Source organism: Desmospora activa DSM 45169, assembly GCF_003046315.1.
GTDB classification, from domain to species: domain Bacteria; phylum Bacillota; class Bacilli; order Thermoactinomycetales; family DSM-45169; genus Desmospora; species Desmospora activa.
The window spans coordinates 1,035,953-1,151,295 of record NZ_PZZP01000001.1 but is presented as its reverse complement, the minus strand read 5'-3'; the positions used below and the strand labels follow the sequence as shown (position 1 = coordinate 1,151,295).

At 49.7% G+C, this 115,343-nt stretch carries 111 protein-coding genes, 1 pseudogene and 1 riboswitch (2 of these 113 running past the window's edge); of the genes and pseudogenes, 28 read left to right on the top strand and 84 right to left on the bottom strand.

The genetic code is table 11. The features are described 5' to 3' along the window. On the bottom strand, positions 1 to 896 hold the 5' portion of the coding sequence (gene pdxR / locus C8J48_RS05640; protein WP_107725364.1) for a MocR-like pyridoxine biosynthesis transcription factor PdxR. 493 nt of this gene lie to the left of the window's left edge; only the first 896 of its 1,389 coding nucleotides appear in the window; it begins with the start codon at positions 894 to 896; its stop codon lies off the left edge, out of view. A 124-nt stretch (positions 897 to 1,020) separates the two neighbouring features. On the opposite strand from pdxR, the gene C8J48_RS05635 reads away from it, so the two are divergent. Both C8J48_RS05635 and C8J48_RS05630 read left to right on the top strand, forming a co-directional pair. Continuing rightward, the gene (locus C8J48_RS05635) at positions 1,021 to 1,638 is read left to right on the top strand and encodes an FMN-binding negative transcriptional regulator (RefSeq protein WP_107725363.1); all 618 of its coding nucleotides are present in this window, start codon (positions 1,021 to 1,023) and stop codon (positions 1,636 to 1,638) included. A gap of 70 nt (positions 1,639 to 1,708) precedes the next feature. Further along, positions 1,709 to 2,347 (top strand): LysE family translocator, encoded by a 639-nt coding sequence (locus tag C8J48_RS05630; protein WP_107725362.1) that lies wholly within the window; start codon positions 1,709 to 1,711, stop codon positions 2,345 to 2,347. An 84-nt stretch (positions 2,348 to 2,431) separates the two neighbouring features. On the opposite strand, the gene C8J48_RS05625 is transcribed toward C8J48_RS05630, so the two are convergent. Next, on the bottom strand, positions 2,432 to 3,424 hold the full coding sequence (locus C8J48_RS05625) for a zinc-dependent alcohol dehydrogenase family protein (RefSeq protein WP_107725361.1): 993 nt from the start codon (positions 3,422 to 3,424) through the stop codon (positions 2,432 to 2,434). Positions 3,425 to 3,785: 361 nt separating this feature from the next. Here C8J48_RS05625 and C8J48_RS05620 point away from each other — a divergent pair, with 361 nt between their 5' ends. Next, on the top strand, positions 3,786 to 4,760 hold the full coding sequence (locus C8J48_RS05620) for a ring-cleaving dioxygenase (RefSeq protein ID WP_107725360.1): 975 nt from the start codon (positions 3,786 to 3,788) through the stop codon (positions 4,758 to 4,760). A 40-nt stretch (positions 4,761 to 4,800) separates the two neighbouring features. Here C8J48_RS05620 and gntK read toward each other — a convergent pair whose 3' ends face one another. From gntK to C8J48_RS05575, 9 genes are all read right to left on the bottom strand, one after another. Next, positions 4,801 to 6,354 carry a gluconokinase gene (gntK, locus tag C8J48_RS05615; protein ID WP_107725359.1) on the bottom strand — a complete coding sequence of 518 codons (1,554 nt, stop codon included), beginning with the start codon at positions 6,352 to 6,354 and terminating at the stop codon, positions 4,801 to 4,803. A gap of 242 nt (positions 6,355 to 6,596) precedes the next feature. Continuing rightward, positions 6,597 to 7,907 carry a dihydrolipoamide acetyltransferase family protein gene (locus tag C8J48_RS05610; RefSeq protein WP_107725358.1) on the bottom strand — a complete coding sequence of 437 codons (1,311 nt, stop codon included), beginning with the start codon at positions 7,905 to 7,907 and terminating at the stop codon, positions 6,597 to 6,599. 18 nt (positions 7,908 to 7,925) lie between these two features. After that, positions 7,926 to 8,909, bottom strand: a complete 984-nt coding sequence (locus tag C8J48_RS05605; RefSeq protein WP_107725357.1) for an alpha-ketoacid dehydrogenase subunit beta — start codon at positions 8,907 to 8,909, stop codon at positions 7,926 to 7,928. Beyond that, positions 8,906 to 9,916 (bottom strand): thiamine pyrophosphate-dependent dehydrogenase E1 component subunit alpha, encoded by a 1,011-nt coding sequence (locus C8J48_RS05600; RefSeq protein ID WP_107725356.1) that lies wholly within the window; start codon positions 9,914 to 9,916, stop codon positions 8,906 to 8,908. The genes C8J48_RS05605 and C8J48_RS05600 overlap by 4 nt, the downstream gene beginning before the upstream one ends. 36 nt (positions 9,917 to 9,952) lie before the next feature. Then, a complete protein-coding gene (gene lpdA, locus C8J48_RS05595) occupies positions 9,953 to 11,380 on the bottom strand; it encodes a dihydrolipoyl dehydrogenase (RefSeq protein ID WP_107725355.1) in 1,428 nt (475 codons plus the stop codon). Positions 11,381 to 11,397: 17 nt separating this feature from the next. Further along, complete coding sequence (gene buk, locus C8J48_RS05590) at positions 11,398 to 12,486, bottom strand: butyrate kinase (RefSeq protein ID WP_107725354.1); 1,089 nt, start codon at positions 12,484 to 12,486, stop codon at positions 11,398 to 11,400. Positions 12,487 to 12,514: 28 nt separating this feature from the next. After that, positions 12,515 to 13,609, bottom strand: coding sequence for a Leu/Phe/Val dehydrogenase (locus C8J48_RS05585; RefSeq protein ID WP_107725353.1), 1,095 nt, complete (start codon positions 13,607 to 13,609; stop codon positions 12,515 to 12,517). A gap of 19 nt (positions 13,610 to 13,628) precedes the next feature. Then, complete coding sequence (ptb, locus tag C8J48_RS05580) at positions 13,629 to 14,546, bottom strand: phosphate butyryltransferase (protein WP_245891184.1); 918 nt, start codon at positions 14,544 to 14,546, stop codon at positions 13,629 to 13,631. A 229-nt stretch (positions 14,547 to 14,775) separates the two neighbouring features. Continuing rightward, positions 14,776 to 16,890, bottom strand: a complete 2,115-nt coding sequence (locus tag C8J48_RS05575) for a sigma-54 interaction domain-containing protein (RefSeq protein ID WP_107725351.1) — start codon at positions 16,888 to 16,890, stop codon at positions 14,776 to 14,778. A 123-nt stretch (positions 16,891 to 17,013) separates the two neighbouring features. Here C8J48_RS05575 and C8J48_RS05570 point away from each other — a divergent pair, with 123 nt between their 5' ends. The 4 genes from C8J48_RS05570 to C8J48_RS05555 all read left to right on the top strand — a co-directional run bounded on the left by C8J48_RS05570 (position 17,014) and on the right by C8J48_RS05555 (position 23,472). Further along, the gene (locus tag C8J48_RS05570) at positions 17,014 to 17,301 is read left to right on the top strand and encodes a DUF2627 family protein (RefSeq protein WP_107727595.1); all 288 of its coding nucleotides are present in this window, start codon (positions 17,014 to 17,016) and stop codon (positions 17,299 to 17,301) included. Between the two features lie 146 nt (positions 17,302 to 17,447). Further along, a complete protein-coding gene (locus C8J48_RS05565; protein ID WP_107725350.1) occupies positions 17,448 to 18,407 on the top strand; it encodes a superoxide dismutase in 960 nt (319 codons plus the stop codon). A 108-nt stretch (positions 18,408 to 18,515) separates the two neighbouring features. Further along, positions 18,516 to 19,616 (top strand): M24 family metallopeptidase, encoded by a 1,101-nt coding sequence (locus C8J48_RS05560; protein WP_107725349.1) that lies wholly within the window; start codon positions 18,516 to 18,518, stop codon positions 19,614 to 19,616. Positions 19,617 to 19,809: 193 nt separating this feature from the next. After that, positions 19,810 to 23,472: a dynamin family protein gene (locus C8J48_RS05555; protein ID WP_107725348.1), complete on the top strand. Its 3,663-nt coding sequence runs from the start codon at positions 19,810 to 19,812 to the stop codon at positions 23,470 to 23,472. Between the two features lie 197 nt (positions 23,473 to 23,669). Here C8J48_RS05555 and C8J48_RS19270 read toward each other — a convergent pair whose 3' ends face one another. From C8J48_RS19270 to C8J48_RS05370, 37 genes are all read right to left on the bottom strand, one after another. Then, positions 23,670 to 24,539, bottom strand: a complete 870-nt coding sequence (locus C8J48_RS19270) for a riboflavin biosynthesis intermediates N-glycosidase (RefSeq protein ID WP_107725347.1) — start codon at positions 24,537 to 24,539, stop codon at positions 23,670 to 23,672. Positions 24,540 to 24,926: 387 nt separating this feature from the next. Further along, a complete protein-coding gene (locus C8J48_RS05545) occupies positions 24,927 to 26,108 on the bottom strand; it encodes a M14 family zinc carboxypeptidase (protein ID WP_107725346.1) in 1,182 nt (393 codons plus the stop codon). Between the two features lie 231 nt (positions 26,109 to 26,339). Continuing rightward, positions 26,340 to 26,882, bottom strand: a complete 543-nt coding sequence (locus tag C8J48_RS05540) for an RNA 2'-phosphotransferase (protein ID WP_107725345.1) — start codon at positions 26,880 to 26,882, stop codon at positions 26,340 to 26,342. 264 nt (positions 26,883 to 27,146) lie between these two features. Further along, on the bottom strand, positions 27,147 to 28,130 hold the full coding sequence (locus C8J48_RS05535; RefSeq protein WP_107725344.1) for a 2-hydroxyacid dehydrogenase: 984 nt from the start codon (positions 28,128 to 28,130) through the stop codon (positions 27,147 to 27,149). Between the two features lie 77 nt (positions 28,131 to 28,207). Beyond that, positions 28,208 to 29,059 (bottom strand): hypothetical protein, encoded by an 852-nt coding sequence (locus C8J48_RS05530; RefSeq protein ID WP_107725343.1) that lies wholly within the window; start codon positions 29,057 to 29,059, stop codon positions 28,208 to 28,210. Further along, a complete protein-coding gene (locus C8J48_RS05525) occupies positions 29,056 to 29,739 on the bottom strand; it encodes a glycosyltransferase family 2 protein (RefSeq protein ID WP_107725342.1) in 684 nt (227 codons plus the stop codon). The genes C8J48_RS05530 and C8J48_RS05525 overlap by 4 nt, the downstream gene beginning before the upstream one ends. After that, positions 29,736 to 30,362, bottom strand: coding sequence for a copper transporter (locus tag C8J48_RS05520; protein ID WP_245891182.1), 627 nt, complete (start codon positions 30,360 to 30,362; stop codon positions 29,736 to 29,738). The genes C8J48_RS05525 and C8J48_RS05520 overlap by 4 nt, the downstream gene beginning before the upstream one ends. An 18-nt stretch (positions 30,363 to 30,380) precedes the next feature. After that, entirely contained in the window at positions 30,381 to 31,541 is a 1,161-nt protein-coding gene (gene steA, locus C8J48_RS05515; RefSeq protein WP_211316589.1) for a putative cytokinetic ring protein SteA, read from the bottom strand. Positions 31,542 to 31,660: 119 nt separating this feature from the next. After that, a complete protein-coding gene (gene catA, locus C8J48_RS05510; RefSeq protein ID WP_107725340.1) occupies positions 31,661 to 32,311 on the bottom strand; it encodes a type A chloramphenicol O-acetyltransferase in 651 nt (216 codons plus the stop codon). A gap of 306 nt (positions 32,312 to 32,617) precedes the next feature. Beyond that, positions 32,618 to 33,394: a sporulation transcription factor Spo0A gene (gene spo0A / locus C8J48_RS05505; protein WP_107725339.1), complete on the bottom strand. Its 777-nt coding sequence runs from the start codon at positions 33,392 to 33,394 to the stop codon at positions 32,618 to 32,620. Between the two features lie 64 nt (positions 33,395 to 33,458). Further along, on the bottom strand, positions 33,459 to 34,799 hold the full coding sequence (spoIVB, locus tag C8J48_RS05500) for a SpoIVB peptidase (protein ID WP_107725338.1): 1,341 nt from the start codon (positions 34,797 to 34,799) through the stop codon (positions 33,459 to 33,461). Between the two features lie 185 nt (positions 34,800 to 34,984). Further along, on the bottom strand, positions 34,985 to 36,688 hold the full coding sequence (gene recN / locus C8J48_RS05495; protein ID WP_107725337.1) for a DNA repair protein RecN: 1,704 nt from the start codon (positions 36,686 to 36,688) through the stop codon (positions 34,985 to 34,987). A gap of 12 nt (positions 36,689 to 36,700) precedes the next feature. Next, positions 36,701 to 37,147, bottom strand: a complete 447-nt coding sequence (gene ahrC, locus C8J48_RS05490; RefSeq protein WP_107725336.1) for a transcriptional regulator AhrC/ArgR — start codon at positions 37,145 to 37,147, stop codon at positions 36,701 to 36,703. After that, complete coding sequence (locus C8J48_RS05485; protein WP_107725335.1) at positions 37,144 to 38,019, bottom strand: NAD(+)/NADH kinase; 876 nt, start codon at positions 38,017 to 38,019, stop codon at positions 37,144 to 37,146. Before C8J48_RS05485 ends, ahrC begins: the two co-directional genes overlap by 4 nt. 26 nt (positions 38,020 to 38,045) lie before the next feature. After that, positions 38,046 to 38,564 carry a hypothetical protein gene (locus C8J48_RS05480; protein WP_146160451.1) on the bottom strand — a complete coding sequence of 173 codons (519 nt, stop codon included), beginning with the start codon at positions 38,562 to 38,564 and terminating at the stop codon, positions 38,046 to 38,048. Between the two features lie 82 nt (positions 38,565 to 38,646). Next, entirely contained in the window at positions 38,647 to 39,462 is an 816-nt protein-coding gene (locus C8J48_RS05475; RefSeq protein WP_107725333.1) for a TlyA family RNA methyltransferase, read from the bottom strand. 15 nt (positions 39,463 to 39,477) lie between these two features. Then, entirely contained in the window at positions 39,478 to 41,376 is a 1,899-nt protein-coding gene (gene dxs, locus C8J48_RS05470) for a 1-deoxy-D-xylulose-5-phosphate synthase (protein ID WP_107725332.1), read from the bottom strand. After that, positions 41,357 to 41,980 (bottom strand): hypothetical protein, encoded by a 624-nt coding sequence (locus C8J48_RS05465; protein WP_107725331.1) that lies wholly within the window; start codon positions 41,978 to 41,980, stop codon positions 41,357 to 41,359. The genes dxs and C8J48_RS05465 overlap by 20 nt, the downstream gene beginning before the upstream one ends. Positions 41,981 to 42,766: 786 nt before the next feature. Then, on the bottom strand, positions 42,767 to 43,663 hold the full coding sequence (locus tag C8J48_RS05460; protein ID WP_107725330.1) for a polyprenyl synthetase family protein: 897 nt from the start codon (positions 43,661 to 43,663) through the stop codon (positions 42,767 to 42,769). Then, complete coding sequence (gene xseB, locus C8J48_RS05455) at positions 43,664 to 43,915, bottom strand: exodeoxyribonuclease VII small subunit (RefSeq protein ID WP_107725329.1); 252 nt, start codon at positions 43,913 to 43,915, stop codon at positions 43,664 to 43,666. Further along, positions 43,890 to 45,263, bottom strand: coding sequence for an exodeoxyribonuclease VII large subunit (gene xseA, locus C8J48_RS05450; RefSeq protein ID WP_107725328.1), 1,374 nt, complete (start codon positions 45,261 to 45,263; stop codon positions 43,890 to 43,892). The genes xseB and xseA overlap by 26 nt, the downstream gene beginning before the upstream one ends. 16 nt (positions 45,264 to 45,279) lie before the next feature. Beyond that, positions 45,280 to 46,140 carry a bifunctional methylenetetrahydrofolate dehydrogenase/methenyltetrahydrofolate cyclohydrolase FolD gene (gene folD, locus C8J48_RS05445; RefSeq protein ID WP_281261187.1) on the bottom strand — a complete coding sequence of 287 codons (861 nt, stop codon included), beginning with the start codon at positions 46,138 to 46,140 and terminating at the stop codon, positions 45,280 to 45,282. Positions 46,141 to 46,252: 112 nt separating this feature from the next. Then, positions 46,253 to 46,678 carry a transcription antitermination factor NusB gene (gene nusB, locus C8J48_RS05440; RefSeq protein WP_107725326.1) on the bottom strand — a complete coding sequence of 142 codons (426 nt, stop codon included), beginning with the start codon at positions 46,676 to 46,678 and terminating at the stop codon, positions 46,253 to 46,255. Positions 46,679 to 46,723: 45 nt separating this feature from the next. Beyond that, positions 46,724 to 46,942, bottom strand: coding sequence for a DUF2273 domain-containing protein (locus C8J48_RS05435; RefSeq protein ID WP_107725325.1), 219 nt, complete (start codon positions 46,940 to 46,942; stop codon positions 46,724 to 46,726). Positions 46,943 to 46,955: 13 nt separating this feature from the next. Beyond that, the gene (gene amaP / locus C8J48_RS05430) at positions 46,956 to 47,519 is read right to left on the bottom strand and encodes an alkaline shock response membrane anchor protein AmaP (protein ID WP_107725324.1); all 564 of its coding nucleotides are present in this window, start codon (positions 47,517 to 47,519) and stop codon (positions 46,956 to 46,958) included. A 31-nt stretch (positions 47,520 to 47,550) separates the two neighbouring features. Next, positions 47,551 to 47,958, bottom strand: a complete 408-nt coding sequence (locus tag C8J48_RS05425; protein ID WP_107725323.1) for an Asp23/Gls24 family envelope stress response protein — start codon at positions 47,956 to 47,958, stop codon at positions 47,551 to 47,553. 4 nt (positions 47,959 to 47,962) lie between these two features. Continuing rightward, a complete protein-coding gene (accC, locus tag C8J48_RS05420; RefSeq protein WP_107725322.1) occupies positions 47,963 to 49,315 on the bottom strand; it encodes an acetyl-CoA carboxylase biotin carboxylase subunit in 1,353 nt (450 codons plus the stop codon). 21 nt (positions 49,316 to 49,336) lie between these two features. Then, positions 49,337 to 49,825 (bottom strand): acetyl-CoA carboxylase biotin carboxyl carrier protein, encoded by a 489-nt coding sequence (gene accB / locus C8J48_RS05415; protein WP_211316636.1) that lies wholly within the window; start codon positions 49,823 to 49,825, stop codon positions 49,337 to 49,339. 375 nt (positions 49,826 to 50,200) lie between these two features. Continuing rightward, positions 50,201 to 50,767, bottom strand: coding sequence for a SpoIIIAH-like family protein (locus C8J48_RS05410; protein ID WP_107725321.1), 567 nt, complete (start codon positions 50,765 to 50,767; stop codon positions 50,201 to 50,203). 16 nt (positions 50,768 to 50,783) lie between these two features. Further along, entirely contained in the window at positions 50,784 to 51,422 is a 639-nt protein-coding gene (spoIIIAG, locus tag C8J48_RS05405; protein ID WP_107725320.1) for a stage III sporulation protein AG, read from the bottom strand. Between the two features lie 12 nt (positions 51,423 to 51,434). Continuing rightward, positions 51,435 to 52,082 carry a stage III sporulation protein AF gene (gene spoIIIAF / locus C8J48_RS05400; protein ID WP_107725319.1) on the bottom strand — a complete coding sequence of 216 codons (648 nt, stop codon included), beginning with the start codon at positions 52,080 to 52,082 and terminating at the stop codon, positions 51,435 to 51,437. Positions 52,083 to 52,098: 16 nt separating this feature from the next. Continuing rightward, on the bottom strand, positions 52,099 to 53,277 hold the full coding sequence (gene spoIIIAE / locus C8J48_RS05395) for a stage III sporulation protein AE (protein ID WP_107725318.1): 1,179 nt from the start codon (positions 53,275 to 53,277) through the stop codon (positions 52,099 to 52,101). 11 nt (positions 53,278 to 53,288) lie between these two features. Beyond that, positions 53,289 to 53,678 (bottom strand): stage III sporulation protein AD, encoded by a 390-nt coding sequence (spoIIIAD, locus tag C8J48_RS05390; protein ID WP_107725317.1) that lies wholly within the window; start codon positions 53,676 to 53,678, stop codon positions 53,289 to 53,291. Between the two features lie 18 nt (positions 53,679 to 53,696). Further along, positions 53,697 to 53,900 (bottom strand): stage III sporulation protein AC, encoded by a 204-nt coding sequence (spoIIIAC, locus tag C8J48_RS05385; RefSeq protein WP_107725316.1) that lies wholly within the window; start codon positions 53,898 to 53,900, stop codon positions 53,697 to 53,699. Between the two features lie 16 nt (positions 53,901 to 53,916). Continuing rightward, the gene (gene spoIIIAB, locus C8J48_RS05380) at positions 53,917 to 54,435 is read right to left on the bottom strand and encodes a stage III sporulation protein SpoIIIAB (RefSeq protein ID WP_107725315.1); all 519 of its coding nucleotides are present in this window, start codon (positions 54,433 to 54,435) and stop codon (positions 53,917 to 53,919) included. Further along, on the bottom strand, positions 54,432 to 55,397 hold the full coding sequence (gene spoIIIAA, locus C8J48_RS05375; protein ID WP_107725314.1) for a stage III sporulation protein AA: 966 nt from the start codon (positions 55,395 to 55,397) through the stop codon (positions 54,432 to 54,434). Before spoIIIAA ends, spoIIIAB begins: the two co-directional genes overlap by 4 nt. 138 nt (positions 55,398 to 55,535) lie before the next feature. After that, positions 55,536 to 55,970: a CD1247 N-terminal domain-containing protein gene (locus C8J48_RS05370; protein ID WP_107725313.1), complete on the bottom strand. Its 435-nt coding sequence runs from the start codon at positions 55,968 to 55,970 to the stop codon at positions 55,536 to 55,538. 122 nt (positions 55,971 to 56,092) lie between these two features. Between C8J48_RS05370 and C8J48_RS05365 the strand changes: the two genes are divergently transcribed. The 4 genes from C8J48_RS05365 (at position 56,093) to C8J48_RS05350 (ending at position 59,531) form a co-directional block, all read left to right on the top strand. Next, positions 56,093 to 57,373 (top strand): MFS transporter, encoded by a 1,281-nt coding sequence (locus C8J48_RS05365; RefSeq protein ID WP_107725312.1) that lies wholly within the window; start codon positions 56,093 to 56,095, stop codon positions 57,371 to 57,373. Between the two features lie 111 nt (positions 57,374 to 57,484). Next, entirely contained in the window at positions 57,485 to 58,309 is an 825-nt protein-coding gene (gene comA, locus C8J48_RS05360) for a phosphosulfolactate synthase (RefSeq protein ID WP_107725311.1), read from the top strand. Continuing rightward, the gene (locus tag C8J48_RS05355; RefSeq protein WP_170105193.1) at positions 58,306 to 59,010 is read left to right on the top strand and encodes a 2-phosphosulfolactate phosphatase; all 705 of its coding nucleotides are present in this window, start codon (positions 58,306 to 58,308) and stop codon (positions 59,008 to 59,010) included. The genes comA and C8J48_RS05355 overlap by 4 nt, the downstream gene beginning before the upstream one ends. Before the next feature lie 65 nt (positions 59,011 to 59,075). Beyond that, complete coding sequence (locus C8J48_RS05350) at positions 59,076 to 59,531, top strand: DUF441 domain-containing protein (RefSeq protein ID WP_107725309.1); 456 nt, start codon at positions 59,076 to 59,078, stop codon at positions 59,529 to 59,531. A gap of 89 nt (positions 59,532 to 59,620) precedes the next feature. On the opposite strand, the gene efp is transcribed toward C8J48_RS05350, so the two are convergent. The 3 genes from efp to aroQ all read right to left on the bottom strand — a co-directional run bounded on the left by efp (position 59,621) and on the right by aroQ (position 61,959). Next, the gene (gene efp, locus C8J48_RS05345) at positions 59,621 to 60,178 is read right to left on the bottom strand and encodes an elongation factor P (RefSeq protein ID WP_107725308.1); all 558 of its coding nucleotides are present in this window, start codon (positions 60,176 to 60,178) and stop codon (positions 59,621 to 59,623) included. A 259-nt stretch (positions 60,179 to 60,437) separates the two neighbouring features. After that, positions 60,438 to 61,508 carry a M24 family metallopeptidase gene (locus C8J48_RS05340; protein ID WP_107725307.1) on the bottom strand — a complete coding sequence of 357 codons (1,071 nt, stop codon included), beginning with the start codon at positions 61,506 to 61,508 and terminating at the stop codon, positions 60,438 to 60,440. 1 nt (position 61,509) lies between these two features. Continuing rightward, complete coding sequence (gene aroQ / locus C8J48_RS05335) at positions 61,510 to 61,959, bottom strand: type II 3-dehydroquinate dehydratase (protein WP_107725306.1); 450 nt, start codon at positions 61,957 to 61,959, stop codon at positions 61,510 to 61,512. A 180-nt stretch (positions 61,960 to 62,139) separates the two neighbouring features. Here aroQ and C8J48_RS05330 point away from each other — a divergent pair, with 180 nt between their 5' ends. Both C8J48_RS05330 and C8J48_RS05325 read left to right on the top strand, forming a co-directional pair. Continuing rightward, positions 62,140 to 63,114: a DUF1385 domain-containing protein gene (locus C8J48_RS05330; protein ID WP_107727592.1), complete on the top strand. Its 975-nt coding sequence runs from the start codon at positions 62,140 to 62,142 to the stop codon at positions 63,112 to 63,114. A 115-nt stretch (positions 63,115 to 63,229) separates the two neighbouring features. Then, complete coding sequence (locus C8J48_RS05325) at positions 63,230 to 63,544, top strand: hypothetical protein (protein WP_107725305.1); 315 nt, start codon at positions 63,230 to 63,232, stop codon at positions 63,542 to 63,544. A 27-nt stretch (positions 63,545 to 63,571) separates the two neighbouring features. On the opposite strand, the gene C8J48_RS05320 is transcribed toward C8J48_RS05325, so the two are convergent. The 5 genes from C8J48_RS05320 to C8J48_RS18515 form a co-directional block, all read right to left on the bottom strand. Further along, positions 63,572 to 64,552 carry a patatin-like phospholipase family protein gene (locus C8J48_RS05320; RefSeq protein WP_107725304.1) on the bottom strand — a complete coding sequence of 327 codons (981 nt, stop codon included), beginning with the start codon at positions 64,550 to 64,552 and terminating at the stop codon, positions 63,572 to 63,574. Between the two features lie 131 nt (positions 64,553 to 64,683). After that, complete coding sequence (gene mntR, locus C8J48_RS05315) at positions 64,684 to 65,118, bottom strand: transcriptional regulator MntR (RefSeq protein ID WP_107725303.1); 435 nt, start codon at positions 65,116 to 65,118, stop codon at positions 64,684 to 64,686. Between the two features lie 153 nt (positions 65,119 to 65,271). Beyond that, entirely contained in the window at positions 65,272 to 65,829 is a 558-nt protein-coding gene (locus C8J48_RS05310; protein WP_107725302.1) for an NADPH-dependent FMN reductase, read from the bottom strand. A 211-nt stretch (positions 65,830 to 66,040) separates the two neighbouring features. Then, positions 66,041 to 66,484 (bottom strand): PCYCGC motif-containing (lipo)protein, encoded by a 444-nt coding sequence (locus tag C8J48_RS05305; protein ID WP_170105191.1) that lies wholly within the window; start codon positions 66,482 to 66,484, stop codon positions 66,041 to 66,043. A 105-nt stretch (positions 66,485 to 66,589) separates the two neighbouring features. Further along, positions 66,590 to 67,045: a hypothetical protein gene (locus C8J48_RS18515; RefSeq protein ID WP_146160450.1), complete on the bottom strand. Its 456-nt coding sequence runs from the start codon at positions 67,043 to 67,045 to the stop codon at positions 66,590 to 66,592. Between the two features lie 216 nt (positions 67,046 to 67,261). Between C8J48_RS18515 and hutH the strand changes: the two genes are divergently transcribed. Then, positions 67,262 to 68,776: a histidine ammonia-lyase gene (gene hutH / locus C8J48_RS05300; RefSeq protein ID WP_107725300.1), complete on the top strand. Its 1,515-nt coding sequence runs from the start codon at positions 67,262 to 67,264 to the stop codon at positions 68,774 to 68,776. Between the two features lie 168 nt (positions 68,777 to 68,944). On the opposite strand, the gene C8J48_RS05295 is transcribed toward hutH, so the two are convergent. Then, positions 68,945 to 69,682, bottom strand: coding sequence for a metallophosphoesterase (locus C8J48_RS05295; RefSeq protein ID WP_170105189.1), 738 nt, complete (start codon positions 69,680 to 69,682; stop codon positions 68,945 to 68,947). A gap of 131 nt (positions 69,683 to 69,813) precedes the next feature. On the opposite strand from C8J48_RS05295, the gene C8J48_RS05290 reads away from it, so the two are divergent. Both C8J48_RS05290 and recQ read left to right on the top strand, forming a co-directional pair. After that, positions 69,814 to 70,485: an SGNH/GDSL hydrolase family protein gene (locus C8J48_RS05290; protein WP_107725298.1), complete on the top strand. Its 672-nt coding sequence runs from the start codon at positions 69,814 to 69,816 to the stop codon at positions 70,483 to 70,485. A gap of 105 nt (positions 70,486 to 70,590) precedes the next feature. Next, positions 70,591 to 72,732, top strand: coding sequence for a DNA helicase RecQ (gene recQ, locus C8J48_RS05285; RefSeq protein WP_107725297.1), 2,142 nt, complete (start codon positions 70,591 to 70,593; stop codon positions 72,730 to 72,732). A gap of 223 nt (positions 72,733 to 72,955) precedes the next feature. On the opposite strand, the gene C8J48_RS05280 is transcribed toward recQ, so the two are convergent. The 5 genes from C8J48_RS05280 to C8J48_RS05265 form a co-directional block, all read right to left on the bottom strand. Next, entirely contained in the window at positions 72,956 to 73,303 is a 348-nt protein-coding gene (locus tag C8J48_RS05280; RefSeq protein WP_107725296.1) for a toxin-antitoxin system YwqK family antitoxin, read from the bottom strand. Beyond that, positions 73,291 to 73,455 carry a hypothetical protein gene (locus tag C8J48_RS18660; RefSeq protein ID WP_170105187.1) on the bottom strand — a complete coding sequence of 55 codons (165 nt, stop codon included), beginning with the start codon at positions 73,453 to 73,455 and terminating at the stop codon, positions 73,291 to 73,293. The genes C8J48_RS05280 and C8J48_RS18660 overlap by 13 nt, the downstream gene beginning before the upstream one ends. A gap of 33 nt (positions 73,456 to 73,488) precedes the next feature. Continuing rightward, positions 73,489 to 74,373 (bottom strand): immunity 49 family protein, encoded by an 885-nt coding sequence (locus C8J48_RS05275; RefSeq protein ID WP_107725295.1) that lies wholly within the window; start codon positions 74,371 to 74,373, stop codon positions 73,489 to 73,491. A gap of 113 nt (positions 74,374 to 74,486) precedes the next feature. Then, positions 74,487 to 75,044 carry a hypothetical protein gene (locus tag C8J48_RS05270; protein WP_107725294.1) on the bottom strand — a complete coding sequence of 186 codons (558 nt, stop codon included), beginning with the start codon at positions 75,042 to 75,044 and terminating at the stop codon, positions 74,487 to 74,489. 529 nt (positions 75,045 to 75,573) lie between these two features. Further along, positions 75,574 to 78,894, bottom strand: a complete 3,321-nt coding sequence (locus C8J48_RS05265) for a vitamin B12-dependent ribonucleotide reductase (protein ID WP_107725293.1) — start codon at positions 78,892 to 78,894, stop codon at positions 75,574 to 75,576. A 356-nt stretch (positions 78,895 to 79,250) separates the two neighbouring features. Here C8J48_RS05265 and dat point away from each other — a divergent pair, with 356 nt between their 5' ends. Then, positions 79,251 to 80,075 carry a D-amino-acid transaminase gene (dat, locus tag C8J48_RS05260; protein ID WP_107725292.1) on the top strand — a complete coding sequence of 275 codons (825 nt, stop codon included), beginning with the start codon at positions 79,251 to 79,253 and terminating at the stop codon, positions 80,073 to 80,075. Positions 80,076 to 80,143: 68 nt separating this feature from the next. On the opposite strand, the gene C8J48_RS05255 is transcribed toward dat, so the two are convergent. The 4 genes from C8J48_RS05255 to nagZ all read right to left on the bottom strand — a co-directional run bounded on the left by C8J48_RS05255 (position 80,144) and on the right by nagZ (position 86,304). After that, positions 80,144 to 81,904 carry a hypothetical protein gene (locus tag C8J48_RS05255; protein ID WP_107725291.1) on the bottom strand — a complete coding sequence of 587 codons (1,761 nt, stop codon included), beginning with the start codon at positions 81,902 to 81,904 and terminating at the stop codon, positions 80,144 to 80,146. A gap of 434 nt (positions 81,905 to 82,338) precedes the next feature. Further along, positions 82,339 to 83,169: a lipoate--protein ligase family protein gene (locus tag C8J48_RS05250; RefSeq protein ID WP_107725290.1), complete on the bottom strand. Its 831-nt coding sequence runs from the start codon at positions 83,167 to 83,169 to the stop codon at positions 82,339 to 82,341. Between the two features lie 108 nt (positions 83,170 to 83,277). Continuing rightward, the gene (locus C8J48_RS05245; protein ID WP_107725289.1) at positions 83,278 to 84,252 is read right to left on the bottom strand and encodes an NAD-dependent epimerase/dehydratase family protein; all 975 of its coding nucleotides are present in this window, start codon (positions 84,250 to 84,252) and stop codon (positions 83,278 to 83,280) included. 333 nt (positions 84,253 to 84,585) lie between these two features. Continuing rightward, the gene (nagZ, locus tag C8J48_RS05240) at positions 84,586 to 86,304 is read right to left on the bottom strand and encodes a beta-N-acetylhexosaminidase (protein WP_170105185.1); all 1,719 of its coding nucleotides are present in this window, start codon (positions 86,302 to 86,304) and stop codon (positions 84,586 to 84,588) included. Positions 86,305 to 86,504: 200 nt separating this feature from the next. Here nagZ and C8J48_RS05235 point away from each other — a divergent pair, with 200 nt between their 5' ends. Further along, on the top strand, positions 86,505 to 87,407 hold the full coding sequence (locus tag C8J48_RS05235) for an AEC family transporter (protein ID WP_107725287.1): 903 nt from the start codon (positions 86,505 to 86,507) through the stop codon (positions 87,405 to 87,407). A 273-nt stretch (positions 87,408 to 87,680) separates the two neighbouring features. On the opposite strand, the gene C8J48_RS05230 is transcribed toward C8J48_RS05235, so the two are convergent. The 10 genes and pseudogenes from C8J48_RS05230 to C8J48_RS05185 all read right to left on the bottom strand — a co-directional run bounded on the left by C8J48_RS05230 (position 87,681) and on the right by C8J48_RS05185 (position 98,210). Next, positions 87,681 to 88,055 carry a DUF779 domain-containing protein gene (locus tag C8J48_RS05230; RefSeq protein ID WP_107725286.1) on the bottom strand — a complete coding sequence of 125 codons (375 nt, stop codon included), beginning with the start codon at positions 88,053 to 88,055 and terminating at the stop codon, positions 87,681 to 87,683. A 17-nt stretch (positions 88,056 to 88,072) separates the two neighbouring features. Then, entirely contained in the window at positions 88,073 to 89,605 is a 1,533-nt protein-coding gene (locus C8J48_RS05225) for an aldehyde dehydrogenase family protein (protein ID WP_107725285.1), read from the bottom strand. A gap of 153 nt (positions 89,606 to 89,758) precedes the next feature. Beyond that, positions 89,759 to 90,091 (bottom strand): AtuA-related protein, encoded by a 333-nt coding sequence (locus tag C8J48_RS05220; RefSeq protein WP_211316588.1) that lies wholly within the window; start codon positions 90,089 to 90,091, stop codon positions 89,759 to 89,761. Further along, the gene (locus C8J48_RS05215; protein WP_107725283.1) at positions 90,088 to 91,404 is read right to left on the bottom strand and encodes an acyclic terpene utilization AtuA family protein; all 1,317 of its coding nucleotides are present in this window, start codon (positions 91,402 to 91,404) and stop codon (positions 90,088 to 90,090) included. The genes C8J48_RS05220 and C8J48_RS05215 overlap by 4 nt, the downstream gene beginning before the upstream one ends. An 11-nt stretch (positions 91,405 to 91,415) precedes the next feature. Beyond that, positions 91,416 to 92,706: pseudogene (locus C8J48_RS05210) on the bottom strand (CitMHS family transporter). Between the two features lie 209 nt (positions 92,707 to 92,915). Beyond that, complete coding sequence (locus tag C8J48_RS05205) at positions 92,916 to 94,316, bottom strand: sigma-54 interaction domain-containing protein (protein WP_107725282.1); 1,401 nt, start codon at positions 94,314 to 94,316, stop codon at positions 92,916 to 92,918. Between the two features lie 117 nt (positions 94,317 to 94,433). Continuing rightward, positions 94,434 to 95,441, bottom strand: coding sequence for a FecCD family ABC transporter permease (locus tag C8J48_RS05200; protein ID WP_107725281.1), 1,008 nt, complete (start codon positions 95,439 to 95,441; stop codon positions 94,434 to 94,436). Further along, complete coding sequence (locus C8J48_RS05195) at positions 95,438 to 96,442, bottom strand: FecCD family ABC transporter permease (RefSeq protein ID WP_107725280.1); 1,005 nt, start codon at positions 96,440 to 96,442, stop codon at positions 95,438 to 95,440. Before C8J48_RS05195 ends, C8J48_RS05200 begins: the two co-directional genes overlap by 4 nt. Positions 96,443 to 96,508: 66 nt before the next feature. Next, entirely contained in the window at positions 96,509 to 97,399 is an 891-nt protein-coding gene (locus C8J48_RS05190) for an iron-hydroxamate ABC transporter substrate-binding protein (protein ID WP_107725279.1), read from the bottom strand. Further along, complete coding sequence (locus C8J48_RS05185; RefSeq protein ID WP_107725278.1) at positions 97,362 to 98,210, bottom strand: ABC transporter ATP-binding protein; 849 nt, start codon at positions 98,208 to 98,210, stop codon at positions 97,362 to 97,364. The genes C8J48_RS05190 and C8J48_RS05185 overlap by 38 nt, the downstream gene beginning before the upstream one ends. A 301-nt stretch (positions 98,211 to 98,511) precedes the next feature. On the opposite strand from C8J48_RS05185, the gene C8J48_RS19330 reads away from it, so the two are divergent. Then, on the top strand, positions 98,512 to 98,724 hold the full coding sequence (locus tag C8J48_RS19330; RefSeq protein ID WP_107725276.1) for a carbonic anhydrase family protein: 213 nt from the start codon (positions 98,512 to 98,514) through the stop codon (positions 98,722 to 98,724). On the opposite strand, the gene C8J48_RS05170 is transcribed toward C8J48_RS19330, so the two are convergent. The 6 genes from C8J48_RS05170 to gcvT all read right to left on the bottom strand — a co-directional run bounded on the left by C8J48_RS05170 (position 98,717) and on the right by gcvT (position 104,581). Continuing rightward, complete coding sequence (locus C8J48_RS05170; protein ID WP_245891070.1) at positions 98,717 to 99,049, bottom strand: DUF4870 domain-containing protein; 333 nt, start codon at positions 99,047 to 99,049, stop codon at positions 98,717 to 98,719. The two genes, C8J48_RS19330 and C8J48_RS05170, sit on opposite strands and share 8 nt — an antisense overlap. A 173-nt stretch (positions 99,050 to 99,222) precedes the next feature. Next, a complete protein-coding gene (locus C8J48_RS05165) occupies positions 99,223 to 99,675 on the bottom strand; it encodes a DUF4870 domain-containing protein (protein WP_245891069.1) in 453 nt (150 codons plus the stop codon). Between the two features lie 118 nt (positions 99,676 to 99,793). Continuing rightward, positions 99,794 to 100,498, bottom strand: a complete 705-nt coding sequence (locus C8J48_RS05160; RefSeq protein WP_170105183.1) for a DUF4328 domain-containing protein — start codon at positions 100,496 to 100,498, stop codon at positions 99,794 to 99,796. Between the two features lie 154 nt (positions 100,499 to 100,652). Next, positions 100,653 to 102,116: an aminomethyl-transferring glycine dehydrogenase subunit GcvPB gene (gcvPB, locus tag C8J48_RS05155; protein ID WP_107725274.1), complete on the bottom strand. Its 1,464-nt coding sequence runs from the start codon at positions 102,114 to 102,116 to the stop codon at positions 100,653 to 100,655. After that, the gene (gcvPA, locus tag C8J48_RS05150) at positions 102,113 to 103,459 is read right to left on the bottom strand and encodes an aminomethyl-transferring glycine dehydrogenase subunit GcvPA (protein WP_107725273.1); all 1,347 of its coding nucleotides are present in this window, start codon (positions 103,457 to 103,459) and stop codon (positions 102,113 to 102,115) included. The genes gcvPB and gcvPA overlap by 4 nt, the downstream gene beginning before the upstream one ends. A 24-nt stretch (positions 103,460 to 103,483) precedes the next feature. Beyond that, complete coding sequence (gene gcvT, locus C8J48_RS05145; protein ID WP_107725272.1) at positions 103,484 to 104,581, bottom strand: glycine cleavage system aminomethyltransferase GcvT; 1,098 nt, start codon at positions 104,579 to 104,581, stop codon at positions 103,484 to 103,486. A gap of 163 nt (positions 104,582 to 104,744) precedes the next feature. Beyond that, a riboswitch (glycine riboswitch) is annotated at positions 104,745 to 104,871 on the bottom strand. Between the two features lie 271 nt (positions 104,872 to 105,142). Here gcvT and C8J48_RS05140 point away from each other — a divergent pair. Both C8J48_RS05140 and C8J48_RS05135 read left to right on the top strand, forming a co-directional pair. Then, a complete protein-coding gene (locus C8J48_RS05140; protein ID WP_107725271.1) occupies positions 105,143 to 106,864 on the top strand; it encodes a DEAD/DEAH box helicase in 1,722 nt (573 codons plus the stop codon). After that, the gene (locus C8J48_RS05135; RefSeq protein WP_170105181.1) at positions 106,851 to 107,657 is read left to right on the top strand and encodes a YqhG family protein; all 807 of its coding nucleotides are present in this window, start codon (positions 106,851 to 106,853) and stop codon (positions 107,655 to 107,657) included. The genes C8J48_RS05140 and C8J48_RS05135 overlap by 14 nt, the downstream gene beginning before the upstream one ends. A gap of 101 nt (positions 107,658 to 107,758) precedes the next feature. Here C8J48_RS05135 and C8J48_RS18655 read toward each other — a convergent pair whose 3' ends face one another. Next, positions 107,759 to 107,899 carry a hypothetical protein gene (locus tag C8J48_RS18655; protein WP_170105179.1) on the bottom strand — a complete coding sequence of 47 codons (141 nt, stop codon included), beginning with the start codon at positions 107,897 to 107,899 and terminating at the stop codon, positions 107,759 to 107,761. A gap of 169 nt (positions 107,900 to 108,068) precedes the next feature. On the opposite strand from C8J48_RS18655, the gene C8J48_RS05130 reads away from it, so the two are divergent. From C8J48_RS05130 to C8J48_RS05100, 7 genes are read left to right on the top strand one after another with little or no spacing between them, the layout of a single operon-like run. Beyond that, positions 108,069 to 110,123 (top strand): BglG family transcription antiterminator, encoded by a 2,055-nt coding sequence (locus C8J48_RS05130; protein WP_107725269.1) that lies wholly within the window; start codon positions 108,069 to 108,071, stop codon positions 110,121 to 110,123. 2 nt (positions 110,124 to 110,125) lie between these two features. Beyond that, on the top strand, positions 110,126 to 110,593 hold the full coding sequence (locus C8J48_RS05125) for a PTS sugar transporter subunit IIA (RefSeq protein ID WP_107725268.1): 468 nt from the start codon (positions 110,126 to 110,128) through the stop codon (positions 110,591 to 110,593). 25 nt (positions 110,594 to 110,618) lie between these two features. Continuing rightward, positions 110,619 to 110,900, top strand: coding sequence for a PTS sugar transporter subunit IIB (locus C8J48_RS05120; protein ID WP_107725267.1), 282 nt, complete (start codon positions 110,619 to 110,621; stop codon positions 110,898 to 110,900). An 11-nt stretch (positions 110,901 to 110,911) separates the two neighbouring features. Beyond that, positions 110,912 to 112,177, top strand: coding sequence for a PTS galactitol transporter subunit IIC (locus C8J48_RS05115; RefSeq protein WP_107725266.1), 1,266 nt, complete (start codon positions 110,912 to 110,914; stop codon positions 112,175 to 112,177). Positions 112,178 to 112,215: 38 nt separating this feature from the next. Beyond that, on the top strand, positions 112,216 to 113,262 hold the full coding sequence (locus tag C8J48_RS05110; RefSeq protein ID WP_107725265.1) for a zinc-binding dehydrogenase: 1,047 nt from the start codon (positions 112,216 to 112,218) through the stop codon (positions 113,260 to 113,262). 20 nt (positions 113,263 to 113,282) lie between these two features. After that, on the top strand, positions 113,283 to 113,462 hold the full coding sequence (locus tag C8J48_RS05105) for a hypothetical protein (RefSeq protein WP_107725264.1): 180 nt from the start codon (positions 113,283 to 113,285) through the stop codon (positions 113,460 to 113,462). A 13-nt stretch (positions 113,463 to 113,475) separates the two neighbouring features. Continuing rightward, entirely contained in the window at positions 113,476 to 114,522 is a 1,047-nt protein-coding gene (locus tag C8J48_RS05100) for a galactitol-1-phosphate 5-dehydrogenase (RefSeq protein WP_107725263.1), read from the top strand. 113 nt (positions 114,523 to 114,635) lie between these two features. Here the strand turns inward: C8J48_RS05100 and C8J48_RS05095 are convergent, their stop codons facing one another. Further along, positions 114,636 to 115,343: the 3' portion of an N-acetylmuramoyl-L-alanine amidase gene (locus C8J48_RS05095; protein WP_107725262.1), read on the bottom strand. It continues 81 nt past the right edge of the window; 708 of the gene's 789 nt are visible here — the last part of the coding sequence; the start codon falls outside the window, past its right edge — the gene reads right to left on this strand; it ends in the stop codon at positions 114,636 to 114,638.

Genomic DNA, 115,343 nt, shown 5'->3' with positions numbered 1-115,343 from the left:
AAATAAATGACTCTTGCTGAATCAATGGAGGCAAGAGCAGGAAATGGTTTTTGTGTATAGCGAAATTCACTATCATAATCATCTTCAATCATATATCCACGCATTTTGTTAACCCAATGAATAAGCATTTGCCGTTGTTGAATAGACATGCTTACTCCCATTGGACTTTGATGGGAAGGGGTTACATAGATTAATCGTGACTTCATTTGTTCTAATTGTGAAAGATCAGCACCTGTTTCATAAACCGGCAATGTTTCAAACTTAAAACGATGGAATTGAAAAGCTTCCCTTGCACCGTCGTAACCAGGGTCTTCAACGATAATACTCTGGAATTCATCCTTCAGTATCTGTCCAAGGTATACAAGCATTTGTTGGGTACTACTTCCGATAATAATTGCATTTGCATTTGTTTTTACTCCACGTGATTGGAATAAATATGTGGAGATTTGTTCGCGCAGGCATTCTTCCCCAAATGGTTCCCCGTATCGAAAGCTATCCTGTAATGTTAATACTTGATTGGCAATTCTCCTCCAAATTTTCAGCGGGAAATGTGTTTGATCAACAGCATCTGCCCTGAAATTAACTACCGGAGGTTTATTGGAATTTGTTTGCTTTTTATGATGAGAGATTACTGCCCTCTGAAAGATTAGAGGTTCTAACTCATTTGCAAAATAACCTTTTCGGCCCTCTCCACGAATATACCCTTCAGCAACAAGTTGTTCATATGCCATCAATGTCGTATTGCGGCTGACTTGAAGGGAGTCTGCCAGTTGGCGAATGGAGGGCAATTTCTCATTCGCCAGTATGTTGCCTTGCTCAATAAATGATTTAAATTGCTCATAGATTTGTTTGTATTTAGGAGAGTCATCCTTAAAAGTAAAAATGGTATTTTTCATTTGCACCCCTTCTGACATGTATATTTGTTTATTATTGTACCTTTTATGATGTCAGTTTGAAATATATCATACCGTATAAAGGATATCTGTTGTAAGTAAGAAAGTTGGATTGAGGAGATTTCAAATGTATACCCCGGAACATTTTACGATGAAAGAAATAACTGCTGCCTACAATGTCATACAGGAGAACAGCTTTGCAACATTGTTTTCCATGCATAAAGGAATGCCCTTCGCTACACATTTACCTCTGATGTTGAATAAGGAGAAAACCTATTTGTACGGCCATTTTGCCCGTCCGAACCCGCAGTGGAAGGATATTCAAAACCAGACAGTCTTAACTGTTTTCCATGGTCCTCATTGTTATATCTCTCCCTCTTGGTATGAGACCAATCAAGCAGTGCCAACGTGGAATTATGTGACCGTTCATGTTTACGGAGAAGTAGAGCTAATCGAGGATGAACACGAGTTAATGAATTCCTTGAATGATATGGTATCGAAATATGAAGCTCCTGATAGTTCATATAGGTTGCAGGATGTAGATGCTAAATTTCTCGTTGGTATGAACAAAGGCGTCCAAGGATTCAAAATAAAAATCGATCGGATTGAAGGAAAAGAGAAGGTAAGTCAAAACCATTCCTTACACAGACAAACGCTCATTATAAAACAGTTGGAACAGATTCCATCTCCAAATGAGCAACAAATTGCCTCCTTGATGAAAGCGAACCTTAAACATAAAGTGTAACCTTGCTTTCACCAATCAAGGAGAAGCCCAATTCAATCATGTGTAAAAATACAACAAGGAGTTTCATTTTATGGAGTTTTCAACCATTTGGCTATTTGTAATTGCTGCTACTACATTGTTAATAATACCTGGACCTGCTGTGTTCTATATTATGGCAAGAAGTATCGATCAAGGGAAGAAAGCGGGCCTGGTATCCGTTCTTGGTGTATCTCTTGGAGGTTCTGTTCACGTTTTAGCCGGAGCAATTGGAGTTTCTGCGATCCTTATGACATCAGCAACAGCCTTTCATATCGTTAAATATTTGGGTGCTGCCTATCTTATCTATTTGGGGTGTAAGACTTTATTTTCTACATCTGATCGAACGACTTCAGAAATTCCAAAAGCCCCTCGCAAAAAATTATTAAAGATTTTTTACCAATCAGCGCTCGTAGAAGTATTGAATCCGAAGACAGCACTCTTTTTTTTAGCCTTCTTACCGCAATTCATATCCCCTTCTGCTGGATCAGTCACAGTACAATTTTTGCTTTTAGGAACGATCTTTATTATCCTAGCTTTTATTAGTGATGGACTGTATGCAGTTCTTGCAGTAAGTATTAGAAAGCGGATTCTGGGTAGGAAAGGGAGTTCAACGTTACAGAATCGGATAACGGGTTATTTTTATATTGTTCTAGGGGTATTCTCCGCCTTTGCGAGCCCCTCCAAAACATAAGATTATCAAGGTTAAAAATCCAAATCCCCATGTACCATACTAAATCAAAAAAGCGGATACCCTCACAGGTACCCGCTTTTTCGTTCACACCATCCGTTCGTTTTCCAATACCACTTTTCCCAGCGCTTGCCCTGACTCCAGACGACGGTGAGCCTCTCCCACTTCTTCAAATCTAAAACGGTGTTCATCCAACAGTGGAGTCAATTTGCCCTCCTCCACCAAGCGAACAATCTCCCGCATGATTTGCCCATGATGGGATCTACCGGCTGCGGTACGCTGTGTCAGAAGGATAAAGATCACATGCAAGGTGAGTGCCTTCCCATGAAGCGGTGATAAATCATGGGTGGAACGGGCTGCGATCGCCGCCACCGTTCCCTGTGGTTTGGCTGCTTGAAAGGAGCGGTCCAAATTTTCTCCACCAACAGTGTCAAACACCACATCAAATCCGTTGCCGTCGGTCAATCGATTCACATAGTCCTCAACGGATTCAACTCGGTAGTTGATGCCTTCATCCGCACCTAACCGTCGAGCAACAGCCAGCTTTTCCTCCGATGAGCCGGTAGCGGACACATGTGCATCGAACGCTTTGGCCAGTTGAATCGCGATATGTCCCACGCCACCGGTAGCGGCGTGAATCAACACCTGTTGATCCGGTAGCACTTTCGCCCGGTCCACCAGCGCTTCCCATGCAGTAATGCCCACCAGTGGCAAAGCCGCCGCCTCGGCAAAGGATAAGGTTGAAGGCTTTGGTGCGAGCAAGGACGCGTCGACGGCTACATAATCAGCCAAGGCACCGCCGGTGGCTACATAGGCTACTACCTCATCACCGGGAGAAAACCCTTCTACCCCTTCTCCCACTTCTTCTACTACACCGGCTACATCGCTGTGCAGCACCAAGGGAAAATGTTCCCCTAGAACCCCTTTTACCGCACCGCTACGGATTTTTACATCGATTGGATTGACACTGGTTGCAAGATTACGAACCAAAACCTGACCCGACCCCGCTTTCGGTCGTGCCACTTCCTCCGTCCGAAAACCATCGGGACCACCATGTTCATGGATCACTTGCGCTTTCATCTGCCTCTTCCACCTCCGAATTTTGGTTGTAGCTTTCCGTAAGTGCTTACACTTTTACGATAACCGAAATGATTACCAAAGCCAACGGCAGGAGGGATTTTTGCTGAAGTGTTAGACAAAACTGAACGGAACAAACTTTCATTCTAAGGTTGTGGTTAAAAAAACGATAAACGGTTTGAGTTGCTATTTCCATTATTCGGATCAACAAAACCAGAGCAAGAATGCCCCCTAATAATGAGGGTTACAAAAAAACTAGGTTTATGTTACAATCAAAACAGCAAGTTACTATAAAAAAGTAAGTATGGTTCAACTCGTTTACAGACAACAGATGTGAGTGAAACTAATCGCGAGGTGAAGAAAAATGGAACTGACAGGGATTCACCATGTATCGGCACTTACCGCCAATGCGCCGAGAAACTATGACTTTTATACAAACACAATGGGCCTGCGTCTGGTGAAAAAGACAGTTAATCAGGATGATACCTCTTCTTACCATCTGTTTTACGGTGATGAAATCGGCAATCCGGGAACAGAGCTCACCTTTTTTGATCTTCCTCATGCGGGCCAAACCCGGCCTGGTGTGAGCAGCATTTCCGCTATCTCTCTGCGGGTTCCCGACCGAGAAGCGCTCCAATATTGGAAAGAGCGGTTGGAGGAACACGGTGTGGAGCACGATACCATCCAATCCCGCGCCGGCCGTGATACCCTCGCCTTTCGCGATTTTGAAGGACAGCGCTTGATTCTGGTTCCCGATGACGACAACCAAATCATCGACAGCACACCGTGGGAAGAAAGCCCGGTTCCCTCCAAATACGGGATTCGCGGTTTGGGCCCGGTCACTTTAACGGTAAGTAACGCTGAAATGACGACACGGGTGTTAACGGAAGTGTTAGGATTTCGCTTGGTGAACCAATACCCCTCCCCTCACTCTTCTCAACCGGATATTCTCGTCTATGCCACCGGTGCAGGCGGAACAGGAGCGGAAGTACATGTGGAGGAGCGCACCGACCTTCCCCACGAGCGCTTGGGACGTGGCGGGGTGCATCATGTCGCCTTCCGGGTGCCTAACGTAACCGAATATAACGAATGGCTCCGTCGTATAGAAACAGCAGGTTTTCGCACCTCGGGACCCGTTGATCGCTTCTATTTTCGCTCCATCTACTTCCGTGAACCCAACGGCATTCTATTTGAGCTGGCCACCGACGGACCCGGATTTGCCACCGACGAAGATCCGGAACACCTAGGCGAGAAGTTGGCATTGCCGCCGTTTTTGGAGCCGCACCGAGCCAGCATCGAAGCGAAGTTGCGCCCCCTCGATACAAAGGCATCCGATTGAGGAATAGCGTAAGCCAATGGAAAACCATTGGCTTTTTTCATCATACCCCTTCCCATTCTCCCCGCAGACGCAGTTTGGCGGCAACCTCAAATTCATCTTTCAATTTTTCATATAGACGACTGTACAGATAAAACATTTCTAAATAGATCTCGCTGTTTTGTTGATTGGGTTGATGTCGGTGTGAAATGTTGATCCACTCGTTTACCTGTTCCAAGCGTTCAATCTTACCTACACCGTATAACGCCAAGGTGGCGGCCCCTAAAGCAGATGCTTCATGGCTTACAGGTACCATAATTTCCCGCCCCATCACATCGGCTAAAATCTGCCTCCACACCGCTGAGCGAGCAAAACCGCCGGAAGCGCGTACATCCTTGATCTCACCGGTCAACTCCCGCAAAACCACTCCAACAGAGAAAACACTAAAGATGACGCCTTCCAAGACAGCACGAATAAAATGCTCCCGCTTATGATGAATACTGATTCCAAAAAAGGTGCCACGGGCGTTGGGATTCCAGTAAGGGGCTCGCTCTCCTGTCAAAAAGGGCAAAAACAACAACCCATCCGATCCGGCTGGCACATTTTCCGCGTATTGGATCATCAATTCATAGGCATCGACTCCCAACCGTTTGGCCACTTCCATTTCCGGTGCCGCAAATTCATCCCGCAACCACCGCAACATCATACCGCCGTTATTGGTCGGCCCCCCTACCACCCAGTGCTGGTCCGTCAAGGCGTAGCAAAAGGTACGCCCTTTTTCATCGGTTTTGGGTGATGGCACTACCGTACGGATCGCTCCGCTGGTGCCGATGGTGATGGCCATTTCCCCCTGTTGTATCGCTCCTACGCCAAGGTTGGCCAGCACTCCGTCACTGGCGCCAACGATAAATGGCGTTTCCGGATGGATACCAATACGAGCGGCAATCGTCGTCTCTAACTGGGTTAAACAATAAACCGTAGGTACCGGCTCTGAAAGTTGACTTTCCTCTAATCCCAAGAGTTGCAGCACTTCTCGATCCCAGCGACGTTCACGCAGATTAAACAATCCCGTAGCTGAAGCGAGAGAATAATCGATCACATAGCGGTGAAAAAACTGATACAGCAGATATTCCTTGATGGAGATAAATTTGGCCGCTTTATTGAAAACTTCGGGACTCTTCTCCTTGAGCCACATCAGTTTGGGCAAAGGCGACATGGGATGAATCGGGGTGCCTGTACGCCGATAAATCTGATGTCCATCCAAATGATGACGAATATGGTTTGCTTGTTCCATACTGCGGTTATCTGCCCAGATGATGCTTTTTGTCAAGGGGCGGCCGTCAGCGTCCACCGCAATGAGCGAGTGCATAGCCGAACTGATTCCCACGGCGAGTACATCCTTTGCTTGTGCAGCTGATTGAAGCAACGCATAACGAATGGCATCAATGGCGGCATCAACAATCACATCTGGATCTTGCTCCGCCCAAGTGGGATGTGGATGATGAATGGTGTAGCCGATCTCATGTGTAGCGCGAATCACCCCTCGCGGCCCAAACACCACCGCCTTTGTGCTGGTTGTTCCAATGTCCAGTCCAATGACGACCTCTGTCTCTCTCATGACAACCCCCACCTCGAAGGAATAAACCTTTCTTATCGCTTACCTGCTATTCTTTCATTTTAACACCGAATACATAAAAACCCCGCTGTATCGGCAGGGTTCAATTAATGGTAACACACTGGCGATTAGAGGGCGAAAGCTTCTGCCGCGATACAGAGGTAATAAGAGAGACTTTTTAGCAGATCGCTGATACAAAAAACAAAAACCCCGCCGAATCGGCAGGGCTTTTGTTTAGGTGAAAGTTAAATCTCCGTATCAGGTCCGTAGGATTCCAGGCGCTGCTTGACCCGTTGCAGAAAGTGTCCCGCCATCAAACCATCCAGGATACGGTGATCCAAGGATAGACATAGGTTGACCAAATCCCGTACCGCAATCATATCGTCACGGATCACGGGTTGCTTGACGATCGATTCCATGGAGATAATCGCCGCTTGCGGATAATTGATAATCGGCTGCGAAGCGATAGAACCAAAAGAACCGGTATTATTAGTGGTAAAGGTGCCGCCGGTGAGATCGTCCATCGTCAGCTTACCGGCTCGTGCTTTATCTGCCAACTGCTGCACTGCTTTTGCCAATCCAAGAATGCTTTTTTCATCAGCATCGTGAATAACGGGTACATACAGTGCATCGTCGGTGGCAACAGCAATCGAGATATTGATCCGTTTTTTCAGGATGATTTTATCGCCGCCCCAAACCGAATTGAGGCGCGGGAACTCCTTGAGGGAGTCCACGACAGCCTTAATAAAAAAGGGCATATAGGTTAGCGCGATGCCTTCCCGTTGCTTAAACGCATCCTTTAACTTCTGACGCAGCTTGACCAATCCGGTCACATCAGCCTGCATCATCGTCCAGGCATGGGGTGCTTCGTGTTTGCTGGTTACCATCCGCTGTGCAATCGTTTTGCGAATCGGGGTGAGCGGTACTTCTTGATCCCCGCTTTCCAGGGAGATCGATGTTTCGGCTTCGGTTTTCGCTGCTTTTTTAGGGGCGAGGATTGAAGTTGGTGACGACACTTTCTCCCGTTTCTCATCCTCGGCAGACTCTACAACGGCAGCGATCCCGCCCTGTTCAATGATGTGTAGGATATCTTTGCGGGTGATCCGTCCCCCGCGTCCGCTTCCTTTCACCTGCTCCAGGTCAATATCGTGCTCCTGTGCCAGGCGCAACACCGCTGGGGAATAGCGTTTTTTCATAGAGCCATCGCCAACCGGTTCTTTTCCTCCAGTGGCGGTGGCAACGGCAGGTTGCGAGGGAGCTTCTTCATTTGCCGCTTCTCGCTGCTCTACAGATCCTTCCTCGGCAACTGCCTCTTTCCCACTTTCGTCCATCCGGCAGATAATGGCACCTACTTCAACCGTCTCCCCCTCCTCCGCCACGATCTCCGTCAGTGTTCCAGCGAAGGTGGAAGGTACTTCTGCATTTACCTTATCTGTCGCTACTTCACACAGTGGTTCATATTTGGCGACCGCATCGCCCGGCTGTTTCAGCCATTTGCTAATCGTTCCTTCGGTCACACTTTCACCCAGTTGGGGCATGGTTATGTCCGTGGCCATTCTAGACCTCCTCACACTTTAAAACTCCGCTAAATCACGGATGGCATCCTTCACTTTGGCGGGATTAAGCATAAATTCTTTCTCCAGCGGCGGACTGTACGGCATCGCCGGCACATCGGGACCACACAAACGGCGAACGGGAGCATCCAATTCAAAAAACGCCTCTTCTGCAATGAGCGCCGCGATCTCTCCGCCAAAGCCCCCCGTTTGATTATCTTCATGAATAACCAACACCTTGCCAGTTTGGGCCACCGCTTCCAGTATCGCTTCCTTATCTAGGGGTATCAAGGTACGTAAATCGAGCACATGGACACTGATCCCTTCTTGCTCCAGCTCCTCCGCCGCCTTGAGGGCAAAGTGAAGAGTCAGCCCATAGGAGATGACGGTAACATCGGTTCCTTCCCGCTTCACTTCCGCCTTACCGATCGGCACCGTATAATCTTCCGCAGGCACTTCCCCTTTAATCAAGCGATAGCAACGCTTATGTTCAAAAAAGAGAACCGGATCATCATCGCGAATCGCGCTTTTTAAAAGACCTTTAACATCATAGGGAGTGGCGGGCGTCACAATTTTCAGTCCAGGAACCCCTGTAAACAGGCTTTCTACACTTTGGGAATGATAAAGCGCACCATGAACTCCGCCGCCATAAGGGGCTCGTATCACCAGCGGACAATGCCAGCTATTGTTGGAACGGTAGCGCATCTTTGCCGCTTCACTCACAATCTGGTTAAATGCCGGCATAATAAAATCGGCAAACTGCATTTCTGCCACCGGTCGCATGCCATAAGTGGATGCACCGATCGCCACCCCGGCGATGGCCGATTCCGTCAAAGGGGTATCCAACACTCGTTCCGCCCCAAAGTCCTCGATCAGACCGGCAGTCGCCCGAAATACCCCTCCGCGTACACCCACGTCTTCACCGAGGATAAACACCTTTTCATCTCGTTCCATCTCTTCCCGCAGAGCGAGGGTTACCGCATCGATATAGGAGATCACTGTCATAAGCGCTGTCCTCCTTCCGCTCCATACACGTAGGTATATGTTTCTTGGGCATCGGGATAAGGGGCCTGTTCAGCGTATTCCGTCGCTTCATCAACGATCTGTCCGATTTCGTGAAGAAGAGCACTCTCCCGCGCATCCGTCAGAATGCCGATCTCTTCGAGATATTTTTTGAATTGTAGGAGCGGATCGTGTTTACGTGCTTCCTCTACCTCTTGTTTTTCGCGATAAGTACGATCATCATCATCGCTGGAGTGGGGAACCAAGCGATAGGAAACCGCTTCGATCAACGTAGGCCCTTCCCCCCTGCGGGCACGGTCAGCCGCTTCCCGCACCGCTTGAAATACGGCAAGCGGGTCGTTTCCGTCCACTTTAATCCCCGGCATGCCGTATCCTTGACCGCGGGCAGCTACACTGCCACCGGCCAACTGTTTCTCTACCGGAACGGAGATGGCATATTGATTGTTTTCACAAAGGAAAATCACCGGCAAGCGATGGACTCCAGCAAAGTTTAAACCTTCATGGAAATCCCCCTGATTGCTGGACCCTTCACCAAAAGATGTAAACACGACAAAGTCTTTATTCTCCATCTTCCCCGCCAGCCCTACACCGACAGCGTGCAACAGTTGCGTCGTTACCGGAGAGGAGCCCGAAATAATGCGAAAACGTTTATCCCCGTAGTGGCCGGGCATCTGCCGACCGCCACTGTTGGGATCCTCCGCTTTGGCAAAGGCGGACAACATCTGATCCCGCGCGGATTGACCAAACGCCAGTACCATACCCAAATCGCGATAATAGGGACAAAGCCAATCTCTTTCTCGATCCAGCGCAAAGGCCGCTCCTACCTGAATCGCCTCCTGTCCCTGGCAGGAGATAACAAAAGGAATCTTGCCTGCACGATTTAACAGCCACATCCGTTCGTCAATCTTGCGCGCCAACAACATATACCGGTACATGTCAACCACTTGTTCATCCGTTAAACCTAGGTTCACATGTCGCACTTCTTTCATGATGAATCCCTCCGATCCAATATCAAGTTCCCTCCTTTAAACGGAGTGAATCGGCTTTCCATCTACTGCCAACGCCACCTCACCATATACTTCTGACAATGTCGGGTGTGGATGGATCGCCTGACTAATCTCCCAGGGAGTGGCATCCAACACTTTAGCTAGACCTGCCTCTGAGATTAATTCCGTCGCATGGGGGCCAATAATGTGAACACCGAGCAAATCATCGTGATCCTGATCAGCCACCACTTTGATAAATCCATCCGCTTCCCCGGATACCAACGATTTTCCAACCCCTCGAAACGGAAAACGGGCTGTTTTGATATTGTAACCTTTCTCCACCGCTTCCGCCTCACTTAATCCAATCGATCCAATCTCTGGACGGCTATATGTACATCGGGGCACAATGGTCGGGTCTAATGGGTGAACCGCTCTTCCCAAGATGTGATCGACGGCTAGGATTCCTTCATGGGATGCGACATGGGCCAATTGGTATCCCCCGATCACATCCCCGATCGCATAGATATGGGATTCAGCCGTCTGCATCTTGGCATTAACCTGGATAAAGCCTTTTTCCACCTGAATGGAAGTGTTATGAAGTCCAATATCCTCTGTATTGGGTTGACGCCCTACCGAAACTAGCATCCGCTCCGATTCCAGTGATCGAATCTCTCCCTCCTGCTCCAACTGCAGTCGGACACCGGCCTCCTCCACCTGCACCGTTTCCGACAACAGCTTGGCCCCAGTGAGAATCTTCACGTCCCGTTTTTGCAGCAAACGGGTCATCTCTTTGCTTACGTCAGCATCTTCAAAGGGCAGAATGCGGTCGGCAAACTCCACCACCGTCACATCCACTCCAAAATCGTTTAACATGGATGCCCATTCGATCCCAATCACACCGCCCCCTATGATCACTATCGATTTTGGAAGCGATTTCATTTCCAGAGCGTGGTCGGAAAACATCACTGCTTTGCCATCTACATTTAATCCTGGCAGACTGCGTGGACGGGAACCGGTAGCAATAATCACATGCTGAGGGACAAACATGTCATTTTCTGAGCCGTCTGCTTTCTCCACGGAAATCGTTCCCGCTTGCGGCGAAAAAATAGAGGGACCCAGTATCCGTCCTGTCCCTTCCACCACGGTGACCCCATTCTTTTCCAACAATTGCTGTACTCCATTGAAGAGCTGTGTGACAATCCGGTTTTTTCGCTGTTGTACCGACGCCATCTCCAACTGGACATCGCTTGTCAAAATACCGTAATCCTCGCTGTTTTTCATCTGCTGGTACAGCTCCGCACTTCGAAGCATCGACTTGGAAGGGATACATCCCTTGTGTAGGCAGACTCCGCCTGCTTTCGCTTTTTCCACTAGCACCGTCTTTAAACCAGCTTGGGCAGCGCGAATGGCGGCAACATAGCCACCAGGCCCCGCGCCCAATACCACCAGATCCACGTTCTCAGCCATCGCTTCACACCCTTTACTTAACCTTCGATCGGCGGGTAAGTACATGCCTCTTCTTCCCCACGGATCACTCGAAGTGCTCCTTCCACCAAAGCTTGTAACTCATTTTCGCCGGGAAGCACATAAACGGGAGCAATCCAATCAATCCGTCGGCGGATCTCCCCGGTAAAGATCTCACCGTAAGCCAGACCCCCCGTCAAAATAATCCCGTCTACGCTCCCCTCCAGCACATTGGCCGCGGCACCGATTTCCTTCGCTACCTGATAAGCCATCGCGCTGTAGACGAGACGTGCCCGTTGATCGCCTGCTTGGATGCGCTCCTCCACTTCCTTGGCGTCGGTGGTGCCGAGGTAGCCCATCAAGCCTCCCTTTCCAACGATCATCTTCATGATTTCACTGGCAAAAAACTTACCGGAATAGCTGATGGCGACCAAATCCCCAACCGGCAGAGTACCCGCCCGTTCTGGCGAGAATGGCCCTTCCCCATGCAGCCCGTTGTTAACATCTACCACTCGCCCGCGACGATGAGCCCCCACCGTGATGCCGCCACCCATATGCGCCACCACAAGGTTAATTTCATTGTACCTTTTCCCCATCCGGTCGGCGACCCTACGAGCGACTGCCTTTTGGTTGAGGGCATGGAAAATACTGCGCCGCTCAATCTGTGGCACTCCGGAAATACGTGCAATTGGATCCATTTCGTCCACAACCACTGGATCGACGATAAAAGCGGGAATCTCCAGTTTCCCCGCGATATCCTGAGCCAAAATGGCACCCAGATTGGAGGCATGCTCCCCGTAACGGCCGGAGCGCAAGTCTCGAATCATGGTATCGTTCACTTGATAGGTACCACCGGGAATCGGACGCAACAAGCCACCGCGCCCCACCACCCCCCGCAAATGGGTAAGGTTGATCCCTTTTTGCTCTAAGGTATCTAAGATGACGCGTTTGCGAAAAGGGTATTGGTTAAACAGCTCCGGATAAGCGTTCAATTCCTCGGCATCATGTCGCAGTGTCTCTTCTAAAATCGCTTTGTCATCATCATATATTCCAATCTTGGTGGATGTGGAGCCTGGATTGATCGCCAACACCCGAATCGCTTCCTGCAACGTTTCACACTCCGTTCTTTCTCGCGGGTTACTTTCGGTTTAAGACATTTCGCTCATCGAGCAAAAAGGTGCTACGAGAATGCCGTAACGTAGCGATCCGCTCTTCCGCCATCCGGTCAGCTGCTTGATAGCTGGGAATGGAATCGCGCTTGGCGATTTCAAAAACGCGCAGGATGGTATCATAGATTCCTTCCACTTTTTTCATTGCCCGTTCCCGGTTGTATCCCAATAACTCATCCGCTACATTGATCAATCCACCGGCGTTAATCACATAATCCGGGGCATAGACGATTCCTTTCTCCGCCAGAATATCCCCATGCTCGTTCCGTTGCAGCTGGTTGTTGGCAGACCCTGCAATCACACGGCAACGCAAATGGTTGATGGTATCATCGTTGATCACAGCACCTAAAGCACAAGGGGCAAAAATATCACATTCCACATCGTAGATTTTATCAGGTTCTACGGTTTCTGCACCAAAATCCCGGACCGCCCGTTCCATATTCTCTTGATTGATATCGGTAACGATTAACTTGACTCCTTCATCGTGTAAATATTGACAGAGATGATAGGCGACACTACCTACTCCTTGTACCGCCACCACTTTTCCTTCAAGGGAATCCGAACCATCGGCAATCTTGGCCGCTGCTTTCATGCCGTGATAACAGCCGTAGGCGGTAACTGGAGAGGGATTGCCACTGGAGCCAAACGCCGGCGATACACCGGTGACAAAACGCGTCTCCTCATGGATTAAGTCCATGTCTTCCTCAGTGGTTCCAACATCTTCCGCCGTGATATAGCGGCCGTTTAAACCCTGAATAAAGCGACCGAAGGCACGAAACATCGCTTCATTTTTATCCTTTTTCGGGTCTCCGATAATGACGGTTTTACCACCACCCAGATTAAGCCCCGATGCTGCCGCTTTATACGTCATTCCCCGGGCCAAGCGCAAGGCATCGACCACCGCATCCATTTCCGATTCATATGTCCACATACGAGTCCCGCCCAATGCGGGACCCAATGTGGTGTCATGAATGGCGATAATCGCCTTTAAGCCAGACTCTTTATCCTGGCAGAACAGCAGCTGTTCATAATCGTGCTCTTCCAACGTTGTAAAGATCTCCATCGTTTAGACTCCTTCCGGGTCATCGCTCGCCTTTCTTCATTCGATCCGCCTGTAATACCGCCAGGGCGATCGAGTGTAGTTTGGCCTCATGGGTGTCCGCGCGGGAGGTGAGAACCACGGGAGCAGCAGCGCCCAGGACTAGGGCACCGATTTTGGCTTTGGCGAAATAGACCATGGATTTATAAAGGATATTACCGGCTTCAATGTCCGGCACCAACAGGACATCGGCACGGCCTGCGACAGGGCCTGCGATTTTTTTATGTTCCGCCGCTTCTACCGAAACAGCGTTATCCAGCGCAAACGGACCGTCCACAATCGCTCCCTTAAGTTGACCCCTACGGTTCATCTGCGCGAGAGCGGCTGCCTCCAACGTCGGCGGCATATTGGGATTGACCACTTCTACCGCTGCCAACGCCGCTACCTTTGGTTCATTTTGACCCAAGGAATGACAAAATTGAACCGTATTTTCCGTGATCTGCACCTTCTCTTTTAAGCTTGGTTCTACATTGAGAGCGGCATCGGTGACATGGATCAGCCGATCAAAGCCGGATACCTCAAATGTCGTTACATGACTTAGCACTTTACCGCTGCGCAACCCGGCTTCTTTATTGAGGATTGCTCGCAGAAAGTCAGAGGTATGTACCATCCCTTTCATCACCACATCCGCATCACCGTTGCGCACGGCTTGCACTGCTTTAGAACAGGCTTTCGCCGGATGGGGTTCATGGGTGATTTTTTCTTCCTCCAGCTGTAAGTGGAGCTCAGCTGCCAGTTGGCGAATACGGACTTGATCACCAAACAACAGAAAATCAGCGATACCCCGCTGTTGTGCATCCGCCACCGCCGCCAGCACCTCGTGATCATCCGCCGCTGCAACAGCAACGGTAACAGCTGGAAGAAATTCTGCGTGTTTGAGTACCTGTGCAAAGCTCTTGATCGTTTCCACAACATCCACCTCATTTTTCCGACCAGCGTGCAACCATTGCATCGTGTCGAAGTCTATTTTTTGCGATTTGGTCGGCCCCCATGCAAGAAGAGCAATTTCCATGCCAAACTCGCCGGACCGATTTTCCTGCTAAAAGGCACACAATCCTTAACTAGCACGGCGAGGAGCCTGCAAAAAAATGCAGACTCCATGAACCATCTTTCCTGCAAAATTTTGCAGGCTACTCTCGATTGTTGTCAAGCGGTATTTCCTCTGTAAACGCTTCTTTTTCATTTTTACCGTCAAGCCCGTGCTTTCCCAATTTGTAATAAAGACTGCGAACCGAAATCCCTAAGCGGCGAGCCGCTTCTGTTTTATTGCGGTTTGTACGTTCTAATACCCGTAGGAGATGTTCTCGCTCAACCGAATCGAGGAGATCCTGCAACACATCCCCTTCTTGTATAGGAAGGAGTGATTCAGAAACGGGAGAAGTGGACGGCCGGGGAACCGGCAGCGGAAGAAGATGGTCCTTCTGAATGATTTGATCATGGAAAGACATATTGATCATTGCTCTCCCCAAAACATTTTCCAGCTCCCGGACATTTCCTGACCAATCGTAGGCGCGAAGGGCTGCAAAGGTTTCCGGACTGATGCCGGAGACATGGCGACCATATTCTTGGTTAAACTTTTTGACCAAAAACAGCGCCAACGCCTCGAGGTCGCTTTTACGTCTTCGCAACGGTGGAATATAGATCGGTAACATATTAAGGCGATAATAGAGATCTTCACGGAAGCACCCTTCGCGAATCGCTTTTTCTAAGTCGACATGGGTAGCGGCAATCACCCGTACATCGACGGGGATCGCTTTGGTCCCGCCGACACGGACTACTTCTTTTTCCTGAAGCACGCGCAGCAATTTCGCTTGTGTTGAGGTAGACATTTCCCCGATTTCGTCCAGAAAGATGGTCCCGCCGCTGGCTTCCTCAAACAAACCTTTTTTACCGCCGCGCTGTGCACCGGTAAACGCCCCTTCCTCATAACCGAAAAGCTCGCTCTCCAGTAACGACTCCGACAAGGCAGCACAATTAACCCGCACAAATTGGCTAAACTTGCGGGTCGAGTCATGGTGGATAGCATGAGCGAACAGCTCCTTGCCTGTACCCGATTCGCCGCGTAGAAGAACCGTCGCTCGGGTACGCGCCCCCTGCTTCGCTTGCCGCAAGGCGATCCGCATCTCCTCGCTCTCCCCGATGATATCATCAAAGGTGTACTTAGCCTCCAGCGTACGGATAATGCGTCGTGCTCGCTCCAATTCACGGGTTAATTGCTTGATTTCAGACATATCGTGAATGATGCCGACGCTTCCCTTCAACTTTCCTTCGATCACGATAGGAGCCACATTAACGACGACATCTTTGCGGTGAGGGCCTACCTTCATCGGAACCCCACGAAAAGGCTTGCCCGTCTTCAGCACTTTCATATGCATGCTTTCTCCTTCGGAGATATCAGTATCCGCAGGTTTTCCGATCACCTCTTCCGGAGCGAGACCTGTCAGCCGCGTATAAGCGGGATTGATCAATACCCCGTTGCCCTCCGTATCCACCACGGAAATCGCATCGTCGGAAGAATCGATAATGGCCTGAAGATGACTTTTCATACTTTGTAAATCCGTCACCTGCTGCGTCAGCGCCTGTACTTCGGTGATATCCCGAAACACCGCCACCGCTCCGATGGTGTTTCCGGCGCGATCCAGAACCGGTTCCCGATTGGTCACAATCTGTTTGCCGTTAGTCAAAACCAGGGACTGGTTTAGCTCAGATCGGCCGCTGGCCAGCACACGATCGAGCCGGGTATTAGAGATGGCCTCAGCAATGGAACGCCCCATCACCTGCTGAGCGGTCATTCCGATCAGCCGTTCTGCCGCCCGATTAAACAGCGTAATCTCGCCGTGCCGATTGACAGCGATCATCCCGTCATGGGTAGAGTTGACGATCGCATCCAACTCCAATTGCCGTTGGCGCCATGCCTCAAACCACTGTTCCTTCTCCTCGATCAGATGCATGATCAGGTTGGCAACCTCACCGGAAACGACCAAAGTGCGACCATCGGTACGCTGGCATAAATCGCGGTATACCTTCGGTTTCCCTGTCACCTCCAGGATGACGTCAAGCTCTTCTCGGAGAAAGGGGGAGACATTGTTTCCGGTAGGAATCCCCAGCCGCTGAGCTTCATTGATCGCAGGAGCTCCAGGCTCGATATCCACCACTCCTACTACCGTTACCCGATCCATTTCACGTAGGGTGCGAAGAAGCGCCGTTCCCCCTTTTCCACCGCCAACGATCAGAAAACGTTTCATGGACGTTCCCCCGTTTCTACTCTCCGTTTATTATCTTAACACAACCTTCACCTCAACCGATCAAGCACCCTTGGCGATCAAACTGTGTTTGGGTTACCATAGGAGAGAAAGGTGTGGCAAACGATGATCTATCAACGAATCTTGGCCCTGTTGATCTTGTGTATTCCCGGAGTGGCCGCTGTCTACGGTTGGACATTGCTGCGCGATGTCTTTTTTGACTACTTTGCCGGCGAAGGACTTCACTGGGGTTTATTCTCCCTCGGTGTATTCCTTTTCTTAGGAGGAATCGCTCTCGTAGGAAGCTTTCTCTTTTACCGCGATGCCAAACGGAATCAGATACAGCCGATGTTGCTCCTGTTATTACGCAAAATCAAGAAGAAAAAAGCGTCCAAACAAGCGAATAACTCATAAGAGATCTCGGGAATATCTTCTCCAACAACAAAACGGTTTCCATAACGGAAACCGTTTTGTTGTTGGGTTGTGTGCTAAGCACACGCCCCGCCCGTTTGATCATATGCTGTGGTAAGTGTTCAATATCACCTTTGGAGGAGAATCGGATGGAATATTGGAACTCCCACACCGATCGTTTACGCAGCTTGCGCAACGAGTTGATCACTTTTTCCCGCACCGCCCGTCGCACTTTGCACACCTTGTTGACAAAGGAAAACCCGGAAGCCACAGCATTTCTCGACAAACTAAAACAGTTGGAAGAACAAGTAAGCTCCAGCCACCCTCGCCACCTATACGGGTTGCGCAAGGAAGCGCGCCGTATCTGGAAAGAAATCCCGCAATTGCAAGACCAGGTGCAACCCGCCGCTCTCTCCTCAGAGGGAGAACAGTCGGAAGAAAAATCGGAAGCCACAACTGAAAACCACAGCATTCCCCTCAATCCTGTCCCGATCGGCAAACATACCTTGCCCCCACTTCCCTACCCTTATGATGCATTGGAGCCTTATATTGACACGAAAACGATGCACCTTCATCACGATGAACACCATAAAAGCTATGTCGATGGATTGAACAAAGCGGAAAAAATGATGGCAAAAGCCCGTCAAACCGGCGATTTTGATTTGATTAAACACTGGGAACGGGAAGCCTCTTTCAATGGAGCCGGCCATTATCTACACACCCTATTTTGGGAGATCATGAGTCCCAACGGAGGGGGCAAACCCACCGGGAAACTGGCCCAGCAAATTCAACAGGACTTCGGCAGCCTTGACGCTTTTAAAAAACACTTCTCCTCCGCCGCAAACAAGGTAGAAGGCGGAGGCTGGGCTCTTCTTATCTGGTCCCCACGCTCCCATCGACTAGAGATTCTACAAGCAGAAAAACATAACAACCTCTCCCAACAGGATCAAGTTCCCCTGCTCGCCCTTGATGTCTGGGAACACGCTTACTACCTAAAATACCCCAATAAACGGAAAGAATATATTAAAGCTTGGTGGCATGTGGTCAACTGGCCCGCAGTCGATCAGCGTTTTCGAGAAGCGCGGCACCTTTTATGGAAGCCATCTTAATCTTCACATGTTGATTTTCCGATTGAGAAGATGTCCACTGGTTTCAATTCCCCTTTTCTTCCGGTCGTGGTAGAGTAAAAAGAAAACATCCGCAAAGAGGGGGATCCCATGAACACCCGTCTGGACAATCTTATCCGTCGGTTAAATCAGGAGTCTGTAGACGCCGCTTTTTTCACCTCTCCGTCTACCATATACTATCTTACTGGATTTCATTGCCATCCCCATGAACGATTGTTGGCTCTTGGTCTGGTGCCGGGAGCGGAACCCTTTCTCGTCTGTCCCAGCCTAGAGCGATCCCGTGCGGAACAGGCCGGATGGACCGCCGACATCCTCACATATAGCGATGCAGAAGATCCTTGGAGCAAAGTAAAAAAAGCATATCAGGATCGCCTCAACCAAGACGCCATACGGCTGGCCGTAGAAAAATCACAGCTGCCTCTCGCGCGGGCGGAAGCATTACAAGCCTTATTTTCCACCGTTACCTTTATCGACGGTGAAGCCATCATCAATGAACACCGGGCGATCAAAGATGATGATGAAATCGCCATTTTAGAGCGAGCCGCCGTACTCGCCGACTTTGGTGTGGAAGCGGGCGTTTCCGTATTGCAAGAAGGGATCACTGAGATGGAAGTTGTCGCCCATCTTGAAGCAGAGTTAAAAAAGAAAGGCATCCATGAGATGGCGTTTTCCACGATGGTGCTGTTTGGAGAAAAAACTGGTGAACCCCACGGAAAACCAGGCTCACGCACTTTGAAACGAGGCGATCTGGTCTTATTTGATCTAGGGGTTGTGCTGGAGGGCTATTGCTCCGACATCACCCGTACCGTAGCCTTCCAGACGGTAGATGATGAATTGCAGCGCATTTACCAAACGGTGCAACATGCTCAAACCGCCGCACTCCAACAATGCCGCCCAGGTATTCCGATGCGCGAAGTGGACATCGCCGCCCGCACCATCATCGATGAGGCCGGTTATGGTGAATACTTTTCCCACCGTGTTGGACACGGATTGGGTCTGGATGCCCACGAATTCCCTTCCATCCACGATCAAAATGAAAACATCTTAAAAGAAGGAATGGTTTTCACCGTGGAACCGGGCATCTATGTTCCCGGCAAAGGCGGTGTCCGCATCGAAGACGATGTATTGATTACCGCCGATGGATGTAAAATTCTCACTCAATATCCGAAGGATTGGCGAGTGGTAACATAAATCCACCATTGATCCTCCTTTTGCAACAATGGTCCGTACCAAACCGGTACGGGCCGTTGTTTTTCCTATAGCGTATCTCAAGGTTCAAAACCAAAGCGTTTACGGGTAAACCAAGCTGTATTAACATAAAGCATAGTGAACTCTATACAAACATCATCATTGACGACATCAAACAGAGGAGTATGAAGAAACCATGCTGGGAACCAAACCGGAAACCGCGGTCCTACCACTCTTGTCCGTTCGTGAGGCGATGATGCGAGCGGGCGATAACGAACGCGCCCACCGCATCGGTGACTTGGCTCTCAAATCCCATCGAAAGCAATTTACGCTCGCCTTGTGCGGCCATTTTTCCGCGGGTAAATCGACGATGCTCAATACCCTGGTGGGAAAGGAACTGCTCCCAACCAGCCCCATCCCCACAAGTGCCAATATCGTTAAAATCCGCCACGGCGAAAGCCAAGTGAGGCTTACCCTATCTTCCGGTGCCGTTCATTCTTATCCCGGCACCTATACGGAAGCGGATTTAAAGGCGCTTTGCAAAAACGGAGACGAAGTGGTCACCGTCGAAGTGGTACGTCCCGATCTATCATTGTCCCCTGGGGTGCAATGGTTGGATACTCCTGGTATCGACTCCACGGATGACACCCATCGCGCAGCGACGGAATCCGCTCTGCACCTCGCCGATGCCATTTTATATGTGATGGATTATAACCATGTACAGTCCGAACACAACCTACAATTTTTGCGCGATCTATCCCAGCGCGGTAAACGTTTAACCTTGATCATCAACCAAGTGGATAAACATCGGGAAGAGGAGCTACCCTTTTACCAGTATCAGCAACGGGTGGAGGAAACTTTTCATCAATGGGGATTGCAGATGGATTCGATCTTTTACACCTCCCTACGATATCCCGATCATCCTTTAAACGAGTGGCAACAGTTGCAAATGGCCATCCAACAGCTAATAACCCAGAGGGACACCTTTGGGAAAGAATCGGTGCAACGGGAAGGGGCTTATCTGCTGCAGGAACACCTGACACAAATGGAACGGGAGCGACAGGAAAAGGTTGAAGCCTGGATTCAAGACCTTGGCACTCCCCTTCCCAAAGAGGAAGAGGTACAACGGGAAGAGCAGCAGCTACAGGAGCAACATCATTCCCTGTTGCGGGAGCAGCAATCCATTCGCACTCGCTTTCACAACGGCCTGGAACCATCGATTAAAAATGCCCACCTCACTCCTTACCCTTTACGGGAAGCGGCCCGCAACTATCTGGAGACTCAACTTACTCCATTCCGGGTTGGAATCCTCTTTTCCCGCAGCAAAACGGAACGGGAAAAAGAGCGTCGCTTCCAAGCGTTTTGGCAACCATTTCAGGAAACGGTACGAACGCAACTCGATGTGCATGTACGAAAACAGGTTATCCACTTTTTAAAAGACGAAGGCGTATATAGCGACACAATTGGAACACGTATTCAGACAGAGAACATGCCGATTACCCCTGAACTGCTTTATACCACCATCAAGGAGGGAGCCCGTCTAAGCGGAGACTACGTTCTCAAATACTGTGATGATCTGGCTCAAGCCGTCAAACGTACGTATCAACAATGGGCAGAATCCTGGTGGAACGAGGTGCACGACAACTGGTCCACCACACATAAACAGCAAACGACGGAAATCGAAAATCGTCTGCAAGCACTCAAACAGGCGACAAAATTGTGGGAACAGATCCGCGCCTCCGAAAAGGAAGCTTCCGCTTACCGCACCCAACTACAAGGATGGCTTGACGGCACCCGGGAATGCGAATGGCAAGCGGAATGGGATGAATGGCTGAACCGTCAACATCACGACATCATCACCACCGATTCCTTCGACTTCGGGGCTAGTAACGTCACCCAAGCAGCTTCTGCGGAAGAGACAGTGGCTACAACCAGTGAAAGCGACAACAATGAAACGGACATCATCTTATCCCATATTCGCACCGCGGAAACGGTAATGGACCGCCTTCCTGGGCTGGAAACCGTGCGGAAGGAATTAATCGTAAAACGACAGCGGTTGGAACAGCGACGGTTTACGGTTGCATTGTTTGGAGCGTTTTCCGCCGGCAAATCCTCTTTTGTCAACGCGCTGATCGGAGACGCCGCTTTGCCTGTCTCTCCCAATCCGACCACTGCCGCCATCAATCGCATCACGGCACCTAATGACGGCCATCAACACGGCGATGCCCTCATCAAATACAAATCAGAAGCCACTTTACTGACGGACTTGCGCTCAATTTATGCTTTGTTCCAGCAGCAGGTAGAATCGATCGAGGAAGCGTTGGCGGGAATCGATCGTCTGTTGGCCATTCGCTCTCCCCACCCCCGGCAGCAAACCTGCTTCCCCTTCTTACAGGCGGTACGGAACGGCTGGGAAACATTCCGCCAACGACTTGGCACTACGGAAAAAGTGAAGCGGGACACGTTTGCCCAGTATGTGGCACAAGAGGATACCGCCTGCTTTGTGGAATGGGCGGAACTATACCATGACAATCCTCTCACCCGAGCAGGTATCACCCTCGTGGATACTCCGGGAGCGGATTCCATCCATGCTCGCCATACAGAGGTCGCTTTCCGCTATATTAAGGATGCCGACGCCATCTTGTTTATCACCTATTACAATCATGCCTTCTCCCAGGCGGATCGCCAGTTTTTGCTGCAACTGGGTCGGGTAAAAGATTCGTTTGCTATGGACAAGATGTTTTTTGTCATGAATGCGGCTGATCTCGCCTCCTCGCCGAAAGAACGGCAGGAAGTGATGTCATACCTACAGGAGCAATTGATCACCTTTGGCATCCGCGATCCACGGCTCTTCGCCGTATCCAGCCTGGATGCGCTGACGGAAAAGCAAGCGGGTATCAGGGGAGAAAACTCCGGTCTCGCGGCGTTTGAACAGGCATTTACACAGTTTTTACAACAGGATCTGGCCCAGGTTACCCTTTACTCCATGAAGCAAGAGGTGGAACGGGCACATCGCATTCTGCTACGCCAAGTTGAAGCGGCACACCAAGGAAGTCAAACACGCGAGGCACAACAACTAGCCTTACAATCGGAAAAAGAATCGATCTTACGTTTAGTGGAAGCTGTAGATGGACGAATCGATGAACTTGCCTTGCAGCAGGAATTGGAGGAGCTCTTTTATTACATCCGGCAGCGGCTCTTTCTGCGATACCCCGATCTCTTCAGCGAATGTTTCAACCCGGGAGCGTTACGGGAAGACAAAGGCTCAATCAAGGAGCAACTACAAGCCTGTACGCTGGAATTGACCGACTTTATCCGACATGAGCTGGCGCAAGAATTGCGTGCCACCGGCTTACGGTTGGAAAATTGGTTAAACCGACGATTTGATACCCGCCACGATGCGTTATCTACACAGCTGGCTGCCATCCATGCGGAGGTGCCTTTGGCTGACAGGGAGGAGCAAAAATGGGAAACACCTACGATCGATCGTCCCTTTCCCGAGCTACAACTAAAAGATCTCAAACCGGCTCTCACTGCTTTTAAAGGAACCAAAGATTTCTTCGCCAAAAATGGTCGGATCCATGTGCGCGATCAGATGCAGACGATTTTGGAAGAAGCCGTCACTGCTACCTTAAAAAAAGAACACACACGCTTTTTTGACATATACAGCCAGCAATGGAGACAAGCCCTGGTTCAATGGAAGTACCAATCTGCTGCCGATATCCGTGATCATTTTACCCAACTGATCGCGCTATTGGATAAACCAGCCGACCCTGCCTCCCTGGAAGAAGCAGCAACAGCGTTACAACAGGAGATTGAGGGAATTAGAAAAGCGTTTGAGGAAAGCGAGAATATTTGATAGCATATCCCATCATTCTTTCATCTTCGCTGACTCAAAAATTCTCCCCAATCGTTTCATCCTCACTATTACCGTTTACATCAAAACAAGCGTCTGCTACCTCTCGGTAACTGACGCTTGTTTTCTTTTCTCCCTTATTTCTCTCATCATATCGGCACAACATCCTGTAACTTGAAACAGGACTTTTTTGATCCAAATCAATTCTCCAACAAAAAGGGATGAGTCTCTTTCTTCAAGCCGTATTTAAGCCGGTCCCGAACCACGGGATCGGAGATCATGGTTAATGCCTTTTCCACGGAAAACACACCCACCTCTTCACTCTCGCTGCCGGCAACACGTTCACCTTTGATCGGAATTCCCAAGAAAAGATGTTTAACCATATTGCGCTCCACCCGCTGTGATACCCCACAATACGTTGTCACTTCAATATCGATCCCCGTCTCTTCCTTCACCTCCCGTATAGCCGCTTCCTTGAGCGACTCCCCTTCCTCCACTTGTCCCCCCGGCAGCTCCCATCCTCGCAGTCGATCTTTTACCAGCAGAACTTCACCGTGATCATCGATCACCACAACTGAGACGGATATCGCATGCTTCGGTTCATGTAACAACGCCTCCCGCAACTGTGTCAGTATGTAGCCGAGATCGTTGCTACCTCGCCATTGCTGCGGATCATGAATACGGGGATCATCTTCCGCCAATCCGACACCCCAAATCCGATCCACCGGACTGGCCTCTACTAAGGTCGTCCCCTCTGTTTGCAATAATGCGGCTTTTAACTCCGGATTTTGCGTAAATTTAGCGTAGTTACCTTCATAGACGATACGCTTGCGATGCTTTTCCCACACCATATCATCAAACCCTTTTACTTTTCGTCCCAGCCGTTTTTGTTCGATCGGGGAATCACTCTTCATAATTTTTTCCGCACTCTCATCATCGTGGAACAATAACGCTTTTTGCTGCATCATATACTGTTCGGCACAATTGTACACCATCCCATTTACTACAAACGAGGATCGATGCCACTGGGAGAAAGGGGATTCCGTTTGCCAAAAAAAAGTATACATCATCGATGTTTCCTCCTGGATGAAACCTCTCTTCACTTGAAAAAAAGGCAGATTTTCAAGTTGTTTTCTTGTTTATTTTAGTCGAAAGAAACCAATCGTGGTCATATAAATTATATATTGATGGCGGGGGCAGGTCGTCGAAGGCATAAACCAACACCGTGATCAACAGGTAAATCCACACGCATAAGTTACTTTGTCATCAATCTGGCCGCCTGTTGGGGCGGCCATCAGTAAAGGGGGTTTATTTACTTATACTTAGGCAGGCTGTAGAAATCGTTGCCGTCAAGCTCCTCAACCGAACCATCGGCCATGCGTTCGGCTATGCTGAACAACCCGGAGAGCACCAGTGAGTCAACATCCCTCTTCCTTACACGGATTCACTTTGATGGATTAACGATCGGTTTGAGGAATTTGGTCGTACGCTTCAGGATCGATCTCGTATACCTCGCCAGAGGCAACCGATTGCAAAATTCCGTGCAGCCCCCGTTCAACCGTCTTGATGAGTTGACCTTTCATTTTCTGTCCCATGCTCTGGGTTTGACCGCGGACTTCGAACAACACGGCTCCGCTTCCATTGAGGGCAAAGGAGCCCAGCGCCGTTCCGGGTAGGTCGATATCCTGGGGATACAGCGTTATATTTTTAAAGATCGAGTTTCCTTGCCGGAGAGCCTGGTAGGCCGCCACGTTTAGCTGCCGGGAGAAGTCGAAGTTGTAGCGGTCAGCATATTCGGCGTAATCCGAACCAGGGGAAGAAGGGTCCTGGACGAACTTTCCGGAGAGTGACATGGTGACCAGATCATCACTCCCCTCGACGTAATAGTAGGGAGCTTGGTGATGCAGGTCGACGTAGACATCGACTTGACCGTATTCATTTTGAAGAGATTTGTAAATGTCCCGGATAATGCGAGATTCCGGTGTAATATACCAACCGGGCTCGCTGGAGGAACCGGGGAAGTCCTCGGCACGTGGGACATAGTCGAGGTTCGGATGATAATCCCGATTGACGTCAAAGCCTGGATTTTGAGTGTAATCATGACCCTGCAGTGTTCGGGTGTAGTAGTTCCAGGCGGGCTGAACCTCGGCCAGTTGGGGGAAATCCTGCACAACTTCATCCCAGGTCATGTCATTCCCGCGCCGTTCCTTTTCCGCTGCATCAGGGTTCATTTGGGGAACAGCCACCAGGGTAATTTCGTCACGTACTTTTTGGGCTTCTGGGGAGTTACTGGAACCGAGGAACTGAAGAAGATTGACCAGTGCCTGGGTCCCCGTCGGTTCGTTACCGTGAATCTGGCTGGTGATGAGGACGACTTTTTCACCCGTTCCCACCGTGGCTTTATGGATGGTGCGCCCGCGATTGGACGTGCCGGCGGCTTCTACTTCGATGCGACCTTGACTATTCTTCTCAATCTGTTTCAACGCTTTTACCAATTCATCGTAACTCAGGAAACCGGAGGTGTTCAGATTACCGTTATCCGGGGTTCCGGGTTGAGTATCGGGCTTCTCGGCGAAGACGACAGAGTTGAGACTGAGGGAAAGCACCAGACACAGCAACAGAGTCATAATTCTTTTCATTTGTATGACCTCCTCATTTATTTACCATAGAGAAATCCAACAGTAGCGTTCTAAATATTTCGACACTGGAAATTGTTTTCCTCCTAAGATTCCAAATATTCGACTTCCCTTTCACCGCGACTCTCTGAAAAGATAGCACCACCTGGCACGAATTCCTTTCGAAACACAAAGAAAGCACCTTTTAACCTTTTTTGCGTCAAAGGGGGTTTTCTGATGTCCTGAAAATGACTCTCACAATCCCTCCAAATAGCGCGGCGGCACCGCTTTCGTCAGCCATACACCATTATCGGACCGATAAAAGGTATATCCGTCAGCGGCCATTTCCTTTGCTCCCACTTTTAGAACTACCGGTCGCCCATGCCGTTTCCCGACGCGGATCGCAGTCTGCGGGTCTCCGGATAAATGCACATGATGACGGTTTCTTTTTAGTAACCCTTGTTTCTCAATGGAAGGGAGAAATTGACGGGCGGTTCCATGATACAGCCACAGCGGCGGCTGCACTGGCTTTAATCCCAAATTGACAGAGAGCGAATGCCCCTGGTTCGCTCGAATTTTGCTCCCATCTTCGTTAAAAGCGAAGCGCTGTTTATCGTTTGTTTTGACCAATCGCTCCAAAGTAGCACGATCAATCGGCATCCCATGCTGACGACAAGCAGTAAGCAAGCGATCCACTTCCACCCAACCACCCGCCTCCAGTTGGATTCCCACCCTTTCTGGGCGATGGCGTAGAATTAAGCTGAGAAATTTGCTTTGTTGAATATCCTCTCTTTTCATAGCATCCTCGCTTTTTGATGTTCTTTTGAATGGTATCATTTCACTTGTCCATCCGATAGCCAGTTGATCTTGTTCCCTATAACTTCAATCGACGGTTTTCCTTGTTTCGAGTGCAAAAAAAGAGAGTAAAAGATGGTCAGGCTTGTGAGAGGGGTAAAAAAACCCCTCCCCCACCTGACGCTCGCTTTCATCCCCATAGCTGAAGCTAGGGGTTATCCCGCTCACAAAGATAAAAGCAGCTGCAACAATCAGCAGCCCCTTATCTCACGATTTCCCCCATACTTCTGGATTAACCAAGTGATCCGGCTTTTCCCCTGTTAATGCCTTAAGCAGATTATCTGCCGCCAGCTGTGCCATCGCGATCCGTGTCTTGATGCTGGCGCTTCCGATATGAGGTAACGCTACCACATTGGGCAATGACAGGAGCGGATGTTGGGGTGAAACCGGTTCTTCGACAAACACATCCAAGCCGGCAGCCCAAATGGTTCCGTCTTTTAAAGCCGCCACCAGCGCCTCTTCATTGACGATGCCACCACGTGCCGTATTGATCAACACCGCGCTTTTTTTCATCAAGGAGAGCTCACGCCGGTCGATTAGATTTTTGGTTTCCGGGGTGTATGGGGTTAGGACACAGACAAAATCGGATTGCTGCAGTAACGCATCCAAATCCACATATTGAATGCCCAACTCGTTTTCCACTTCCCGCTTACGAGAACGATTGTAATAAAGCACATCCATATCAAACCCTTTAGCTCTTTTGGCCACCGCTTGCCCAATCCGGCCCAGTCCGATGATTCCCAGGGTGGAGCCATGAACCTCCTGCCCGGTCAATAACATCGGCGCCCAGGTGTGCCATTGGCCCTGGCGTACAAATCGTTCTCCCTCTACCAGCCTTCTCGCCGTCGCCAATAGAAGGGCAAAGGTGAGATCAGCCGTGGTTTCGGTTAACACCCCTGGTGTATTGGCCACCACCATCCCTCTTTGCGTCGCTGTATCAACATCGATGTTGTTGTACCCAACCGCCATATTACTGATTACCCGCAGCTTTTTGGCGTGATTGAGCAGCTCCGCATCGATCGATTCCGTCAACATACAGTATAACCCGTCCACTTCCGCAATCTCCCGTTGCAATACCTCCCGCGGGACGGGAGTCTCCTCTTCTTCCCACATGCGTACCTCACATGTTTGTGCAATCCTTTTAACGACCTCTTCTGGTATTTTGCGCGTAATATAAATGCTGTTTTTCAAAGGGAATCACTCCTTTACCACTATACAAAAAAGCTGCCAAATGATCTTCGGCAGCAAAAGGATGATATCCTTTTTTCTTAGTGCTCTCCCCGTCCCAAACGATCCAAATAGGACAACCAGCGGCTCTTTTCGATGATACGGGTTAGGGAAATGGTTTCGCCGATTACATGGCCCACGATAAGCAGAATTGTAAAAACCGCTATTACCGGAGCGGAGCAGACGGTTGCAAGCCAGATGCCCAACTGCACCCCGAGCAAGTTGGAGCCACTATCCCCGAGCATGACGCGGGCAGAGAGATCGGCTCGAAAAACGGCAAGGGCCAGTCCCAGCAGCGGTAAAAACAAGAGTGTGCTACTCTGATTAAAATAAAGGAGTGTCAACAGAACCGCAACGATGAGATAAAACTTAAGGCAACGTCCGGGACGTAAATCCAATAGATTAAGCCAATTGGTAACTAACGCGATGAAAAGCAGATGAAGTGGCCATAACCAAAAGGTCCCCCCGCTGGTAACGACAGCGGCAACAGCGGCGATGGCGATCCCACCCCATGCTTTAATCATACCGGTAGTCATCGTGCCCTCGCGAAGCCAGGCGCGAAAATGACCAGCCAATCCTTTGTTGACATGATCCCCCATCGTATCATCCAACCACCCCAGCCATGCGGCACCGAGGGATGCTGCCAACATCGCAAAAAACAGCGGCAATGAAAACAGGGGCAAAGCCAGGGATTGGTCGATCCCTAATAACAGCACCGACAGCAATAAATATAAAAAGGCTAACAGCCCGCCATAGCTGGTAGGAATAGCACTACCGCGAAAATTGGGGCTGATCAGCTTTTTCTCCTGTAAAAAATGAATCCCGACGGGCAGAGCGACAACACCGGTTAAAATAGAAATCGCTAAAATGATGATGGACAGAATCGGGATCATACCGCTTGCCTCCAAAGTACAATCAGTGTGCGTAAAATGGCAAAGAACTGTTTACCGCGATGAACAAAACCGTTCCAATCTCGACCGGTTTCCCGGTGACTCAAGGGGAGAAGAATCTCTTCGATGCGATAACCGCAACGGAGGGCGTGTACGGTTAATCCCAATTCAATGCCAAAACCACAGGGGATGGATGCAAAACGCTCCCACACTTCTCTTTTTAGTGCCCGTTGTCCGGATAAGGTCGCATTTAGCGTGGAACCGGTCAACCAACGAACGCCGTTTTTGGCTAAGCCTTTGACAAATCCGAATCCCCCCTTTTTACGGGGGGAAGGAAAGCATGCAATAGTCATATCAGTATCTCCATTTATGATCGGCTCCAGCAAAGCACTACAACTGCGGGCATGCTCTTTCAAATCAGCGTCTACAAATAATAAAATTTCTCCTCTGGCCTGTTTGACTCCACGCGTCAAAGCTGCCCCTTTTCCCAAGTTTTGAGAAAAGGATTCTACTTGGTGTGCCAACGGACGAGCCAGGGTGGCCGTGCGATCTTGACTGCCATCATTGATTACAAGTATCTCGTCAATCTGTGGGATATCGTGTAATGCTTTTAACGTCGCTTCAATTCGATCTTCTTCGTTGTAAGCGGGTACAATCGCACTCACCTGAACCGATCGATTCATAAGGGTTCCCCCTTTGGCTGGATCGCGTCCGCCAACCAGGATATCATGCTAACCAATCGTTCCGGATTCCCTTTCTCCTCCTGCAGCAAAAACCAGATCCGTTCATCTTTAGCGGCAAGAACCGGACGATCCTTTTCCCAGCGCTGACAGATAACAATGGGACCGTCAAACACCAAACGCGCATCGGATAACCAATGGCGGTCATGGCGCGATGTCTGGGATAATGGGGATAAAACGATAATCGCATCAAATCGTTCCACATCATGAGGAAAAATCGTCTTCCTTTCAACAGCGGCACCCGCTTTTCGGATCGTCGCCTCAATCGATTCGCCACGATGAGATCCACCTACCAGCAACACCAGCCGATGCTCCAATCGGTGACGAATTGCTTCTTGAAACAAGCGATGGTTTGCTTTTCGCCAATTGTTAAGATGATCGTGTTGGGTGACCAATTCCCGCTGCAACTGGTGATTCTGTTGCCGAATCTGCTGATATTGTTGAAGTACGGTTTCCACCATCCCCTGACGGGATTGCTCCCACCAGGCTCCCCCGCTTCCTCCCAGCAGGATGCCGATGGTAAGCGCAAAAAATATGGCGACCAAAGTAACTAAATGGTAACGCATCGTCAACGGGAACACCGCCTACGTCAACCAAATTTGCAGGACTGTCCAGAACAACCGTCCCGTTTCAAACAGTTGTGGATGCACCCATAACCATGCGGCCACAGGCATCACACTGGCCAAAGTTAGCACCGCCACTCCTTTGGCAGGATGGCGCGGACGATATAAACGGCTTACTCCTTTGGCGTCGACCAACCGTGCTCCCATTTTAATCCGAGCGAGCAACGTGCTGGCCATTCCTTCTCGCCCCTTTTCGAGAAAATCGACCATATGAGAGTGGGTTCCCACGGCAACGATTGATTCCGCTCCCCCTTCAAAAGCAGCCAATAAAGCGACGTCTTCGCTCGTACCGGGGGACGGAAGCAGATGAGCTGTCAATCCCAGCCGTTCCACACGTTCCAATCCGGGAGCCCGTCCATCGGAATAAGCGTGCACCACCAATTCTTCCGCCTGTAATAACGCCTGATCAGATATGGAGTCCATATCCCCTAGGATGAGATGGGGCGTCCATCCATATTTGAGCAATGCATCCGCTCCGCCATCCACTGCCATCAGAAAAGGATCCGCTTCTCGAATAAAAGTTCGCAATGCGTACAAATCTTCAGCAAAGCCAGGGCCCCGCACGACCACTACCACATCTCGTCCTCGCCAACTCTGACGCAAAGGGGGGAGCGACAGCGGTTGTGTCACCCATTCACGTTCGCGATAAGCATAATTAAGGGTATTTTCAATAAAGGGTTGTAACGTTTGCTCAAAACCTTGATGTGCTTCTGCCATTTTTTCACGCCAGTGTTGCCATGTCAGACGAGAACCTGTTGCCACCCAGTCTTCTTGTACCGATCGCAGTAATTTCCCCTCAATCCGCACTTCATCCCCATCGGCCAAGCGTTGAATCGCTTGCTCACCCACTTCGTCCAAAACGGGAATACCTGCTTCCAACAGCAACCGACACCCCTGAGCAGGATAGCGACCGCTAATGGAGGCAGACACATTGACAACTGCAGCTACTCCTGCCCCCACCAAACCCATCGCCGCCACTTCATCCAGATCACGGTGATCGATCACCGCAATCTCGCCAGGGCTAATCCGAGCGAGTAAGCGTTTGGTACGCCGATCCACCATCACTCGTCCCTGTATGGATAGATCCCCTTTTTTTCGCCATCGCTTCCACCAATCCCCCATGGCGGACAGACTCCTTCCTTTACAGTTGTCATTAGTATGGATTAGGGAACAGAAAGTCATACAAAACAAAAACCGCCTTCCAAATGAAAGCGGTTTTCCCATCATAACATTCCCTTTATCTATATCCATTCTTCACAACGATCAGCCAGCATCTGCAAATCATTGATAAACATACTCACATGGTAGCCATCACATACTGCATGGTGAACTTGCAGTGAAACGGGTATTAAGATCTCTTTCCCAGCAGAGAAGTATTTCCCGTTCGTGATAATCGGCAGTAAATACTCTTCACCTTTATAGAGATGAAGATTGAAACTGGTAAATTGAACCCAGGGAAGAGAGGAGATTGAAAATGTATTGGCCGGCACATTTTCTTTTACCCACAAGCCCTTTTTGTTTCCGTACTGCTCCATATCATGCTGGTAGTTCTCGTAAAAACGGAGAAAATTACTGGAGTATTCCGTCCAAATCGCGGAAAACGACCGATCCTCTTTATGAAAGATCGTATAGTTGGGTATCATCTGATCCCAATACCCTAATTGCCCCTGTTGATTATACGCTGTTCTAAATTCAACATGCTTATTGACCACTCGTGAAACCATGTAAATAAAAGCAGGATAAAACTTCAGGTTCTTATTTCGTAATTGCTGAAGTAACGTAGTAACATTCACGTTTGCTGTAAGACTAAAGGAACATTTGTTTTCATTCATAAAGTGTTCAAAATAAGGTCTCCTACTCCAACGTTCTAGATCAATTCGATAGAAATTCATGATTAACCTCCTAAAATAAAAATCCTTTATTTTAGGAGGTTAAATCCTCTGCTTTCGCCAACGGTTTCACCCCAAACGGTTTTTCCTTGATCTATTATAACATTTAATGAGAAGAACTCACTAAATCGTGACCAAACACAAATCGATGTTTTACGCACAGAAATCCCGCTTTTTTCCGTTGATGCAAACGGAAAAAAGCGGGATTTCATTAACCAGATATTTATCGCTTTGACACGCCTTTTCTTGGATGTTTATCGTCTCTTTGCTCAGCGTCCACAACCTCCAAAATTACCGCCATAACTACGCTTACCCCACCTTATGCTCAATCCGCAACTTATCCGCCACCATGGCGATAAACTCACTATTGGTGGGTTTGGCTTTGCTAACATTGATGGTGTAGCCAAATAGTTTGCGGATCGATTCCATATTGCCGCGGCTCCAGGCCACTTCAATCGCATGGCGAATCGCGCGTTCCACGCGGCTGGGGGTGGTGTTATATTTTTCAGCGATACGGGGATAAAGGGTTTTAGTGATTGCCCCTAACAGTTCCACTTCGTTATACACCATCGTAATCGCTTCCCGCAAATACAGATATCCTTTGATATGAGCAGGAACGCCGATCTCATGAATCACATTGGTGATATTGGCGTCAAGGTTATCGGAACGGGATGAGGAGGGTCCCGTCAGTGGCGTACGGGTAGCCGACCCCGTTTGACCCTGCATCTGGCGAATACGTTGGGTCAATAACTCCATGTCGAAAGGTTTTAGGATATAATAAGCCGCTCCCAATTCGACCGCTCGCTGGGTGATGTTTTCTTGCCCAAATGCAGTCAGCATAATTATTTTAGGCAACGGTTCCGACCATTCGTTTAACCGTTCCAATACACCGAGCCCATCGAGATGAGGCATAATAATATCCAGTACCAACAGGTCTGGAATCTCCCGGTCCAATAGATCCAACACTTCGTTTCCATTGTAGGCGACACCGATTACTTCTATATCATCCTGTGCGTTGAGGTGATCCCGCAACAGTTGCGCAAATTCACGATTATCATCCGCCAAAACAACACGCATCTTCTCCAAAATAATGCCCTCCCTCTAATCAATACCGTTAATTTCTATATACATGCTTTCTACACGAGACAATTCATTCCTGCTTTAGAGCACTTTTTTCCAAAAAAACAGCGGACTTCTTCAAGAAGTCCGCTGTTTCCATCACACCTGCATCTTTTAGCATCCATTCAATATAGGTCCCATATCCCGAAGTGGGATCATTGACGAACACATGGGTAACCGCTCCCACCAATTTTCCGTTCTGTATAATCGGACTACCGCTCATTCCTTGGACAATCCCACCGGTTTGATTTAACAGCTGGGGATCTGTTACCTTAATAATCATGCCTTTGGTGGCTGGGAATTTCTGATGGATCAAATGAACGATTTCGATATCGTAACGCTCCACTTTTTGCCCCTGCACCACCGTTAAAATCTGGGCCGGCCCTTCTTGTACCTCTTCAGCCAATGCTACAGGAACCGGTTCCTGATACAATCCTTGTTTCGGCTTCTTTTCCATCTGTCCAAACACACCAAAAGGGGTATTTCGGACAATGGAGCCCAACACTTGATCTTCCTTAAAAAAGATAGCACGTTTTTCTCCGGGATCACCGTTGGCTCCTTTTTGGATTGAGGTCACATTGGAATGAACGATTTTTCCGCCTCCGACCTGAATCTGTTTGCCTGTGTCCACGTCAGTAATCACATGACCGAGTGCGCCGTAGCGTTTCTTTAGAGGATCATAAAAAGTGAGCGTTCCCACCCCTGCGGCGGAGTCCCGAACATACAGCCCGATATGGTAATTGCCTCCTCGTGTATTGCGCTCCGGAAACAATGTTGTCCGTTTTTGTTCGTCTCCCCGCTGCAATAATACTTCAATTCCTTTCCCTGCCTGCCCTGCCTGATCCACAATCGGTCCAATCTCTCCCACGCTTGTAATCCGTTTGTCGTTCATCTCCAAAATCATGTCTCCCATGCGGATGTCCGCCTTTTCACCAGGAGATGGTTTGGCGTGTTTAACCATGTGGTGCCCCACCACCAAGACACCTTTGGCCTTTAACTTCACTCCGATGGATTGGCCGCCTGGAATCACCCGTACATCTGGGAGTACCTCCACCATCATTTGTTTAAAAGGCAGCTTTCCAAACAAACGAAGGGTGAGATGCGATTGGCCCAATTGTTTGGTGAGTACCGTAAACGGTTTGCGAAGGTCCAGCCAATGCTTTGTCCCTTTCACTTCCAGTACACCGGGATTGGAAAGGGTTACCGTGGCAGTCGCCGGCATCGTTAGATGCATTTCTTTCCCATGTCCGTGAATGAGACGCATCTGGGAAGGAAACGCCAGATATTCACGGAAGGGTGTACTCAAACTGGCTAAAACGAGCAAAACGGCAAGCAATAAACCCGTCCATCTCTTTTTTTGTGTCAGCCCCACTGGATCACTCTCCTGCGCTCCTGCCTGCACCTCCAATGCGATGTTTCCACCGTAATGTTAAGGTGTCCGTGGCCCATTTCTTTTATGTCACGCAAAAGCTTCCTTACCCGATCCAGCGTATGACAGCAGTACAAACAAAAAATCCCGGTTTTTTGCCGGAATAGAGGGTAGGATGAAATCGTGATTTAATGAGCTTGAATGGCCGTTTTTGTGCGCTCAGCCAATTGTAACATTTCAAGCGCATGGGTTTTGGTGGTATCCGTCACTTCGACACCGCCCAGCATTCGGGCCAACTCCATTGTACGCCCTTCCATCGTGAGCAGCTTCACCCGTGTACGTGTCTGCTCCTCGTTGGATTCCTTAAAGATATGGAAATGAACATCGGCCATACATGCCACCTGCGGTAGATGGGTGACACACAAAATTTGCCGTTCCTGCGCCAAATGGGCAATTTTTTCAGCGATGGCCTGAGCAGCACGTCCACTCACCCCGGTATCCACCTCATCAAAAATCAAGGTAGGAACTCCATCTAAATCAGAAAAAATGGTTTGCAATGCCAACATGATCCGTGACAATTCCCCGCCTGACGCAATTTTAACCAATGGTCGCAACGGCTCTCCCTGATTGGGGGCGATCAGGAATTCGACGCGATCCTGTCCAGTAGGAGTATAAGTAGGTTCATCATCGTTAGAAAAAGCCGCTTGAAAGCGGGTTCCCTTCATATTCAGATCAGCCAGTTCCGCTTCCACCCGTTGGTTCAGACGCTCAGCCGCCTGTTTGCGCATCTGTGTAAGGGTTTCCCCTTCCGCAGCCAGCTTCGCTTCCAGCTCTGTTAAACGCTGTTCCAGCTCTTGCTTGCGCTCATCCCGATTCAACAGTTGTTCCAGCTCTTGTTCCGCTTCTTCACCGTGACGTAAGATTTCTTCGATTGTTTCCCCATATTTCCGTTTCAATTGATCCAATACGTGAATACGCTCTTCCACCTGTGCGAGGCGGGCGGGATCAAATTCCACATCATCGCGGTAACGCCCCACTTGACGTGCCGCTTCCTCCACTTGGTAGTAAGCGGATTGGACCATTTCGAGAAGCGGTTGTAACGATTCATCCAAGCGAGTGATCTCCTCCAGATCCCTTACCGCCTGATTGAGCATTTCCGCGCCGCGCTGATCCCCATACATGGCTTCATATGCCTGGGAAGCGTGTTGTACAATCTGCTCCGCGTGAGCCAGTCGCGAATGCTCTTGTGCCAACTCTGCATCTTCTCCTGCAGTTAAACGCGCTGCCGCAATCTCTTCTTTTTGAAAGGATAACAAATCGATCCGTTGGGCGATCTTTTTTTCATCAGCAGTAATTTGATCTAATTCCTGGCGCATCTCCCGATGTTGCGCAAAGATTTTTTGATAACGTTCCCGCTGTTGGATTAAATCAACCCCGCCAAATGCGTCCAACCAATTTAAATGTGCTTCCACCTGCAACAGGGATTGGTGTTCATGCTGACCATGGATATCCAACAGATGCTCCCCCACCTGTTTTAACATCGTCAGTGTGATGATCTGTCCGTTTAAGCGGCAGGTACTTTTCCCGTTTTGCGCAATATCCCGCCGAATGAGCAGGTGCTCCTCTCCTGCTGTCGACAACCCCAGTTCATCCAGAATCGCCTGAATGCCGGGTTGGTCGGAAATATCAAAAAGCGCTTCCACCTCTGCTTTTTTGGCACCGTGGCGGACAAAATCCTGAGAACCCCGTCCGCCGACCACCAAACTAAGGGCATCGAACAGGATTGATTTCCCCGCTCCTGTCTCCCCTGTCAACACATGAAAACCACGATCAAATGTTAGATGTACCTCCTGGATGATGGCAAAGTCACGAATGGACATTTCGCGCAACATCAGCATCCACTCCTACAACATGTCGATAAAGCGTTCCACTACCTGAGGGGTTTTCTCCCTGTCGCGGCAGATGATGAGAATCGTATCATCCCCAGCGATGGTACCCAGCACATCAGACCAATCCAGATTGTCGATCAAGACTGCGATCGCATGGGCATTGCCCGGCATTGTTCGCATAACGATCAAGTTTTCACTCTGTTCAATCCCAACAAAGCTGTCCATCAACATTCGTTTTAGCTTCTGCAGTGGATTGAAGCGGTTATCCGCCGGTAAAGAGTATTTGTACCCACCGTGATTGGTGGGAACTTTCACGAGACGAAGTTCCTTGATGTCCCGGGAAACCGTCGCTTGGGTTACATTGTAACCTGCATTTTTCAAGGAGGATACCAGATCTTCTTGCGTTTCGATTTCGTTTTGGGTAACGATCTCCCTTATTTTAATATGACGTTGTGCTTTCATGTTCGCTCCTCCACGACTTCCTGCTCTCCTTGCAGCTTTTTTCGAACCACTTCAAAAAAGTTGCGTTCTTTCCACTTGATCAAGGAGGTAACAAAACGGGAAGCTTTCACCCGGATGATATCGTCCACCTGCAGCCGGTATCCCAATTGCCCATCAATCGTAAGGCCAAGGTCGTGATGGGTGGCACTCACCTTGATCTCCAATACTGACTCCGCCGGTAATACCATCGGGCGCGATGTCAATGTATGGGGACAGATCGGTGTCAGCAATACACAGCGTACTCCCGGCCATACAATCGGCCCTCCGCAAGAGAGAGAATAAGCGGTAGAACCGGTTGGAGTGGATACGATTAAGCCATCACCGGAATATGTACCTAAGTACTCCCCATCCATAAAGACCGTACTGGTAATCATCCGGCTGAAGGAGCCTTTTGCGATGCCAACGTCATTAAGAGCAACGCTTTTTTCCAGGGAGTGACCGTTTCGCACCACCTCGGCATCAAGCATTAAGCGGTGCTCAATGGTGTAATCCCCCGCCAGTACCCGGTCTACTGCACTGGATAAACTATCGGGTTCGGCTTCCGACAAAAAACCGAGATAGCCCAAATTAAAGCCAAGGATGGGAATCTGATAGGGGGCCAACTGTCGTGCCACTCCCAACAAGGTCCCGTCGCCGCCTAAAACGAAGACCAGATCGACCGAGTCCGGAAATTCCTCTACAGTTAGAGCCAAGTCCATTCGTTCCAAGCTCTCAGCCATATCCGGCTCCAGACGAACGCCCGCTCCCCGCGCTTCCAAAAGCAGAATCAGCTCTTTTAAAATCACTCGGGCCTTCGGCTTCCCTTTGTTTACAAGTATCCCGATCGTTTGCAAGTCCCATCCACCTCTTGTTTTGCACATCATCGGATCCAAATGGCGATTAGGATACCCAGTACCAACGTAACCAAATGGGACAAGACACCCCGCTTGCCTCTCGACGAGGATATACCTGGGATAGAAAAAGTAACGGTATGACAAGTGCCCGTATAGGGGTCGACAAATAGAACCCCGGTGGCTTGGAAAGCGAGCACATGTGCAAGAAAGCGATCCCGCAGAGCGGATCCGGATATGCGAAGGGGTTGTTTGGCCTTCGCTTGAATAACCAGATAGGTGCGGTTGTTCTTTTGTGCGACAAAATCGACAAACAACCGGCTTTCCATCTTTTTCTCCCCCATATAAATCTGTAGAGGGAGGCGTTGTTTTGCCGCTACCACTTCATAACCCTCTTCTTCCAACAATGCAGGCACTTCCCCGCGAATGGGAACAGGTGACCACTGAATGGTTGTGTTCCAGCCGGCACGGTTCCATGCCCGAACAAACAGAATCACGATCACGATCACCAACAGAGCCAGCACAAGCAGATCACCGTCATCGCGCAACAAGAGAACCGCCTCCTTCCCCTTTCTTGATTCGCCCCTGTTACAAGAAATCCTGTAAAGGAAAGGAAGAGGAAGCGACCCTTTAACGGTTGGTGTGACGGCGGTGGGCCTCTTCTACTACCGCTTCTAGCCGTCCTTCCCACGAGAGATTCGGTGCTGAATCCGCTCGCATCCAACTAAGAAATTCAATATTCCCCTCTCCCCCGGTAATGGGGGAAGGGGCCAACCCGACTACATCAAAGCTGGACTGGTTCGCCATCTTAACGAATTGATGCAGGACATCGCGATGAACGGTGGGGTCCTTGACAATCCCTTTTTTACCTACTCGTTCCCTTCCCGCTTCAAATTGAGGTTTCACCAGGGACATCACCCATCCTTCAGGGTGGAGCAACGCTTTTAAAGGGGGAAGGATCTTGGAGACGGAGATAAAGGAGACGTCGATCACTGCGAGTTGCGGTTGTTCCCCTGACCAATCCGCCGGTGTGAGATAACGAAAGTTGGTCCGTTCCATCACAATCACCCGCGGATCCTGACGCAACTTCCAGGCCAGCTGGCCATAGCCCACATCGACGGCGTAAACCAATCGTGCCCCATATTGAAGGGCACAATCAGTAAATCCGCCGGTAGAAGCGCCGATATCCAGCACTGCTTTTTGATCGAGCTGGATATCAAATACACGAATGGCTTCTTCCAGCTTTAAGCCGCCTCGACTCACATACGGATGCGGTTTTCTTTCAACATGGAGAGCTGCATCGACGGGGACTTTGGTCCCCGCTTTATCGATACGCTCGCTCCCCAGTTTAACCAGGCCCGCCATAATGGCACGTTGGGCTTGTTGGCGGCTTTCAAACCACCCTCGTTCCACCAACAATACATCCAAGCGCTCTTTTTTTGCCACTGGTCTCGCTCCTTCTTAAGCCCGTCGGCGTTGCAGCGGCACCATGGCATATGCGGTGCTGGCGATTTTCTCCACCGTCAGTCCAACTTCCCGGCGCTGGCTGTCCACATCTCCGTGTTCAACATAGTAATCCGGCACCCCTAACGTCTTGACAGACATACCCTGGATCTCCTGCTCTGCATAGTATTCCAACACGGCGCTACCAAATCCACCGATGGAGCTGCCTTCTTCAATGGTAACAATGGGGGTACCTTCTTCGCACAATTGATCCAGCAGTTCCGTATCCACCGGCTTGGCAAAGCGAGCGTTTACCACTTTGGCTCGAATTCCTTCCCGCGCCAGTTGGTCCGCCGCTTTCATCGCCAGCGGCACCATCGATCCAAAGGCCAGCAGCGCCACATCCCGTCCTTCGCGTAACACTTCCGCTTTTCCGATCGGAATCTGCTGCCACTCTGCATCCATCTCTACGCCGACTCCAGTTCCGCGCGGGAAGCGAACGGCGATGGGGCCGTCATCATATCGATACGCCGTATACATCATGTGTTGGAACTCATTTTCATCTTTTGGCATCATGATCACCATATTGGGAACGCACCGCATAAACGCGATATCGTAAACCCCCTGGTGTGTCTCCCCGTCTGCACCCACAAATCCAGCCCGGTCCACAGCGACGATCACATTTAATTTTTGGCGGGCGATATCGTGAATCAGCTGATCGTACCCTCGTTGTAAAAAGGTAGAGTAGATCGCAAACACCGGTTTTAGTCCCTGAGTAGCCAATCCTGCGGCAAAAGTGGTTGCATGCTGCTCGGCGATTCCCACGTCAAAACAGCGCTCCGGAAACTGTTGCGCAAATGCGTTCATACCGGAACCGGCCAGCATGGCAGGAGTGATTCCAACCACCCGCTTGTCCTCTTCAGCTAAGCGGATCAACGAATCCCCAAACACTTTGGCGTATTTGACGGGTTCATCCGTGGTAACTTTTTTCACGCCTTTATTGGCTTCTAGTTTATAGTTTTTCCCGACACCATGATACCCTTCCGCATCCTGTTCCGCAGGCAGGTATCCTTTTCCTTTTACCGTTACCACATGTACCAATACAGGGCCTTTCGTCCGATCAGCCTGTTTGAGACATTCCATGAGCTCGTCCAGATTATGACCGTTCACCGGTCCCAGATAGGTAAAGCCCAATTTTTCAAACAGCACCCCGGAGACGACCAAAAACTTAAGGCTGTCCTTGACACGCTCCGCCGCTGCCGCCATCGTTCCACCCACGGATGGAATCTTCTTCAACAGGTATTCCACTTCTTCTTTTACCTTGTGATAATGGCGATGCGTCCGCAACCGTCCCAGATATTTGTGCAGGGCCCCCACATTGGGTGAAATCGACATTTCGTTATCATTGAGGATAACGGTGATATCCCGCTTTTCATTTCCAATGTGGTTAAGCGCTTCTAAAGCCATCCCGCCGGTAAGGGCTCCATCCCCAATAATGGGGACCACGCGGTTGTTTTCTCCTTTGATGTCCCGTGCCACCGCCATCCCCATCGCCGCAGACAAAGAAGTGCTGCTGTGACCCGTCTCCCACACATCATGTTCACTTTCATTCCGTTTGGGGAACCCGCACAACCCCTGATATTGCCGGAGAGTGGGAAAATCTTCACGGCGACCGGTCAAAAGTTTGTGTACATAGGCCTGATGGCCCACATCCCAAATAAACTGATCCTTGGGGCTGTCGAAGAGATAATGGAGCACAAGTGTCAACTCCACCACACCTAAATTGGATGCGAGATGACCACCGGTTACTGACAAGCTCTCCATCAAAAATTGACGAATCTCTTCCGCCACGTCGGGCAGTTTCTCGACCGGCAGTTTTTTTAGGTCTTCCGGACTGTTAATCTGTTCGAGGTGCACGAAGAACCCCCCGCTTTCGCTTACGTTTTTTCTTAGTCTTTACGTTAAATACCCGAATATGAAATCTCTTTTCGAAAAAATAGAAAATCCGACCGATCTGGAAAATCAGTTCATTGGCGTAACGGATCGCCACCGATTTTCCTATAGCTTTTCCCCCTACCGTTATCGCCGAAATGATCCCTACCAGCACCGCCTCCACCAGAAAACGATTACTTTCGGGCAGATCCATGGAAAAGACCAAGGCGGCTGCCACAGCAAAGCCTGCTGCCCCGCTAACAATTCCGCTGATATCGCCGACCACGTCGTTACAAAAATTAGCAAACTGATCAGCCTTACGGATAATTCCAACCGCTTGTGTCGCTCCCGCTACTTTCTTGGATGCCATGGCGTGGAAAGGTCGCTCCTGCGCAGCAGTGGCGGCAATCCCCAACATATCGAAAAAGACCCCGATCAAAACGATCAGCAATACGACCAGTAAGCCGCCCTGCCAGGGTAGCCCATTTAAAAAGCTGCTGGAAACCAGAGTTAGCACCATCGCTAAAAGTGCGGTCACCAAGCTGATCAGGATGGCCCACCGCATGGATTGCCTTAATAGATCACGCATGCATCACTCATACTCCTTTTAAATCGAACCCATAAAAATACCGAACCGCAGAGGCGGGCCGGCATTCCGCTGTGGTATGACCGGCGGCGAACCGTTGGCCGGTCCGCCAACGGCCGATCAGACCTTATTTTTTGTTGATTATTTACACAAGAATATAGTGGGATGGCAACAAACCGGGTAAATATTGCGGCTTAGGTCCAGTAGGTTTTCCCAGAGAAGAGACCCCATCGTCGCCGTCGGGGCGGTTTCCCTTTACCCTTCTCTCGACGTGTCACCAACAGCCGGACTGGATTACCACTTAGTCCGCACTTCAATCCCCGATTCGCCATGCCTTACGCATTCAGTCTAGGAGTTTTCCTCAGCAACTCTTTCCTTCCCCCTAGTCTCTTTTGCAGCATTGCTTTCAACGGAAGATCCGAATCCCCGCAATACCACTCAAGGCAGGCTACGCTGCACACCAGGTCCCCACGCCCGCATGCAGGTTTCTACCCCAAGCCGTCGCCGGCGTTCGGTGACGCCATAGCCACGCACTTGGGTCTCCACGGGGGGAGGGTCAACGCCCACATGCCCTTGTGGATCGCCCTTCCCCCTTAACTCTCAGCATCAACCCCCGACTGGGCGTCAGAAGCCAACACCAAGAACTTCATCGATGTGCCCTTTAGCGGATTTTTAGCCCCGCCTTCAGAGGAGGTGAGTCGACTAGAATACTGTGCCATCCCAACATTGGGCTTATTATATCACAACCATGTAAAAAGCGACAACGAAAGGAAGAATACGAACCTTCTTCTAACGGTCCCTCTCAGTCAGATAATCGGCGATTTCCGTCAATCTCGTTCCGTCAATGCCATGCACCGAAGACAACAGATCCTTTGCTTCCACCACCAAACGATGGACCCAAGCTCGCGATTCTTCCAAGCCCAACAACGCCGGATACGTAGATTTATGTTTGGATTCATCACTACCCACCGGTTTACCAATGGTTGCCTGATCGCCAATCACATCCAATACATCGTCCTGAATCTGAAAGGCCAACCCTAACCGTTCTGCAAAGCCGGTCAACGCTTCCAGCTTCTCTCCGGTAGCACCGGCAACACCCGCACCTAAACGGACGGAATAGGTGATCAGATCACCAGTTTTAGAACGATGGATATCTTGCAACTCTTCCAAGGAAACCGATCGTTTTTCCGCTTGGATATCTTTTACCTGTCCCCCTACCATTCCCTCTGCCCCTGCCCGCGCCGATCCTTCGACGATTAGTGCAAGGGCCTGAGCCGGATCGAGGCCAGTGTGAGTCGCTCCCTGCGCAATGATCCCAAAGGCCCGCGTCAACAGTGCGTCACCGGCCAGAATCGCCATCGCTTCCCCAAACACTTTATGGTTGGTCGGGCGGCCACGCCGAAAATCGTCATCATCCATCGATGGCAAATCATCATGGATAAGAGAATATGTATGAATCATTTCAACTGCACAGGCAAAGGGCAATGCCTCTTCCTCTTTTCCCCCAACAGCCGCTGCGGAAGCCAACACCAAAATAGGGCGTAGCCGCTTCCCGCCTGCCAGCAGGGAATATCGCATTGCATCATGCAGCGTTTCAGGTACACCGGACATCGTTTTTAAATCTTGTTCCATTGCCGCTTCGATCAACTGTGCCCGTTGCTTTAAATACGATTGTATCGTTTCCACTCAGTCCTTCCCCTCCTCGGGGTCAAAGGGCTTTTTTACCCAAGCCCCATTTTCTTGAACCAACATCTCCACCTGCTGCTCCATGCGGTCTAGCTTATCGCCACATAAGCGGGACAGCCGCATCCCTTCCTCGAATAGACGGATTGACTCCTCCAAGGGAACATCACCGCTCTCCAAGCGTTCCACTACCTCTTCCAACTTTTTCATCGCCTCTTCAAAGGGAAGGTCATGGTTCGGATTTTTCTCCGTCATGGTTGTATTCCTCCTTTCCCCACACCTGACATTTTAAGCGTCCATCGGCGAGTCGAATCTGGATAAGATCGCCGGGATCTATTTGGCGGGTACTTTTAACCAGCTTTTTATCCCCATGGCGAAAAACCAAGGAGTAGCCTCGGCGCATTACTTTAAGCGGACTAATGGCATCCAATCGGTCCACCCGTCGCAGCCATCGGTTTCTGTTGGCGATCAACTGCTTATCCATCTGGTGATACCCTTGTTGCGTCCATTGTTCCAACCGTTCACGATAGGCAGTCAAGCGGTAGGTAGGATGGTGCGAAAAAAGCCGGGACTGCAACCGTTCCAAACGATGACGCCAACCGGGAAAACGAACATACATGGAGCGGATCAGGTCCTCGGTCCACTCATCCAAACGCTGCTCAAGCCGTTCCAGCTGTGCACCGGGACGTTGCAACACCCTACGCCGCAGCAAACGGTTCCAATCCGCTCGCGCCCCTTGCAACCGCTGCTGTTGCACTCGTTGTAAACGTTGATGTAAGGTGTGCATGCGGTGACAAAGCTCATCGTAAAGGGGAACCACCAATTCCGCCGCCGCCGTCGGAGTGGCCGCCCGCACATCGGCAACATAATCGGCAATCGTTGTGTCCGTCTCATGGCCTACCGCGGATACGATTGGAATCCGCGATTGATGAATCGCCCGCGCTACTTCCTCTTCATTGAACGCCCACAGCTCCTCCCAGGAACCGCCACCCCGACCGACGATGATTACATCTACTTCTCCTTGGCGATTGATCTCATCTAAGGCGGCTGCAATGCGAAAAGCCGCTTCCTCTCCCTGAACGGCGACGGGATACAACAAAACATCGATAATCGGGCTGCGGCGACGAATAGTGGTGATGATATCGCGAACCGCCGCCCCTTGCGCCGATGTAATCACCCCCACCCGACTGGGCAAAAAGGGGAGCGCTTGTTTAAACAAGGGGGAGAAAAGTCCTTCTTCATCCAACTTTTCCTTCAGCTCTTGAAATGCCAAAAAGCGGTCACCGATTCCTTTGGGCTGCATGGAGCTGATATACAGTTGGACTTGCCCATCCCGCTCATAGACAGCCACCCGTCCCCGTACCAGCACATCGTCCCCGTCCTTGGGGCGAAAGCGGAGACGTCGGTTGTGTCCAGCGAACATCACCGCTCGGATGCGGGTCTGTTCGTCCTTTAAGGTAAAATACATATGCCCCCGGGCATGATGTTTAAAGTTGGAGATCTCCCCTTGCACCCAAACCCGGGATAACCATTCATCCTGATCGAGTACAAGGCCCAGGTACTGAATAAGTTGGGTAACGCTCTGATGTTGCCTTGTTTCCAAAGCGGGACACCTCCCATCAGGTCAAAGATGCAACCCTTTGCGCCGATTGCACGGTATTGTACAACAACATGGCGATGGTCATCGGTCCCACCCCACCCGGCACGGGAGTGATATGAGATACAAGCGGACGAACCGCTTCAAAATCGACATCCCCCGCTAATTTCCCTTCAGGAGAACGGTTCATGCCGACATCGATCACCACCGCTCCTTCTTTTACATGCTCGGCCCCGATCATATGATAACGGCCCACCGCCGCCACTAAAATATCCGCCTGTCGTGTGTAAGAAGACAACTCACGGGTGCGCGAATGGCACATGGTTACCGTCGCGTTCTCCCGCTGCAACAGCAGGGAGACAGGCTTACCCACAATGTTAGAACGGCCTACCACCACCGCATGCTTTCCCTCCAGTGCAATACCCGACCGCTTCAACATTCGGAGAATGCCGTGAGGGGTACAGGGCAGATAGGCATCCAACCCCGTCAATAACCGTCCCGCTTGAATCGGATGAAATCCATCTACATCCTTTTCCGGATCAATCGCAGCAATGACCCGATCAGGGGAGATTTGTGCTGGCAATGGTAACTGCACCAAAATACCGTGGATTGACTGATCCTGATTTAGTTGGTCAATCCGAGCCAACAGTGCCTTCTCTGAGGTATCCTCCGGCAATTGGATCAGCTCCGAATAGACTCCCACTTCATTGCAAGCCTTGATTTTCCCGCGGACATAGGTTTGTGAGGCGGAATCCTCCCCCACCAAAACCACTGCCAGCCCAGGACGGACTCCTTGTTGCACCAATGTTTCCGTTTTCTCTTTTAGTTCAAGGCGAATTTCTGCCGCCATCCCTTTTCCGTCGATGATTTCTCCCCTGCTCACCATGATCGTCCCTTTCCCATGAAAAATTCTACGCCCCCAGTTTACCCTTTGTCTTCCACACTGTAAAGAAATAGACGAACGTTATTGTTTTCATCATGGATATCGTTCGATTTTAGAGATTTTCTCCTTCATCATTTTTTCGGAGCAAACTGGCTAGCACTCCGTTGATAAACTTGGGGGAATCATCTCCGCTAAAGGTTTTCGCCAACTCAACCGCTTCGTTTAAGGTCACCTTTTCCGGCACACTCGGTTCATATAACAATTCATACACCGCTATGCGTAAGACCGTTTGATCAACGATCGATAAACGCGACATGCTCCAATCCTTTTTTAAATACCCTTCGATGCGTTGATCCAATTGCTCTTTGTTTTCACTCACCCCGCGTACCAACCGAGCAAAAAAGTCCCGATCGGATTCATCTACCTGTGAAGACAAGCGACGCTCCTCCCGGCGCATCAATTGTTCCTCATCCTGTTTATTCAGCTGCAATTGATACAAGGTTTGTAATGCTCGTTCCCGCGCTTTCCGTCTGGACATCATAATCCTCCCTTCAAAAAAAATCCCGAGCCGAAAGGGCTGGGATCATCGTTTTCTCAACCATTTCCCTGGATTGATCGACTCCAACATTTCCTTCAATCCATCTCGGTCATCCCACTGCTGACCGATTAGAAAACCGACAAGAACAAACATCCCAAAAGCAACCGTTTTCCAAAAACCAACAATCAGATAAATGAGTCCAAGTACCACACCGATCACCAGGCCGATCAACCGTCCGCGATGGGTATCCCATATGCGTTCCATGTTGGTGCACCTCTCAATCGATGCGAACCGGGGTTCGATCCGGTTGGACAGTGTCCGCTATGTAAACAGAAATTTTATTGACATTGACTCCTGCAATCTCTTCCACATGCGTCTTCACTGTCTGTTGCAGTTGTTCAGACAGAACTTGGATCGGTATATCCCCGTCCACTGTCAATTTTAACCCGATCCCCACAGAGGAATGCGTCACATCGTGCTTGACGCGAGCGGATAGGTTGTGAATTCCTTTGATATTGTTTCCCGCCTGCAATGCGAGGTTTTCCAATGTTTTTAGCGATACGCGGATATGACCAAACTCAGTCATTCGATCCACGCCCGTCTCTTGATCCCGGTTTTGTGACAGTTGGATGATCGTATGCAATGTAAATAGTATCAACAGCAAACTGATAACCAGAACGGGCCAACGGATCTGGGGATCGGCGTATACTGTGTCCATCCACCGGGTGACGGTCTCCTTTTTACCAATGCCGACATCGATCGTGATCAGGGCTCCCACCCCTGATACAACCAGCAAAATGAGGCTAAAGATCAGCAGCAGAAGCCGGTGGTGCGCATTCATTCCCTGATTTCCCCTTCCCGGTGGTATTCGGTTATTTCACCCGCTGGTGGTGGTCCGTCTTTGGCGAGCCCTCCATTTCCCCGGCAATTTTCACTTCAACTACCCGTACCAACACTTTGCCTACAACCAATCCGGTCATCGATTCAATCGCTTCTTTCACCTGTCGCTGCACCTCGACGGCGACATCGGGTAGATGATAGCCAAAGTGAACGGCAATCGAAACAGCAATCTCCAATTCCTCTCCCAATTCCACTTTGATGCCGTGCTTTGGATTTTTTCGGCGCAAAATCTGATTGATATCGTCGACGACGCCACCGCTGGTCCCGGCTACACCGTCCACTTGTACAGCGGCTAAACCGCCGATAATCTGTATCACTTCCGGGGCGATTTCTACTGTGCCCATATCGGTTTGCAGTGTTTCGTTGGCTTCTTCTGCCATACCGTTAATCCTCCTCATCAAGGTTGGTTTTTTCCAGGAACTGAATATGAAAATCTCCTTCGTTAAACTTGCGGTTGTTTAACAGCTTCAAATGGAACGGGATTGTGGTGCTGATTCCCTCAACCGCAAATTCAGCCAAAGCCCGCTTCATTCGCCGAATCGCTTCCGGTCGATCCTTCCCCCATACAATCAATTTGGCGATCATCGAATCATAGTAGGGTGGAATGCGATATCCCTGGTAAACGGCGCTGTCTACTCGCACCCCTAATCCTCCAGGCGGCAAATAAAATTGAATTTCACCCGGTGTAGGCATAAAATTGCGGTCCGGATTTTCGGCATTGATACGACATTCGATCGAATGACCGTCGATCACCACATCTTCCTGTGAGATGCTGAGCGGATTTCCGGCAGCCACCAAGATCTGTTCTTTTACCAGATCCACACCGGTTACCAGCTCCGTCACCGGATGTTCCACCTGAATGCGGGTATTCATTTCCATGAAATAAAAGTGACCCTCTTTATCCAGAAGAAACTCTACTGTTCCAGCCCCTGCGTATTGAACCGCTTCCGCGGCAGCCACAGCCGCTTGTCCCATCCGTTCACGCAGATCTGGGTCCAACGCCGGTGAGGGTGCTTCCTCAATCAGTTTTTGGTAGCGGCGCTGAATGGAGCAATCCCGTTCCCCCAGATGAATGGTATTGCCGTGCTGATCCGCCAGCACTTGAATCTCGATATGGCGGGGTTCCACTAGATATTTCTCCAGATAGACACCGGGGTTACCAAAGTTGGCTTCCGCTTCCTGCTGTGCCGTCAATACGGCCCGCTTCAATTCATTCTCACTGTGGACAACGCGCATCCCTTTGCCACCGCCGCCGGCGGTTGCCTTGACGATGACCGGAAAGCCGATCTCACGGGCGGTTTCCACCGCTTCCGTCACATCTTCGATCACCCCTTCCGTCCCCGGTACCACCGGTACCCCTGCATCCTTCATGGTATCACGGGCCGTCGTCTTATCTCCCATACGTAGGATGGCCTGCGGTTTTGGACCGATAAAAGTGATGTTGCATGCAGCGCATAACTCAGCGAAATCGGCATTTTCCGCCAGAAAGCCGTAACCGGGATGAATGGCATCCGCCTCCACCAATGTCGCTACACTCATCAAGTTAGTCATGTTGAGGTAACTTTCTTTTCCCGGGGCGGGGCCAATACAGTATGCTTCATCGGCCAAAGTAACATGAAGGGCGTCCCGATCCGCTTCGGAATAAACAGCCACACTGGTGATCCCCAATTCGCGACAAGCACGAATCACTCGAACGGCGATTTCGCCGCGGTTGGCGATTAATACTTTATTAAACATGATTTCTCTCCTTTACAACCCTCAATCCGGCTTAACCAAAAACAGCGGTTGGCCGTATTCCACCAGCTGTCCGTTCTCCACTAAAATTTTTACAACCTCGCCCTTCACTTCCGCCTCAATCTCATTCATCAACTTCATCGCCTCAACGATGCAGACAACTGATTTTTCCTCCACCCGACTTCCTTTATCCACATAAGGGCTTGCATCGGGAGACGGGGCACGGTAAAACGTTCCCACCATCGGCGACACAATCGGATGCAGACCCGCTTCATCCTCTACCTGTTCAATCGCAGGTTCATTCGGAGTTTGTACCGGAGCGGGGACCGGAGCAACAGCAGGCGCGGAAACCGGTTCCAGTGCGGGGGCTGGTTTTTGTACAACCTGGATCGCAGACTCGGCCAAACGTTCCCCCTTCTTCTTGATTACAATTTTTGTCCCATCATTGTCCAACTCAAACTCTTCCACTTGCGATTCGTCCACTAATCGAATCAGTTCCCGGATTTCATGCATTTTCAAAGGCACTCTCGTCCACTCCTTCAATGATTGTTTCAATGTTTCGCTCTTGTACGATTCTATCCCAGGAAACAAAAAAACCTATGTTCATTTTACGTTGTCCGTCCAAAGGAATCAATGTTACTCTCTTCACAGCGAAAAACACCCCTCTATAAAAGGGAAAGCAACAAGGTATTCCTTTATATTTATTAAAATGTTAAAAAAATATTAGAAAAAATTTTTCATTTTCAAACGAAAAAAACTGTTATTAGCATCTACCATGTCCATTCTACCATACCCAAACGAAAATATATGTCTTATTCGAACATTTACAAAATACTCATTTCCAAATCAAAAAGCCGACGAAACCGTCGGCCACCCACTTCTATCGGATTAACCCCGGTGAGCGATGGATACATGATGAGCGGGAACATCCATATGTTGTTTCACCATGCTGATCAATTTTACCACTTGTTCATCAGTCATCTTCTCCGCTTGTACGATAACATCAACAAAATCGTTTTCATTAGTGATCACCACCGCATCGCGGAACCCTTCTTCTCGGATCAAATCTTCCATCACCGACTCCGATTTATCCACTTTCATCAGCTCGTCAATTTTTGCGCGGGCTTCTGACACTTTATTGTCAGAGGCTTCCGGATCGGTTAACACCTGCATATACTCCTCGGTCATCTTGGAACGCAACGAATTGCGCTGTAGTTGATATCCAACAAAATAATCGCTTTCGGCTTCCTTGGAGACGGCTTCTTCATCCTCTTTTCCTTTTTCATTGGAATCCGCCGGTTGATCCTTTTCTTCCGTCTTCACTTTGGCCTCTGTAGCTGGATCATCATTGACCGTTGCCGGCTCCACCGGACCGGTCACAATATAATACGCCGACAGCACCACCATCAAGGTCAGCATGGTAACCAACCATACCGTCTGTTTATTCATGTTCATTTGACACCCTCCTTTTTTAACCTTTTGGCAAAACGGATATACGATGGACCGGTACATCCAGGACCCGCTGGATTGCTTCGATGATCGCCGCTTTCACCTGTAAATTTTCAGCCCCTTTGGCGACAACCAGCACCCCTCTTACCTTTGGCTTCATTTTTTTGACGACAATCGGAATATCACCGTCTTCCCCTCGTTGCAACACCACCTTTTCATCTTTGCTGCTCTCTTGAATACGGCGGTTTCCCCCTCTGGGGTCTTCTTCATCTGTTACCTGTTCATTTCGGCGCACATCCTTCTCTACCACCTCTTCTTCTGACGATTCCAGGTTAACCAGCACAGACACATCATCTACACCTACCACCTTGCCCAGCACATCGGCCAATTCGCTGGCATACATGGATTCATAATCCTTCATCGTCATGGCGTCGTTTTTTTTGTTTTTCCATGTAGTCTCCGCTTCCTTATCCTCTTTCTGCACCGAGGGCATCTCCTGCGGCAAAACATCATCGTGAACGGAGAAAAAGGAGGAAAGAATCATCAGCGCAACTCCCAGGCAACCGATAATGATCAGCCACCGAAACGCTCCCACTTTTTTCGTTCCCTGCTCCCCTCCTCCCAAGGATTGTTCCATCCGGTCCAATAACCGTTTCAACAACTGGATCCCCCCTCAAGGGCCTTCTTCCACTGTCACATCGATTCGATCGGCAGGAATTTCCCATTTTTCCGCCACAAATGCGGCGACCTCAGCACTCTGTCCATCTTCCTGCCCCTGTTTTACAACGCGATCCTCCTGCTTCTCTTCCAGATCGACGATCACCGGATCCACTTCATTTACCGCATCCATTTGCCGACGGCCCTCTTCTGCTTCTGCGGGATAAAGGGTCATCTCTACCTTTTCAACCCCGTCAGTCGCTCCCTCATCGTTGACTTGAATTTTGACGTTGATCATCGCCACTTTTAGTTTGAACCGCTCGGTAATTTCGGAATCGATCTGCTCTGCCAACTCTTGTTCCACCTGTTCCCGCACCATACCCTCGCGGCTATTTGCCAGCGAATTGCCCTCCTGTTGAATCCGGTCCAAGGGATCCATCGCTTCTTCCTGCTGCTGGCTGGGCTCAAACTTAAAATCAGTGATATCCCAATCCGTCTGCAAAAGATTGAGAACAGGAGACAACATCGCCAGGATAATCAACAGTCCCATCACCAATTTGACATATCGATCCAAGGCGTTATTGGGCAGCAGGAGATCCAAAAAAGTGGCGATCAGTACCAACATCACAATCTGTTTTAACCAATCACTCAACCACGCGATCACGGCGGATCCCCCTTCACTACCGGATCATAACCGACAAGTTGCCCGCCGCAACGATGATGGTGATGGCGAGAAAAAACATCAAGCCGACAGTAGCAAGGGCGGCAAACACATACATCAACGTGCGGGAAATGATGTTGAGACACTCGATGATCGGATTATTGCCCAGGGGTTGCATCACCGCCGCCGAAAAGCTGTAAACCAGGGAGAGCGACAGGATCTTTAGCGCGGGAAATGCGATTGTAACCAATAGGATAAGTACCCCGGCCATCCCAACCGCATTTTTCACTAAGAGTGACGCTCCTACCACGGTGTCCGCCGCATCGGAAAACATCCGCCCGACCACTGGGACAAAGTTGCCGGTAATATATTTGGCTGTGCGGATGGTCACACCGTCGGTGACAGCTGCAGTCGCTCCTTGGACCGAGATAACGCCGAGAAAAACCGTCAACAATGTACCCAACAGACCGACGCTCACCTTGCGCAACAGGTTGGCCAACTGGTTTACCTTGTATTTTTCCGACAGGGCGCTGATAATCCCCAAAATCGCCGAGCAAAACAGAAGCGGGAACACTACCGTATGGATCACAGTTCCGATGAGGTGGATCATCAACACAATCATGGGGTGAAACATTCCCACCGAGCCGAAATTGCCCATGGAGGCCAACAATGTTAACACCAAGGGGATGAGTGCCAACATCAGATGAACCATTCTGCCGATGGCGCCCTTAGCTGATTCCACGGCGATGGAGAAACTGTCCACCGCCAGGATGATAATCACCATAAAAGCGATGGCATAAGCGACTTTGCTCACTTGATTACTCTCAAAGGCCGTCTGTAAGGTGCGCAGAATCATGCTAAATACGGTGAGAACGATAATGGTCCCCAGTAGTCTCCCGTTGATCAGTACTTCGTGAAACATATAAGCGGCCAATGCTTTGATCCAATCCGTCAGACCCCATCCGCCTTCTCTCGTTATCACCCATTGAAAGATGTCACTCGGTTGTTCCCGCGGAAGGAACTGACCGTATTCCTCCCGCAATTCCTGCCAAAAGGACTCTACTTCCTCAGTCTGTAATTGGTCGAGTTGAGTGCGAATCACTTTCTCTTCCAACGTGCCGTCCTCAGCGGCGACAGCAGGTAACGGGAGCAGAAAAAACAAGAAAAGGCAGAAGACCCACCGCATCTGGTTGGGCATGAAAACCATCCTTACGAGGGAAGAATTTGAACCACTGTTTCAATCAACATCGTGATGATGGGAATCGCCATAACCATGATTAAAATCTTTCCCGCCAACTCAATTTTGGAGGCGATGGAACCCTGTCCCGCATCCCGCGTCACTTGCGCGCCAAATTCGGCGATATAGGCGATGCCGATAATTTTAAGGATAGTCTCCAGGAACATGGTGTTAACCCGGGCCTGTTCTGCTAGACGCGTCAATATATGGAGTACATCGGCAATCTTACCGATCAAGGCGAGAAAGATCACAACTCCGGTGAAGGTGGCCAACAGAAAAGCAAAGACCGGTTTCTGCTCTTTGATGACCAGTATCAAAAAGGTAGCGATCAGGCCCAAACCCACCACCTGGAGAATTTCCAAGTGGACCGCCCCCTTACCTTACTGGAATAAAAATACGCGTTTAATGGTTTGGAACAGATCTTGAACCAACATCACCACCATGAACAGCACCACGATAAATCCGATCAGCGTGACCCAATGGGCATAGTCCTCTTTTCCCATTTGCTTGAGAACCGTGTGCATCATGGCGACGATAATCCCGATCCCTGCGATCTGAAATATGGCATCCACATTGTAAGGCATCGATGTCTCCCCCCACCTAATAGATCAGGATGACGATTAAGGCTCCGGTCAACACGCCTAAACTACGGCACATTTTTTCATATCGCTCCTGTTCATCCCGAGCGAGTGCCTCCTCCCCTTCCAGAGCCGTTTGTGCGCGGCGCAAATTTTGCAATTGATCTTCTCGATCGGAAATCCCGAGGGTTTTACCAAAGTCGAGCAAAATCTGTTTTTCCGTTTCCTTCAAAACGGTGTGCGGCCATGTCTGTGTTACCGCCCGGCGCCAACATTCAAAGGTGGAGGCGCCATCCAATCGCTCCATATACTCGCCCGCCCAACCGAACAAGCTCCCGATCGGCGCCGCTTCTCGCTGAGCAATATGAGCACAAACCTGATCCAGACGGCGTGAACCATAGGTTATCTCCGTCTGTAACAGCGAAAGAGCCGCACGAAGTTGCCGAATTTGGCGTGGACGGTCTTTGAAGCGCTTCGCAGTGAGGAATCCGGCCGCAGAAGTGGCAAATAGGATAAAAGCGGCCCCGAGAAGCTTAATCATCGCGCCGGCACCCCTTTGCCTAACCGCTGCAATCGATGTAACGATTGATCAAAAATTCCCTCTAATGTTCCAGGCCCGTTTTTTCGACTAAGAAGAACGACCCGATCAAAGGCGCCTTCGCGTAGAAGACGAGAAAGAGTGGGCCTGCGGGATACCTCTTCCAAGGAACGACCGTGAGCGGTGGTAAAAAGAGCGACACCTGCATGCATCGCTTCAAACACAGCATCTCCGTCTTCCTGCCGCCCGATTTCGTCTACAACCAGCAATTCCGGCGACATCGAGCGGATCATCATCATCATCCCCTCCGCCTTGGGACAAGCATCCAGTACATCGGTGCGAGGACCTACATCATGTTGGGGTACTCCTTCTACACAACCAGCGATCTCCGAGCGCTCGTCCACCACTCCCACCTTGTAAGAAGGGATATTTCCTTCCCCTTCACTCACGATTCGAACAAGATCGCGCAGCAGCGTCGTTTTTCCGCATTGGGGTGGTGAGACGATCAAGGTATTAAAAAGGCGCCCGTCACGAAAAAGATACGGCATCACCTCGCGCGCTGCCCCACGCACCTCCCGGGCGATCCGCAGGTTAAACCCAGAAATGGAACGTAAGCGTCGTACACGCCCTCCCTCCACTACAGCCGGACCCACCAAACCGATGCGATGGCCTCCTTCGATGGTGACATAGCCCCGGCGCAGTTCCTCCTCCAGCGCATAGAGGGAGTGATGACTGATCAGGTTAAGTATCTTGGTGCAATCTTCCTTGCTGGGGATATAAGCTTGTTCCACCCCACGCTCCAAACCAGACCTCCCTAAAAACCAAGAACGTTCCGGTGTGATCACTTCCAAAGGACGTCCCTCCCGAATTCGAACTTCCTCCAGCCGTGTATAAACTGAGCGTGGCAGTAACTCTAGCATTTCACGAATCGAGAGGGGGAGCACATCCCACACAGGGGAAGACATGATACACACCTCCTGTCCATGCCAGGTTTACCTAATGGATATGGCACAGGGACAATCTTTATGACCCTTGGCCCAAAAAAGGTGGATCTCGAGAGAGATCCACCTTTTTTGGTAGTTTTTGTATCATTCGATCCGCTGTTACTGTTGAACGACGCTTTGGTCTTCCGACTGTTCCCCCTGATCGTCAGCCAGTAAGCCCCGTTCACATTGGGGACAAACGATATCGACTTCCTCATCACCCAGGTATTCATCATCGATCAAAACTTGCTGATGACAATACGGACATTCCATTTCCCAGTAACCCACATCCTCTTCTTCTTCATCCCCTCTTTGCTCTTCATCATATAAAATCAATTCCAGCTCATTCAGATCCTCATCAACCGCTTCTACATACTCCTCCAATTCGCTTAAACGAAGTTGAAGTTGTTCGTTTTCTTCTGCCAGCTCGTCCAGAACTGCGAGCATCTTTTTTAAAACAGTACTTTCCGGCCGTTTTCCCCACTCGCTATTTCCTTCCATCAACCCTTGGATAAAGGCCAAATCACGACGTAATCGATCGGTATGATGTTCCAAAGAAACCCCGTCCCTTCCCAGTTGGATTAGTCGTAGTCTCACCGCAATCAGTTGGGCGTATACCCGGTGTAATCCTTCGGGAAAGCTTAAAAAGAAATCATCACAATCGAGGTGGCAAAATAATGGCGGTGGAGCAAGTCGATACCCAGGGCTCAAAGCCTAAAACCGGAATTCTGGTGTTAAGTATTATCAGCGCAGTACCCATCATTATGGTATTGGGCAATTCTATGTTGATCCCAGTCCTACCTACCATTCAGTCCAAAATGGACGTAAGCAAATTTCAAGTCAGTTTGCTGATCACACTGTTTTCAGTAGGAGCTGGAATCGCGATACCCTTTGCCGGTATTTTATCCGATCGCTTAGGACGGCGAATTATTATTGCCATCTCCCTTCTCATTTATGGGGCGGGAGGGTTACTAACTGGGATCGCCGCCATCTGGGGTGGGGGCATCTTTTGGCTTATGCTGGCAGGCCGCATTCTACAAGGGATGGGCGCAGCGGGGACGGCCCCGATTGCCATGGCGTTAGTTAGCGACCTTTATCAAAAGTCGGAACGGAGCAAAGCCTTAGGTATCACCGAAGCCGCCAACGGGATGGGAAAAGTGATCAGTCCCATCCTGGGATCACTATTAGCCTTAATTACCTGGTGGTCCCTTTTCTTTTTCTTTCCTGTACTCTGTATTCCGATCGCGCTGGGAATATGGTTTGTAGTAAAAGAATCCAATAAACAGCAACAACCCCAACCGTTGTCTCAGTATCGGGATCATTTATTAAAAACGTGGAAACGGCAAGGAAGATGGTTGCTAGTAGCCTTCTTGGCGGGAGCCGCCAGCTTATTTATCCTGTTTGGTGTATTGTTTTTCTTATCCGATCTGCTGGAAAAACGGTATGGAGTGGAAGGGGTATTGAAGGGAGCTATCTTGGCCATACCGCTATTGGCGATGTGTACCACTTCGTTTCTTACGGGCCGTTCCATTAAACAAAAAACGCAATTAATGAAAAAGCTGATTGTGCTGGGCCTTTTTATCGTCGCCCTTGGAATGGCATTTGTCCCTTTTATTTCTAACACGTATTTGTTGCTTGTGATACTGGTTATCATCGGAACGGGTACCGGGTTGATCCTTCCCTGCCTCAATACGCTGATCACTTCCGCCGTTGGATCAAAGGAGCGGGGGATTGTCACCTCGCTATACAACAGTGTTCGCTTTTTAGGGGTAGCATTGGGACCACCCATCTTCGGCACTCTTGCCGATGCAAAGCTGTGGTTATTTTTAGGATGTGCAGCCCTGGCACTCATCCATGGCTTATTGGCGATGTGGGCGATTCGTCAACCGGAACGGCTGCGAGGAAAGGATGGACAAAGCCGATTGTTCCTGCATAAAACCAATCTGCGTCCTTCCTGAGTTTCCACCCTGGTCTCATGTGTAAACCGCTTCAAGGAAACGGGCACCCGTCCCGATTCCCCCGCATACGATAGGGTGAAAAGCGATCACCGGAAAGCGAGGGAATCACGAATGGATTCCAGTTCCCTTTTTTGGAGCGAAGAATTAAAAGATCCAACGCGACAACGCACGGAAAAACCACGATCCTGTGGTTTAACGATGGTGATTGATAAAGGATTGGGATTAGGAGTGTTTCAGGATCTATTACTACTGGCAGGCGCTTATATCGATTTTATTAAACTGGGTTTTGGCACCATCGCTTTAACGCCGATTCCAGTGTTGACGGAAAAACTGCGTCTGGCTCAGGAATCTGATATCCACCTCTACCCGGGTGGAACGTTTTTTGAAGTCGCCTATCAACAACAAGGCACAATCAAACCTTATCTGGAGATCCTTGATTCAATCGGCTTTAAATGGATTGAGATTTCCGACGGGACGATTCCCTTGACGGAAGAGCAGCGCATCCAAGCGATTCAAACCGCCCGTAATGACGGATTTCGCGTGATTACAGAGATTGGGAAAAAGGAAAAAGGATCGATCACACCCATCAAACAGCTGATTGAAGGATTTTACCGTGATCGTAAGGCGGGTGCCGAGTATGTGATCATCGAAGGACGTGAATCGGGAAAAAATGTGGGGATATTTGATGCCGATGGAAAACTGGACTCACAATATCTGTTAAACGTATGGGAAGAGATCGATCATTCGTCAATCATATGGGAATGTCCGCAACACTCTCAACAGGTTCAATTGTTGCAGTTGTTGGGTCCCTCAACCAATCTAGGAAACATCGCCACTACCGATGTGCTTTCGGTTGAGTCGCTTCGTCGGGGCCTACGTGCGGACACTTTTTTTTCATTTCTCCCTTCCCCGCTGCCTGGGGGGAATCCATCGTGAAAGTGCAGACGGTCCTTAGTGTCGATGTGTTAAAAAGCGAGTCGCTAATCCATAAAACGGTGATCATCATCGATGTATTCCGTGCCTCCAGTAGTATTGTAACCGCCTTTGCCCATGGAGCCGCCTCGATCGTCCCGACGGAAACCGTGGCCAAAGCACGCCAATATGGAAAGGAAGGCTGGCTTATCGGCGGTGAACGGTATGGTAAAAATTTAGAGGGATTCCATTTTGGCAATGCCCCCTCCGATTTTTCCACAGAACGGATTAAAGGACGCGATATCGCTTTTACCACCACCAACGGCACCCGCGCCTTGGTGAAATCCAGCAAGGGATCCGATATTTTGATTGGCTGCTTTCTCAATGCACAAGCTTGTGCCATCAAGGCAAGGGATCTTCATCGCGACATTCTTCTCTTCTGCGCTGGAACACGGGGTGAATTTTCCCTGGAAGACGGCATCGCCGCCGGATGTCTTTTACATCATCTAAAAGAGCAGGACCCTGCTATCCCTTGTGATGACGAAGGTCTAGCTCTTCTTCACGCCTACCGCAACAGCCGGGATCGACTGACGGACTTATTGGGACTGAGCCGATCCGGACGACAACTGATTAGCCGTGGTAGACAAAACGATATTCGCGACTGTGTTCAGATCAATCGCTATGATATTGTACCACGCTGGCGCCAAGATAGGCTTATCCACTGAATCTTTAATAATCATCCTCATCCAAACATAGATGTAGTATAAAGTCAGTTGGACAGGGGATGACCATGAAACCGGAATTGCTCTTGGTAATCTTGATTGTGATCGGAATAGTAGGACGTTCACCCATTATCGCCACAGCGGCCAGCCTTCTTCTCATCCTGAAACTGACCCATTTGGAGCGTTTATTTCCGGCTGTGGAACGCCGCGGTTTGGAGATTGGTCTTCTCTTTTTAACCATCGCCGTTTTAGTACCATTCGCCACTGGGCGGATCTCTATTAAAGAAGTATGGGCGGTCTTTACTTCCTGGACCGGAATATTCGCTTTAGCAGGCGGGGCGATTGCCACCTATATGAACGGCAAAGGGTTGGATTTGTTAAAAGTGGACCCCCAGTTGATGATCGGATTGGTGTTAGGATCCATTTTCGGCATCCTGTTCTTGCGTGGAATCCCAGTCGGTCCATTGATGGCAGCGGGCATCACCGCTTTTTTGCTGAAATTGTTCGATTGGCTATTACCGTAAAAAGCCCGTCACTACACATGACGGGCCTTGTACAGGTTGGCGACTGCTCAGGGGTGCCAACTTCTTTCATTTGTGGTTATCGAAAAACCTTACGCGCGAGAGACATACTCCTCTTTACGGGTGTCGATCACTAAACGGTCTCCCTGGTTGATAAAAAGCGGCACCTGTACAACCAATCCGGTTTCCAACGTGGCCGGTTTCGAACCACCGGTGGCCGTATCTCCACGAATGCCGGGATCAGTTTCCACCACTTGCAACTCCACCGTGTTGGGCAGTTCAATCCCTAAGGTTTCCTCTTGATACAGCACCAGATGAACATTCATGTTTTCCTTGAGAAACTTCAGCTCTCGCTCCATCTTGTCGCCGGGAATATTGATCTGGTCATAGGTTTCATTATCCATAAACGTGTGCTCGCCGCCGCTTTCGTAGAGGTACTGCATTTGACGTGTCTCCACATGGGCACGGCCCACTTTTTCACCGGCGCGAAAGGTACGCTCAGCAATATTTCCGTTGCGTAGATTGCGTAATTTGGAACGAACAAAAGCCGCTCCTTTCCCCGGTTTTACATGCTGAAATTCCATCACCTGCCATACGTCGCCATCCAATTCAATTGTCAATCCTGTACGAAAATCGTTGGTGGATATCATCCCTGTCTCCTCCTTATTAGACGTCAATCCGTAAACTAGTTTATTTGCGATATTTCAGATGAAGGGGGAAGGATCTTTGAGACTGCGTGCTCTTGCTGTTTGCAAAGAAAAGGGGACTGTCCGCTCCTGCCACCGAAGGCGGGAGCGGGCAAAACTCACTGTCGTTCAAACAGGTAGCCCGCTTTTCCCACCCTCGGCGGCTTCCGCTGAGTAGCACAGCAAAGGCACTTCGCTTTCAAAAACCCCTTCCATCCTCGGGTTAATCCAGAATAATAAGCTCTTTTTTGCTAAAGGTAATCACTTCATGTCCATCAGCGGTTACCACAACATCGTCTTCGATCCGGACACCACCGCGGTCGGGCAGATAGATTCCCGGTTCCACCGTAACCACCATTCCCGGTTCCAACGGTGCTTTCCCACGAGCGGAAAGGGTTGGTGCCTCATGTACTTCCATGCCCAGACCATGGCCCGTGCTGTGGCCAAACTGGTCACCGTACCCTTTTTCCGTGATATAATCGCGAGCGACCGCATCGGCTACTTGACCCGTCATGCCGGGCCGGATGGCCGCTACCGCCCGTTGTTGTGCTTCCAGCACAATGTCGTAGATCTCCTGTTGCCAATCCGCAGGTGGCCCTAGCACCACTGTCCGGGTAATGTCGGAGCAGTACCCTTGATACAAGGCGCCAAAGTCCAACGTTACCAAGTCCCCCTTTTGCATCACCCGCTCACTGGCGACACCATGGGGCAAAGCGGAACGGGGACCGGAAGCCACAATCGTATCAAAGGAAGAAGAAGTCGCCCCTCGTTCTCGCAGCAAAAACTCCAACCGAAGCTCAATATCCCGCTCCGCCACACCAGGACGCATCACCTTCAAAATCTCGGCAAAGGCGGAATCGGCAATGGCAGCCGCTTGCCGCATCAGCACCAACTCGTCCTCGGACTTGAACTGGCGCAGTTTTTCCACCACATGGGAAGTTGGCTGAAGTTCTACTCCTACCAGTGCCTCCTTCAATTGACGATGCTGCTGAAACGTCAGGTGGCTCTCCTCAAATGCTAATGAGGATAGATTTCCCTCACGGCAGAGGCGGTTCACGGTTTCAAACCATTTGCCCTCATGGTTTACAAAAGTAAAGAGAGGGGCTTGTTCTTTTCCCTGGACGATATAGCGAAAATCGGAAAGGAGAAACTGCTTCTCCCGCGTGATCAACACCCAGCCCGATGAGCCGGTAAAGCCGGTCAGATAACGACGATTGACAGGGTGGGTCACCAAAATGGCATCCCATTGTCGGTCTGTCAGCCATTTTTGCAGCTGTTCCAGGCGAGCTCTCATCCTACTCCTCCTTTTCCCATGCCAATACCGTCGGGAGCGCTGCCAACGCCCATTCGTAGCCGGCCGTCCCCAATCCGACAATCTGGCCCCGTGTAACCGGTGCAATCACGGATGTATGGCGAAAGCTCTCCCGCTGATGGATATTGGATATATGTACTTCAATTGCCGGAACGGACACCGATGCGAGCGCATCGCGCAAGGCATAACTATAATGCGTCAGCGCCCCCGGATTAATGATGATGGCATCATAAAAATCTTCCGCATCATGGATACAGTCGATCAATGCCCCTTCATGGTTGGATTGGTAAAAATCCACTTGCACCCCCATCTCCATCGCCCGCTTTTGGATACGACCGTTTACATCTTCCAGGGTTTCACGACCGTATACATCCGGCTCACGTCTGCCTAAGCGATTGAGATTAGGACCATGGAGAACCAATACCTTTTTCATCCCACTCACCCCCATCGTTCCCTTCGTCATTGTATCACAATCCGGTGGGGATGGAATTCGTTTTCGCCTGGGCCTCTCCGTTCCCACTTCTGTAATCAATAAGCATAAAAATAAAAGAGTTGTCGTTCGATTCGATTGGAGATATGTTACAATAAGAAAATCAAAAAAACGATTGCTGAAATGACCTCAAATAGGAGTGGTGGTGTAGTTGTGGCAGACAAACCAATCGCATATGGCGGTCAAGCCGTAATTGAAGGTGTCATGTTTGGGGGAAAGCGGGCTCAGGTGACGGCGATCCGCAGAAAAAACGGCGAAATCGAAACTTATGAAGTGACACGACAACACTCCCCGTTTAGACGATTGAAGCAAATCCCGTTTATCCGAGGCTTGTTCGCACTGTTGGAATCGAGCGCTTCCGGGTCCAAACACCTACAGTTCGCTTCCGATCGCTATGATCTGGAGCCAGGAGAAGAACCACAAGAACCGACTCACTCCAAAATGGGAATGATCTTGGGTGTCGCCTTGGTCGGTGTGCTCTCCTTAATTGTGGGAAAAGCGATTTTTACCGCCTTGCCCGCTTTTTTGGCCAGCATCCTATTCGACCGCTGGGTCAGCAACCTGATTGTACAAAATTTAATCGAAGGTGCCATTAAAACATTTTTATTGCTGGTTTATCTATGGCTAATCTCACAAACGCCGGTGGTAAAACGGCTATTCCAGTATCACGGTGCTGAACATAAAGTGATCAACGCCTATGAGTCAGGGTTGGAACTAACCGTCACCAATGTGCAAAAACAGTCGCCTCTTCATTATCGGTGCGGAAGCAGTTTTATTATCCTTACCATTCTGGTTGGTGTCGTCATCTACTCCTTTTTTAGTTATGACAATGTCTGGGATCGTATCCTGACACGCCTGATGTTGATTCCGGTTGTAATCGGTCTCTCCTATGAGCTGTTACGTCTGACCAATGCTGTGCGGGATGTACCCGTGTTGACTTATCTCGGCTATCCGGGGCTATGGTTGCAAAAGCTGACCACCCGTCAACCCGACGATGACCAAGTGGAAGTGGCAATCGCAGCCTTTAACCGCATGGTGGAATTGGACCAGCAAACAGCCGAAGCAACCCCTTCTTCCACGCTCGCCCATTCTAGCTGATCAACTGTAAAAATACGGTTTAGGCTTATCCCTATAAGGGCAAAATAGGTTGAAGAAATCAATGGCTTTGATATACTTTTTGCATAGCCATTGAAGAAATGAGGGGGATACCGCCATGTTGAGCAATACACAAAAAGTTTGGCGTGTCATCCTGTTATCATTGCTCGCGATCGGTTTGGTTCACCTTCTGCTCAACCGCACCTCCACCGTCTTGATCATGCTTATCGTGGGCGGAGTTATTTTTTACCTCTATAAAAGACCGCCACGATGGTTGATCCGCTTCACCTATCCAAAGAGTTCAAATGGAATGCGACCACCCCTTCGTTCCTCCACACAACGAAAAAAGAAAAAAGCAGCCAAAAAACGATATCCCTTCCGCGTCATCGACGGCAACAAAAAAAGCGCCACCCGCATCAAAAAATCCCAGTGATCCATACTGGGATTTTTTGATGCAACTTTACAATTTGACCTTGGTATCCGGTTGTCTCCTCTCAGCCGGTTTGGAATTGATGTGACAAGTGACAGACGGCTCGATTCCACGATTGGCCAGATAATCGCGAAAGGTCCAATCGTCAAAAAACTTCTCCGCCGCCTCGATCCCCGCCTGATACAAAGCTTTTCGCTTTTCATCAGTGATATCAAAATCGGTTAACTTTACTCCTTCTATCGGCACCTGAATCGTTCGAACCTTGTCTTGTTCCTTGATGTAGCGGTTGTCATGCGCATCCAACATCGTTAAAAACATCGCCCGCAACAGAGAGATCGGCCCTCCAATCTCACGCGGCTGCCCTGCTTTCTCCGACAAAAAACGAAAGCCGAAGGTAGGCCAACGGGGCTGTTCCTGATCAAATAACCAGACCGGAAAATTGCTCAACACACCACCGTCCACAACTATACTCACTTTTTTGCTGGAGCGATGGACCAATTTCACCGGATCAAAAAACAAAGGGATGGCACAGCTCATGGCAACTGCCCGAGCGACGGGAAACCGTTCTGCCGCGATCCCGTAGTCCTTTAGATCCCGAGGCAATACCAACAGATTACCTTCACTGATATCGGAAGCGATGATTGATAATTCCCTCTCTTTTAGATCGGCAAAGGTGTAAACATTTTTTTTGGCCAACAACTCTCCTACCCACTTTTCCAGGGGACGATTGGGGTATATCCCCTTTTTCACCCATAAGCGAAGGCCATGGCCCAGATACGGGATACGATGGTACCACAGGACAGGAGTAAATGTAGAAAAATCATGTTTAAACATCAGATGGTAAAGCTCTTCGCTGCGATAACCAGCAGCCAACAGCGAGGCGATAATGGAGCCGGCGGAAGTACCAGCCAATCGCCTCCACTCATATCCTTTTTCTTCTGCAACTTGCAGGGCACCCACCAAACCGAACGCTTTGACGCCTCCTCCTTCCAACACCGCATCAGCGTGCATAAAACTCCCCCCAGTCAGGATGCACTATTCTTTCATATGTATGACGTTCACCGTAAAAACAGAAATCCCATGGCTATCAAACGCCGGGGACGGTTTAAGTCGTCAACGGGGTTCCAGGCCATGGGATCGTGTTAGCGGTTTACGTCCTCCATTTCGTCAGCCACTCTGAAGGCGCGCAATTCCTCGATTCGCTCCGGGTTGTGGCGGAAGTACTCCACCAGTGTTTCGATGCTGGTGATGGAAGCCCAGCTGAGATGGTGTTCAATCCCTTCCACATCCGTATAAATCTGATCTTCCTCCACTCCGATGATCCGTAAAAACTCTTCCAGCAAGGCATGTCGATCAACCAAACGCTTCCCGATCTTTTTCCCTTTTGCCGTCAACACCAGGCCGCGATACTTTTCATATACGAGATACTGGCGTTCATCCAGCTTTTGCACCATTTTGGTGACGGATGAGGGGTGGACCTCCAACGCTTCCGCAATATCGGAAACTCGGGCATAACCCTTTTGTTCGATCAGTTTATAAATATTCTCCAAATAATCTTCCATACTCGGCGTCGGCATGAACCTTCCCCCTATCCTGTCTCCCACAGGTTTTCGCATGTGAAAGTATATCATACTTTCACATGGTAACGGGAAACGATTTGGTCACCGCACAGGATTGATCGCATTCGGTTCCATAGGCACTTCGACCCGATGATAAGCAAATCCTTTTTATCATCGCACATCCATCCGTACACCGTTGTTCCCCATTACTTGTACCAGTTGGCGCCCCAGACTTTCTAAGCGATCTTGTAGCTTCGCATCTTTTAATGAACCATCAGGTAAAAAAGCGGAATAGGATTGCGGGATTGAAGGAGAGGATGGCAATGGCCACGCATGCAGATTACGACAAATCTCATTCAATGTGTTGAGGGCGTTGGTGGCTCCCATCTGTCCAGCGGCTGTACCGACCAATGCGACAAACTTCCCCTCTAATTCCCGTGCACTGATGAAATCGAGGGCGTTTTTGAGACTGCCGGACAAGCTGCCGTGATACTGAGGAGAGCCGATAATATACGCATCAGCGGAAGCGATCGTGTCCCGGAAACGGTGAACGGCTTCCGGATAGGTAGATTCATCGGTTCGACAGTCAAAGATGGGGAGCTTCCAATCGCCGAGATGGATCAACTCTACTTCGGCACCTGCCTCTTCGGCTGCGTTCATTACAATGGTCACCGCTTGCCGGGTCGTTGACTGCGGATTCATACTTCCGGATATGGCTACGATTTTCAAAAAAGAACCCTCCTATTTTTCAGGTGCGATGATAAGTTGAATGGAAAAAACCCGGACAATCGCCGGGTTACTTATTTACATGAACGATCCGCAGTCAAGAATACGTCAAAAAAGCGATCCCAGCGCTCCGACTGGTTTCCATTCTTCTCTGAAAAAGAATGCGATATACCAGTCTCCCTGCGATCAGGGCAAACCTCATCCTGCTAAATCGTCACATTCCCGCCGGTGGCTCCGGAGTGTTTGTCGGTGTTAACCTCTCTCCGTAGCGTTGATCGATCTCTTGTCGGATTTCATGGAGAGGTTTACCCTCCTGCTTTCCATTCTTGGTATCGAGAACGATTTGCACACAAATTTCACATCCGGCTCCATGAGGGTCGAAGCTTGCCTCTTCACCGGAGCCAGAACGTAAAAAACAGCTTTTTACACTTTTGTGTCCGATGGAGCCGCAACCGCAATAGCAAGGAATATGGTCCAAATCCTGGGGGTGATCGGCAGCGTAGGCATAAGCCTCTTTCACATGTTTCACCGGAGACGATTCCACAAAGTCAGGAAACACTCGTTCCTTCGCCCCGTCAATATTGTCGTCACCCTGCTGTGAACAAGCGGTTAACAATACAAAAAAAGCGAGGACGGCCATTGAAATGATTTTTTTCATCATTGGACTCCTCCATATAAGGGGGCATTACAGCTTCCCAATCTGCTCCCTTCTCAGTATAGGCAGAGTCCCGTAAAACGGCAAGGGTGAAATCCTGATTGGATTTTAAACATTTCGCGCTGATATTGAGATATAATCGATTAACAACGAACCGCGATTGAGAGAAAATACAACGGATATAAAACGAGTAGCGGCAGGACCGGGAGGTACAATCGTGAAAAATGAGGTAAACTGGGGAATAGCGGGATGTGGCGGTTCTACCAAAACAGGGGTGGAACGCAGGAGACGCTTCCTTCCGTCTAGGTACGACACGGTGGCAAACAGTCGGGGTGGCTTCACCGAAGGTCGATTGTTAAAAATCCGGAAGCGTAGATTATAGACACATCCCGGTCGAACATTGGTCCGCACATTTTGGTATAATATACTGTTGCCACGCATCGCCAAAGAGGTATCTCCCTTTTTGAGCGGGTTGGGAACCAGACGGATCTTTCTGCCCCGCCATGGTGCCAAACCTTTGGTAAAGTTTCCGTTAGACAAAATGTTGCGTTTGGAACAACTCATTTCCTTCGCCTCGTTTCATTTTATTTTTCAACGCTTTTTGCGATCATTCTATGCTGATCGACGGTAGATTCTTGGACACATGTTTAACATCGGAGGGGTCACCATGTCGCAATCGCCACCAAAAGAGTTCATCCCAGCGAGCAAAAACAGGGACCGGTTTTAAACCGGTCCCTTTTGTTTGCATTCTTTTCTTCGATAAAGGGGGAACGTACTACTATGATGGATTCACCTGTATGGCTCGACGGACACAGTCTTACCCTGGAAGAGTGGGAACAGGTCGTATTTCACCGCCGCCCCGTACAATTGGCCCCCACCGCTATTACAGCGATGGAACGCAGCCGCAGGCTGGTGGATGGAGCAGTGGCTCGCGGTGACGTGATTTATGGGATTACCACCGGTTTCGGTAAGTTTAGCGATACAGTCATCGACCGGGAACAATCGGAAGAGTTACAACACAATCTGATCAAAAGCCACGCCTGTGGTGTAGGGGAGCCTTTATCCGAGGAGATTGTGCGGGGAATGATGGTTTTGCGCGCCAACGCACTGGCACGAGGATATTCCGGTATTCGCCCATCGACGGTAAACGCCTTGATTCTCCTGCTCAACGACGGGATCCACCCTGTCATTCCCAGTCAAGGTTCACTGGGGGCAAGCGGAGATCTGGCTCCGTTGGCCCATATGATTCTTCCCTTGATCGGTGAAGGGGAAGTTTCCTACCGCGGTCAACGGATGGGTGCACGAACAGTATTAGATCAACGAGGACATGCCCCGATCACCCTGGCTGCCAAAGAGGGGCTAGCCCTAATCAATGGAACGCAAATGATGGCCAGCATCTGTGCCCTCGCCATTCGTAAAGCGGAAAACCTTCTAATCAGCGCCGATATCATCAGTGCAATGACAATGGAGGCTTTAGGGGGGATTCCGGATGCTCTTCACCCGCTATTGCACCAAGCCCGGGGACAAATGGGGCAGCTACAGGTAGCCGCCCATATGCGTGCCTTGCTTCATGGTAGCCACTGTCTCACACGCCCCGGTGAAAAACGGGTCCAAGACGCGTACAGCCTGCGTTGTATCCCGCAAGTACACGGTGCTTCCCGCGATGCATATGAACATGTGGAAGCGATTGTAATCCGCGAGTTAAATGCTGTGACTGATAATCCTTTGCTCTTCACCGATGAAAACTTGATTCTGTCAGGTGGAAACTTTCATGGCCAACCCTTGGCCCTAGCCGCCGACTATCTGGGAATCGCCATGGCGGAAATCGCCAATATTTCAGAACGGCGGAGCGAGCGCTTGCTCAATCCACAGTTGAGCGGACTGCCTCCGTTTTTAACGCAAAAAGGGGGCCTTCATTCCGGTTATATGATTCTACAATATGTGGCAGCGGCGTTGGTATCGGAAAACAAAGGATTGGCCCATCCAGCTTCCGTCGACTCGATCCCTTCATCCGCCAACCAAGAGGATCATGTCAGCATGGGTTCCATTGCAGCCAGGAAGCTGTTGCGCATCTTGGACAATGTAACCCGCGTCTTGGCTATCGAGTGGATCACCGCTGCACAAGGGCTGGAGTTTTCCGACCGGCAGATGGGAGCAGGTACCGTTCCTGCCTACCGCCTAATTCGAAAACATATCCCTCCGCTCGTAAACGATCGGCCTGGACAACCGGATATTGAGCAGGCGGCACAATTGATTGAGAGTGGTCAGTTAGTAAAAGCGGCAGCCGTCTCCTAATATGATGAATCATTCCACTCTAACAATCTCCCTCATCTAAGACAGACCGGCAAAGGACCCCAGATTGGGGGAATGAATCAATCATTTTACAGCGAAATTTCTTCTATATCATAAAAGCCCTCCATTTGTATGATTAACAAACGGAGGGCTTCTTCTGTGGAAAATAATTTAATCATATAACGAAAGTGGAAGCGGCTTAAAATCGAGGTAATCACAGGAAACCAATTGCAACTGCACCCCATCAACCAACCCTTCAATCGCGTCATGGTGGGACCGCCCATGCAAATGACCGTATACGCACAGTTTCACTTGAAATTCCCGCAGCAGATCCATAAACGCCGATGTGGAAACCCGTGGGGTGACCGGCGGATAATGGAGCATCACCAGCCGCTCCTTATCGGGGTGATCATGAGCCGCCGCCTCTAATGCCAGCCGCAGTCGTCCCGCTTGTCGCTCATAAATTTTGCGGTCCTCCTCTTCATTCCACCCTTTGTCACCGGGTAAATTCCACCCCCGTGTTGCAGCCACAACATAATCCTCCACCAATGTATAATCGGCATCAATCCAAGTCATTTCTACCGGAAGATGTTGACGCACTTTTTTCTTGCTCTGGGCGTAATAACAGTGATTACCAGGGGATAGCACCTTTTTTCCCGGCAGTTGGTTGATCCAATTAAAATCATACACCGCTCGATCCAAGCGCAACGCCCAGCTGATATCTCCCGGAATCAACACCGTATCCGTCGCTGTTACCGTCTCCAACCAGTGATCGCGGACACGGTCAAAATGGCGCTTCCATCCGAAGACATCCATCGGCTTGTCTACATCCCGTTCCAGATCAATTCCATATAGTTCAACCGGTTTGTTAAAAGAAAGATGAAGATCGCTAATGGCATAGATGGTCAAAATGCATCCCCCCTCCTTCAACCATGCCCTCAAGTTCCCACAACCACTGATTCCTCGGGTGAGGGCCCTACCTTCTCTCTTGAATCACGCATACATTAGAATACCACTTTCAATGGATCAGGAGAACAATTATGCGACATTCCTATTACCTCGCGATTGGCGATTCCATCACGGTCGGAGTTGGTGCCTCTCCCGGCCAGGGATACGCCCCTCTCGCGGTTCGGTCGTTAAAGAATACCGGCGTTCCCTTGAAGCTGTTGCGTGCAGCACGAAAAGGAGCGATCAGCAGAGAAGTTTTGGCCTGGACCACTCTCTCACCGCGCCTACGCGCTTGGATTCGCCAGGCTCAAGTTATCTCCATCCTGATTGGAGGAAACGATCTCTTACGCGCTTTTCTCGCGTTTCGTTTGACTCAGAGACCGGCTGTTCTCACCTCAACCTTGCTCTCGTATCGAGCCAACCTGCATCGGATCATTACCCACATCCGTCAACTTACCCCGGTTCCCGTATTTTTCCTCAACCAGTATAATCCCTTTCCCCGTTCTCCTTTTGCTGCAAACTGGATCGATGCTTTTAACCGGCAGATTGCAGGTACCGCTGATAACTGGGGGATCCCACTGGTAGATTTACACGATCTTTTTCTAGGGCAGGAACCGCAGTGGATCGATGGTTTTCGCACCGGCTCTCTCTCCGATGTCCCCCTGTTGGGATCTAAACCGATCCATCCCAACAATCGCGGGCACCAAGCGATTGCTGCTGTTGTTGCGGCAACCATTTTAGAATGTTTTCCTCCCGCCGGATGACACCCGGCGGATTTTTATGGCCATTATTTCCATCATTCGTTATAATGAATCCGACAGCCTTCGACAATCAACCCTGCCAAATAGACGAGGGAAAGGGGATGACCGTTGAAACCACTGGAAATCTTGAAGCGACACTACGGCCACAACGCTTTTCGCCCAGGGCAAGAGACGGTGGTCAACAGCATTTTGGCCGGTCACGACACCTTTGCCATAATGCCGACTGGAGCCGGCAAATCCATCTGTTACCAAATTCCAGCTCTAATGATGGACGGGCTGTCATTGGTGGTATCTCCCCTTATTTCGCTGATGAAAGATCAGGTGGATCAACTGCATGAGAGCGGCATCGCAGCCACCACCATTAACAGCAGCCTCTCCTTTGCTGAAATGAAAAAACGGCTACAGGCAGCGGCCCGGGGAAAATACAAACTGCTCTACCTTGCACCGGAACGCTTGGAGATGGAAGGATTTCGCTCGATGTTGGAGTCAATTCCGCTCTCCTTAGTTACCATCGATGAAGCCCACTGCATCTCCCAATGGGGGCACGACTTTCGACCCAGTTACCGCTCGGTAGCCCATTGGGTTCGCCATTTGCCCCAAAGGCCGGTTGTTGCCGCTTTCACCGCTACCGCCACCCAGGAAGTAAGGAATGATATTACCAATCTGCTCCGGTTTGACCCCGACCATATTTTTATCGCTCCCTTAACCCGGGACAACCTGACCTTTTCCGTTAAACACGGAGTAGACCGGCGCGATTATGTCACCCGTTATCTATCGAAACGTCCAGGACAGCCGGGAATTATTTACTGTGCCACTCGAAAGGAGACGGATCAGGTTCACCGATTCTTGGTAGAACGGGGATTTCAAGCGGGAAAGTATCATGCCGGACTGACAGAAGAGGAGCGGCACCAAGCCCAGGAAGCGTTCGCTTTTGACCGCTTACAGGTGATGGTGGCGACCAACGCCTTCGGCATGGGCATCGATAAATCCAATGTCCGCTTCGTCATCCATTGGCAGATGCCCGGCAATCTAGAATCCTATTATCAGGAAGCGGGACGTGCCGGTAGGGACGGGGAAGCTGCCGACTGCATATTGCTGTTCTCCCCTTCCGATGTACGGACGCAATCATTTTTGATTGAAAGCAACACTCTCACCGCTGAGCTCAAGGAACGGGAACGGCGAAAATTACAGCAGATGCGCCAATATTGCCATACCCAACGCTGTCTGCAACAAATGTTAGCCCATCACTTCGGCGATTATACCGCCATTTCCTGCAAGCGCTGTTCCAACTGCGCCAATCAAGGGGAACAGCAAGACATCACCTTAGAAGCCCAAAAGATCTTATCCTGCGTCCGCCGGATGCGGGAACGATTCGGTGTTTCCATGACGGCCAAGGTGTTAAAGGGCTCGCGGAACAAACGGGTAAAAGAGCTAAAGTTAGACCGTCTTCCTACATACGGTTTATTGCAAAATTGGACGGAAAAAGCGATCACACACCGTATTCATGTATTGGCAGCCGAAGGATACCTTCACATTACCGATGAAGAGTTCCCCCGTCTCACCCTCACTCCCGTTGCTGCTGAAGTATTGAAAGGAAAGCGCTCTGTCTTACTTCGAGTCAAGCAGGAGAAAAAACCGCAAGCCTCCGTCAAAAAAGAGCTGTTTGAAAAACTGTGGAATCTGCGTCTACAACTGTCCCAACGCGAACAAATTCCTCCGTATATGATCTTCTCCGACGGCACCTTGACGGAGATGGCTCGCATTCTTCCGGGTGATCGGGATACATTGCTGACTGTCAAAGGGATGAGCCTCCAAAAACACGACAAATATGGCGATGCGTTTTTACAGGTAATCCGGGAATACGCTGAGCAAGAGGGATTGCCCCTCACCGGGGTCGCAATGATTGAAACGGCGTCCACCACTACAAACGATAACGATGACAAAGAGCCCAGCTATCTTCTCACCTGGCGCCGATGGCAAGAGGAAGAAAAATCGCTGGATGAGATCAGCCGCGAACGGGGATTAGCTCCTTCTACCCTTGAAAGCCATCTCGTTCGCGCTTGCGCCGAAGGATATCCCGTCGACTGGAATCGCCTCATCCCAGCAGGCCAGGAAGAAATGGTGATAGCAGCCATCCAAAAGGTAGGAGGCACCCGCCTAACCCCACTTAAAGAATCCTTGCCCGATACGGTTTCCTATACGACCATCCGAGCGGTACTGGCCAAAACCGCTAACCTATCCGAAAAGTAAAAGCAAAAACCTGTCACCAAGTGGTGGCAGGTTTTTTGAGATATCCGACTAATCAAGAACAACCAGTGGTTGCACCGCAATCGAGACAAACGTAACAAGATCCGTTTCGTTTGGTCATACCCCCGCAATCAATACAGAGGGGGGCTCCACTGCTGGCTCGGTCGCCTTTCATATTAACCTTGGGATACTGGAGAGACTCAGGTCCACCCGAACACCGGAAAGCTCAACCGCCATCTTCCCAACATACGTTACCCTTACGGTCAAAGCCGCGACGTCGAAGGATACGGCCACCGTCAGTAAACTCAATTTCACGAGCGAGGGTACCATCGGGCCTCCAAGTGCAGTGCACACCTACTGGGATGTCTTTGTGGTAGTATCCTACTGCCTTCAACGTTCCATCCGGGTACCATTCATAATCGGGTCCTTCCTGCCAGCCGTTTACATATGGAGTGGCGGAGTTCATCGTTCCATCGGGGAGCCGATCCTCGGCCACGCCTGTAAAACGTTTACCCTGATACAACATAGGGCCGTACGGTTCACTATCGAGATCATCTTCGCTTACACGTAACAATTAGAACCCTCCCTCCTACTCAGATCGTCGCTTTGTTTTCGCTGCTGGGCGTTTCCTGCTACCCGGTGAACTTCTGAATATCGTTCGCGTTGGATCACGTTGGTATAATCCTCCTTCGCTATCATCGTTTCATCGCGACTGATGCGCATCATCATTCTCACCTTCCAGCGAAAAGTTGCTGGGTTTCATTGTCCAGATTGCCTAAGACGATTGTTTTCAACTGCAGATCTCTTAAAACCCTCACCTATAATGAAACGGGCAGGAAGATATTCAGATTCCACAGTGACAGCCATCCCGATGTCGTGTGCAATGGCGGCCATCGCTGTCAGGGGTAATGAGAAATAGCCGTCGGGGTCAGTTGCACGATACTGATCGACCGTCCAAAATTCCCGATGCAGATCGACGGCTTGCGCGAGGGCTTTGTTGAACTCGTCGACGTTGTGTGTGGCGAGGTGGTGCAGCACTTTCATCTGTGGGTAGTAGATCTGCAGTGCGATATTGAGCAGATCCCGGTCGACTTTGTCCGGCGCGGTAGCGGAAAGCGCAGCGTTGAGTTTGGAAAGGGCGGCATCCTCGCGAAGGCAGAAAGAAAGGACGGCTTCGGCCCAACTATAGACGAAGGGTGCATACGTGCCGTCGATCGTGCGAAGCGAGTTCACGGGAAATTTGCAGAGTTCATCGGTGGCAGGTTCGTTCCGGGAAATCAGACAAGCCCACAAGCTTTCCAGCCACACAACGACCTCGTGATCGGACGTAGATCCCGTCGCCTTCAGCGTCATCCGCTCGCGCACCGTGAACTGAAATTCTTCCCCGGAAGGAACTTTGCAGCGGCGAAGAAGGCACTGCCAGCGGCATCGGCAAGAGCAAGCACGTCTTGGGACTCGGCAGACTTCCCCGTCGGATCGAAGGAGCCGGAAACAGGTGCGCAACAGGGCGTTTTGCTGAGTCAATTTCAGCATGCCCGGATAATCAGTAGCTTTAGCGAGGTTCCGCTCTATGGACTTTGCTAGCCTGCCTTCTCGAACCTTTGCGTTCTCCGCATCGGGATCGTGCCGTTTGATCTGGTTCATAAGCGAAGGGCTCCTTTCAAGTCAAGTTTCTTCATCTTTCGGCAAAATCGTAGGCATTGTTATATTCGCTCGGCACGATCGAATTTGTAATATCTAGTAATATCCCTCCAACCTCAGTCCAGGCGAATGTCTTCCGCCCAGGGAGGAAGACACCGTTCTCCCATTTCGCGCAGGATCTCAAGCCGTTCCTTATAAGCGGCCACGTCCGGAGTGATGTCGTTAAACCACTCCGTCACACTCGACCAGGTCCGTGCTGCCTCAGAGCCCTCAACTACCCTCCACACTGGTGGGTCATCAAGTTCGAGGTCCACGCCGTCGATAAACTGGTACTCGTAACTGCCATGGCTCGTAAGGACGAGCATTTCGGCCGCATCCCCGACGCTGTGGTCGAACCTCGCCAGTATGAGTGTGGCGTAGTTCTTCTCCTTGCTGCGAACGCTCTTCGTTCCAAAAGTACTCCCGGCCAGCCACAGTCCGGGTTTGCGACCGATCAGGCGAAGCACTTCGCGAACCGCTGCCGGAACTCGGTGGACGCCCTGATCATGCGCCATTGAGTCGATCTCGCTGTCAGATGAACCAGAGACGGACTCAGGCTTAATTCCGGCATCGATCGCCGCCTGGAAACGGTTACGAATACGATTGGCAACTGCATTTTTGCTGGGGTTAGTCATATAATCCTTCCTTCACTCAGATTGTGGAATTTGACGTGCATATTGGAGAACACCTTCTGCTATGCGGTGATAGCACCTGTATATGAATCGTAGTTCTAAAAGTGTGCCGGGATAGTTTGATTGGTGCGGATGGTAGATCGACAACCGTTCTCAGGTCGAAGAAACCAAGCCACTTCCTCGATCAGCCTTATTCCTTGGAGATGAGCTTTCCGGTTTCGTCCCAATCGTATCTGTACTGTAGGGTACCCTTCCCTTACGGGCCATCAAGATATCCAGCAAAATACGTATATATTGAGACAAGGGTACCATCGAACGCGGTTTCCGTAACTTCTCTGGTAAACGATTCGCCCTGGTACCACAGGCATCCGCTAACGTCCAGCTCGGTATCATCCTCGTCGATACGCATCTCACTCACTCCTCTATAAAAAACACCCCTTTTGTATTCGTAGATCCACAGGGTTTTTCCTGTGTCTTCGAAAAGGGGTGCAGTCCAATCTTTTTATGACAATATCACTATTTAACTAACTTCTCAGGAACAACCAGTGGTTGCGCCGCAATCGAGACAAACGTAACAAGATCCGTTTCGTTTGGTCATACCCCCGCAATCAATACAGAGGGGGGCTCCACTGCTGGCTCGGATCGCCTCCAAGTTATCCTGGGGTGCCTCGTGACCACCCGACATCTCCTGGTAAGCTTGTTCCACTTCGGAATTGGCATGCTCCGGCGCTTTTGCCTGCTCTTCCTCTTGCTGCGCTTGTTCGTTTTCCCGCTTCCAACGATTGGCGTGAAGGCGGAGTTCCTCCTGTTTCGGTGGAACTTGGACAAAATCGGTCCGTCCGAGATATTCCATTCCCAGCAGCCGGAAAACATAGTCCACAACCGAGGTGGCCATTTTGATGTTGGCATGGTTGACTGTTCCCGCCGGTTCAAAGCGGGTAAAGGTCATCGACTTCACATATTTCTCCAAGGGAACCCCGTGCTGCAATCCTAGCGAGACCGCCACAGCAAAGGCATCCACCATCCCCCGCATCGTACTGCCCGCCTTATGCATATCGATAAAAATCTCGCCAAGGGTGCCGTCCTCATACTCACCGGTCCGTACAAAAATCTTATGACCGGCGATCCGAGCTTCCTGTGTGATCCCTTCCCGTTTGCTGGGAAGACGGCGGCGAACGCTGGGAACATGACCGCTGGCGTAAATCTCTTTTAGCTGCGCCGTGGCTGCTACCATATGGGCATCCGCTTTCTCCGCCGGCTTTTCAGCGGCTTCCGTCTCCTCGTCATCCCCTTGATCGTCGCCACGGGCATTGAGGGGTTGTGAACTCTTAGAGCCATCTCGGTATAGAGCCACCGCTTTCAGCCCTAATTGCCACCCTTCATAATAGGCGTGCTCAATATCTTCCACCGTCGATTCATGAGGCATATTGATCGTTTTAGAAATGGCTCCGCTCAAAAACGGCTGCGCTGCCGCCATCATACGCAGGTGGCCCATGTAGTGGATATACCGTTTCCCTCGTTTTCCACAGGGATTGGCGGTGTCAAATACCGGATAATGCTCTTCCTTTAAATGAGGAGCCCCTTCCGTCGTCATCAAACCACAGATCACATCGCCCGCTTCTTCGATCTGGGAACGGGTAAAACCGATCACCCGCAAGAAATTGAAGTTCGGCGCCTGATACTGCTCCGGTGTAAAGCCGAGTCGCTGCAAACACTCCTCACCAAGGGTCCAGCGGTTAAAGGCAAAAGGCAACTCAAACACCGAGGGCAAGCTCTCCTCGATCCGATCCATCTCCTCATCAGTCAGTCCTTTTTGCTTCAGGCTTTCCCGATTGATGTGAGGAGCACCGTCCAAAGTAAGGGTTCCAGTGACATAAGCGAGAATATCGGCGATTTCCTCCGGATTGTAGCCCAAATTTTTGAGAGCGGGCCGGATCGATTGGTTGGCGATTTTAAAGTAGCCGCCACCAGCCAGCTTTTTAAATTTAACCAAGGCAAAATCCGGCTCCACCCCGGTAGTATCACAATCCATCAACAATCCAATCGTGCCGGTAGGCGCCAACAGCGTCGTCTGAGCGTTGCGATACCCGTATCGTTCCCCCAGCTCTAAAGCCTCGTCCCAACTTTGCCGTGCCGCCTCCAGCAGATCCGGTGGGCAATGAGTCGGGTGAATGCCCATCGGTTTAATCATCAAGCCTTCATACTCTTCCGACCGCACATGGTAAGCGGCGCGACGATGGTTGCGAATCACCCGCAACATATGCTCCCGATTGGTGGGAAACGCCTTAAATACACCCAACTCCTTCGCCATTTCCGCTGAGGCGGCATAAGCGGTACCCGTCATAATCGCCGTCACCGCCCCTGTCACTGCCAATGCCCGCTCTGAATCGTAAGGAATACCGGAGACCATCAGCACGGTGCCGATATTGGCATACCCCAGCCCTAAGGTACGATACTCATACGAGAGCTGCGCAATCTCCTTGGAAGGATACTGCGCCATCAACACGGAGATTTCCAGCACAATCGTCCATAGACGAGAGGCATGTTTCAACGCGGGAATATCAAAACGGCTCTTGTCCGCATCAAAAAACTTGATCAGATTGAGGGAGGCCAGATTGCAGGCGGTATTGTCCAGGAACATATATTCGCTACACGGATTAGACGCGTTGATACGGTTGTGGCGCGCGCCAAACTGCCCATCTATTCCCGCAGGAGAGGTATGCCACTCGTTGATAGTGCCGTCGTATTGCAAGCCAGGATCAGCGCACTCCCATGCCGCTGAGCTGATCTGACGCCATAGCTCACGGGCAGGTATCGTTTTGGCTGTTTTGCCGTCGGTCCGTCGTTTTAAATCCCATCCACCGTCAGCGTCCAACACCTTAAAAAATTGATTGGGTGCGCGCACGGAATTATTGGAGTTTTGACCGGAGATCGTCTCATAAGCCTCACCATTGAAGGAAGGATCATAGCCCGCCGCAATCAAGGCGCGCACTTTCTTTTCCTCTTGCGATTTCCAGTTGATAAACTCTTCCACATCGGGATGGTCCAGATCCAATGTTACCATCTTGGCTGCACGGCGGGTCGTACCACCGGATTTAATCGCTCCCGCCGCCCGATCCCCGATTTTGAGAAAGGACAACAGACCGGAGGAGGTCCCGCCACCGGAAAGGGGTTCCCCTTTGCCGCGGATATTGGAAAAATTGGTGCCAGTGCCGCTGCCGTATTTAAATAGACGCGCTTCCCGCACCCATAAATCCATAATGCCGTTTTCGTTGACCAGATCATCCTCCACCGATTGAATAAAACAAGCATGGGGCTGAGGACGGCTATAGGCGTCTTTTCCTTTTTTTAACTCTTCGGTTTTTGAATCGACATAGTAATGCCCCTGAGGCTTACCGGTAATGCCATAGGCATAAGCCAATCCCGTATTAAACCACTGCGGGGAATTGGGGGCCGCCATCTGGTGCAGCAACATATAAACCAACTCATCATAAAAGGCTTGTCCATCTTCCGGGGTATCGAAATATCCCGCCTGCTCCCCCCATTCCCGCCAACAGCCCGCTAAGCGATGAATCACTTGCTTCGCACTTCGTTCCGGGCCGGTGATAGGATTACCCGCTTCATCAAACAGCGGTTGGCCATTCTCGTCAAATTGCGGAACACCTGCTTTGCGAAAATACTTAGAAATCATGATATCCGCCGCCACTTGCGACCAGTTTTCCGGTATCTCTGCTCCCGTCATCTCAAAGACAACCGTTCCATCGGGATTGGTAATGCGACAATCCCGTCTCACATACGTCACCGACTCAAAGGGATCTTGACCTTTTTGCGTAAAATAACGCTCGATTTTCAATCCTTACTCCCCCTCATGCCCCGTTGTTATTGCGATTAAACGGTGATGGACATTCTATTGGATGCATCATTAATCACAACATGTAGGTTCCAATATATTATACCACTACCATATATGGAATAAAATTTGAATTTTATCGAACGGGACCGATCCGGGCCGCCTGGGGAAATACGGAGCAATTCTGCCAGTCACACAACCTTTTTCCGGACTTGCTTTTAAGGCTTGTCTGGTAATCCAGTTAAAAACATGGAAAGACCCTGTGAAGGTCCGATTGGGAATTAGGCAATTTCAACTTGCCAAGTGAAAGAGAATGCGTCACAATTGGATCAATCCTATTAGTGGGAGGCAACGTTGAAATGATCTTGTTTCATGACCAACTGACAAAGCGGGAAAACGCCCAAGTCGACATTGAAGACCGGGGCTACCAATTTGGTGACGGTATCTATGAAGTTATCCGGGTTTACAATGGGAAAGCCTTTCGCCTGCAAGACCACCTCGATCGCTTTCAACGAAGCGCCGATGAAATCAGCTTACAACTTCCTTACAATTTAGAACGCTTAAGTCAATTGCTGCAGGAGTTGGTGCAGACGAATCAACTAGCCGACGGTACCGTCTACCTGCAAACCAGTAGGGGGGTCGCTCCCCGCTCACACCCGTTTCCAGAAGAGAGCCACTCTGTCATCGTCGCATACACAGTGGAAGCGGAACGTCCCCTCAACCATCTACAAAACGGAATACGTACCATGACACAACCGGATATTCGATGGTTGCGTTGCGATATTAAAAGCCTTAATCTGCTGGGTGCCGTCCTTGCAAAGCAAAAAGCAAAAGAACATGGCTGCCAGGAATCCATCCTGCACCGGGATGAAACGGTAACAGAGGGTAGCTCCACCAATGTCTTTCTGGCTAAGGATGGACAACTATTTACACATCCCGCCAATAACTTGATTCTTCACGGAATCACCCGCCAAGTCGTACTGGAGTTGGCAGCAGACATGGGCATCCCTGTAAAGGAAGAAGCATTTACCTTACAAGATCTGCACAGGGCGGATGAGGTATTTATCACCAGTACCACCATGGAGATCACTCCTGTTATCGAGATTGACGGCACACCTGTAGGGGACAGCACGCCAGGGAATCTCGTGCGCCGCTTGCAAGCCGCTTTTGAGCATCAGATTTAGCTCATCACACAATCTCCATCCAAACAAAAATCCCTGTCCATAATGACAGGGATTTTTGTTATTTTTTATTACTTATCGATCAATCGAATCCACGATTGGTTTTCGATAATGATGTTGTCGATTTTAACCGGGGATTCAACATTTGTTCCCAATGAGACAATTTTGGATCCCTGTTCCACGATAATCCCAAATTCCTCGGAACCGCTCACAATCGAGATCCTGGTCTCCTCATCGGGTACCCAGCTGGGACCAAAGTATTGGATGTCCAGCTTTTCCGTTTCATATCCCGTTTTCTCCAATTCCATCTGACCGTTTTTCATCCAGATAAATTGATAAGAGGTACCATCGACAGCGTCCAATCGCATCCGAATCGGATCATCGTCAAATCCCTTGGGGCGTGTTAATACAAACGAATCGATGTTCTTTTCCAGATGGATCCGGGTATCACCTGCTAAATCAATTTGACCTTTGCGCAGAATCCCGGTTCCCTGTTGCAACATCCAAGGTTGTTTCTCCATCCACCCGGAGATCGCTTCTTGCTTCTCTTCCACCTTGGCCACACTGGGATTTTTAAATGCAGTCCCTTTACTTCCTTCAACAACGACATTAAATGTGGAAGGTGTCGGCACAGGACCGACCGATACCCACTTTTCTTCTGTTTTCTGATCGGTCACCGCAACACGGAAGGAATCTTCGGGAACATACAGGATCTCTACCCCATACTCCTTCTTGGGATCAATCGAAAACTCATCCCCGGAATTGGCCAACTCTTTCGTTTCACCATTGATATACTGGAATAAAATGAGTTGCCCTTTGTCATCCACCTCAAGGCCAAAATCAGATTCAAGGTCTTGCGAGGACACATAAAACTTGAACGGATTCGCTTCGTTTTGTACCAGTTCTCCCTGAACGAGAAAGGGTCCTTCCAACGATGGAGGCAACTTCTCCGGAAGCGATTGTAGCCGTTGAAATACGACATCCTTAAACAAAACCGTATTACCGGGCTTATCCAGTTCCTCCTGTATCTTCTGCTCATGTTCTGCTTGAGCTGGGGTATTGGTGAACTGGTTACCCACAATAATACCGGTAATCACCACAGCCGCCACAACGCCGGAGTAGACGATGACTCGCGTATTGCCGCGCTTATCGGTGGCCATTTTTTTCTGTTGTTTAGGAAGAACGGTCTTTTCAGCGGCGTCTAGTACATCTTGCATCGAATTTTCGGGGTCCATTGCCATAATAACCAGTTTTTTCAGTGCATCAGGTAGCTCACGAATACTTCGATCCCCTTCAGGATTTTCCGGTCGACTCTCCATCCGGAACCCATTCAACAAAAAATGGAGCAGATAGCGCCATTTTTCATCCGCTTGCCGTTTGGTAAACTTTTCAAAACTAATAAAAAGAACATATGGACGATTGCCTTCAATAATGATATTACGGGAATCAAGAGTCGTATATAAAGGAATGGGAAGCTCCGACAAATTGATGGCCGTACGGAGCAAACGACGGTAAACGGTTAAAGCTTGACTGGGTTCCATACCACGCCGTGGTTGCACAAGGAGGGATAAAGGCTCTCCTCCCATCGGAGGGTGAACCAGCACAATTCGCTCTTTTTCTTCCATCACATCTAAAATCGGAGCCAAGTGCTCATTCTCCAGGTTGGTCAAGATCTCCTTAGCACCCGGCGGTAGCGGTTTGCTTAGGGTAATCTCCTGAAGAAAGACCCGTGCGCCATCCGGTGACTTGGCGGACACCAGCTGTCCGGAGAAAAACGTCAGAACGTCCTCCACCTGGTACCGCTCATAATACCGGCCTTTCCTCATACTCATGTAGCTTTCCTCCTAACCAAAAGCTGCGACGAATCAAGTAGCATTACATATCCATCATCCCTATTAAAAGAGAGAAGTTGGCATCTTTATCCTGACCACACCAACTTCATTATGACACAGACCGCGATTTTTCGACAATGCCTTCTCAGCAAAAAGATAAATTCTTCCCCATGTCCCTCATCCCTTTTACCTACAGGAAAACAGTGGATAGTGATGTTATTCGCCCCGTTATTCTAATTCCATCAGCAAATCGATAAAAGAAAAATAAAAATCAATGAAAGAAACCATGTTCCCAATATCTCTTTGAATAAATGCCATTTTCTATTGAATACGATTTTGTTTCCCTTCATTCCTGCTAAAGACTAAAATTTTATTCCACAACAAATCACCCCCAATGAAAACAGTATCGGAGGTGATAGCCTTTTCAAGAAGCACTATTTTTTCAGATTCCATTCCTCTCGGCCGTAGCGGGATGCCGCCAATTGGTGGGCCAAATCCAACTCACGCGCACTTAACTCCCCAGGTATGAGTTGGATGTTCATACCCTTGGCAAACCCGGTTGTAAATGCATCCACCGCTTTTTCGTATGTAACCGGATCAGGCCGTAACTGGTTAATGGCGACCGCTTTCTGCAAAAATCCTCTTTTCATCCGTTCCCTGACCCGATCAGAAGGAAATTGAAGCACATCAAACAGTAAATCGACATCCAGATCCAACAAAATGGAACCGTGCTGTAAAATCACGCCTTTTTGACGGGTTTGAGCACTTCCCGCCACTTTTCTCCCTTCCACTACCAATTCATAGTTGGAAGGAGAATCAAAACAAGCAGCCGAACCCATGGAGGCGTATTTGACTTTTTCCTCTTCACTCTCCAGCGGAACCATCTCTGCTTGCATTTTCAACTCCCGGAAGCCCTCCAATAATCCCGCACTGATCACGCGATAAGATTCCGTCACAGAGGTAGGCATTCCCGGATAGCTCTCCGATACGATCACACTATAAGTAACCTCTTGATCGTGTAGTACTGCTCTGCCACCCGTCGCACGGCGCACAAAGCCTAACCCACGTGCGGCGACACGTTCCAACGCCACCTCCCGGCGGGCTCTCTGAAAATAACCGATGGAGAGTGTCGGTGGATTCCAGCCGTAAAATCGAACCGTCGGCGGCACAACCCCCTCGCTATGAGCAATCAATATCGCTTCGTCCACCGCCATATTCCAAGCACTATCGCTCATCCCTGTATGGATGCATCGCCATGTTGTCATTTTTTCACCCACTTGTCCGCCTATCACATTGAAAAAGATACTCGTATCTTTTCAGCATTCGCGGATGAGAAATTAAACTACCACCTTTGTCATAATAGCATAATCATTTTAGCGAGGGCGAGCTTGTTTATCGTTATCACCGGTTTGTGCCAGAGCCCAAGATAGCGTCTCCTGCAACGGACGTGCTTGCCATCCCCACTGCTGTTTGGCCTCGGTTGCATCATAATAGGCATAACGATTGGTCAGCGTGGCTAAATCCCAGGCCAAGGCAGCATCCCGTCCATTTATCCACGAGGCCATCTCTGCAACGATCGCAACCAAGCGGGCATAGGAGCGGGAAAGCGGCCGGACATTGACCTCCCCTCCAGCCAGATGTTGGATCTGTTGAAAGACATCCACCAACGGAAGATTGGTACCGGCCAAAATCGTCCGCGTACCAGGCTTCCCTTTTTCCATCGCCAACAGATGTCCCTCAACTACATCGCGCACATCGACCAAATTTACGCCTCCCGCCGGTGCCAACCGCAATCGTCCCTGTGCCACCCGAGATAAAAAAGAAGGGGAGCGCGGCCCTACAATCACCGACGGATTGACACATAATCCGGGAAATCCTGCATCCGCTTCTCGCAAAACTTCTTCTTCCGCTTTTCGTTTGGCGATGGCGTATCCAATATTCAACCGATCACCATTAAAGGGAGCATACTCATCCAACGGTGTCCCATCATCAGAAAAACCCACCGCCGCCGCAGAGCTGGTTAGGATGAACCGAGCCACCTCTGCCCGTTTTGCCTCTGCGATCAGATGGCGCGTTCCCACTAGATGTCCTTCCAACATGCGGCGACGCAGCCGCCGACCCCAGGCCACCTCACCTGCTAAATGAAACACAACCTCATGTCCGCGGGCACATCCTTGTATACTGTCGGCATCCTTGACATCTCCTCGAATGGTTTGTACATCCTTGGGCAGATGATGCAGCCGCTTCTCGGAACGATACAATACAGTTACCTGATGTCCTCGTTCCACTAATGCATGTACCAAATGACGCCCTAAAAAACCCGTCCCTCCCGTTACCAACACGCGCATACGCTCACCCCTTTATATCTTTGCGAGCGAGAAAACCTAGCTTTCGATATCAAGCGTCAGACGAGGGAGGGATGTTTATTCCCCCTATCATCACATCAAGTTCATCCGATCCGATCATCTTTCCAAAAGCGCTTGCAGACATCGACCGTTTGCTCAAATCGATGATTATGGTCTTTTTTCTCCATCTTAAGCCACACGGGATAATCGTGCCTTCCTCTCTCCTCTCCGTTCTATTGAAGTTGGCACACACTCATCATAAACGATTGAACCATGTCTTTCATCTCAAATCAAAACAACCCGAATCATTGATCCGGGTTGTTATCTCGTTTATTTTTAATATTTTAATCCATGCCCATAGGGATAGCGATCGGGAATGGTAACCGGCAGTTTCCCCTGGGGATGATTGGTGCCAAATATCGTCTCCACCGCCGCTTGCAACGAGACCGAGCGATAGCCGTAGGTGGTTAAATAGGCGTCTACATCGGGAAAGTCGCGAATGTCATAGGGATTGCGAAAAGCGATCACCACCAGCGGCTTTTCCAGCTTCTCCAATTCCTGTACGAGCTTTTGCTGTTGGGGATACAAATGGGAGGAATGGGTTCCCACCACCAATCGATCGCTTTTTTCCGCCAGCTGTATGGCCTGTTGGATCTCTGCATCCGTTGGGTTAACGCCTTGAAGTCGCTGCTCTTCCATATTGGTATGATATGGCTCTACAAACTCCCGCAGCGAAAACGGACTGATTACCCCTAAACGCTCCGACGAATCCAACTGCAAAGGAAGTAGCCCTTCTTCATTTTTAACCAACGTGATGGAGCGTCGGGCCAACTCAAGCGCTTGCTCTTGATGTTCCGGCGTTCCCACCCGCTGGGGAACCTGCCCAACATCAACATAGCGATCGTGGAAAAGTCCGTATTTTTTCTTTGCTTTTAGGATGCGTGTCACTGATTCATCAATCCGTTTTTCCGAAATATCGCCGCTTTTTACCGCATCACCGATCGAATCCATCACTCCGATCTGTTCCTCGATCGATATCGCCGGCGTTAACAAGACAATATCCACCCCGGCATCCACCGCTTTTACCGCCGCTTCTTCCACACCGCCAAAGTAATCAGCCACCCCTTCCATATCCATGGCATCGGTGATGATCAAACCCTTGTACTTCATCTCCCCCCGCAACAGATCGGTTAAGATCGGCTTAGACAATGTCGCCGGCAGATCAGGCGTATCATCCAAGGCGGGAACGTGAATATGAGCAGTCATAATCGCATCGGTGCCCGCTTTTATCGCATGGCGAAAGGGGACAAATTCAACTTGTTCCAACTCTTCGCGGCTTTTTTCAATCACCGGCAAACCCAGATGGGAGTCGACATCGGTATCACCATGGCCTGGAAAATGTTTCGCTGTCGCCACCACTCCGTTTTTCTGATACCCGCGAATCGCTTGCTCTCCAAATTGGGATACCAATGCTGGATCTTCCGCAAACGAACGTACTCCGATCACTGGATTGGACGGATTCACATTGACATCCACTACAGGCGCCAGATTCATATTGATACCGACAGCCCTTAGCTCCTCCGCCGTCAGAGCTGCTGCTTCCTCCGCCCCGGATTGCTCCCGGCTGGCGGCCAACGCCATATTTCCAGGCAACTCCGTCGCTCCTGTGGTCATGCGGGCCACCACTCCCCCCTCCTGATCCGTGGAGATCAAAAGCGGCAGCCCCAGCCGGGTATCCTCAGCCAATTCTTGCAAACCGTTATTGAGACGGGCCGTCTGTTCTGGAGTAACCACATTATCCGAATAGGCGAACAGAATCACATTGCCCGCATGGGTATCCTGTATTAAACGGCGAATCTCCTCTGTCGGTTCTGAACCGTAAAAGCCGACCATCGTCATCTGTCCAATCTTTTCTTCCAACGTCATCGACTGAACCAATTTGGAAATAGACACCCCTTTGCCTGCATTTCCTTCCACCTGTACCGGATTCCACAGAAGAGTAAGCATTAAGCCGATGGACAACAGAATGGCAACCGTCCGTCGTACTCCAACCATACAATTCCCTCCTCGCAGCTTACAATGGATTAAATATTGAGATTTCTGTTTTCTATCCATTTTTCTACGAAAACAGCCCGTTTCCTGCCGTGCCGCTCCCTTCCCTTTATTTTTTCATCAAGCGATCGATTCTCCATTCTCCTCTCACCTTGACAGAAGGTGGATAATAAAAGAGACCTATTTTTGAAAGGAGCAGGACCGTGGAGTTCCTTGGCATTTTACTTCCCATTTTTTTGATCTTTGGCATCGGCTATATCGGACAGAAGACCATCGGCTTCGATGTACGCAACCTGTCCACCATGGCGCTCTATCTGTTGTCACCGGTGCTGGTATTCCGCACGTTTTACGGAATCGAATTACAATGGACCCACCTGTATATGTTCCTCTACTGCATGGGGCTTTTCCTTTCCCTGGTACTTCTGACGACACTGATCGGTCGGGCAAAAGGGTATAACACCCCCGAAACCTGCGGGATGATCTTGGCCTCTGTCTTTATGAACGGCGGCAACTACGGCGTTCCCTTGGTTTTGTTTGTATTTGGGAATGAAGGGTTGGATTATGCCGTCTTCTTGATGGTGGTGCAAGCCCTGTTGATGAGTACAATGGGTGTGTACTACGCTGCCAAAGGCAGTCCTGAAGGAGGTGGAGTCCGTTCCGCTCTTACCGCCGTCCGCCGGGTTCCTGTCGCTTACGGGGTATTGGTCGGTCTCGCTTTCACCTGGTTGGGCGTCCCCTTATCGGAACCAATTCTACAGGCAGTAGACTTGGTCGCAAACGCCACCATCCCCATCATTATGATTGTGCTGGGAATGCAATTGGCTCAGATCTCGATTCGCAAATTAAAGTTGGAAAAGCTCTCCTATTCCCTTTCGCTCAAGATGCTGGTCTCTCCCGCAATCGCATTGGTCATTACCCTCCTGCTGCCGGTAGAGCCCATGTTAAAGCAGATTATGATTTTGATCGCCGCCATGCCCACCGCAGCCAACACCACCCTGTTGGCATTGCAATTTCAGACGGATGCGGATTTTGTCTCCAGCGCCACCCTGATCAGTACCAGCCTTAGTGTGATTACCCTTCCCCTGTTGATGTTTTGGTTGGTTTGACAACAGACCAGTCTTGCAGCAGAGGAATCCTCCTCCGTCTGGTACATGCTTTCATCCCTATAGTTGAAAAATAAGCTGGCTTGCCACTGAACGGACCTGTGGTTTATTCCGTTCACAAAGATATCATCCATACGAGTAGTTGATCAGATAATCACTTTATTTACAAAAGAGCGCCAGCATCCAACTACACATTGGATGCTGGCTTACTCATTTGTCCTGGTTACGTACTGTTTCAGTAGAGTCAAGCGATGCTCTTTAACCCAATTTTCACTCCTACCCCGTTTCTACCGTCTCCAACCATTCCCGCTCCTGGGATGTAAAGGGGCGTGAGCGCAGCAGAAAGCGGACTCCCAACGGGATCTCCAGGGAAAAGGATGCCCCCCTACCCGGTGTGATATCCACCGTCAGCTGGGTATGTTTCCAATACTCATACTGGGAGCGAGAGATATAAAAGGGGCATCCATGGATTTCTCCCAACAGCAAATCACTGCTGCCGATACGAAACTCCCCCTTGCGATAGCACATCGGTGAAGAGCCGTCGCAACACCCTCCGCTTTGGTGAAACATCAACTCCCCATGCTCCCGTCGCAACGTATCAATCACGCCCCTCGCCTCATCCGTGACGAGAACGCGCGGCACCGGTTTCATCGGATCCCTCCTACGGGTTAAAACAATCCCACCGGATTTTTATCATAGGAAATAAACAGATTTTTCGTCTGTTGGTAATGGTCCAGCATCATTTTATGAGTTTCGCGCCCAATACCGGACAGCTTATATCCGCCAAAGGCAGCATGGGCGGGATATTGATGGTAGCAATTGACCCACACCCGCCCTGCCTCAATCTGGCGGGCAATGGTATACGCCTGATGCATATCGCGGGTCCACAGTCCCGCTCCCAACCCGTAGAGGGTATCATTGGCGATTTCCACCAACTCCGCTTCATCCTTAAAGGAAGTGACGGAAACAACAGGGCCAAAGATCTCCTCCTGGAATACCCGCATGCGGTTGTGTCCTTCAAAAATCGTCGGCTTTACATAAAAACCGTTCTCATAATCCGGGTTAGCATACGCTTCGCCGCCGATTAACACCTTGGCTCCCTCTTGCTTGCCGATATCGATATAACTCATGATTTTCTCAAATTGATCCTGGGAGGCTTGTGCGCCCATCATCGTTTCCGGATGGAGGGGGTCACCCAGCTTAATTTTTTCTACCCGCTGCAGTACCGTTGCCATAAAATCGTCATAAATAGACTCCTGAATTAAGGCGCGGGAAGGACAGGTACAAACTTCCCCTTGGTTGAGGGCAAACATCGTAAACCCTTCCAACGCTTTCTCTACAAACGCATCCCGCTCCCGCCACACGCTTTCGGTAAAGATATTGGGGGATTTTCCGCCCAGCTCCAATGTGACCGGCTTAATGTTTTCAGAAGCAAACTGCATAATCAGCCGCCCAGTGGTGGTTTCCCCGGTAAAGGCGATTTTACCCACATCGGGATGCGTAGCCAACGGTTGCCCCGCCTCCGGACCAAAGCCGTTGACGACGTTAAACACACCCGGTGGCAGCAAATCAGCCACCAACTCCGCAAACAAGAGAATCGTCGCCGGTGTCTGTTCCGCCGGCTTCAACACAACACAATTTCCGGCAGCCAAAGCGGGAGCCAACTTCCATGCCGCCATCAACAAAGGGAAATTCCATGGGATAATCTGCCCCACCACACCGATCGGTTCCTTGATATGCATAGAAACCGTTTGAGCGTCAATCTCAGACACGCCGCCTTCTTCCCCACGAATCACCCCGGCAAAATAGCGAAAATGATCGATCGCCAAGGGCAAATCAGCAGCCAAGGCTTCTCGAATCGGTTTCCCGTTGTCCCAGGTTTCAGACAACGCCAGCCTCTCTTGATTCTCCTCGAGGCGATCCGCGATCTGAAGCAAAATCCGGCTTCGTTCCGCTACCGATGTCCGTTCCCAGGCTTCTCGCGCTTGATGCGCTTTTTTTACCGCCAGATCGATATCTTCCTTCTTGGAACGCGCCACTTGCATGAACACCTGACCATCGATAGGGGAGGGATTGTCAAAATACTCGCCGTTGACCGGCGCCACCCACTCACCTCCGATAAAATTGTCATAGCGGTCGTGGTATTGAACCAAACTCCCAGCTGTGTTCGGTTTTTTATAGGCCGACAAAGCGACACTCATGACGAACATTCCTCCTTCATGGATTAAATCGATCGGGAACGGATCGCGATCGCCCCCTTATACATATTCACTTCAAGAAAGCGCATTCCTTCCCATCAAAGGAACAATATAGGTTTCCGAAAAAGGAGAAATCGTCATGTGAAGCTTTAGCGACTACTCTAACCGACCAGCAGGAGCTTCAATCTCCATTTCCAACAATGCACTGCTTAAGCTTTTTCCATGGGGATCCAGTGCCAACGAAGTCGTTACCCCACCGGCCAAACTCTCGGTACAGACAAAGTTAAAAGCTTTAATCAAAGGCAACTCATACCGAACCACTTGCCCGTTGACAATCTCACACAAATGTTTTTTAACCCGCTCCGAAGTGACTTCCCGCTGCAACCACTCATAATCTTCTTCCTGATAGGGAATGAGCGACAAATTAACGCTGTCCCCTTTATCGCCGGCCCGACTGTGGGCAATTTCATATAATTTGACCTTCCTCATGGCCGCCACTCCTTGAATTGAATATCGACATTCACTTTGGTTCGCGGTATCAGCGTAGAAACGACTCCAATCATTTCCGATTCATATTTTCGCGCCCCTCCACCGCCAAAGGGACCATTGGTATAGAGAGCTTCCACCTCCTGGCCGATGCGGGCGGCACTCTCCCGCTCCCGACACAAAGCAGCCGCGCGCACACGCACCTCATAGGGTCGCTGCTCACCCCATTGGGTGCGATGTAAGGCGGAACAGCCGATTAAATCCACTTGTAAGCGAGGATATTCCGCTTGCAATCGTTCCAGCAGGATCGCTTTTGCCAGTTGAGCCCGCTCCACCGCGGTTGAACCGGCATAAGAAATCTCCCCTTCTCCCAAATATCCGGCATGGTAACCGAGGGACACCTTCAACTGTTCCGGCCTTCCCGTTCCTCTCCCACCCTTTACTCTGACATGGTTCGGTTTGACCTCTTCCAGTTCTACCTTGGATAGATCGGCAATCACATCGGGGGTGATATATTCCGTCGGATCTCCAATCTCATATAAAAGCTGTTCTTTCACCGTATGCAGGTTGACCACTCCGCCTGTCTCGTTTGGCTTGGTGATGGTCGCCGTTCCGTCTTCCTCGATGAGAGCAAAGGGAAAACCGAGATGAGCCATTCCAGGGACCGCTTTTCTACCCGGTTCCGCATAATACCCACCGGTAATTTGACCGGCACATTCCAACAGATGGCCCACAATCGCACCCTGAGCCAAACGATCCACATCATCCAACGCCCAGCCGTAATGATGCACCATCGGCGCCAAAAAGAGTGAAGGATCCGCCACTCGGCCAGTCACAATGATGTCCGCATCGCTTTTTAACGCTGGGAGCAAAGCATCCACTCCTAGATAGGCGTTGGCGGAAATCAGCGGTTGATAATCGACAATCCGCTTCCCGTTTTCCAGGATGGAATCGTGTGGATCGACCTGTTCCAACACATCATCGCCACTGACAGCGGCCACTTTGCACGGAATTTGGAGCGCTTGTGCAATCGCCAGTATCTTGGCGGCCGCACCATGGGGATTAGCCGCTCCCATATTGGTGATCAAGCGAACCTTTTTTTGTTTTAACAGCGGGAGCAAGGCGGTGATCCGCTTTTCCAATAAGGGATCATAGCCCCAGTCGCAATTTTGCCGCTTCATTTTTTGGGCGATGGCAATTGTGCGCTCCGACAAGCATTCCAATACCAGATAGTCCAATTGCGTCAGCTTGAGCAACTCCTGTGCCGGTTCAATCCGATCGCCGGAAAACCCCGCACCCACTCCAATCCGTAACATCCCATCACCTCTTATATCGAAATTGCACCTGTGATCCATGCCACTACCGTCATCACGATGGTCGTCAGAAACGCCCATTTAAAGATAAACTTCTGATGATCACCCAACTCCACTCCCGCCAATCCAATCAGTAAAAACGTAGCAGCAGTCAACGGACTGAGGGGGAAACCCTGTCGTCATTTGTCCCAGAATGGCTGCACGGGCCACCTCAACGGATTCAATCCCATATACGCCCGCTGTTTGCGCCAACACCGGCAACACGCCGAAATAGTACGCATCTGGGGTAAAGATTAAACTGAGCGGCATACTTGTAACCGCAACCAATAACGCCATCCATCCGCCGGTCTGTTGCGGCACGACAGCTACCAGTGATTGTGCCATCGCATCGATCATCCCAGTACCGGATAAAATCCCGGAAAATATCCCTGCGGCGAAAATGATGGAAACCACCGTCACCATGCCTGTGGCTTGGGCGCGCAGTCGCGCTTGTTGTTCTTTGGGATCGGGATAGTTGACCAGCAAGGCGACGGCCAGCGCCACCATGAAAATAATCGGCAACGGCAGCCATGCTTTTACCAGTGCAACCACCGTTACAATGGTCAGAACCAGGTTAAGCCAAAATAGCTTTGGCCGTCGGCTGGCCATTTCCTCAGCGGATAATTCTTGCTTAAAGTCATACTCAAAATCATGAATACCGACACGTTTCCGTTCCCGCTTTCCGATCAGATACGAGACAAACAGAATCCAACCGATCCCTGCCACCATCGCCGGAATGAGCGGTGTAAAAATCGCATTCACTTCCAGACCGAGAGAACTGGCTGCTCGTACCGTTGGTCCTCCCCATGGAATCATGTTCATCGTTCCGGCCCCTAACGCCACCATACCCGCCAAAACCAAACGACTCATCCCGACTCGGTCATATAGCGGCAACAGAGCCGGGATCGTAATCAGAAAGGTGGAAGCGCCGGAACCGTCCAAATGTGTTAACATCGCGATGACAACGGTACCCATCACAATCTTTAACGGATCGCCTTGAACCATTTTTAAGATGCGGGTGATCAAGGGATCGAATAATCCCGCCTGGTTCATAATTCCAAAGAACAAAATGGCAAACCCGAGCATCACCCCTGTCGGTGCCACTTCCTCAATCCCCGCCAACGCCATCGGACCGATCTCCACACCAAAGCCGCCGATAAGTGCAAACAGAAACGGGACAAGAATTAAAGCTACAATCACCGATACGCGTTTGCTCAAAATCAGATATAAGAAAACGGCAATCGTCAAAAAACCGAGTAGAGCCAAAGAGCTTCGCCTCCTTTTCACCTTGAGATACCGATCACGGTTAACAGAGAGCAAATTTGATGCCAAAAATAAAAGCCCCAAAACTGGGCTTTTTTCAAACAGAAGAGGGAATTGTTTTTTAAACCTTTAGAAATGGGCAGCGATGAAACAGGCAAATAGCCTTTGTGTTGTAAGCGCTTTCTAAATGAGTAGAACGAGTTTCTAACCCATTAGAAATCGCCCTTCATCTTGTAATAGGATAGCTTGTTATACAAAGTGGCCAATGAAATCCCCAGCCTTTTGGCGGCTTCTTTTTTACCCTTCCCATCATATCCGGTCTCCTGTAATACAGTAACGATCGCCTGATATTCCGCTTGTTCCACAATCGTTTTCAAATGACGATCAGCGGAGGGGGCGGGATTGGCAAATACCTGTCGCCTCAACGTTTCCGGTAAATCTGCGCTGGTAATGGTTTCACCATCGGCGATATTGAGCGCATAATCGATGGTGTTTTTTAGCTCCCGAATATTGCCCGGCCAATCATACTGATGCAACATCACCATCGCTTCTGGATCGATCGTAAAATGTGCTTGTCGCGGTCGCTGTCGAATCAGGGATGAGACAATGGCCGCAAGGTCTTGTTTTCGTTGGCGCAAGGGTGGAATGGATAAGTGCACCACATTTAAACGGTAATATAGATCATCGCGGAAGCGCTTTTTCTCCACCATCGCTTGCAGATCTTTATTGGTGGCGGCAATCACTCTTACATCGATTTCCCGCTCTTCCAACCCACCGACGCGACGGATTCGCCCTTCCTGTAACACACGTAACAGCTTTGCCTGCAGATCCTGCGTCATATCCCCGATTTCATCTAAAAAGAGCGTCCCGGTGTGGGCCAATTCAAACAGTCCCATTTTTCCACCGTGCTTAGAATGGGTAAACGCCCCCTCTTCATAGCCAAACAGTTCGCTTTCCAATAAATGAAGCGGGATCGCGGCACAGTTGACCGCTACAAACGGCGCATTTTTGCGGTGGCTGCTCTGATGAATCGCTTGTGCAAACAGCTCTTTGCCTGTACCGCTCTCCCCTGTAATCAAGACGTTTAACGCCGATGTAGCGATCTTTCGGGCTTGTTGGATCACTTTCTTTAGCCCTCCCTCGGCACCCACGATATCCGGGAAGGTATAGTTGGCACGATGCAGATGACCAACCGCTTTCTCCAGCTGTGCCACTCTTTTTTTACTGAGGGAAAGCTCCTTGGTCAAAGCATGCACTTCCGATACGCTTTTACAAACTGAGACCGCTCCAATCACTCGATCCCTATGAATAATGGGTGCCATATCGACGACATACTCCTTTTTTCCTTCTTTGCGATAAATGCCGCTTCGATATTTTCCGTCCGTTAACGTCAAGGGAAGCTGTGCGCCCGGCCTTATCTCCTGTAAAGGCTTGCCGATGATCGCCTGTTTGGACACTCCCGTGATAACGGTATACTCCTGATTAATATGTTGAACGATGCCATTTGCATCAATAACCAGAATGCCGTCGTGAATCGCGTCAATAATCCCTTCCAACCACTGGATGTAATCATGCAAGGAAAAATGCTGGCTGTTGGGAAGGGGAAAAGACATATCAATTCCTCCAATCCTTCGGTCTTTATGATCTTTCGATTGATTCGCCGTGATTGCGCACTCTTCCTGTTTGCATAATAAAAACCCCCTTTTGGATAAAAGGGGGCTGTACCATCGTCATTTCTTCATCAACAAATACAGAAAATAGGGAGCACCGATAAGAGCGGTCACGATGCCTGCGGGGATACCGGCTGGATCGACGAGGTTGCGTCCGATGGTGTCTGCCAACAACAGTAACCAGCCGCCGATGAGAAGCGCCAATGGCATATATAATTGATGTCTTGGACCGACGAGCGCTTTGGCGATATGGGGAGCCATTAAGCCGATAAATGAAATACCACCGGTTACTGAAACCGCAGCCGCAGCGAGAGCAACTGCTGACAACAGCAGAGTGAATCGTTCTCTTTTGATGGATAGACCAACCCCGATCGCTACGGCATCACTAAGGTTGAGTAGATTGAGGCGATTCGCTTTATAGAAACAAAAGGGGATCAGCACCAGCAGCCAGGGAAGAATCGCCCACACAAAAGGCCAATCGGTACCCCAGATGTTTCCTGCCAACCATTTGGCGATAAAATCCACTTTTTCTCGTTCAGAAGCGGAGATGAGGACGATCATCGCTCCCGACAAGGCCATCGATAAGCCGACCCCGACCAGCACGAAACGGACCGGTTGCAGGCCGAACTTGCGGTTGTAGGAAAAAAGATAGATCAGACATGCGCTCAGAAAAGCACCGATAAATGCAACCAGCGGCAGCATATAGACAAAGGAGCCGGTATCGATCGGAAAAAAGAGATAGAAAAGAGCGATGGCCACACCTGCCCCCGCATTAATCCCCACAATTCCCGGATCGGCGAGATCGTTGCGCGTAATTCCCTGCAAGATTGAACCGGATACTGCCAACGCCATACCCGCCAGCAGCGTAATGACGAGCCGTGGCAACCGAATCGAAAACAGAACAAACTCCTCCATATCGGTTCCATTCCCGAATAACGTGGGCAGCACGCGCTGCAAAGAGGGAGCAGAATCACCCACTCCCATCCCAATGATGCCGGTGATGACGATAAGTGCGAATAACCCGTATAAAAACAAGCGCTGCTTTTTGATTAAATAAGGATGGATCACGAGAACGCTCTCCCTCCTTTATGTACAATCAATAGAAAGAAAGGAAATCCGATCATGGCGACAATCGCGGCCACCGGTGTTTCAAAAGGGGCATGGATGGTACGCCCCAGTGTATCCGCCAACAGCATAAAGGAGGCGCCGAGTAGGGCGGACATCGGTAAAATCAAGCGATAATCAGTCCCGACGACGGCACGGACGATATGAGGAATCATCAACCCGATAAATACCATATTACCGACAAGGGCGACCGCAGCCCCCGCCAACAAAATGATGACGATAAAAAGAATTCCTTTTACCCGGGTTGTCCGTTGTCCCAATCCAACAGCCAGATCCTGGTTTAAGCTGAGAATCGTCAGCTGCCGTGCCAACAGCAGTGAAATCGCAATCCCGATCATGATAAAGGGGACGATCACCTGGACTTGATCCCATGACGTTCCGATCAGACCGCCAGCCGTCCACATGGATACATCTTTGGAAATCTTAAAATAGATACCGACTCCTTCAGCGATCGCATGCAGAAAGGCGGACACCGCCGCCCCGGCTAAAACCAGACGAAATGGAGAGAAGCCTCCCTTTTGCATCGCACTGATCCCAAGAGCCATCAAGGTTCCAACGGCTGCACCGATCAAACAGGCGATCATAATGACAAAATCATTAGCGGAAGGAATTAGGACAAGCGAAATGGCGAGAGCGGCATTGGCACCAGAGGTTAAACCGAGTAAACCCGGATCTGCAAGGGGGTTTCGGGTTAACCCTTGCATAATCGCTCCGGAGACAGCAAGGGCGGCCCCAACAAAAATGGCCGCCACTTCACGCGGCAAGCGAATTTCGCGAATCATCGTCGTAGTATCGGTTGTCACATCCGAGGTAAGCGCCAGCCAAATCTCGTTGATCTCCGTATCGGCTGCTCCAAAAACCATCGCTGCGATAAAGGAAGCAATAAACAAAACAAACATCAGAATCAGCTTATAAACAAATGGAATCGAGCGTGGTTGACTCATAAATGATCGCATCTTTCTCTAGAGTAAGATAGAGGGGAGAGGGATCATGTAGAATCCCTCTCGCGCTTATTTTTTAAGAAACGACTTTTGAAAGAATTCGAGTTGATATTCCAGAGTAAGGGGATCATTAAAGTAAAATTCTTTTGCGTTAACCTCATAAACCTGATCCTTTTTTACCGCTGCAATGTTTTGATAGGTATTTGTCTTTTGAAAAGAATGATCGGCGTCTTGATTTTTGCTAAAGATGACATAGTCACCAGCATACTCCTGCAGAACTTCCGGTGATATTGCTTCATAGCTTTCTTTTTTCGTCATTTCCTGCACTTTTTTCGGCATCTTTAACTTCATTTCTTGGTATAAGATCTCCCCGCCCCGTCCCCAGTCATCACCAAAAACGTATAATTGCTTTTCAAAGCTTTCAATCACCGAAACCGTCGCATCTTCACCGATCTCTTCTTTAATCTCGTCACCGGCGGCTTGGGCGCGCTTTTGGAAATCATCGATCCACTCCTGTGCTTCCTTTTCTTTATTGAGGAGCTTACCGATCTCTAGATGCTGGGTAAGATAATCCACTTTTCCATAGGTAAAGGTAACCGTAGGTGCAATCTTACTTAATTTATCCACGTTTTTAATATTGGATAACCCGATAATGAGATCCGGTTTTAGTTCAATAATTTTCTCGATGTTTTCATCGGAAACTTCTTCAACATCCTGTAATCGATCTTGGAAGCGAGGATTCATTTTTGACCAGGAATCGACACCAACAAGGTTGACATCCAACGCCATTACATTACCGGCAAAAGAAGAGAGCACCACCACCCGTTGCGGGTCGACAGGCACTTCAACCGGTCCGTTTTCCGATTGATAGGTGATGGTTTCCTCATCGCTACCATTTTCCGCCGCTTGGCCGGCACAAGCGCTAAGAATCAACACCGACAAGAGCAGGGGTATCAGCATGAGTCGTTTCTGCAAGCGTATCCTCTCCTTGTAATAAGTGATAGGTAAGACACAAAGGTTTATTGGTACGGGGATCGCGCCCAATATCGGCATCAATTTGAAAAACCTTTTTCAGGACGTCACGGCGGATTACTTCCTCACAGCTACCCGTCTTGACAATGTGGCCCTCTTTTAACGCGATAATCCGATCAGCAAAACGCGCGGCTTGATTGATATCGTGAAGAACCATAACGATGGTACGCCCTTGTTCTTTATTTAGCTGTTGCAACAGCTCCAACACTTCCAACTGATGAGCCATATCCAAATAAGTCGTCGGCTCATCCAGAAAGATAATTTCCGTCTCCTGCGCAAGGGTCATAGCAATCCAAACCCGTTGCCGTTGACCGCCGGATAGTGCATCGACTGAATGATATTTAAAAGCAGCTGTACCCGTCACCTCCAGCGCCCAGTCAATCACTTCGATATCAGCGGTGGTTAGTCGGCCAAATCCCTTTTGATAAGGATAGCGTCCGTAAGAGACCAGTTCACCGACCGTTAACCCACTCGCACTTTCAGGGGTTTGCGGAAGAATCGCCATCTTTTTGGCGAGCGCTTTTGTATCCTCTGTTGAGATGCTTCTGCCATCGAGGATGATGGAACCCGATTCATAGGGAATAATTCGTGTGAGCGCTTTTAAGAGGGTCGATTTTCCACAACCGTTGGCCCCGATAATGGTGGTGATTTTTTTATCCGGGATTTCAACCGAAAGATCCTTCACAATCACTCGTTCACCATAGCCGATTTTTAGGTCGTTAGTATATAGGCGAACCATTATGTACCCTCCGAATCGTTATTCGCAAAACCAATTAATTGATAATGATTATCAATTCCATCATCAATGATACTATAGGGTTTCTCGCTTGATTTGTCAACTACCATTAACACCATCAAGATTAACAACAATCGTTATACCCTGCAGCAATTCCATTTCCACACCCGAGCGAGCATACGATCAATGGTAAACCCGCCGATATGGAACTTCATTTAGTCCACAAAGATAACGATGAAAACCTAGCCGTAGTCGGTCTCCTGATCAAGCAAGGAAAAGAAAACAAACACTTAGCTGGGATAAAATGCCCAAGGAAGAAAGCGAATCAACTGCAGTGCTCCTTAATAAAAAATTAAATGCCACTGTATTGTTACCCAAAGATACCCACACATACCGTTATAAAGGCTCCCTTACTACTCCCCCCTGCGCAGAGGGTGTACAGATGAGAAAACAAAGCCATAAACAACGAAAGACCCCCAACCAATGGTTGAGGGTCTTCTGGAGATTCTTTACTTGATAAAGCGAATGGTAAGAGGGTAGCGGTAGTATTCGCCCTGGTTCGCTTTTACCCCGGCCAGGATGGCAAAAACGTAATGGACAATGACAACAACTGGAAGGATAAGAAGACCGATAAGAATGATGCAAAGAAGGCCGGAGATAAAGTAATAGATGAGAAGGGAAATCTGAAAATTGAGCGCTTCTTTTCCTTGGTCATCCACAAAGGGATGCTCATCCTTTTTAATCAACCAGATAATCAAAGGACCGATAAACGAAAAAATCCCGAGCAAATGAGCCAACATGCCCATCGTCCGTGCATCCTGAGGAACTTGTGACTGTTCCAAACCGATTCCCTCCTTAGCAATTTCGAGCAGATATGGATGTGTAGCGTAAATATTGCCACTCCTGCTCGAATAATCTTAGTTTATGTTTTTACCCCATTTCTCGTCAATTCCAAAAGGCAAACCTTCAAAAATAAAAAAACCTCAACCGGTTGGTCGAGGGTGTATCAGTTTTTTTATTTGATTAAGCGGATGGCAAAAGGATAACGATAGTATTCACCTTTGTTTGCTTTAACCGCAGCGATGATCATAAAGACCATCGCACAGATACCCAATGCAATTGGTATAAGAGAAACCAATATCAATACCAGTAATCCCGCTATCGGAAAAATAAGGGTCAGAATGAAACCGAAAATACCCGATATAATTCCTAGGACAATACCGATGGCTGCAATAGTGATTTGAAAGTTGAGCGCTTCCTTACCTTGATCATTTACAAATGAGCTCTCTTCTTTTTTCACCAGCCAAATGATCAATGGGCCCAAAATGTTTCCGATCAAGGGGAAAATCATGCCGGCAAATGCACCCAAATGGGCAAGCATCCCCCATGTCCGATCATCGCTGCTAAGGGTTATCACCTGTTCCTGCGGAGTTTCCGTTTGTTGCACAGGGGCGTGCCATTGTTCCACCCAATCTCCCTCCAATGATAGTCCGATATGTACGATAAAATGAAGATATACCAGTTTAAGTTAAGCATGTTCACTTCTTATCGTCAATGGTTTTTTACACTACAGCAAAATGCACTACTCATACCCATACTTTTGACTCCGGAGAAGCTTGAGGCATTTGGCGATTACGCTCTTCCTGACGCTGGGTTAGTTTACGCACAAAGAAAATGGCAATTATAGCTGCAACAATATTAGCTAGATCAGAAACAATATATAGGTAGTTCGATGTGATTATAGAATCGATCGTTTCTGCTTGGAAGGATGAACTACCTGCAGAGCCGGCTAGTACATTTCTAATAATATAAAATACCCACCACGCGGTTATCAACCCTGGTACTGATCGCGATTTCCAGGTAGTATTCGGTTCCTTCTCCACTTCGGGATCACTCGCCTTCCACGCTTCCTTAGCAGCCCGAAAAGGCTGAACCAAATTGGCGAAGGGGATAAAATACCACCCTACCGCCCAACCCGGGGTAAATTCAAGATTTTGCGCCCCCAAAGACGGCAGATTGCGGTGAATGCGATGTACCCACATACAAAACAAAACAACAATGGCGATCTCTACAATCATCAGAAATAAACCGATGAGTAAACTAACTACCACCACTCCCATATAACCCATATCATTCATCAGCTCTTCTTCACTTATCACATTGGATAAATACACATTATCCATCAGCATTGATAAACTACTGAATAAAGATAAAACAATAAATACCACAAACAATCCCTGTACCCATTTGGCACGGCCTTGTGCTGACTTATAAGAATGATACTCATTCATAGTTCTAGCTCCTTCTTTTAAATTAAAAGTTTTCATATATCTACTATACATACATAATCTTACGGTTTCAATACAAATATCGAACATTCATTCGAATGGTCTTCTTTCAAACAATAACCCCTCCATAAAGGAGGGGTTGAGTTGTTGATGATTCTCAATCCGATTCTTTTTCCCACCGCAATACCGGTTTGCGGGCGGCGGTTACTTCATCTAGTCGCTTTACTACCGTATGATGGGGGGCTTCTTGGATCACTTCCGGATTATCTTCCGCTTCTTTGGCGATTTGGATCATGACCTCAACAAAACGATCCAATGTCTCTTTACTTTCCGTTTCCGTGGGTTCAATCATCATGCACTCCTCCACGATGAGCGGAAAGTAGATCGTCGGCGGATGGACGCCAAAATCCAGCAACCGTTTCGCCATATCCAGGGTGCGGACCCCCCATTGTTTCTGACGATTGCCTGATAAGACAAATTCGTGCTTGCACCGATCCGGGAAGGGAACGTCAAAGTGTTCCTCTAACCGCTTCATCAGATAATTGGCGTTTAGGACGGCATCCTCAGATACACGTTGCAAGCCGTCGGGGCCCATCGTCCGAATATAGGTATAAGCACGCACCAACATCCCAAAGTTGCCGTGAAAAGCTTTCACCCGACCGATCGATTGGGGAATATCGTAATCAAATGTATAGCCCTCATCGGTTTTGGTTACCAGCGGTGCCGGCAAAAACGGAGCCAAAATCTCCTTTACCCCCACCGGGCCGGAACCGGGGCCGCCACCGCCATGAGGCGTGGTAAAGGTTTTATGCAAGTTGAGGTGAACGACGTCAAAGCCCATATCTCCAGGACGGGAATGGCCCAAAATAGCGTTGGCATTTGCTCCGTCATAGTAGAGAAGACCGCCGGCTTCATGGACGATAGCGGCGATTTCCTGGATCTCTTGTTCAAATAAGCCCAATGTGTTGGGGTTGGTCAGCATCAGAGCGGCAGTATCATCCCCAACAACCGCTTTTAAATCTTTGACACTGACTAGACCCTGTTCATTGGATTGAACCGTCACCGCCTCAAATCCCGCTACCGTCGCGCTGGCGGGGTTGGTTCCATGGGCGGAATCAGGCACGATCACCTTGGTCCGCTGATAATCGCCGCGGTTGTGATGATAAGCTTTGATCATCATCAAACCGGTCCACTCGCCCTGGGCCCCAGCGGCAGACTGGAGGGTGACGCGATCCATACCGGTAATCTCCGCCAGATCACGCTGCAGCTCAAACATCAATTGCAGGGCTCCCTGTACGGTTTCTACCGGCTGATAGGGATGGATGTGGGCAAAACCGGGATAACGGGCCACATCTTCATTGATTTTGGGGTTGTATTTCATGGTACAGGAACCCAAGGGATAAAAGCCGTTGTCAATTCCATGGTTTCGCCGGGACAGTTCCGTATAGTGGCGGATTAAATCCAACTCCGACACTTCCGGAAGCTCCGCCGGTTCCTCCCGCAGCATTCCAGCCGGAATGCGTTCCTTCCCATCTTCAGCGGGAACATCGGATGTCGGTATACTGTATGCCACTCGTCCTGGTCGGCTCATTTCAAATATCAACGCTTTGCCTTCACTCATACCAATCCCTCCAGTGCACCGGCCAATCCGTCAATCTCTTCCTTGGTCCGCATCTCGGTCACAGCTAGCAACATGGCACCCTCATGCTCAGGATAATCTCGGCCCAGATCATACCCGCCGATGATGCCTCGCTGTAAGAGCCCGCGGTTGATCGCGCCCACCGATTTAGGCAATTTGAGCGCAAACTCATTGAAGTAAGGTTGGTTAAACAGCGGTTCCACCCCCGGCACCTGGGATAGGCGCTGGTAAGCGTAGCCCGCTTTATCCAAGTTAAGACGGGCCAATTCCTGTAACCCTTGCTTCCCTAGCGCCGTCATCCAAACAGCGGCGGCCAAAGCATTTAAGGCTTGGTTGGAGCAGATGTTGGATGTCGCCTTTTCCCGGCGGATATGTTGTTCCCGCGCTTGCAAGGTAAGAACAAAGCCGCGCTCTCCGTCTTCATCCACGGTTTGGCCGACAATCCGTCCCGGCACTTTGCGCATCAATTGACGGGTAACGGCAAAAAAACCACAATGGGGACCGCCAAACTGAAGCGGAATACCCATCGGCTGGGCATCACCCACTACCATATCCGCACCGTACTCCCCCGGCGGTTTTAACAGCCCCAGCGAAATCGGGTTAATACTGACGATAAACAGCGCTTTTTGTCGATGAGCCAGATCGCTCGCCCGTTCCAGGTTTTCAAGATTTCCGAAAAAGTTGGGGGATTGAACCACCACTGCCGCAGTATTGCTACTGAGGGCGGCATTTAAGGCGTCCCAATCGGTCACCCCGCCTTTTTCCGGAATCTCCTTAATGTCAAGACCCAGCCCTTTAGCTTGGGTCGCCAAAATGGTACGGGATTCCGGATGTACCGTCCGTGAGATCAGGATCTCCTTTTTACGAGTGACAGCGGCAGCTACCCCCGCAGCTTCCGCCAAAGCGGTGGGGCCATCGTACATGGAAGAGTTGGCCACTTCCATCCCCGTCAACTCGCAAATCATGGTTTGAAACTCAAAAATCGCTTGTAGTTCCCCCTGGCTGATCTCCGGTTGATACGGGGTGTATGCCGTGTAAAATTCCGATCGGGAGATGACATGGTTCACCACACTGGGAATGTAATGTTCATAAGCACCGGCACCCAAAAAAGAAACCGCCTGGGTAAGAGGCGTATTGTTGCCGGCCAATCGCGACATATGCCGGGTTAGCGAGATCTCGTCCATCGCTTCCGGAAGGGATAGACGCGCCCTGAACCGGACTTGCTCCGGGATTTCATCAAACAATTGATCGACGGATGAAATGCCGAGCACCGCCAACATCGCCTGGCGGTCTTCCTCCGTCATCGGCAGATAACGAAAATTCATTCCGACTCCTCCTCCGCTCTCCATTCAACCTCTTGTCCGCTGATAAAAAGGGGTTTTTACGATTTTAGCGGACACCCGTTTCCCACGGATCTCCACATCCACTTCATTGCCTATTTCGGCTTGCTCTGCACGCACCAAAGCCAGCCCGACATTTTTCTTCAATGTGGGCGACTGGGTTCCAGAGGTTACTTCTCCGATCTCTTCCCCATCTTTATACACCGGATAATAGGAGCGGGGAATTCCACGTTCAATCATCTCCAACCCCACCAGTTTGCGGGGAGATCCCTCCGCTTTTTGCTTTGCCAATACATCCCGTCCGATAAACTCCCCTTTGTTCGGTTTAACGGCAAAACCGATGCCTGCTTCAATCGGGCTGATGCTGGCGGAAAGTTCGTTGCCGTACAGAGCCAGCCGCGCTTCAAAGCGCAAGGTATCCCGTGCACCCAAGCCACAGGGAAGAACGCCATAGTCCTTGCCCGCCTCTAAAATCCGCTGCCACAATTGCGGGGCATCCTTAGCGTCGAGATACAACTCAAACCCATCCTCACCCGTATAACCGGTACGGGAAACCAGGGCTTTCACCCCTCCTACCACGATATCCTCCTCAAAGCGGAAGGGAGCGATTCCGGACAAATCCACAGCGGTGCAGGTTTGCAGCACCTCTTCCGCCAGCGGACCCTGTAGAGCCAGTTGGGCTACCTGGTCGGAGACGTTGCGGATGGTGACATCCCCTGTTGCATGTTTCTCGATCCACTCCACATCTTTGTCCGTGTTGGCAGCGTTGAGCACTAACAGATAAGAGCCGTCTCGCCGGTGATACACCAACAGATCATCTACGGTTCCACCATCGGGATAACACATCGCGGTATACTGCACTTTTCCCGGCGACAGCTTGGCGACATCATTGGTGGTTAGTGTCTGCACCAACGCAAAGGCATCGTTCCCCTTAATTTCTACCTCGCCCATGTGGGAAACATCAAACAGCCCCGCACGGGTGCGAACCGCCTCATGCTCCGCCTTGATCCCGCTGAACTGGACCGGTAGCTCCCACCCGCCGAAGGGAACCAGTTTGGCCCCCTCCCCGTACACGGGATAAAGAGTGGTCCGTTTTAACTCAGCCATGTATGCCACCTCCATCCTGATTCTTAAGCCGTAAGGCTTCTTCCCCTAAAAAGGGGGTGTTCTCCCCGATCCATATAACCCTGTCCGGTTACCTGAGAGTTTGACTCGGCACTACAGCCAAGCTTTGCCCCTTGGGTGGCCATTACGGCTCTTTCCAGAGAAGCGTCCGGCGGGCCTCCTTTTGCCTGAGAGATTCACTAAACCAGTTTGATCATCAGCCGTACACTGGTTTCTTGCAGCTTGCTCCTTCGGCGCCACATCGCTCATGTGGTCTCTCCTCCCGCCATCAACCGCCGGAACCAGGGAAATCAACTCCATTGTGCCACAAATCACATCCAATTACGATAGCAAGTGCGAATTGGGACCTGTCTTATATGGTAACGATACAACTTATCGAAATAATGGAGCGAATAGTTCCTCCTTCTTTGCAAACACAAGAGTACGTAGACTTAAAAATCGCTCCCCCTTCATCCAAATATAGATAATCAAAATTGAGTCACACATAACCTCTATTTATTTTTTCCATACTAAGACAGATTAACAGAGAAAAGGGTGATCGGGATGGAATGGATTCCGATTCGAATGGACCGGCGATGGTTGGAAACGTTTATCAAGCAAGCGGAGACAGACAGCGAGTGGAGCACATGGGAACGGTATCAGTTGGCGATGGAAGCGGCGGAAGCGGAACGAATTCCGGAATTTGATACATTGCGCTGCTTATCTCACATACAGGGATTTACACCGATGCCCCATCAGGTGGAAACAGCGCGGCGCGTACTAGGTGAGATGAGAGGGCGAGCCATTTTGGCGGATGAGGTGGGACTGGGAAAAACGATTGAAGCGGGGTTGATTTTAAAGGAGTATATGGTTCGCGGCTTGGTTTCCAAAGCTTTGATCCTGGTTCCCTCCTCCCTCGTGTTGCAATGGACACGGGAATTGAACCAAAAATTCCAGATCCCCGCCGCTGCGCAAAAAAAAGCGTGGATGTGGGATCAGTATGATATTTTAGTCGCATCCATCGACACCGCCAAACGGGATCCCCATCGGGAAAAAGTGCTTTCCCGTCACTACGATCTCTTAATCGTAGATGAAGCGCACAAATTAAAAAACCGCAAAACAAAGAACTGGCAATTCGTCAACCAAATTCAAAAGAAATACAGCCTGTTACTAACCGCTACCCCGGTTCAAAACGATCTACCCGAACTGTACAACTTGGTCACACTGCTCAAACCGGGGCACCTGGGGCAACAAAACAACTTTAGCGCCTCCTATGTCGCTGGTAAACGCAAAGCCAAAAACGAAGAACAGCTGCGGGAAGAAGTGCGACGGGTGATGATTCGCAACAAGCGGAGCGACGGGCGCATCGGTTTTACCAATCGGCAAGTACGCACCGTTCCCATCACCTTGTCTGCGGAAGAGCGGGCCTTATACGAGGGCATAACCTCCTTTGTGCGGGAACGGTGGCGTTCAGGCGGCGGCAATGTGATGAAAAACCCCCTCGCCTTGATCACGTTGCAACGGGAAGTATGTAGCAGCCGTGATGCCGCTTTTCATACGTTGTTTAAGCTGTTCCAGAAGGGGGAGGGGCACAAACAGCAGTTGACACCGGAAGTGGAACAGTTGGTCGACCTGTTGCGCGCCGTCAAACATCAGACCAAAATCGATAAAACGGTAGAGCTGATTCAATCGATCGCCGACAAAGTGATTGTGTTTACCGAATACCGCGCTACACAAGATATGTTGTTGCGCACATTACGAGCGAAAGGAATGATCGCCGTTCCCTATCGGGGCGGTTTTCAGCGCAATAAAAAAGATTGGATGATGGAACTTTTCCGCACCCGCGCCCAAGTGATGGTGGCGACCGAAGCCGGTGGAGAGGGGATCAATCTTCAGTTTTGCCACCACATTATCAACTATGATCTCCCCTGGAACCCGATGCGGGTGGAACAGCGGATTGGCCGTGTTCATCGGTTGGGCCAGGAGCAGGATGTCATCATCCATAACTTTGCCACCGAGAATACGATCGAAGAACATATTTTGTGGCTCCTGCACGAAAAAATCGACCTCTTTCGCACGGTAATCGGTGACTTGGAAGATATCCTGGAGCGCTTGGACGGCAAAGAAGAAATGGAAGAAAATCTGATGCGCATTATGCTGGAAGCGAAAGATGATCAGGAAATCCGCTCCCGCCTCAATCAATTGGGGGAACAGTTCCAACATGCACGGGAAACAAGCGACCGCAACCAAACCAAACGGGAGGCGTTGCTGGATGGAACCGAGTGAAGTACAAGCATTCACTGAAAGCTACCTCCACGCCTATGGCTGCCACATCATTGAAAAAGAGGAGCACTATCTATCAACGCGTCTGTCGCAAGAAAGCGACAAGGACTTAGTGCATCGCCCCTTTTACTGGATGTATGTCGATAAAATGGGGTTGGAGCCGCAGACCAGCACTCTTTCCTTTTGCTTTAACGCCGAACATGCGCCGGAAGAGAACCGGTCGGAACTTCTCACCTTTGGTTCCCCTCGCTTCTCCGCTATTCTCCGTTCTGCCCGAAAGAAGGGGCGATTTGTTCGTCTTTATGAAGAGATCAAAACATCGGCACGGCTATGGGGGCAATCCTACCCCTATCAACCCTGGCTAGGGATCAATTTTCTCGTCTCCTTTATCTGTGATCGCAAACGGGACGAGATTCGCAATTTGGGCATCGATTTACGAACGGGTGAAATTCGGGAACACTTTTATCAGGCGTGTTTACAAAAAAACTGGAATGCTAAACTGCCGGCTCATCGCCACATTCTCCCTCAACGCCTCTCCATTCCTGAGGCGGTCGGTGAGCTGGAATACCACTTGCAGGGATGGATTGAACGCCAAGATTCCACTTGGTATACAGAGGCCAAAGAACAGCTAGACCTTGAACTGGAACAAATCCACACCTACTACCCTGACGAATGGAGAATGAGCGACGAATTACACCAGGAGAAAAAACAACGACTGCGAGAAACCATCTGGCAATATCATCCCCGTGTCGAGGTGGAAGTGATCAATGCCGGTCTGTTCCACATCGGCCCCTAAAAACAGTGAAAACGAAGGAAAAGCCGAGATAAAACAACAAAGCCCTGGGCCAGAAGGTCCAGGGCTTTAAGCGAGTTACCGATAAGAGCGGCGATTCAACCTCAGGTACTGGGTCGGTTGGGTCCTTCCAACTTTTTATTACCATAGCCAGGATCTTTCAACTCTTCCCGCTTTACTTCCGAATCCGCCTGTTTCGCTTGCTGTTCGCGGCTTTTATTTTCTTGATGGCGATATTCACCCATGTGAACAGCCTCCTTTCACCCCTATCTTCCCCATGGGAGCATAACCCATTCAATAAAGCCCGCTATCCAATCACAAGGTGCAACAATCCCAAGGCCCAAAAAAGGGAATGAAAGCGTATACAAAGACGATTTTACGGATGTTACAATCTTTGGTGAAGGGGGGAACGCGATGTATCTCGACAGACGGAGTACAAAATTATTGCAAGAGGTTGTTTCCAACCCTGGATTAAAGAGTGACGATCTTAAGCGAATACATGATTTAAATCGCAGACAACTCCAATACAGCTTTGACAAAATCAACGATTGGCTGAATTTAAAAAATCTCCCCAAAATCGAGCGCACCAGACAAGGTCGATTTGTGATCGATCCCGTACTCGCCTCCACTATCCTGCAAAAGAAAAATATCCCCCTGCAAGAGACCCTGCCGTCGGAACAGGAACGCATCTCGATCATTCTTCTTATGTTGGTCAGTCGTAATGAGGAACTTTCCCTTCTCCATTTTACAAGTGTACTCCAGTTTAGTAAAAACACAATCCTGAGTGATATAAAAAAGGCACAACGTTTTTTGGATCAATACGAGATTGAGATTCAATATTCCAGACGCCACGGCTACCGCCTTCTCGGCACAGAATTCGCAGTACGACATGTGCTAATCGCATTGGTTAACCAATGTCTCACCCTCCCAAATGGCAGACACCACCTGGAAAAGGCGACGGGCCTTTCCAAAACAGCGATCGATGGATATCGCCAACAAATCGAGGGTGTAGAAAGGGAGCTCGAACTTCAATTTACAGATGACAAAATCGAGGCGATGCCCTATATACTCGCGCTCACCTTAAAACGGATTAAACAAAAAAAGACGGTTGAACCCTTCTACATTCACTATGATGAACTCTCCGATACAAAAGAATATCGTGCAACTGAACTTATTCTAAAGAATTCGGAAAATATCCCAATTGAGGAGCGACTATTTATTACGCTTCACTTACTAACCACCAATGTATACACCTCTGAAAATGAGACTGAAGACCTTGTTCCACATTTAAGGCAGGCACTCAGCGATATGCTGGTATTGTTTGAGAAGCGCTCCTGCATCTTTTTCAAAGAGAAAGAGCAACTGCTGAATCAACTTATGTTGCATACCAAACCGGCTTATTACCGCATTAAATATCACTTAACCGAAGCCAACGAGTTGCACCATTCCGCCAGCACCGACTTTTTGGAGCTTCATCATCTCGCTCGCCAAGCGATGCAACCGCTGGAAGAGTTAATCGGTGAGCCCATCCCGGAAAATGAGGCGATTTATCTCAGTATGTTGCTAGGAGGGTGGTTGTGCAAACAAGGGGATCGTCTACAGCAACAGATAAAAGCCGTGGTTGTCTGCCCAAATGGAGTCTCCGTTTCCAGACTGATGCTGAGCCAATTGCATGCGCTCTTTCCTGAATTCGTTTTCGTGCAAGCGTTGTCCATCCGTGAATTTCAGACCTACTCCCTTCCCTACGATCTTGTCTTTTCTTCGGTTTATGTGCATACGGATAAAAAGTTGTTCATGATCTCTCCACTTATGGGTGAGACTGAAAAACTGCGCCTTCGAAAACAGGTGATGATGGAGACAACGGGATTTGTTCCGACCGATGTACAACTGCAGCAGTTACTTCAGATCGTTGAAAAGCATGCAATCGTAACAAATAAAGACCCCTTGGCCGTGGAGCTCAATCAATTTCTACAACAGGGAAATGTCTCAATCCCAGATGTACGAACGGAGAGGGATACCCCCAATTTATCGGACTTCTTGCATGAAGGGACCATTCAGAAAAAACGGGGCGCACAATCATGGGATCATGCCGTACGGATCGCCGCTAAACCGCTACTCGCGGACCGGAGCATCTTCCCTTCCTATATTGAAGCGATCCTTTCCGTAGAAGAGCAAGATCCTTATATTATCCTCGGATCAGGAATCGCCATTCCACACGCAGATCCTGAGCTAGGCGTCAACCGTGTGGCAATGAGTCTACTTCAACTGGATGAAGGAGTTCCATACGCGGGTAATCACACGATCCACACCATCGTCGTAATTGCCGCAGTAGACAAGTACCAACATCTAAAAGCACTGCGACAACTGATAAAACTATCGCAACATCGCAAAACCGCGCTCTCCATCGCGAAAGCGAACTCCGTCACAGCAATCGCTTCACTCATTCACACCTATCAAGAAAGGATATGAACATGAATACATGGTTGTTGGATGAATCGATGATCCTGCAAAATATTCGAGCGAATACCAAAGATGAGGTTCTATATTTGATGGCTTCTAATATGAAGAGACAAGGGGTTGTAAAAGAGAGCTACATTCAAGCGGTGATCGAGCGCGAGCACCATTATGCGACGGGGCTACCTACACAAGGGATTTCCGTCGCGATCCCCCATACGGACAAAGAACATGTGAACCGAAAAGGGTTAAGTGTGGGCGTGCTTCATGAGCCTGTGGATTTTGTCATTATGGGTGAACGTAAACAGTCTACTCCCGTCAAACTGGTTTTTATGCTGGCTGTAGATGAGAGTCATCCCCAGCTTTTCCTGTTGCAGAAGCTGATGGGCCTGTTCCAAGATGAGGAACTTTTAACCTATCTCGCATCGGAGCCGGATAAAACCAAGATCATCGCCACCTTGAGAAATACTCTGGCGCTTGACTAAAAAGATGGAAAGGCAGTGAAAAGAGATGAAAAAACGCGTTTTAGTCGCATGCGGAACTGGAATTGCCACCTCTACAATCGTTAATGACGCCATTGAAACCCTATGCAAAGAGTACGATATCGACGCTGAGATTTTACAGATCAAAGTAGCGGACATCCCCGCCTACCAAGATTCCGCTCATTTGCTGGTCACCACAACGATTATCGATAACAGCTATCCTTTCCCGGTGATTCATGCACGCTCATTCTTGACGGGGATGGGTGTGGAGGAGACAAAACGTGAGATCTTAGAGGAACTTCAGAAATAGGGGGCATTTTTATGGATGGACTCGTTCAAGGATTTCAAACATTTCTCGATTTGGGTCCAACGGTCATTCTACCGGTAGCCATTTTTCTGCTGGGCCTACTCTTTGGCCAAAAAATCGGTAAAGCTTTTCGTTCCGCGGTTACGATTGGGGTTGCCTTCGTCGGTATCTTTCTTGTCGTTGACTTATTGGTCAATAATCTAGGGCCGGCAGCCCAGGCGATGGTAAAACGGATCGGTGTGGAACTCCATGTCATTGACGTCGGGTGGCCAGCAGCCGCATCCATTTCATGGGCTAGCCCGGTAGCCGCTCTCATCATTCCACTTGCACTGCTCGTCAATATCCTTATGCTATTGACGAAAACCACCAAAACCATGAACGTCGATATTTGGAACTTCTGGCATTATGCCTTCATTGGAGCGATTGTCTATTTTCTCTCTGACGGAAGCCTGGTGCAAGCGTTGATCGCAGCCGTTCTTTTTCAAATCGTCTGCTTAAAAATTGCCGACTGGACAGCACCAATGTTGGAGAAATACTTCGATCTTCCCGGTATCTCCGTAGCAACTGGCAGTACGATCTCATATGCCGTTCTAGGTATCCCCATGGTCAAACTTCTGCAAAAAATCCCCGGTATCAACAAATTGCATGCCGATCCCAAAACGATTCAACGCCATTTCGGAATATTTGGTGAGTCGCTGTTCATCGGATTGTTTCTGGGTCTGGCACTCGGTGTACTGGCTGGCTATGATATCGGTGATACCCTGAACATCGGGATATCCATGGCTGCGGTTATGCTGCTAATGCCGCGGATGGTGAAGATTTTGATGGAAGGTTTGATGCCGATCTCCCAATCCGCCCGCGAATTTTTACACAAGCGCTTTGGTACAAAAGATATCTACATCGGACTTGACGCCGCTGTCGCTATCGGACATCCGTCGGTAATCGCCACTGCATTAATTCTTGTGCCGATCACCGTAGTTTTGGCCATTATTTTGCCCGGAAACAATGTTTTACCCTTTGGCGACTTGGCTACGATTCCCTTTATCGTCGCCTTTATCGTAGGTGCTGCCCGGGGAAATATCGTTCACTCCGTGATTGTCGGTACCGTTATGATTGCCCTGTCCCTTTACATGGCAACAGATATCGCACCCCTTCATACAGACATGGCAAACAACGCCCAGTTCAATATTCCTGAGGGAACCAATCTCATTTCAAGCATTGACCAGGGTGGAAACCTTGTAAACTATGTCATTTATAAGCTCTTCTCACTCTTTAACTGATTTTATCAGCGGATGAACCAAAGCAGGAGGAGATGTGAATGAAGGCACTGGTGAAAGAAAAGCTCGGCTTTGGCAACCTAAATCTACTGACAGTGGAGGAACCTACTGTAAAAGAGGGGCAGGTCAAGATTGAAGTGAAATATACCGGAATTTGCGGTTCCGATTTGCATACCTATGAAGGCGATTATCAAGTAAATGCCCCTGTGACCCTCGGCCATGAATTTGCGGGCGTTGTGGTGGAAGTCGGCCCCGGTGTTACAGGGTTTCAGGTCGGCGACCGCGTTACATCGGAAACCACCTTTTCCGTCTGTGATAAGTGCCGCTATTGTCGAAGCGGCGACTATAACTTATGTAACCGGCGCAAAGGGCTGGGAACACAGGTGAATGGCGGCTTTGCCAAGTATCTGGTCGCCAATGCCAGACATGTGCATAAGCTTCCCGAAAATGTGGATGATGCATCCGCTTCATTGACGGAGCCGCTCGCTTGTGCTTACCACGCCATCCAGAAAACCCATATAAAACCGGGAGATGTAGCGGTTGTTCTCGGTCCAGGCCCGATTGGCCTATTAACCGCACAGGTGGCCAAATCATACGGTGCCACAGTCGTCATCACCGGCTTGGACCACGATCAAACACGCCTAAACAAAGCGATCGAGCTTGGGATCGATATAGCCGTCAACATTGAAAGAACCAATGTTACCGCTATTGTAAACGAATTGACGGACGGATATGGAGCAGATCTTGTTTTTGAATGTACGGGTGCGGTGTCCGCCGCCAACACGGGATTGGACCTCCTAGCCAAAAAAGGTGAATATATCCAAATCGGCATTTTTCCCAAAGCCATGATTGAAATCGACTTTAAAAAAATCATCCAAAAAGAAATTCGTGTGATCGGTACCCGCAGTCAAAAATCAGCGGACTGGGAGCCTTCCCTTGCTATGCTAAATGATCAACGTGTAAACGGAAAAACACTAATTACCCATACATTTACAATCGCTGAGTGGAATAAAGCCTATCAAACGATCAAAAGTGGTGAAGCGATCAAGGTATCGCTTGTTCCAGTTGAGGTGGAGGGGACAGAGTAATCGACAGGTGGTGTCGTGATATGGTTCAATTTGTGGTCGATTCCATGCTAGGCCCTTACGGAAAAATAATTAGCAACTGGTATCTCGACCATCAGATGTTGGTTAATACTTTTGTGATTGCCATCGTCTTATTTAAACGATTGCAGAGACGGAGCCGACCAACGACCCCAGAGGCGAATGAGTCGTCTCGGGTGTCCTAAGGGAGAATTCGTTATGAACGCTTTAAAACTATACGGAATCAGCGATTTACGCTACGAACAGGCGCAGCCTCCCGTCATCGAACAAGCAGATGACGTTATCATCCGTGTAACGGTAACCGGTATTTGTGGATCGGATCTGTCGCGATACAAAAAGCTGGGTCCTTATGTGGAAGGAATGGTGTGGGGCCATGAATTCACTGGTGTGGTCGAAGCCGTCGGGAACGCCGTCACTCACGTCTCTCCCGGTGATCGTGTCGCAGCTTGCCCTACAATCGCTTGTGGAACATGTAATCGCTGCTTAAGCGGTGTTCCCTCCCAGTGCATTAGCCTGACTGTGATCGGATCGAAGCAGCCTGGATGCTTTGCTGAGTTTACAAAACTTCCGGCAGCCAATGTGTTACCCCTTCCGGAGGGTATTGCAGAAGAGGCGGCTGCACTGCTTGAACCGGCAGCCGTAGCCCTTCACGGTTTCTATTTGACTAACTTGCAACCCGGCAGGAGCGTTGCTGTACTGGGATGTGGAAATATTGGCTTGCTCTCCATACGATGGGCGACCCTGTTTGGAACGAAAACCGTCTTTGCGATTGATCTCGATCCCCAAAAACTGACCTTGGCCGAACAGATGGGGGCCAATGTAACCATTTGCCCCAAACAGAAAACAGCATATGAGCAACTGATGGAATATACCGATGGAGAGGGTGTTGACCTGGCTGTGGAAGCTGCCGGCTCGCCCGCCACCTCGGCTCAAGTGCTAGCTCTTCCCCGCAAAGGGGGAGAAGTCGTTTATATGGGTATCCCATATGGAGATGTCCCCATTGAACGCTTCTATTTTGAGAAAATTGTCCGAAACGAATTGACCCTGTATGGTTCCTGGAACGCCGTCTCTGCTCCCTTTCCCGGGAAAGAATGGACAACCGCCCTCCAAATGATGAGCTCAGGACGGTTGGATGTAACATCGATGATTACACACCGCCTTCCCTTAAGCGAAGGAGTGCAAGCATTTGCAGATATCCTGCAGCAAAAGGAGTTCTTCGGCAAAGTACTCTTATATCCTAAATAAAATCCAAACAAAACGTTGCTCTCAGTACCCCATTAAGAACTACTAGGAGCAACATCCTTATTGTCATCCCTCGTTAAAAATGCTGTTTTAAGATGGCAGCTTTAGCAGAATCTTTAACTAACCAAGATATACGCATCCTCAATTCCAAGTGCCCGTAACTCCGCCAAACGCGCTTCCGCATTGGAACGCTGACTAAACGCACCTGCTTGCACGCGATACCATGTGCGACCATCGATTGTAACGGTAAGGATCATAGAAGCGATACCGTTTCTTTCCAAAAATTGTTTTCGTTCTTCCGCATTGGTCCGGTTTTGAAATGACCCGGCAATCACGCGGTACATCGTGGTCGTACGGCGGGGTAAGGACAATGCTTGTGCGATGCCATCCGCTGTCGCTTGTGACAGATCGCGAATAAAATTGGCGTTGCGCAGCAAATTGAGGTCGGCCGTTGTATCGATAAACAGATTCTCCAGTAGAATCGCGGGCATCTGGGTCTCCCGCAGCACATGAAAGTTAGCCCGTTTTTTCCCCCTATCTCTTACACTGTAACGGGAACCGATCCCTTGTATCACTTTAGCATGAATCGTATTCTGCGCCTGGATAGTAAAATTGGAAACAGACCCGTTATAGATGTAGCTTTCCCAACCGGTTCCTCCACCTGCGTTAATATGAATGGAACAAAAATAATCGGCCCGGTTGTTGTTAGCGAAGTTGGTTCGTTCCGCCAGGGAGACCGTCCGGTCCGTTGTACGGGTCATCAATACATCGACGACATATTGGCTGGTAAGGGCATCGCGAACCTTTAACGCGATATCCAGATT

Bases quoted from the DNA above. Each gene is read 5' to 3' on its own strand.
- C8J48_RS05365 (WP_107725312.1), top strand. From the start codon at position 56,093: ATGGCGGTGGAGCAAGTCGATACCCAGGGCTCAAAGCCTAAAACCGGA.
- C8J48_RS05570 (WP_107727595.1), top strand. From the start codon at position 17,014: ATGATCTATCAACGAATCTTGGCCCTGTTGATCTTGTGTATTCCCGGA.
- C8J48_RS05560 (WP_107725349.1), top strand. From the start codon at position 18,516: ATGAACACCCGTCTGGACAATCTTATCCGTCGGTTAAATCAGGAGTCT.
- nagZ (WP_170105185.1), bottom strand. From the start codon at position 86,304: ATGGTTGGAGTACGACGGACGGTTGCCATTCTGTTGTCCATCGGCTTA.
- C8J48_RS05635 (WP_107725363.1), top strand. From the start codon at position 1,021: ATGTATACCCCGGAACATTTTACGATGAAAGAAATAACTGCTGCCTAC.
- mntR (WP_107725303.1), bottom strand. From the start codon at position 65,118: ATGCCGACGCCGAGTATGGAAGATTATTTGGAGAATATTTATAAACTG.
- C8J48_RS05330 (WP_107727592.1), top strand. From the start codon at position 62,140: ATGACCTCAAATAGGAGTGGTGGTGTAGTTGTGGCAGACAAACCAATC.
- C8J48_RS19270 (WP_107725347.1), bottom strand. From the start codon at position 24,539: ATGATGTATACTTTTTTTTGGCAAACGGAATCCCCTTTCTCCCAGTGG.
- C8J48_RS05230 (WP_107725286.1), bottom strand. From the start codon at position 88,055: ATGAAACCGGTGCCGCGCGTTCTCGTCACGGATGAGGCGAGGGGCGTG.
- C8J48_RS05100 (WP_107725263.1), top strand. From the start codon at position 113,476: ATGAACGCTTTAAAACTATACGGAATCAGCGATTTACGCTACGAACAG.
- dat (WP_107725292.1), top strand. From the start codon at position 79,251: ATGATCTTGTTTCATGACCAACTGACAAAGCGGGAAAACGCCCAAGTC.
- spoIIIAA (WP_107725314.1), bottom strand. From the start codon at position 55,397: ATGTCTTCCCCTGTGTGGGATGTGCTCCCCCTCTCGATTCGTGAAATG.
- ahrC (WP_107725336.1), bottom strand. From the start codon at position 37,147: ATGAAAGCACAACGTCATATTAAAATAAGGGAGATCGTTACCCAAAAC.
- C8J48_RS05290 (WP_107725298.1), top strand. From the start codon at position 69,814: ATGCGACATTCCTATTACCTCGCGATTGGCGATTCCATCACGGTCGGA.
- C8J48_RS05540 (WP_107725345.1), bottom strand. From the start codon at position 26,882: ATGAAAAGAGAGGATATTCAACAAAGCAAATTTCTCAGCTTAATTCTA.
- C8J48_RS05435 (WP_107725325.1), bottom strand. From the start codon at position 46,942: ATGGAACGCATATGGGATACCCATCGCGGACGGTTGATCGGCCTGGTG.
- C8J48_RS05350 (WP_107725309.1), top strand. From the start codon at position 59,076: ATGAAACCGGAATTGCTCTTGGTAATCTTGATTGTGATCGGAATAGTA.
- catA (WP_107725340.1), bottom strand. From the start codon at position 32,311: ATGAATTTCTATCGAATTGATCTAGAACGTTGGAGTAGGAGACCTTAT.
- gcvPA (WP_107725273.1), bottom strand. From the start codon at position 103,459: ATGAATTTTCGTTATCTGCCGATGACGGAGGAAGACCGCCAGGCGATG.
- C8J48_RS05250 (WP_107725290.1), bottom strand. From the start codon at position 83,169: ATGACAACATGGCGATGCATCCATACAGGGATGAGCGATAGTGCTTGG.
- spoIIIAE (WP_107725318.1), bottom strand. From the start codon at position 53,277: ATGCCCAACCAGATGCGGTGGGTCTTCTGCCTTTTCTTGTTTTTTCTG.
- C8J48_RS05525 (WP_107725342.1), bottom strand. From the start codon at position 29,739: ATGAATCGATCGGTTCAGGTGAGTGCGATTGTACCCGCTTACAACGAA.
- C8J48_RS05220 (WP_211316588.1), bottom strand. From the start codon at position 90,091: ATGAGGAAGGTCAAATTATATGAAATTGCCCACAGTCGGGCCGGCGAT.
- C8J48_RS05190 (WP_107725279.1), bottom strand. From the start codon at position 97,399: ATGCTGATACCCCTGCTCTTGTCGGTGTTGATTCTTAGCGCTTGTGCC.
- C8J48_RS05565 (WP_107725350.1), top strand. From the start codon at position 17,448: ATGGAATATTGGAACTCCCACACCGATCGTTTACGCAGCTTGCGCAAC.
- C8J48_RS05185 (WP_107725278.1), bottom strand. From the start codon at position 98,210: ATGGTTCGCCTATATACTAACGACCTAAAAATCGGCTATGGTGAACGA.
- C8J48_RS05255 (WP_107725291.1), bottom strand. From the start codon at position 81,904: ATGAGTATGAGGAAAGGCCGGTATTATGAGCGGTACCAGGTGGAGGAC.
- C8J48_RS05195 (WP_107725280.1), bottom strand. From the start codon at position 96,442: ATGAGTCAACCACGCTCGATTCCATTTGTTTATAAGCTGATTCTGATG.
- nusB (WP_107725326.1), bottom strand. From the start codon at position 46,678: ATGTCCAGACGGAAAGCGCGGGAACGAGCATTACAAACCTTGTATCAA.
- C8J48_RS05585 (WP_107725353.1), bottom strand. From the start codon at position 13,609: ATGGAGATCTTTACAACGTTGGAAGAGCACGATTATGAACAGCTGCTG.
- C8J48_RS05320 (WP_107725304.1), bottom strand. From the start codon at position 64,552: ATGCACGCTGATGCGGTGTTGGAAGGAGGAGGCGTCAAAGCGTTCGGT.
- C8J48_RS05410 (WP_107725321.1), bottom strand. From the start codon at position 50,767: ATGAACATGAATAAACAGACGGTATGGTTGGTTACCATGCTGACCTTG.
- C8J48_RS19330 (WP_107725276.1), top strand. From the start codon at position 98,512: ATGCCCAAGGAAGAAAGCGAATCAACTGCAGTGCTCCTTAATAAAAAA.
- C8J48_RS18660 (WP_170105187.1), bottom strand. From the start codon at position 73,455: ATGATGCGCATCAGTCGCGATGAAACGATGATAGCGAAGGAGGATTAT.
- xseB (WP_107725329.1), bottom strand. From the start codon at position 43,915: ATGACGGAGAAAAATCCGAACCATGACCTTCCCTTTGAAGAGGCGATG.
- C8J48_RS05625 (WP_107725361.1), bottom strand. From the start codon at position 3,424: ATGAAAGCGCAAGTGATCCATGAACATGGTGGTCCCGATGGTTTTCGG.
- accC (WP_107725322.1), bottom strand. From the start codon at position 49,315: ATGTTTAATAAAGTATTAATCGCCAACCGCGGCGAAATCGCCGTTCGA.
- C8J48_RS05245 (WP_107725289.1), bottom strand. From the start codon at position 84,252: ATGCGCGTGTTGGTAACGGGAGGGACGGGTTTTTTAGGGCGTCATTTG.
- C8J48_RS05140 (WP_107725271.1), top strand. From the start codon at position 105,143: ATGGAATGGATTCCGATTCGAATGGACCGGCGATGGTTGGAAACGTTT.
- C8J48_RS05610 (WP_107725358.1), bottom strand. From the start codon at position 7,907: ATGGCCACGGACATAACCATGCCCCAACTGGGTGAAAGTGTGACCGAA.
- C8J48_RS05160 (WP_170105183.1), bottom strand. From the start codon at position 100,498: ATGAATGAGTATCATTCTTATAAGTCAGCACAAGGCCGTGCCAAATGG.
- C8J48_RS05215 (WP_107725283.1), bottom strand. From the start codon at position 91,404: ATGTTACGGATTGGAGTGGGTGCGGGGTTTTCCGGCGATCGGATTGAA.
- C8J48_RS05110 (WP_107725265.1), top strand. From the start codon at position 112,216: ATGAAGGCACTGGTGAAAGAAAAGCTCGGCTTTGGCAACCTAAATCTA.
- aroQ (WP_107725306.1), bottom strand. From the start codon at position 61,959: ATGAAAAAGGTATTGGTTCTCCATGGTCCTAATCTCAATCGCTTAGGC.
- C8J48_RS05600 (WP_107725356.1), bottom strand. From the start codon at position 9,916: ATGAAAGAAGTGCGACATGTGAACCTAGGTTTAACGGATGAACAAGTG.
- amaP (WP_107725324.1), bottom strand. From the start codon at position 47,519: ATGAATGCGCACCACCGGCTTCTGCTGCTGATCTTTAGCCTCATTTTG.
- efp (WP_107725308.1), bottom strand. From the start codon at position 60,178: ATGATATCCACCAACGATTTTCGTACAGGATTGACAATTGAATTGGAT.
- C8J48_RS05270 (WP_107725294.1), bottom strand. From the start codon at position 75,044: ATGACTAACCCCAGCAAAAATGCAGTTGCCAATCGTATTCGTAACCGT.
- C8J48_RS18515 (WP_146160450.1), bottom strand. From the start codon at position 67,045: ATGAGTTGTTCCAAACGCAACATTTTGTCTAACGGAAACTTTACCAAA.
- C8J48_RS05340 (WP_107725307.1), bottom strand. From the start codon at position 61,508: ATGAGAGCTCGCCTGGAACAGCTGCAAAAATGGCTGACAGACCGACAA.
- spoIIIAB (WP_107725315.1), bottom strand. From the start codon at position 54,435: ATGATTAAGCTTCTCGGGGCCGCTTTTATCCTATTTGCCACTTCTGCG.
- C8J48_RS05275 (WP_107725295.1), bottom strand. From the start codon at position 74,373: ATGAACCAGATCAAACGGCACGATCCCGATGCGGAGAACGCAAAGGTT.
- gntK (WP_107725359.1), bottom strand. From the start codon at position 6,354: ATGAGAGAGACAGAGGTCGTCATTGGACTGGACATTGGAACAACCAGC.
- comA (WP_107725311.1), top strand. From the start codon at position 57,485: ATGGATTCCAGTTCCCTTTTTTGGAGCGAAGAATTAAAAGATCCAACG.
- hutH (WP_107725300.1), top strand. From the start codon at position 67,262: ATGATGGATTCACCTGTATGGCTCGACGGACACAGTCTTACCCTGGAA.
- lpdA (WP_107725355.1), bottom strand. From the start codon at position 11,380: ATGGCTGAGAACGTGGATCTGGTGGTATTGGGCGCGGGGCCTGGTGGC.
- C8J48_RS05630 (WP_107725362.1), top strand. From the start codon at position 1,709: ATGGAGTTTTCAACCATTTGGCTATTTGTAATTGCTGCTACTACATTG.
- C8J48_RS05325 (WP_107725305.1), top strand. From the start codon at position 63,230: ATGTTGAGCAATACACAAAAAGTTTGGCGTGTCATCCTGTTATCATTG.
- C8J48_RS05555 (WP_107725348.1), top strand. From the start codon at position 19,810: ATGCTGGGAACCAAACCGGAAACCGCGGTCCTACCACTCTTGTCCGTT.
- C8J48_RS05465 (WP_107725331.1), bottom strand. From the start codon at position 41,980: ATGCGTGATCTATTAAGGCAATCCATGCGGTGGGCCATCCTGATCAGC.
- C8J48_RS05575 (WP_107725351.1), bottom strand. From the start codon at position 16,890: ATGAAACGTTTTCTGATCGTTGGCGGTGGAAAAGGGGGAACGGCGCTT.
- C8J48_RS05305 (WP_170105191.1), bottom strand. From the start codon at position 66,484: ATGAAAAAAATCATTTCAATGGCCGTCCTCGCTTTTTTTGTATTGTTA.
- C8J48_RS05425 (WP_107725323.1), bottom strand. From the start codon at position 47,958: ATGGCAGAAGAAGCCAACGAAACACTGCAAACCGATATGGGCACAGTA.
- C8J48_RS05130 (WP_107725269.1), top strand. From the start codon at position 108,069: ATGTATCTCGACAGACGGAGTACAAAATTATTGCAAGAGGTTGTTTCC.
- C8J48_RS05620 (WP_107725360.1), top strand. From the start codon at position 3,786: ATGGAACTGACAGGGATTCACCATGTATCGGCACTTACCGCCAATGCG.
- C8J48_RS05545 (WP_107725346.1), bottom strand. From the start codon at position 26,108: ATGAAAAGAATTATGACTCTGTTGCTGTGTCTGGTGCTTTCCCTCAGT.
- C8J48_RS05135 (WP_170105181.1), top strand. From the start codon at position 106,851: ATGGAACCGAGTGAAGTACAAGCATTCACTGAAAGCTACCTCCACGCC.
- recN (WP_107725337.1), bottom strand. From the start codon at position 36,688: ATGTTGCGCGAAATGTCCATTCGTGACTTTGCCATCATCCAGGAGGTA.
- C8J48_RS05605 (WP_107725357.1), bottom strand. From the start codon at position 8,909: ATGACAGTGATCTCCTATATCGATGCGGTAACCCTCGCTCTGCGGGAA.
- steA (WP_211316589.1), bottom strand. From the start codon at position 31,541: ATGGGGGATTGGTGGAAGCGATGGCGAAAAAAAGGGGATCTATCCATA.
- C8J48_RS05125 (WP_107725268.1), top strand. From the start codon at position 110,126: ATGAATACATGGTTGTTGGATGAATCGATGATCCTGCAAAATATTCGA.
- spoIIIAC (WP_107725316.1), bottom strand. From the start codon at position 53,900: ATGCCTTACAATGTGGATGCCATATTTCAGATCGCAGGGATCGGGATT.
- C8J48_RS05225 (WP_107725285.1), bottom strand. From the start codon at position 89,605: ATGAGTGTCGCTTTGTCGGCCTATAAAAAACCGAACACAGCTGGGAGT.
- C8J48_RS05530 (WP_107725343.1), bottom strand. From the start codon at position 29,059: ATGATCCCGATTCTGTCCATCATCATTTTAGCGATTTCTATTTTAACC.
- C8J48_RS05105 (WP_107725264.1), top strand. From the start codon at position 113,283: ATGGTTCAATTTGTGGTCGATTCCATGCTAGGCCCTTACGGAAAAATA.
- gcvPB (WP_107725274.1), bottom strand. From the start codon at position 102,116: ATGAGTGAAGGCAAAGCGTTGATATTTGAAATGAGCCGACCAGGACGA.
- C8J48_RS05520 (WP_245891182.1), bottom strand. From the start codon at position 30,362: ATGCGTTACCATTTAGTTACTTTGGTCGCCATATTTTTTGCGCTTACC.
- C8J48_RS05120 (WP_107725267.1), top strand. From the start codon at position 110,619: ATGAAAAAACGCGTTTTAGTCGCATGCGGAACTGGAATTGCCACCTCT.
- C8J48_RS05205 (WP_107725282.1), bottom strand. From the start codon at position 94,316: ATGTCTTTTCCCCTTCCCAACAGCCAGCATTTTTCCTTGCATGATTAC.
- C8J48_RS05115 (WP_107725266.1), top strand. From the start codon at position 110,912: ATGGATGGACTCGTTCAAGGATTTCAAACATTTCTCGATTTGGGTCCA.
- gcvT (WP_107725272.1), bottom strand. From the start codon at position 104,581: ATGGCTGAGTTAAAACGGACCACTCTTTATCCCGTGTACGGGGAGGGG.
- accB (WP_211316636.1), bottom strand. From the start codon at position 49,825: ATGCATGAAATCCGGGAACTGATTCGATTAGTGGACGAATCGCAAGTG.
- C8J48_RS18655 (WP_170105179.1), bottom strand. From the start codon at position 107,899: ATGGGTGAATATCGCCATCAAGAAAATAAAAGCCGCGAACAGCAAGCG.